The organism is Bradyrhizobium sp. JHI2711 (assembly GCF_056156565.1).
On sequence record NZ_JBPZPT010000004.1, the window covers coordinates 563359 to 664599 of the forward strand.

Here is a 101241-nt window from a genome sequence, read left to right on the forward strand (position 1 = left end):
CCAGGACCTGAATCCGGACACGGCCGTCGGCGATGTCTTGTGGTGGCACGATGGCGCGGCTCAGATGAAAGCCGGCTTCGCGGTAGAGGTCGCTGATGGCGCCTGCGATCGCGGCCAGATCCGCCTGCGAGACCTTCCGGCCGAGATAAGGCTGGTAGACAGCGGCGATGCGATCAGGGGAAACCGCATGGGCGCCGCCGACGCTGACGCCGCGCAGCACGAATTGCGGCTTGGTATCGCCGCCCGTCGTGGGCTGTCCGACGCTCGGCAACCGGACCGGCGGCCGGCCGAGCGATTCCTGCTCGGTCTGGTTATCAAAATATTTCTCGGGCTGGCGCGGATCGAAGCCCGGCTGGTTCGCCTGTTGAGCGAGTGCCGCTGGAGTTGCCACCAAAATTACTGCCGCCGATACCAATGCGGTAAGGAGATGCCGCTTCTCACCGCGCGCGGCGACTTTGTCTCCGTAGTTCGACGGAGGATCTGCCACGGGGCGGTAAGGGTTCGTTAGCCGCATGATTTTTCATAGGTTTTTATGGTCAACGATTGGTTAATCCGGCCGCTCCGCTGGCCGCTTTCCGATAATCCTATCTTGAGTGATTTCGGATACCCCTCAGGCTTGGCTGTAAACGCGGGCTGAGGATCATCATGTTCGGCAGAGTTGGAATGCGGCGCGCCCTGGCGGCGGCGCTGATCCTGGGAACGGCTTCCAGCGCATTCGCGGCGGACGACGGTGTGTGGTCGGTCAGCAAATCCTCGGGCGAGGTCTGGCTTGCGACGAGCGGCGCCCAGCAGGTGTCGTTGACGTCAGAAGGAACGCTGAAACCTGGCGATACCATTCGCACCGGTCGCAACGGGCGCGTTCTCCTGGTCCGCGGCGAGGAAACGATCCTGATCTCCCCCAATTCGGTGGTGGGCCTGCCGGCCGAGAAGAAGGACGGCCTGTCGACCACCATCATCCAGCAGGCGGGTTCGATCCTGCTCGAGGTCGAGAAGCGCAACGTCAAACATTTCGAGGTCGAGACGCCCTATCTCGCCGCCGTGGTCAAGGGGACGCAGTTCAGCGTCACGGTCGGTGCCGGTAGCACCAAGGTCGGCGTGCTGCGCGGCCAGGTCGAAGTCTCCGATTTCAAGACGGGACAGATTGCGCAAGTGATGCCCGGACAAGCGGCCACCGTGTTCGAACACGGCAAGCCCGGTCTCAGCCTCAGCGGTGCGGGGACGCTCAATCCGATCGAGCAGGGCAAGCCCCGTGCACCCACGATCGAGCGTGTCCCAGTGCCGAAGTCGGGCCTGTCGGCGCCGCGCCATGCGGCCAATAGCCATGCCATCCATGCGCTCGGCCCAGTCGACAAGGGAAGCAAGGCGGCCGGCGCACCCAAGGCCTCGGGGCAGGCGGCCGGGGGGCATGCCTCCAAGGCAGGAGCCGTGCGCATTTCGGCCGCGCTGGGAGAGGTCAAGCTGAACGTCCACAAGGCGACGCGCGGCCTTGCGCACGGCGGCGTTCCGCCGGGGCAGGCACGTAACGCGAATGCCAGGGGCGACAGTCAGACGGTCTGGAACGATGGCCAGACGAGCCCGGCTGCATCCAACGGTGCGGCAAGCAGCGGTGCCGCCAGCGCGAACGCCACGATCGCCGCAACGACGGCCGGCGCATCCAGCGATGCCCCGCGAGCAAACAACGGAAATGCCGGCGGCAACGGTAATTCGGGTAACAACAACGGCAACGGCGGCAACAGCGGCAACGGCGGCAATCAAAACAATAAACGTAACGGCGGCAACAACGGTCACGGTAACAGCAGCCATGCCGACAACGGCGCCACCGGCAATGGCAGAGGCAACAACGGCCACGGCCACGGAAATGGCAGCAATGGGCACGGCAGACGCTGAACTCTAGGTGGACGCGTCCGTCGGGGCGGGTGTGGGGGGAGGCTCGGGTGAAACGCTATCGGCCGCATATTCTTGTCGTGATCGCGCTCGCGGTGGTGTTGTCCACGGGCTGGCATGCTGCGCTTCGCAATGCGCTCACCGATCTTCGATTCAAGTGGCAAACGCGTGCGGCCACCGGCGACATCGTCGTGGTCGGTATCGATGCGCCGTCGATCGACCAGATCGGGGTGTGGCCCTGGCCGCGGCGTCTCCATGCCGAAATGCTGCAAAGGCTGGAAGCGGCAGGCGCGCAGGAGGTTGCCTTCGATGTCGATTTCAGCACGCCGTCGGATTCCGCCTCCGACGCGGCCTTCGCCAAGGCATTGCGAGACGCCGGCGGTTCGACGATCCTGCCATCCTTCAAGCAGCCGACACCGAGGGGCGGCCCGGCCCATGTCAACCGGCCGCTGAAGTCGTTCAGCAACCAGTCGTGGCCGGCCGTCGTCAATGTCGCAATCGAATCCGACGGGCTGGTTCGCCGCTATCCGTTCGGCGAGAAGCTCGGCGACGCCTTCATGCCTTCGATGGCCGTCGTGCTGGCGGGCCAGGACGCCAATCGGCGACCGCCCTTTCTGATCGATTTCAGCATTCGCGCGCCCTCCATTCCCGCCGTCTCCTATGTCGACGTGCTGCGCGGCGATAGCGCCACGCTCGACAAGCTGAAAGGCAAGAAGGTCATCATTGGCGCCACGGCGCTCGAGCTCGGCGACCGTTTCAGCGTTCCCAACGGCAGTATCATCTCGGGGCCAGTCCTCCAGGCGCTCGCCGCTGAATCGATCCTTCAGAACCGGACCCTGCGCTGGACCTCCGATGTCGGCATGGTGGTCGGACTGGGCGCGATCTGCCTGCTGATGCTGTATTCGTGGCGCCGTATCGCGCCAGGACTTCGCGTCGCAATCCTGATCGCAGCCGGGGCGGTGGTCGAGCTGGCCGCAATCCTTGTGCAGGCAAGATGGCCCCTGGTCATCGATACGTCGCTGTTCCACATCGCCATCGTCGCTTACCTGACCGCGATTGCGCTCGACGAAATCGACTTCCGCAGCCTGCTCGGACGCATCGCCGAGAGCCGCTTTCATCGCATCGCGATGTCGCTCGGCGACGGGCTGGTCTGCACCGACGAGGATCACCGCATCACGGTCTGGAATCCCGGCGCCAGCGCGATCTTCGGCTACATGCCGGCCGAGATCATCGGCCGCCCGTTCGAAACGCTGTGCGCTTTGCCGGCACACGCCGGCGCAAGGCCATCCATGCACGACGCCGCGCGCCAGGCGCTTCTGGTTCCGGGCGGCGCCGTCGTCGTCGAGTTCGAAGGCCGGCGCAAGAACGGGGAAACCTTCCCGGTCGAGGCGAGCTTCTCGGGCTGGCAGGGAACGGACGGCTTTCAATATGGTGCGATCCTGCGCGATATTTCTGTGCGCAAACGTGAAGCCGAACGCATTCGATATCTCGCCGAACATGACGCGCTGACGGGGCTGGCCAACCGGAACATGCTGCATGTGGGCCTGACCGATCTGATCGCCGCGGCGGAGCGACGGTCTTCGAGCGTCGCGTTGCTCGTGCTCGGGCTCGACGGCTTCCAAGAGATCAACAACATGCTAGGGCACTCCGCCGGCGATCTGGTGCTGCGCGCGGTCGCCGAGCGGCTCCGGAGCGAAGTCGGTGGGAAGGCGATCGTCGCCCGGCTCAGCGGGGACGAATTTGCCATCGCGATCGATTGCGCAGAGATCACCGAGCCGGTCGCGGCGGTGACCGAGCGAATCGCGCGCGCGTTCGAAGCCCCTCTCGCAACCGGCACGCGCCAGCACCGGGTCAAGATCAGCGTTGGCGTCGCCGTCTATCCTGAAGGCGGGAGCAACGCCGATGACCTCCTGAGCAACGGCCATCTCGCGCTGACGAAAGCCAAGGCGACCAGGCGCGGCGGCCACGTCGTATTCGAAGCCGCGATCCGGCAGGAGCTCGAGAACCGCTTGAGGCTGGAGGGCGAGCTGGCGCTTGCCGCCGACCGCAGCGAATTCGAGCTGTTCTACCAGCCGCAAGTTCGTCTGATCGACGGCAGCCTGGTCGGAGCCGAAGCGCTCATCCGCTGGCGGCATCCGGTGCGCGGCTACGTCTCACCGGCCGAATTCATGCCTGTCGTCAACACCTCGGCGCTGTCGGAGCGTATCGCGAACTGGGTGATGGAGACCGCCTGCCGTCAGGCACGCGCCTGGGAATTGTCCGGCAACGATGTGCGTGTTGCGATCAACCTCTCACCTTCGCAGCTCCAGTCCGGCGATCTCGCGCATTCCGTTGCAGCACTGCTCGAAGAGACCGGGCTGACGCCGTCGCTGCTCGAGATCGAAGTCACCGAAGACATCCTGCTGCATGACGAGCGCCGCGTGCTTGAAATGTTCAAGCGAATTCAGGAGCTCGGCGTCCGGATCCTGTTCGATGATTTCGGCACCGGTTATGCGAGCCTGAGCTATCTCAAGAAATTTCCGCTCGACGGCCTCAAGATCGACCGGTCGTTCGTCTTTGGTCTTTTGTCGAATTCCGACGACGCCGCCATCGTCGGCTCGACCATCGGCCTCAGCAAGCAGCTCGGTCTCACGGTCGTGGCTGAAGGCATCGAGAACCGCGCAACGGCCGACTTCCTGGTCAGCTTGGGATGCGAGGAAGGGCAGGGCTATTTCTTCGGCCGTCCGATGCCCGCCGAGGCGTTTGAGAGACAGTTCCTGGCGGCTGAGCTCGAGACTGTCAGCGCCGCCTGAGCGAGCGGCTTTGGCCTGCGCGTTGACACCAGCACTCCGAATGGAGGCTGGTTGTCTTGGCGAGCACCGTCGCGCGGGTCAACATCCGGTATTCAGCGTCCAGTGACGGTGCCCACATTCCTTGCTTCCCGCGAGTTCGCATCGCGATCTGAGCGCGGAAATGCGCCATGGGGATTGGCCTCGCATGGTCTGCTTTCGAAAGCTGAGCGGAGAGGCCTCTTGAAGTGCGCAGGGCAGCTTTTGACCCAACTCGGACATCGGACCGCGGCGAAGCCGGTTTCATCCCTACCAAAACGCTGGCCTCAGCCATATGATGCCGTCGTCTGCGGTTGAGGTAGGTATGAGGCGCCGGGATTTGCTTGGTGCTCTTGCTGGTCTGGTGGCCGTGCGGCCGGTAACGGGCCGCGCGCAGCAATCCCCTCGATTGCCAACCATCGGGTTCTTGGGTCAGAGCACCCCTTCGGTCGAGCGCCAACGGCTTGCTGCATTCTTGAAGCGACTGAGTGAACTCGGATGGATCGAGGGGCGAACAGTCGCGATTGAGTATGCGTGGGGCGAAGGAAACAGTGAACGCTTCGCTAAATTTGCGACGGATTCGTTCGGCTTAGGGTCGATGTCATTGTAACCTCGGGGACCGCAAACGTTATCGCGGCGATGCAGGCAACATCGGTTATTCCGATCGTGTTCGCGGTGGCGGGAGACCCAGTTGCAAACAAGCTGGTTGCGAGTTTGGCGAAACCTGGCGGCAACGTCACGGGCCTCTCGACGGTAGCAACCGATCTTGCCGGCAAGCGCCTAGAACTTTTGCGCGAGGCCATTCCAAGTCTTCGGCGTTTGGCAGCTATTGGGAACATTGGCAATTCCTTGTCCGCACTGGAGCTTAGTGAAGTGCAAGCGGCGGCGGCGAGGCTTGGTCTTGAGACCGACATCCTCACAATTCGTCAAGCAGAGGACATCCCGTCTGCCTTCGAGGCGCTAAAAGGTGGTGCAGGGGCATTGTATATAGTTGCCGATCCGCTTGTGAATACCCACCGCGATCGGATCCAGACTTTAGCAATGGGAGCGCGACTGCCAACAATCTACAACGCCAGAGAGCACGTCGAAGCGGGTGGCCTCATGTCTTATGGGCCGAATTTTACGGATTTGTATCGCCGCGCTGCCCAATACGTCGACAGGATTTTGCGTGGAGCAAAACCCGCTAATCTTCCGGTGGAGCAGCCGGCCAAGTTCGACTTCGTCGTAAACTTGAGGACCGCCAAGGCCCTCGGCCTAGCTTTGCTGCCGTCGATGCTTGCCCGCGCAGATGAAGTGATCGAATAGAGCTGTTGTTTGCTGCGGTGCATGAGTCCGTTCATGGCCCATCGTGTCACATTGGTGAGCAAGATCGGCCGGACCGGTCGCGTTTACCCGAAACGCACATCGCGGCCGCACCTGGTTCCCCAGTCGCGCCGGTACTTACGGGTGGGCGGCAGCCAAATTCTCCACCGAATTTCGCTAGCCTGACGCGGAATGAGGTGCGACACTCGCGCCCGCGGTTTGTCACGCAGTAGGCCACCATGGCTGACATCCCGGCCACTCACTATGTCAAAAGTGACGACGTCCATATTGCCTATCAGGTGATGGGCGACGGTCCGCGCGACCTGCTGTTCGTCCCAGGTTTTGTCTCCAATGTCGAAGCGCTCTGGCAATCGCCGGCACGCGCTTCCTTTTTCCGCAAGCTTGCAACGTTTGCGCGGGTCATCACGTTCGACAAGCGCGGCACCGGAATGTCCGATCGCGGTTCCCAGATCTTCACGCTTGAACAGCGGATGCACGACGTGCAGGCGGTGCTGGACCAGGTTGGTTCTCAGCGGGCCACCTTGTTTGGCGTGTCCGAGGGCGGTCCGATGTCGCTGCTCTATGCAGCTACGTATCCCGAACGCACGTCAGCTCTGGTGCTTTGTGGCACTTATGCGCGACGCTCGTGGGCCCCTGACTACGCATTCGCGTGGACCGATGCGCAGTGGAGCGCTTTCCTCGATGACATTGAGCACCATTGGGGTTCGGCAGATGCGATGAGTTTGCTGATGTGGGCGCCTAGCCTCGCTGGCAATAAGCAGGCACTTGAGCAAACCGCCGCCTACTTCAGGGCCTCGGCAAGCCCCGGCGCGGCATCGGCGATCATGCGCATGAACCGGGAGATCGATGTCAGGGACATCCTACCCGTGACGCGTGTGCCGACCTTGATTTTGCATCGCACCGATGAGCGCGTCATTGACGTGAAGCATGCGCGCTACATGGCGCAGCAGATTCCTTGCGCCAAACTGATTGAGCTCAGTGGTCAGGACCATATGGTCTGGGCTGGCGATCAGGATGCAATTATCAATGAGGTCGAAGAGTTCGTCACCGGGCATCGGCAAGCAGCGGAGCCGGACAGGGTGCTTGCAACTGTGCTGTTTGTCGACATTGCGGGATCGACGGAGCGCGCGGCCGCTCTCGGCGACGGCGCCTGGCGCGTGCTGCTGGATGCGTTCTATGCCAAAGCTCGGGGCGTGCTCGGCCAGTATCGCGGCCGCGAAGTCAATACCGCCGGCGACGGTTTCCTTGCCACGTTCGATGGCCCTGCGCGCGCTGTGCGTTGCGCAAGCGCAATCGGCGACGCGGTGCGCCCACTCGATCTGAAGGTCCGTTGCGGTTTGCATACCGGCGAGTGCGAATTCGTCGCTCACGATATTGTTGGCATTGCCGTGCATATTGGTGCACGTGTGGCGGCGCTAGCTGCCCCGGGTGAAGTTCTGGTCTCACAGACGGTTCGCGATCTCGTGGCAGGCTCTGGATTGACGTTTGAGGAGCGCGGCCGCCACCTTCTCAAAGGCGTGCCCGACAAATGGCGTCTGTTCCGTGCGGTAACGACCTAGCACGTCTTCACCCGCCATGCGGTCAACGCACCGATGACCGCTTTTGGCCCACCGCTGACTTCGCCTCTTAGGCTCGCAGCATCCGCTTCCGAGGGCTGAGGGGAAACCGTCGCCGGAGCCGCCGATGGCAGCCTTTGACCCAAAGCCGACCTGCCGCAATGGAATGAATGCAGACGACAAGGAGCTGCCCGAGCCAACACGGCCTTACTCGAACGTACCCGGCTAGGCTTTCCTGCCTGACGACGGATCACCGGTCGGACGTCAGCGACTGGGGTCCGGACGGAGTACATCAGTCCTGATTCAAGCCGGTCCAAGTGTCAGCGGTGGCGTCGACTCGCCGGACAGCCGACCCTCACGTACCAAAGCCTCGCTTCGTACCCCGCTGTGCCTTGAAACCTTGCATCTCAAGCTGCAGAATTGCCAAGCACCCCAAAGGCTGACGATGGATGCCGCTGCGGCAGGAACAACGGGTTGAGCGGCACCTTGCCGCGATTTTTGCGGCGGACGTCGCGGGCTACTCGCGATTGGTAGGCCTGGACGAACTTGGCACCTTGAAAAGCCTCGCCAGCGCGCGTGAGGTCATGGACACTCTCATTGAGGAGCATGGGGGCCGGATTGCCAACACCGCGGGTGACAGCGTCCTGGCGGAGTTCCCGAGCGCGGTCGATGCCGTTCAATGCGGCGTTGCGGTCCAGGGTCGACTGCTAGAAATGGGACGAGAGATCGCTCGAGACCGGCGTGTCCAGTTCCGGATCGGTATTCACGTGGGGGATGTCGTAGCGCGCGGGCGAGATCTGCTTGGAGATGGGGTCAATGTCGGCGCGCGGCTCCAAGAAGTCGCCGAGCCAGGGGGCGTGTGCATCTCGGGCGCCGTCTACGAGCAGGTCCACAAGGCGCTCCCATTCTCTTTCAAGAATCTGGGTCTTAAAAAACTCAAGAACATCGACCGAGCGGTCCAGGCCTACGCTGTTTCGAGCGAGAGCCTGGGTTCGGCGCGGACGGGCTTCGCCGACCCGACCGCGCACGATGGCGCGTCGCAGCGGGCGCGAAGCATTGCCCTTGCTGCGATCGCCGTCGCTTCCCTGGTGGTTGCGAGCGCGGGCGGAGCCGTGTGGTGGATGGGGGCCCAGCAGCGAGGCGGGGTGCAGAACGCGGGCGACAGCACCCCGGTGCGGTCCGACAAACCCTCAGTTGCCGTGCTGCCGTTCTCCAATCTCAGCGACGACAAAGCCCAAGAATACTTCTCGGATGGGATTACCGATGATGTGATCAACGAGCTTTCCAAAGTGGCCGGACTCTTCGTCGTCGCCCGCAACTCCACCTTTACCTTCAAGAACACTGCCGTGGACGTGCGAAAGGCCGCTGCGGATCTCGGGGTCCGCTACGTGGTGGAAGGCAGCGTGCGCCGAGCCGCGGACCGGATTCGCATCAACGTTCGACTGGTCGATGCGGCGAGCGGCGGGCAGCTCTGGGCAGATCGCTACGAGGGCGCGATGGGAGATGTTTTCGGGCTGCAAGATGAAATCGCCGGCAAGATCACGCGAACATTGGCGGTTCAGTTGACATCCAAGGAGCAGGGGCAAATCGCCACCAAGCGCACCGAAAACCCGGTGGCCTACGACGAATTCCTGAAGGGTTGGAACAGGTACCTTCAGCAGAATCCGAAGGCCGCGCGCGAGGCGATCGGCCACTTCGAGCGAGCGATCGAAATCGAGCCGAATTACTCTCGTGCTTTTGCTGCGCTCGCGGCCACATACTGGCAGATTGCAAGGAGACAATGGCAGGAAGAGAGGTTCGGGCTAAGATCGGTGCACGATGCGCGCTTGAAGGCTGAAGAGTACATCACAAAAGCACAACAGTCTCCGATTTCCCTCAATCATCAGGTCGCTTCGGCCATTCTGTCTCAGCAAGGAATGCACGAGAAGGCGATCAAAGAGGGAGAGCGAGCAATCAGCATGGATCCCAACGACGCGAACGCCTACGTCGCGCTCGCTGGAGCGTTGAGCTTAGCCGGTCAGCCGGCCAAGGCTCTTGAGCTCGTCCTCCATGGCATGCGGCTCAATCCATTCTCCCCACCTTCTTACTTTTATGAACTCGGATTGGCCCAATTCGGGTTGGAGCAATTTCAAAGTGCAGCGGCAAGCTTGGAGCGGGCTATCGCTCTCAATTCAGACGACCGATGGGCTTATCGTGTGCTTCTCGCCGCCTACGGCCATTTGGGCCGGAAAGCGGACGCTGAACGGATCTTTTCGTTGGCCGAGAAGAATCGACAGGGACTAGACCCACTCTCCATTCGAGGAACTGCTTTCTGGTATCCCTTCAAGGATTCAGCGGATTGGGAACGTATGGCGACGGGCCTTAGACTCGCCAACGTGCCCGATTAGCGGCCTAAAAATCTCATTACCTGACCTGGGGCGACGTCCAAGACCTGGACACTAGTAGATCCTAAAGCTTTCTTGAATTCGGCCGGGGTTCGGTTCAGCACCGGAAAGGTGCCGTAGTGTATTGGTATCACCGCTTTCGGCTTGATCAGCTCCCGAACCGCGTAAGCGGCTTCGTCAGGCCCCATGGTGAAAAAGCCCCCGATGCACACCAGCGCGAGGTCCGGGTTGTGGAGCTCCCGAATGAGCGCCATGTCGCCAAAGGCGCTGGTGTCGCCCGTGTGGTAGACCTTGAAGCCGTTCTCCATCTCAATCACGTAGCCAACGGAAACTCCGGCCCCTCCGCCTTGCCGGATGGATGCTGACTGGTCAGGGTTCCTTATGCCGAGAATATTGTAGTCGAGCGACGAGCTGTGATCGGCCGGCACCATATGGATCTTGACGCCCCGGCCGAGCGGCTCGGCCATGCCGCCCCTATTCATGGCAATGACGTTGTTCTCTTCAAGGAGACCCAGCGCGACAAGATTTCGTCCGAACTCGTAATTGGCAAGAACCTTGGCGCCCGTCAGACGTGCCAGATCGAGGAGATCGGAAATATGATCCTGGTGGCCGTGCGTCACTAGGATCAGGTCCACTTTTCCAATCGCCTTCAAGTCCCGGTACTCAGGCGGCGTCTTCGGGTTTCTGGTGAGGAAGGGATCAATCACTATCACTTTGCCGGCGACACTAGTGATGCGGGTCGTTGCGTGCCCAAGCCAAAGCACTTCCACCGGTTGGGCTGCGGGATAGCCCGGGACGATCACGAGAAAGAAGCTCACAAAGAGAGCCCACTTGGCTTTCATTGGAAACTCCGAACAACCGCTTCTGCTTTCGTGATTACTCTATCACGGTATTCGACGGAGTCGCACGCGATCCGACTGAGAGCCCCGCGGAACTTGGAACCATGTTCAGGCGATCTAATTGGAACGTTGTCCATCCCAGCTGAGGACCAGCGGTTTCTTGGCAAGCATCTTGATGAGGGAGGAGCCAAAATGGACGACGAACGAAAATCATCAAAAACAGGGGAACGGGCCGCTGAAGGCTTGCGCGAAGCAGCTTCCAAGGAGGAAGAAAAAACCGAGAGCAAGATGGGGCAGGATCTAGCTAAGGGCGCTGATCGTTTCGAAGAGCGCTCGAAAAGCTCCGATGGAAGAAGCGCAGGCGAGAAACAAGAAGACTAATCCACCAGCAGACCCGTCCCGGCTTTCCGGCTTTCTGACAGAACGCACCCTCAAACGACTGCGCGGCGTTTACGCATAAGGCGATGATCTGCCTGCGCTGGCTATTCGTGCCAAGGAAAGGGGCGGCTCGCGCGTGAAGCGCGCTTATGACCCCACGGCAGACGTTAGGCTGTTCGCGTTGGCAAGTTGCTCAAGCGGCCGTGCTGCTGCCTAAAGCACGGCGACATCGCGAACGCAATCGGCGGACGCTTGCGCGAGCCGCGCTCAGCATTCGACCCTTCAAGGTGAAGTCTACCGTTGGCAGGTGCCACCGCGGCAATGCGACGAATAGTGCCTTCGGTACTCGGCTCCGGGACCGAACCGCAGCGCGAGCCAGTCCTGACGGAGGATGGTCTCACTAGGGGGCGGTCGCAGACAACAGCGTTGAGGGACATTAGTTCGCGTCAGCTTTGGCTCCGCAGCGATTTTCACGATGCACCAAAGCGCGATGCGATTAGGATGAATCGTCATCGCGCTTTAGGTTATTGTTTGAGTATGATCTTATCGGAAAACCGCTACGCACTTTTCCGGATCATGCTCTAACGCACAGAGGCGTCGAATGCCGTCACCCGTTCCAGGCTGTAACAGCGAAAGGAGGCGTTGTCGGTCCTGATCAAGAACACGCTGGGCTCTGCGCAATGTGTCCAACTCTATTTCAGCGGTAGCGGTATCCTTTCCTTCCCGCTTCAACTGAAGGATCGCTCTCTCTTGCTCTGCAAGGCGTCGTTCTCCTCGCTCGATCTGCCTCAACGCATCATAGACGAAGGTCTTGTCCATCAGTGTGCTCAGCTGGCGCCGCCAATCTCTTCTTTTTCGATCAACCTCAGCTCCGTCTCAACGTTCCCGCTCGCCACCGCTTTTCGCCGAAGCCAATCTCATGCGCCGGGCAGATTAAAGCTGCTTGTGCCCGCAGAGCACTGCGCTGGCGCCGGGCTGGTTCCTTGTGGCGATTCTTCAGAGCCGCCTCATCGATCCAGGTACCGCTTGGTCCCTCGGTGCCATTGCGAGAGAGAGCAGCCGCACGCGCTCGTTGTCACGCATGCCAGCATTCGGTCATCGTCTTGGATCCAGTCAGGCCCCGAGGAGGCTTGCTTGCCGGCTGTCGCCAGCCACAGCTTGTGTCCCTCGCATGCTCGGGCAGATAGATAGCTCGCCGTAAAGAAACTAATTCCCCAGCGGACTGCATCGTTCAAGTCCTGGCGCAATTAAATATTAATATAATACGCAATTTTAAATGAATTAAATGCTGGACGAGATTTAAATTTGGATTAGAATGAGAGCCGCTTGGCGCCGGATGAACGCGTCAAGGACCTCCTGGAAGCGGCCCCATCATCCCGCCCTGTCGCCCCGTTCCAAGGATGTAAGGGCCGCTTCTAGGGCAAATTGTGAGGCAAATCATGCACCTGTCATTAGGTGATTTGTTCCTCATCTCCGCGGCAACGGCTACGCTCCTCATGATTGAGATCGGAGTCTTGATGATCGTGGGTCTGATCTGAGCCAGTGAAGAAGAGCGTAGGGACTGTTCTGAGGACCACCTACATATCACGTCTCGTTGTAAGCGTGTTCGGCCTCGATCGCGCGGAGCAGGGCGGCAAGGCTGGGATATTCCGCGCCATTGCGGACGTAGCAATTGACGTGCTCGGCATAGCGGGCCGATCCGTCGGGCTTGCCCTGCAAGTGAACAGCAGCACGGCACTGTTGGCGGAGCTCCGGCTCGTTGCTTTCCGGAAAGCATCCGGAACGGAGACGTTCCTATTATAAAGCGAGGAGATTTTCGCCGGGGGCGAGCAGCTTCACGTAAGTGCCGCTTTCGTGAAGCATCAGCTAGATTAGCCGTTCTCGACCGTATAAGGCGATGCTGGCGCCACACTCTGTGGCGCTGACCTTTCGTTGGTAAAAGTAGCACTCCGCTTGGCTCTGACGTAGATCGGCTCCGAGGCCGGACCGCAGCGCCGAGCCAGGCCTGACGCAGGACGGTTTCACCCAGAGGGCGATCGCAGAACAGCTACCGCCGGCGCGCCACCGCGACGCCAAACAGGAAGGCGACGAACAGGCTGGCAAGCGGTGCTTCGCGCGTGATCGCGGAAACCGTCGCGAGTGCCCCGCCGGGCTTGCGCGATTCCTCGACTGCGGAGGTGAGGCGATCGACCGCTGCGTGCAGGCCTCCGGCGACTTCACCAATAGTGCGGGAGACGTCCGCGGCCGTATCGATGGCACGCTCGGCCATGCCGGGCTGGGACGAGGATTGCGGTATCTCCGTGCTCAAGGACGCGACCTCCTGGCGTGATGATCGAAGCCGGCACCTTTGGCTATCCGCGCGAGCGCTCGTTTTGAACAGCGGGTCTGGTGACCTTTGGCTATCCGCGACAGGCGCCGTGATTGACGGCGGGTGCCGGCCTTGGATGAGCAATTCAGCGCAGGGGATTTTGTTCCGGATGATATGCCGGCGGCTTGCGCGCTCCCCGGGAAACGACGGGTGCGAATCTCTGTTAGGCTGGGTGAACCTTGCTGACGTCAGGAGACAGCCGTGACCGACCGGACCATGACGGATCGAGCCCGGCGCATCGCCTTGCTCGGCGCTCCCATCGACATGGGCGCTTCGCAGCGCGGCACCTTGATGGGGCCTGCGGCGCTGCGCACCGCCGGCCTTGCGACATTGCTGGAAAGCCTTGATTTCGAGGTCGTCGATTATGGCGATCTGTCCATCGCCGAAGTCCGGGACCTCAGCGACAGGCCGCCTGAGAAGGCCAATCATTACCGCGAAATCCAGCGCTGGACGCGCACTCTCAGCCGCAGAGGCTATGAGATCGCGACAACCGGTGCGCTGCCGATCTTTCTCGGCGGCGATCACACGCTGTCGATGGGGTCGGTCAACGCTATGGCGCGGCATTGCCAGGAGCGCGGCCGCGAACTCTTCGTGCTCTGGCTCGACGCCCATGCCGACTACAACACGCCGGAGACGACGATCACCGCGAACATGCACGGCATGTCAGCCGCGTTCCTCTGTGGCGAGCCGGGCCTTGACGGGCTGCTGGGCGACGATCCACGCGCCCCGATCGGCCCGGACAAACTCGATCTGTTCGGCGCGCGTTCGATCGACAAGCTCGAAAAGGAGCTGATGCGCACGCGCCGGATCAGGATCGTCGACATGCGCCAGATCGACGAGTTCGGTGTCGCCGTCCTGATCCGCCGCGTCATCGAACGGGTCAAGGCGAGCAATGGCGTGCTGCATGTCAGCTTCGACGTCGATTTCCTCGACCCTTCCGTGGCGCCGGGGGTCGGCACCACCGTACCGGGTGGCGCCACTTATCGCGAGGCGCACCTGATCATGGAGCTGCTGCACGATTCCGGCGTCGTCGGATCGGTCGACATCGTCGAGCTCAATCCGTTCCTGGACGAACGCGGTCGGACCGCGCGCACGGCGGTCGAATTGATCGGCAGCCTGTTCGGCCAGCAGATCACCGACCGGCCGACGCCGAGCAATGCCATCGCACCAGGCGAGTGATGGCCGCTGGCCTGCAAGCGAAAGGCCGCGCCCATCTCGAGCGCGGCTCTCGTGGCGCCTGATCGGCTGCTCTCACCAATGGCGGTGGTGCCGATGCCAGTGGTGCCGAACGACCGGATAGGGCCCACCGTAATAGGCGTAGGCGGGGCGCACGACGCGGCGATAGCGATAGCCGTAGGAAACGGGCGCGGTGTAGTAAGTGGTGGTGTAGCCACCGCCCCATCGATAGGGCTCGTCGTATCCATAGTCGTAGGCGTAGGGGCCGCCGTAGTAACCGGCACTGTAATAGCGGGGACCGCCATAGTAGCCATAGCCAGGTCCCCAGCCGTAGGCGGAGGAGGCAAGGCCACCAATGACGGCGCCTGCGACCAGGCCGCCGGCGATGCCAGGTCCCCAACCTCGCCAATGGGCTTCGGCGGGAGACGTTGCTGCGATCGAGCTCAGGCCTAGAGCGCCGGCCATCAAGGCTGACATTGCAATCTTCTTCATCAACATACCTCTCACATCACATTGCCCCAAGGAGTAACGGGAAGAATAAGCAATGGTTGCTGCTGGCCGGTGGCGAGAGCCAATGGGTGCTCGGCGTCGGGACGGCGTCACCGAGAATTCGGGGCTGGACGGCGACGCCCGCCGATCCCATCAGTTTGGCCAATGCCTCTAAGAGGTTCGGGACTGCCCCGAGCGGCGCGCGGCGTGCCGAGAAAGAATCCGATCAAATCGCCCCTGAATCATTAAATGGTCGAATACCGGGAAAAACCGGAAACTTTGGAGCGTGTCCTTAAGTTGGCACGCCACGAGGTTCGGATTTCCGGAGAGCAGGCATGGACGACGACATGGTCTTGAAGAACGCCGCGGACACCGCCTGGACGGTGTACCGGGCGCGGCACCCCGAGGTCGCCGCGCACGACACAAGGCGCTGTCTGCTGGAACGCCATCTGCAGAGGAGGTGGGAAGAGCACCCAAGCGATACCGAAGAGCTCGCCTCTTTCGGGATAGCCTATCTGCACCGCCTTCCCAGGGATGAATGTTGACGTGCATGAAGATGCTCGTTGTCCGCGTGGCCCGCACGAGCACGAGGCCGAGTTGGACCCTGCTTGCGATTTCATGTCTCATCTCGGCGACCATCGTGACGGTTTTGCGCGTCGTGTGCGAGGGATAGAGCTTGCGCCCGGAGTGCCCGAGCCGGGAACTCCACGCAGCAACCCCGTCGCCTCGCGCGAGGCCACGACCGGCGCGGCATCGCCAACGCTACGAGCCCCAACAGTAGGGGAACCGGAGGGGGCTCGACCGAATTAACCTGCGATAGGAAGATTGCGGACCCTTCGATGACATATGGTCGCTTCGCGTACTCCATGTCCAGAGCCCTGCGTCACCCCGGCGTGATGGCGTTGATCGTGGCGGGCGTGACGATTGCGGCCATGCTGATCGTCGACCACGGCCCGTGGAGCCGGGCCAAGACACAGCCGGCCCACGTCGCCATGTACGCGACCACGGGCGAAGCGGCACGGGCCGCTGGCGCCCTGGTGCTCCCGACCGATCCGAAATCGCCGATCGAGCCGCAGCGGCCGAAGACGTCTCCAACCGTCAATCCCGTGACGCCGTAAGGCGTGATGAATCGTCATCGCGCTTTAGGTTATCGTTTGAGCATGATCTTTTCGGAAAACCGCTAGACACTTTTCCGGATCATGCTTCAGCCTCTCAGCTCTTGCGGCCGTAGTTGAGGAGCCCGCCACTCGTCTTCGGCGGATGAGCCCGCAAGGCTTCCTCGTTCGGCTCGGTGCCCCAGCCGGGCCGGTTCGGGATGATGAGATGGCCGTTCTCGATCTCCGGCTCGTGCGTGAACAGCTCGCGATCCCAGGACAGACGATCGATGTCGATCTCCATGATGCGCAGGTTCGGCACCGCGGCGCAGAAATGCGCGTTCATCATCGAGCAGAGATGGCCGTAGAAATTGTGCGGGGCGACGTTGACCTCGAAGGCTTCGGCCGCCGCGGCGATCTTCATCGACTGCCAGACGCCGTTCCAGGGCGTGTCGATGATAGCGACGTCCATGGCCTGCGCGTGGAAGTAGGGCAGGAATTCACGCAAGGAGAGCAGCGTCTCGCATGACGAGATCGGGTGCGGGCTTTGCTTGCGTATGTAGGCGAGCGCTTCCGGATTGAAGCTGTCGATCTCGACCCAGAACATGTCGAGGTCGGCGATGGTGCGCAGGATCTTCAAGTAGCCTTCGGTCTTGGCGTTGAAGTTGCAGTCGAGCAGGATGTCGACGTCGGGGCCGGCGCCGTCGCGGATCGCTTCCAGATGCATGTGCAGGTCGCGCAGGATCTTGCGGTCGACGTTGATCTCGGGCGCGAAGGGCGAGCCGAATCCGGGACGCCAGCCGGTCGGCTTGCCCTCGTCATAGGAAAAGATGTTGGTCTTGAGCGCGGTGAACTTCTTCTCGCGCACCTCGCGCCCCATCGCCTTGACGCCGTCGAGAGTTTCGATCGCCGGCTTGTACCAGGACGGGTGATTGATGCGCCACGTGGCGCAATGCGACCAGTACACCCTGACGCGGTCGCGGACCTTGCCGCCGAGCAGCTCATAGCAGGGGACGCCGAGCGATTTCGCCTTGGCATCGAGCAGCGCATTCTCGATCGCCCCTAACGCCTGCGCCACCACGCCGCCGGCCGCAGGACGCGTTGCTGCGAACAATTCGGCAAAGATGCGCTCGTGCTGGAAGACGTTCTGCCCGATGACCCGCGCCGAGAGGCGCTGGATCGCGGCGCCGACGCCGGGCGAGCCAAAGCCTTCGTCGAATTCGCTCCAGCCGACGATGCCGTCCTCGGTCGTCAGCTTGACGAAATGATAGTTCCTCCAGCCGGCATCGCAGGCGAGGATCTCGAGGCTCGTTGCTTTTGAAGATTTGGTCATGTCGCTCCCTGTCGCCCGGCCGGGCTTTTCTTGTCGCCCGATCTTAAGCCGGGCCCGGACCGCATTGTTAAGCCAAGCGCGGGACGGCGGGAAGATGCAGAGATGCGGCGCGGCAGCGCGTCCGAAGCAGGCCTTGCGTCAGCCGATCACCGACGAGCCGAGCAAAGCGAGAACGGCGAGCGCCATGACTGCGGTGCCGAGCCAGCCCAGCGCGATCAGCCAGGAGCGGGCCCTGAAGCGGCCCATGATGGTGCGGTTCGAGACGATCAGCATCATCATCGCCATGATGGGGACGGCGACGATGCCGTTGAGCACCGCGCTCCACACCAGCATGTTGATCGAGTCGATGCCGGTGAAGCCGAGGCCGAAGCCGATCAGGGTTGCCGCGGCGATGATGGTGTAGAAGCCGGCCGCCTCGTCCGGCTTGGCCTCCAGCGTGGCGCGCCAGCCGAAGATCTCGGCAACGCCATAGGCCGCCGAGCCCGCCAGCACGGGAATGGCGAGCAGGCCCGTGCCGATGATGCCGGTCGCGAACAGGGCGAAGGTGAAATCGCCGGCCAGCGGCCGCAGCGCTTCGGCCGCTTCCGTCGCCGAGCCGATATTCGTGATGCCGTTGGCGTGCAGGACCGATGCGGTGGTCAGGATGATGAAGAAGGCGATGCCGTTCGAGAGCAGCATGCCGGAGATGGTGTCCGTCTTGATGCGGTCGAGCTCGTGATCGCCGCCGCGCTTGAGCTGGCGAAGCGGCTTGTCGCGCTCGCCCTGGTTCATCTCCTCGACCTCCTGCGAGGCCTGCCAGAAGAACAGATAGGGGCTGATGGTGGTGCCGAGCACGGCCACGACCATCAGGAGATAGTCGGCGCTGACGTTCGGCTTCGGCCAGACCGCGGCGAGCAGCGCCGTGCTCCAGGGAATCTGCACCGTGAAGGCGGTCGCGACATAGGCGAACAGCGCCAGCGTGAGGAATTTCAGCACCGGCGAATAGCGGCGATAGGGCACGAACACCTGCAGCAGGGTCGAGCCGGCCGCGAAGATCAGCGCGTGCTCGTGGTTGAGGCCGCCGATGACGAGCGAGAGCGCCTCGGCCATCGCGGCGATGTCGGCGGCGATGTTGAACGTGTTCGCGGCGACCAGCATGGAGACCAGCGCCAGCACCGCCCAGCGCGGCGCGACGCGCATGACGTTGGCGGCGAGCCCCTTGCCGGTGACACGGCCGATCTGCGCGCTGACGAGCTGGATCGCGATCATGAACGGCGTGGTCAGGAACACGGTCCACAACAGACCGAAGCCGAATTGCGCGCCGGCCTGCGAATAGGTGGCGATGCCCGACGGGTCGTCGTCGGCAGCTCCGGTGATCAGGCCGGGCCCCAGCCGTTGCAACAGCGTCGGCGCGGATTTCGTCGGGGTGAGGGCGCTGTCGCTCATGAACGGGCTCGAACGGGTGCGGGACGTCGTCTTTAGCAAATGCGAATCGAATACCATAAGTTCCCGCTGCCGAAGCGGGCGGCTGATTTCCGAAAATGCTAAGTCGAGTTTGCTCCGTCGGGCAAAACAGGGCTATATTGCCATCATCGGCCTACCTGATGCTGACGAACATGCCCCAGGCCGCGGCCAGCGCCGCGCCGGTGAAGAGAACCACCGGGTTGTCGCAGAACGTGCCGCCATACCTGCACACGTCCGCGCCGAATTGGCCGAGCTCATGACGGCTCGCGGAATAGAACAGTCCCGACAGCACCAGCAATGCAGCGGCGACGTAATACATCGAAGGTCTCTCCGGCTTGCCCCGTCCAGGCGACATGTCCCAGCATGAGGCGAAGAGATTTCACTTCGGCCAATCCGCTTTGCGGCATTTGAGAAAAGTTTGACCCGTCGGGCAAAACACTGGCAAGATGGCATCATCAACGAGCGCCGGCGTCGCGATGACAAAAAGGCCCCGCACCGCGGGGCCTTTGTCGTGTCAGAGCTTACCGCCCTATCGCCGCGAGCCTACGCCGTAGAGTTCGCGCTCGCGGACAACATCCTCCGGCGACAATGGCGGGCTTGCGGCGTCGAAGTCGGTCCAGCCGGACTTCTGCCATGCGGCGCTGCGCTCCTGAAGGTTGACCGATCGCTCGTGCAGAAGCGCATCGAGGCGCGCGCGGTCCTGATCTGGCACCCTCGCGGACACCAGCGTGCCGCCGCGGCGGACGCCCTCGGCATAACGCGATGCGTCTTCCCTGGAGACGCCGGCCTCGGTCAGGGCGCCGATGATTCCGCCGGTGGCCGCGCCGGCAGCAGCGCCGGCCGCGGTCGAGGCGAGCCATCCGGCCGCGACCACCGGGCCGAGGCCGGGGATGGCGAGCAAGCCGAGACCTGCGAGCAGGCCGGCGGCGCCGCCGAGCCCAGCGCCGATGCCGGCACCCGTGCCGGCGCCTTCGGCGCGATCATCGGTGCCGTCGCGGTCACGATCGACCTTGCCGGAGCGTGAGCCGTACCAATTGTCCGAATTGTTGGCGACGAGGCTGATGTCGGAATGCGGCACGCCGGCGCTTTCGAGCCGGGTCACGGCCCGCTCGGCATCGGCGTAATTGTCGTACAGGCGAGAGATGGTCGTCGTCATGTCTGGATCTCCTGATGTCGCGAATGACTTGCGCGAATTACTTGGCGGAAATTACTTGGCGGGGTTGACGTTGCCCTGGAAGTCGACGCTGACGTCGGTCTTGGTGCCGGCCTTGTCGGCCTTGCCGCGCCAGACGCCCTCGTTGTCCTTCTGCAGGCCGGAGACGTTGGAATAGCCCGCGCCCTCGATCCGCGATTTCGCCTGTCCCTCGGTGAAGCTGTTGCGGCCCGCGACCGGTGCGTTGGAGTTGTTCTGGTCGGAGCTGTTGATCGCGTTGTTGCCCGGCCCGCTTTGCGCCGGCTGCGACTGAGCGCCCGCGGGCACCGAACCAAGCAGCAACAAGGTTGCGGCCAGAACTGTCAGATGTTTCATGTTGTTGTCTCCTGCAAGTGATTGTGCGGGCGACAACAAGTGAGAGTCGGATTGGTTGCTATTGGTTTGGATGAGTTTGCTGCGGCTCTTCGGTCGCGGCTCTTTGGTCACGACGACGAGCGAGTTGCCGCCGCGGCCGGACATGCGTCCGCCACCTGCTACTTTGAAGATTGCACGGACTCGGCTTGGCCCTTGGTGGGCTCCCACGGCGCCGGAAGGATCACGCGGATGGGGCGGGCTTCGGTGGCGCCCTGAACCACAGGTGCGGCCTGTTCCTTGACCGGCTCAGCCAGCGCTACGCTCATCAATGCAACCAGCAGCGCCAGGGAAGTTGTCATCAGCCGCACGTCCAGCATCGAAGCCTCCTGTTTGCGCACCAACGCAATCCGCCGGAATTGGTTCGGGCGGTGGCCGGGAACAAGTGGCAATTTGTCGGGTTTGTAGAACACACGCCCGGATAACCGGGCTGCTGGAGGAGGACACGATGAACTTCAAAGCAATCATTGCCGCCGCCGTGCTGACGTCGGTTGCGGCTCCCGCGTTTGCGCAATCGTTCTACGTTGTGCAGGACGTCAAGACGAAGAAGTGCACCATCACCGAGTCGAAGCCGACGACCACGGAAACGACGGTCGTCAGCGGCGACACCGTGTACAAGACCAGGGCGGAAGCCGAGGCCGGCATGAAGACCGTCAAGGTCTGCACCTCGAACTGATGCACTGAGCGAAGGTCACACCCGAGCCTGCGCTCGAAACAATGCCCGCGCGGAGCGATCCGTCGCGGGCTTAATTTTTTGCAAAGTTCAGCTTACCAAGCCGCTGTTAGTGTCGGTCCGTCACGCGCGGCCAGGATAGGAACTCCGTCCGTCTCGGCCGATTGTCGCCAGCGCTTTGAACGACGGTGAGCCAGCTCCAGCCATGCAATCACGCTATCCCTTGTTGAAGAGGTGGACGGCGGACGAGCATGAGCGGCTGAAAGCGCTGGCTGAAGCCGGACGCCGCCCCGACGAAATTGCCGCAGAGCTCAACCGGAGCGAAGCGGCGGTGCGGGTGCGGGCCTGGCAGCACGGCATCGCGTTGCGCGGCGTGACGCAGAGGCGCGGCAAATAGCGCGTGCTGGGGGCGTGGACTCGTCAACACTCGGTCAGCGGGTCGGTGTCTGCTTCACGCTCAAGGCGGATTAGGACACCAAGCGAAAAACCCGGAGTGTGAGCGTCCGGGCCGATCGCAAGTAAGAATTGCAAGTCCAATGCAGGAGCTAAACCAAACCTCAACGGCCCTGTCTGTCCACTTTTGCACACCCGCGCCGAGCAACAAGTACAAGCTGCGTAAACAGCTCATGGACATCGCAATCGACCGTTCTTCGTGTGGTGCGCGTCTCGCAGGAACGACAGCGCAGCGTTTTCGTTGTGCTCGTCTTCTAGACAAGGAGGATAACGATCATGGACCGTGAACATGTGAAGGGCGCCGCTGACAAGGCAAAAGGCGCGATCAAAGAGGGGGCTGGCAAGCTTACCGGGGACAAGGACCTCGAAGCCGAAGGCGAGATGGATAAGGCCAAGGGATCCGCCCACAACGTCGCTGGGAATGTAAAGGACGCAGCGCGGGACGCCTCTGACGCCCTCAAGAAATAATCAAAAAAGGAAAGTCTGAAACTGGCCGCCTCAGGGCGGCTTTTCCTTTTCTGCCAAGCCCACGGCGACGACGAAACACGCCTGAAACAGTGCTGAAACCAGATCGTCCTGAACTCGGCGCCCGCCGGGGCCGACCAACCAAGCGAAACGGAGAGACAATCATGATCCAGATCGGTTCGAAGGAAGAAGTCGCGCTGCTGCTGGCGCTGTTTGGCACCCACACCCAGAAGGCGCAGCGGCCGAAGCCGAAGTCGCGGCAGGGGTGAGTGACGCCATGCCCGGTTTGGCCGAATGCCAGAGCCTGCTCCGGCTCCTGATCGCCAGGGGCGATCCCAAGGCCATCCCGCTTGCCAAGGGCGCCATCGACCAGTTCCTGAACACGGCACCTCTCAGCATGCGCGGGCGCGGCCTGCGCGTGCTCCAACGCGACGCGCTCGACCAGCACGATGCCGCCGTCGGGGTGCAGCGCTCGTTCGCCGAAACGGTGGACGCCTACATCGAGCACAAGCTTGCAGAGGAATAGGCGGGCCGGTCGCGGATCGGCCCCTGTTCCCGGAACCCATTGGATCCCAAGAGATTTTTTAGTCCCGCCGGAAACCTTTGTCCGTGCTTCGGCCTATAGGGCAAAGGAATACGGTCATGGCCCGATATTACTTCGACCTTCGCGACGACAAGGGAATTGCGCTGGACGAGGAGGGGCTGGAATTGTCGAGCCCGCGTGCCGTTCAGGCCGAGGCCGCCAAGTCGGTCGCTGACCTCGCGCGCGATGCGCTGCTCTCCGCGCCGCTCACCGGCGACCGGCGGGAGCTGGCGATCGACGTGCGCGATGCCAGCGGTCTCGTCATGCAGGTGAAGTTCTGCTTCCAGATCGAAGACCTGAAGTCGCGGCCGCGCTCACGCGGTCATTGACGCGTCAGCGTCGGGCGGGACGGCTCGGGCAGGGGCGGGCAGAGCTGCTCGGAGTCCAGCACGGCGATCTTTCGGCCGAGCTGCCAGACCTCGACCTTGCCGAGCCGCGTGAACCGCTTCGCAAAATCGAGCGCGGAGGAATCGGACGAGGCTTCGAAGGCTTCGGCGGAGCGGAAGACGCCGTTCTCGCCGACGAGATAAGCGCGATATTGCATCATGTCGGCGCCCTCAGGCCGGGCGAGCGCAGCCAGGAATCGATCTGCATGGCGGTTTCGTCGCGGCGCGCCTGGCGCAGCAGCATGTCGCGGCGGGGGCCAGGGGCGAGCTTGCGCGCTTCCTCGCGGCAACGCTCCGCTTCGTCCGCGAGTCTCTCGCGCAAGGTGGTGGTCTGTTTGAAACGACGCCGCTTCTGCATGGGCGTCCTCCCTTGTTGGAGAAGGGCGGGAGCGCAACTGGCGTTCACCGATCTCTGCCGCGGGCCTTGCGGTGATGAATTTACCTTACGCCTCCGGCACAGCGGAGTCACATCATTTGATATGGCGCGCTGATTTATTTTCGCGGGCGAAGCTTGAGCATCTTGAGTGGCTTACTCAATTTGCACCGCGCGAGTCCTAAAGTTCAATAGTGAACAGAGGCAACCTCTGTTAGTTGATGTGGCATCACCGGCCAAGGCTTTGTCCGTAGGCGTCGGTGGCTGAGAGACCGAGCGTGCTCCCGCCTGCAAAGCAAGGGGAGCACCGCGATGACCGTCTATCGGCCGTTGCCAGCCGACCGTGAGCTGGCCGAATACATGCGCCAGATCGTGCGCGAATGCCGCGAGCTGCTGAAGCAGCCGCCACCCGATACGTTTCTGGGGCGCAGGACGCACGAGCCTCTCCAGGCCGACGACGACGCTACGCCAAACGAGGAGCGTTGACCGTCAGCGCAATCGCGATGGTCGGCGAGAGGCCGGCTTGCAGCGTGCGGCTTTGGGTGGCATTGGCGCAGATCGCGCGGGCGATCGCGCGCTGACGTGTCAGGGCCAGGCGAAGCCGTTCTGCTTCGAGGAGGGCGGCATCGGCGCGCGCCAACAGGGGATCGGCCGTTGATCCGTGCATGGGCGGTGCAACGCGGTGTGTTGCCGGTTGTTCCTGATCGATGGTCCCCACGAAGTCGTGACTCCCGCGTTACGACGACGGGCGTAACGGGTGGGGGTCGCGCCCCGTATCAAGGGCAACCCGCGCGCTGACGCGGGGAGCACAGGGAAGACCACGTTCAATGAAAACAGAGTTCAACATCGCCGAAGTTGGCGGCGGATCCTATCGCCTTCTCGCCATACTGCGCTGGGTCATGGTGATCATCTTCGTCTCGTTCGGCATGCAGAAATTCACGCCGCAATCGGCGCAAGGCATCGCGCAGTTCATTGCGAATAGCCCGTTCATCTCCTGGCTCCAGGTGTTCGGCCTGCGCGGCGAGGCCTATGTGCTGGGGGTCACCGAATTCGCCATTGCAGCGCTTTTGATCGCCGGCGCCTTCAGTCCGCTGCTCTCCGCGATCGGCGCCTTCATGGGGGTCGTCACCTTCGCCATCACTTTCTCGTTCTTCTTCACTACGCCCGGCGTGGTGCGATGGAGCCTCTCGACCGATCCGATGGCATGGAATCTCACAGGGGAGTTTCTGTTCAAAGATGTCGTGCTGCTCGCGGTGTGCGTGGTGCTGCTGCTGGCATCTCTCCGCAGGACGTGGGAATGAGGCACGGGGTGAGGGCAGATGGATGCTAAAACCTTGAGATGTCTCTGTCCAATTGGTGGGCAATCAGGCGAGCTTGTCCTCTTTGTCGATGCCACGCGCTGCGATGATCAGATCAGAGTCCGCCAACGGCCGTTGCAACGCCTTGGCTTCGTCCCAAGGCGCTCGCAGCCACACGTCCCATTCCTCCGAGGTCGTCAGGATCACCGGCATGGCCTTGGGATGGATCGGTTCAACGAGGGCATTCGGGGCGGTCGTGAGAAACCCGTAGACCTGATGCGGTCCCGGAACGGGTTTGGACTTCGTTCCGCGATCGCCGTTGAATGTGGTCCAGATGCCGGCGAAAGCGTACAGCGGTCGCGCCTCGGCGAGCGCAAACCAGACGACATCTTTCTTCTTCGTCTCCGGGTTCGGCTCCGGGGCGTATTCGGCAAAGCTGTTGGCCGGCACGAGACAGCGGTGCTCGGGCTTGAGCCAGGCTCGCCAATGCGGCGAGGAGGTGTTGCGGATGTTAGTGACGGGCGGTCCACCGGTGCGGGGCGGCGGCGGCATGCCCCAGCGCATCATCACCAGTTCGCGCTCGCCGCCGGCGTCGCGAATGACGGGGGCGGGGTAATCCGGAAAGACGCCCGGCATGGGCGGCAAGTTACCCTCGAAGCGACGGACGATGCGGAAGAGGTCAGCGATGGCCGCCTGATTGGTGGTGATCGAATACAGATTGCACATGAGTGAGATTGTCTATTATCGCTCGCCCGGCCACCAGGTCGTGGGCGGTTGGCTGGCTGAAATCTTTGTTGGCCGCAGCGCCACAAGCTCGCTGCGCTTGTAGGGGTGCCCTCGCATCTGCGAACAATCCTTGCAGCGCATGTAGCGTTCAAGTTCGTGGATCGGAGTCGTCTTTGGTCGCCGAATGATCTCGAGTGCTATGGTCTGATTGGTATCGCAGCCATGACAGCGGACCTCGAGGTAGGGGTATCCTCCATTGATCGCATCGCCGATGGTAGGCGAGGGCTGCGCCGGTCCCTTGTAACCGAGCATCCGGCTGTTCCACGCCACACAGGCCAGCTTGTCAGCTTCCTTGCGCGCCTCTCTGGCGCGCTCGGCTGCCATCTTGATCTGAGTGCCGAAGAGATATTGGCGCGACTTTGTGGACATCCGGGTATCAAAGGCATGAGCCAACAGGGTTTGGCAAATTATCGATTCCTAGTAGGCGACGGAGCCGGCGAGCTACTGCCTCTCGTGGCTGTGGAAAACCATGCCTGGCCGTTCGCTGTCACAGGTCCTCCCGCAATCCCTTGAAGAATGGATGCCGCACCTTTCCCTCGGCCGACTTGGCGCGGTACTCGATCTCGGCAAGCAGCTTTGGCTCGACCCAGATGCCCTTGTGTGCGATGCGCTTGGCGTAAGGCTGCGTCCTGCGTCGCAGCGGCTCCAGGCGCTTGCGTAGTTCGGCGGCTGATGTCTTGTCGAAACCGTGGTCGACCTTGCCGGCGTAGATGAGATCATCGCCCTTGCGGCGGCCGAGATACACGCCGTCCCACTTGCCTTCATCGAGCGCAAAGCCGGCGATGGTCAAGGTCTCGCGCTGCGCGCAGGTCGTCTTCGTCCAGTTGTTATTCCGGCCAGAGTTGTAGACGCTGTCGCGAACTTTGGAGACCACGCCCTCCAGCCCGATCTTGCAGGCATGGGCGAACATCTGGCGGCCGTCGATCTCAAAACTCTCGCTGAACTGCACGTCAGTGCCGGCAATGATCTTCTTCAGCTCGGCCTTGCGGTGAACCAGCGGCAGGCTGCGGAGGTCTCGTCCATTGAGGTACAGCAGGTCGAAAGCCACGAGTACGATCTTGGAGGACGTGCCCTTGAGCTCGTTCTGCAGCACCGAAAAGTCGGTCGTGCCGTCAGCAGCCGGGACGACAATCTCTCCATCGATGATCGCCGAACCTGCCTTGATGTGCCAGGCGTCCTCGGCGACCTTCTTGAAGCGCCTGGTCCAATCGTGGCCACGGCGGGTGTAGATGGTCACGGCCTCGTTGACCAAATGCACTTGGACGCGATAGCCGTCGAACTTGATCTCGTGAATCCACCGTTCTCCGGAGGGCACCCGCGGGACGGAGTGTGCCAAGGCCGGTTCGATAAAGTCAGGGAAGGGCGCCTTGACGCCGATCGCCGATGCTTTCCGCTGACGGGAGGACGCCACTCAACAACTCCACGCAACTAACTATTTTGATTCGAATCTTTGTGCGGGGATTCGTTCCGGCCTGGCGTCGCGACTAAACGAGACACAAGGAACCAGAAGAATCTCCATGCGTTTTCGATAGGCATGGAGGTGCAATATGGCTAAGGCGAAGAAGCAGACCGCTCGCGGTCGCAAGCAGGACCGAGCACGCGTGGCGGGCGGACAGAACTACGAGGTTAGTTACGAGGCGAAGAAGACCCGCCGCTCGGCTTCGGCCGTGAAGAAGGCAGTCAAGAAGGTGGGCAGCAGCCGGAAGAAGGTGGAGCGGAAGCTGAAGAGGGGCTGACCAGCGATAAGGACGGCAGAGATAGTTTTTTGTTGATCTCATCCCCCGGTTGCGGTTGACTAAAATCCTGCCGGGGGAGATTTATGCGTATACTACGACTAGTGATCCTTTGTTGTTTGTTGGGCGGCTGTTACGCGACGGGGGCCGATGTCCGCGCCAAGCTAGGCCAAGACTACATCGGCAAGAACGTCGACGCCTTGGTCGTTCAGTGGGGGGCGCCCACGAGCAGTTTCAAGATGAACAGTGGCGAGACAGCCTATGTCTGGCAGTTGGCGGCCCAGACGTCTATTTCTGTTTCTGGAGATCGCGATAGTGCGTCGGGAGTATCTAGAGCGTGGGCTTGTAAGGTAAATGTAATCGCATCCCCGAACGGAACGGTAACGAGGCTCGATACCGAAGATTACACCAGGGTGGTCTCCGGCAGCCTTTGTGCGGAGCGGCTCGGGATCAAGCGGGGGTAAAAGCTTTGGCTTGACCCGTCGGGCAAAACACTGGCAGAATAGCATCATCGAGACGAGTTTGTTTCGCGCCCGCGCCGGTTTTCCGACGCGGGTTTTTTGCGTCTCGATCCAAAATTGACCGGAGTAATTTTCAGATGGATTTCCCCCATGACCGAAGCGGTGAACTACAATCTTCTTTCCCAGAATGCTCTCGCCAGGGCGGCGGCTCGCCGCGCTTTAAAGCAGCGGACGCTCACTGAAATCAAATCGTTGGCGCGGACGCACACGAATCTTGCCATCAAGACCCTCGTGCAGATCATGCGCGACAAGGACGCTCCCGCCCATGCCCGCGTGATGGCGGCCAATGTCATTCTCGATCGGGGGTGGGGCAAGCCATTGCAGCCGATCGTGAGCGAAGACGACAATCCCATCCGGTTCGTTCACCGCATCGAGCGGGTCATCGTGCATCCCGGCGACGACGTGACGATGGAGGCGCATATCGAGGAGACCGTGCAGCGAGCGCCTGTCAGTGTCCTTGGCAGCCTCGGCGCGGTTCGCGATAGCGATGCTTCTTACGACGAGCTTTGGTTGCAATCGCAGGAGCAGGCATGAGCGATATACTTCGGAAGTTGCTTCAACGGCGGGTTGAGCCGGAGCCGAAACCGGAATGGCCGCGATGGATCGCCGAGGCACTTGCGTATAAGCCCGAGAGCGCAGTGCCAGTGAAAGCACCGCCGAAAACGGTCTCAGCGGGTCCGAACAGGCGAGACGATTATCGAGTATTGACCCGAATAAGGAACACTTGAAGCTTAAGCCCGCAGAAGAATGCGGGCTTTTGACAGCCGATGTCGGCTGCTGGGGCGCGTGGACAGCTTCTAAGGGCCAGAGCATATCAGCTTAGGACCTAGCGGACTCTAGCGTATCCAGCTCAGAGGGTGTCGATCTGTTTAATGGCGTCCCATCGAATGAACCTGAGCTTCTTCGTATCGATCGACAAGAAGAGCACGCCTCGTTCGCCTGATCTTATTATCCGCGCGGGTGTCGGCTTGTCATCTATCACAATGTTTTCTGAGGCGGTGTTGGTCCTAAGAATAATGCCCGCTCGTTCGTAGCCCGTCAGAAATGCGAGGAAGAGAATGAGGAGAACCGCGCCGAAAGCCACAGCCTTACGATCAAGCCGACGAAAGTCGTCCCAATCCTTCCGCAGCATAGAAAGAACTACGCTCATGCCGAATGCGAAAGCAGCTACATAAAGACCGACTGCAAGCAATATGCCGGCCCCCGCAATCATACATATTAGGAATGCCGGTCCCCATTTGCGGAAAGCGCTGACCTTAGCCAAGTATGGTGCTGCTAAAGCCTTCCGCTTCTCCAAGTCTGGCTCCGCCTCAAGTTTCGCCAGCAACTTGTCTTCAGTCCTAGCGCGTAGCCATGATCCGAGAAAAAAGCCGCTTGCGGTATATGCGGTGAACGCCGCGAGGGGGATCGCTTGCAGCGCGAACAATAGATGCTCGCTCAAAGTGAAAAAAGTGAAGAAATCGACGTTGATTCCTGTGAAAAATCCCACGTCGTACAGCACTGCCAAGGCTGACGCTAAAACAGGACCGATTAAAGTCAACGTTTTCACATCGGTCGTCCATACCGATGCTGCTGTGTCATCTGGTTTATCGGACATTCGTGTAACGACGTTTTTATCGAAAAAATCGCTATGGCACCGCCGGTAAGAGAACGCAAGCAGCACGTCTTCTTGACCCTGGCGGCATGTGTAATCAGAGCAGAATCAGGCCCATCTTTAGAATACCTAATGGTCACTGATACTAGCTAGGTAAAAGTCTCCTTTTTGTCCATCAACCTCATAGGATGTGGGCTTGGGTTTCGGTTGAGGGGGCAGCGGACATCTGGAGCAGCCCAACAAAGCGCGTGGGTCGGGAGTCCCGACCTATGACCCCCCTGGCCCGAACCACCGCGTCAGCGCCTCCATAAGTCCGCGGCTGCTCTCGTCGCCCACCCAGGCCACATGCCCATCGGGCCGCACCAGCACCGCGCTCGGCGCGGCGACCGCGCCGATGGCCGGAAGCAGCCACGGGCCGTCGTAATCGGCATCGACGATCCCGATGCGATCCGCCCAGGGCGTGATGTCGAGGCCGCCGCGCTTGCCGAAATTGAGCAGCACGCCGCGCGCGCCGTGCAGCAGCGTGAACAATCGTAGCTTCCGCCCGCCCGCCACGAGATCGAGATCGGGCATGCGGCGGCCGAGCAGCGCGTGGCCTTCGCCGAGATCGTAAGCAATGTCGAGCCCGCTCATCATCGCGCCAAGGCGCCGGCGCGGCTCGTCCATGGCGAGCAGCTCGGCGATCACCTCGCGCGCGGCCTTGCGGCCTTCGTCGCCGCGGCGGAGCAGGGCGATCTGCGCCATGGTGTTCTTCAGCACGCGCGCGGCCACGGGATGGCGCTCGCTGTGATAGGTGTCGAGCAGGCTCTCGGGCGAGATGCGCCCCACCACCTGCGCCAGCTTCCAGCCGAGATTGACCGCGTCCTGCACACCGAGGTTGAGGCCCTGGCCGCCGACGGAATGATGAATGTGCGCGGCATCGCCGGCGAGCAGCACGCGGCCCCTGCGATAGGACGCCGCCTGCCGCGCCGCGTCGGTGAAGCGGGAGATCCAGGCGGGATTGTGCACGCCGAAATCGGTGCCGTACACGGTTTTGAGCGCCGCGCTGAGTTCGCTTAAAGACGGCTCGCCATCGTGCGCGAGATTTGCCTCCGTCAGCACGACCAGCACGCGCCCGCTTCCCGTCTTGCTGAGGCCGTGAAAGCCGAGCGCGTCGTGACGCAGGCCGAATGGGGGCTCCTCGCGCATCTCGACCTCGGCCATGAGGTTGCTGAGCGTGGGTTCCGAGCCGGGGAAGTCGATGCCGGCGCTCTTGCGCACCAGGCTGCGACCGCCGTCGCAGCCGACGAGATAAAGCGCGCGCAGGCGCATCCCGCCGGACAGCGTGACGTCGAGGCCGGTCTCGTCTTCCGCAAAGCCCGTCACCTCGCGGCTGCGATAGATCGGCACCGCGAGCTCGGAGGCCCATTCGGCCAGCAGGCGCTCGATGTGGTTCTGCCGCAGCGCGAGCCCGTAAGGATGGCGGGTGGGGAGATCGCCGACGTCGAGCCTGGTCCAGGCGAAGCCGGCGAGCTGGGTGATCTGCCCTTCGCGCAGGAAGCGCTCGGCGATGCCGCGCTGATCGAGGATCTCGATGCTGCGCGCGTGCAGTCCGCCGGCGCGCGTCTCGGCGATGTCCTGGCTCGCGCGCCGCTCGACGATGGCGACGTCGACATGCGCGAGCGCGAGCTCGGCGGCCAGCATCAGGCCGGTCGGGCCGGCACCGGCGATGACGACCTCATGGCTGGTGGCGCTTGCGCGTTCTGCACGCGTTCGGCCGCGCGGCCGGGACGTCGGAAGCGATACAGGCATGCGTGACCCCTCGACTGGTTGTTCAGGCCGAGGGGTCTTACGCGATCACTGGGGGCTTGAAGCAAGTCCCTTCCGCACCACATATCGAGGTGGGAGATGAGGCTCTCGCCTGTTCGGCGCGACACGTCGGGCAAAACACCGGCACCAAAACACCGGCACAATGGCATCATCGAGATGCGCGCCGCTTGTGCCGCGGGCTAATCGTCCTTCGCCAAATCGCCGGGTTGTGTGGGCAGATCGATGCTGCCGCCCTCGCCATGCGCGAGATCGCGGCCATCATCCTCCGTCGCGGCGGCGCCTTCGACGATCTGCGTGGAGTGTTCCTTGTCGATGCTCGGCTTTGAGCCCGGACGATTTCGTGACGTCTCGTCTTGCGATGTGCCGGGTGGGGTCGTCTTGATGGTCATGGCCGGTCGCTCCTGATTGTCCAACGCGGCTTGCGCGAATTCGTTCGTTTGACACGTCGGGCAAAACACCGGCAGAATGGCATCATCGAAACGAGTTTGAGTTGGCCCGCGCGGACGCAATCCGCGGCGGGCCTTTTTCAATTCGGCCTTTTTCAATTCAGCCTTTTTCAATTCAGCGGAAGGTTTTGACACGTCGGGCAAAACACCGGCAGAATGGCATCATCGAAACGAGCTTGGTTCACCCGCGCGGAACGCGATCCGCCGCGGGTTTTTTCGTTCTCGATTTTGGAATCGGACGGCGGCGGCGCATTGCGGCCACGCACTCGCTTGATAACGCATCGAGAGAGCGCCGATCGGCGCGCCGTCGTCCGAACCTATTGCTGGCCGTGCACGCGCGAACGTGCCGGCCCGCGGCGCAGGGCATTTGCCTGCGCCGCTGCGGTCTCCGGGTTCAACGGAGATAGGGTTCGCGCCCGAAACGATCGCGCTCTTCGCGCGATCTGCCGCGCATTTGTTTTTACTGGGAGAGAAGATGACCGCTTACCTGATCTCGCTCGCCATCGCGGGCCTCGTTGCCATCCTGTTGTGGGAGACGCTCGCGTGAGCGAGGACATCATCGCATGTGAGCCCGAGCCGCCCCGCTTGCCCGCGCGCGCGAAGACGGCGCGCCCGCGCAACCTGACCGAGATCCGCTCGCTTGCGCGCAGCCACAGCAGGACGGCCATCCGGGTGCTCGTCGGCATCATGCGCAGCGAGGATGCGACGCCCGCGGCGCGCGTCTCGGCGGCCAACGCCATCCTCGATCGCGGCTGGGGCAAGGCCGCACAGCCGGTCGAGAACGGCCAGGACGGCGTGCTGGAATTGATTCACCGGATCGAGCGCATCATCGTGCATCCGGGAAGCTCGAACAGCGGCGACGCCGTCACGACGCTCGAGACAGTGGATATCCCGATCTGCAACCGCGTCTCGATTGAGCGTTGACCCGTCGGGCAAAACACTGGCAGAATGGCATCATCGACAGAAGTTGGTGTTGCCCGCGCGGATGCAATCCGGCGCGGGTTTTTTGTTGGGGCCTTCGGCTAATTCCTGGTCTGCTTGCCAGCCCTGTGCTGCACGGCATAGGCGCGCTGCACCTGGTCGCTGCAATAGGACAGCTTTCGGCCGTCACCGGTGAAGCGCCCGTCCTTGATGACCCAGAGGACGACGGTCTTGTCGTCGATCTTCTTGAACATCAGGTTCTCGCGGTCCGGGGTGGTGCTCGGGTCCTGCACACTGACGGCGTCAGGGCCGGAAGCCGCCTGTAAGGTGCAGGTAGCGTTGATCCTGACGGTGTCTGGGAGTTGAACACGCATCCGGCGGATATCGCACTTGTTCGAGGCCGTAACGATCGACTTCTTGGCGAACGCAACGACGGTATCGCTGAGTTTCGCGCAACGGTCCTCGAAATCGGCACCCAGTGCGGCGTAGACGCCATCTTGCGGATGAGCGCTCTTGAGAGCGAGCTCCTCTTCGGCCTTCCGCTTGGCTTCCTCGGCCTTTTGCTTGGCCTCTGCCTCGGCTCTTAGCCTCGCTTCAGCAAGCGCGCGCTGTGTACTGAGAGGGCAGTAAGCCGCGCGCCAGGGAGGATCCTTGAGCTTTCCGTTCAGGCTTTTCTGGACCGAGATCGCCGCCGCATCCAGTTGTTTGATGAACATGATCTCGTTGAATTGTCTGCTATCCCAGTTGGGATCGCGCGGGTTGAGGTTCTGCGCCAGATTGTAATCGTCACAGACCATTTCAACCTTCAGCGAGCCCGGGCCGAGATCGTTGATCTTCTTGACCTTGCAGCTCCATTCGTAACCGCTGACCGATTTCCTGCCGAGATCGATTGTCAGGCCGCCACTTTCATCACAGTCTAACTGGAAGTTCTTGCCAGGTTCGGCATAGACGCCGGCCTTGGGACGCCACTTGTCGGATGTCGGAGCAGGTGGTTCCTGTGCGAAGGCAGGAAGTGCGAGAGCGACCGTCGCGGCCGCAGTGAGAACGCGGCGGATAGCTCTTTTCATGTCAGCCCCTCATTCCTCGGCCACGCAAGATCGGCTCGATCAAGACACCGCACGCGAACTAGTTAGTCAACTACCGCAAAGGATATTCAAATGTGGGACGACATGATGCGGCGCATTCTTCAGCCCGTCGAGGGCATCTCGCCCCATGTCACGAGTCCATACGGCGCGGAGACAGGCAGGCCACGCGGATCAAGCAACCCACACCGGGGCATCGATTTCAATTATGTTGGTGGTCAAAGTGCTCGGCTGAACACGAGCCACCCAGAATTGCGATCTCCCGTGAATGGCGTCGTCGAGCGCGCCGGTGATGATCAATGGGAGACAATCTCGATCAGAGACAATAACGGCTTGCGTCACCAGATACTGCATACCAACTCTCGGAAGGTGAAGGTCGGCGATGTGGTTGCGGCGGGTCAGGTGATTGGCACGATGGGTAATACCGGTCTTTCTGACAAGAAGGGCAATCCAGGGCACCACCACGTCCATTATCAAATCAAGGATCTTGCAGGTAATGTTCTTGACCCAGGTGAGTTTGCGGATGCACTGGGACCGTTCGATCCAGTTCCCGCGCCGGCCTACATTCCGGAGTACAAGCGATATCTGCAAAACGCGGATATGATGCCGCGGTCCGTTCCAAAGATGTCCGGGTTTTGAGGAGGATGCCTGCCGGAAAGTCCGATCGATCTGCTTTCGACTCGAATGATCCCGCACCGATACCCGCTATTCCGCCTGATGCTTTGTTTCCGTCTTCGCCACAATCCGACTTCGAAGGACGGTACGGAAAATGGCCTTCGCCTTCCGGAGGCGGTGTCTTTGCGGGCTTCAATCAAGTGCCGCAACGACAATCCGACGCCCCGGGCAACGAAGACTGGCCCGCGATGTGGCGCAGGCGCACCAGCCTGCCCTAGGATGAGTGAGCGCAGCCATTGTCCATCCTGAAGATTCCGACGGCCAAGATCTTCGAGCCGCTGCTCAAGCCTGCGCGCTACAAGGGCGTTTACGGCGGGCGCGGCTCGGGCAAGCTCCTGGTCTGGGACAAGGTTCTCGGATTGGGCTCGACGGACGCCCTGGCGGGATTTGCGGCGGTCACCGCCAATCTTGTGGTCTCATTCTATTTCGCCAAGCGCGGCTTCGAGAATGTCGCAAGGATCATCAAGCGATGAGGATGCAAGACGACGAGATCAGGGCCATTGTGGCCGAGACGCTGGCCGAGCAGCACAGGCTCCAGCAGGAGAGCATCGATGCGATCGTGTTGAAGGCGGTCGCCTCGGTGCTGGCTTCTTTTGGCATCGAGGATGACGACCGAAAAGAACTGCGAGCCGATTTCCAGCACCTGCGGAGGTGGCGAAAGAGCGTGGAGCAGGCCCAGAGCTACACCTTTAAGGCGGTGATCACCGTCATTGCCACCGGGTTGATGGGAGCGGTCTGGCTCGGCGTCAAGGTCGTACTGGGCAAGTGAGCCTTCGCGGCGGCGGCGAAGTCACCGGCGCCCGGTCAAGCTCTTCCGACGCAATGAGCCACTTCATGTACAGAATCCGTATCGTCGATGCGTCCGATGACGACGTTGCCGAGACCCTCGCCGATCTGCATCGACTCACGTTTTTCGATGCCGCGGCGATGCCCACGTTCGACCTCGGCGCGTGGTGGATGGCTTATCACAACGCGGACGCAGTCGCCTTCGCCGGAATTGTGCCCTCGACCCACGTTCGAAATGGCGGCTATTTCTCCAGAGTTGGCGTATTGCAACGGCATTGGGGACGCGGCCTTCAGCGCAGATTGATGCGTGCGGTGGAGGCGAGGGCGCGGCGTATCGGATGGGACAGCATTGTCTCCGATACGACGGACAACCCGGTATCAGCGAACAACTTCATTCAGGCGGGCTATCGGCTGTTCGAGCCCGAGACCCCTTGGGCCTGGGTGCATACGCTCTATTGGCGGAAGTGGCTGCACTGAGCAGGTTTGCCGCCGCACGGAACGCGCCGTTTATCTAACGGCCAGTACGCGTCTGGAACGTCCGAGGACCCGGCAGCCTGGGGGCTGCCGGGTCCTTTTTGCGTATTGAAGCGATGCCGGCGTGGGACTTGCGAAGTCGGCGGCGCCGGGCTTTAAGTTTGCTCTTGCAGGAAATTCGGCGGCCATAAGCCGATGTAAGGGAGAGCGCGATCGATGCCCACCAAGCCTCAATTGCCGGTACGTGCCTCGCATGGGACGGGAGGCCCGACCGCGCTGGATGGCCTATTGGTCGTTGATTTCACGCGTGTGGTCGCTGGCCCCGCCTGCACCCAGACGCTCGCCGACTACGGTGCGCACGTCATCAAGATCGAGAATCCCGATGGCGGCGACGACACGCGCGCCTATGAGCACGCGGAGATTGGAGGCGAGAGCGCCGCCTTTCTCAGCCTGAACCGCAACAAGCGCGGCATCGCGCTCGATCTTGCCGTGCCGGAGGCGCGCGAGATCGCGCTGGATCTGATCCGCAAGGCGGATGTGGTCGTGGAGAATTTTTCGAGCGGGGTCATGAAGAAGTTCGGGCTCGACTATGAATCGGTCGCGCCGCTCAACCCGCGGCTGGTCTATTGCTCGATCTCCGCCTACGGACGCAGCGGACCGTTTGCCTCCCGGCCAGGCTTCGATCCGATCACCCAGGCGGAAAGCGGCTTCATGTCGCTCAATGGATTTGCCGACGGCCCGGCGGTTCGCACCGGCCCGCCAATTGTCGACATGGCGACGGGGATGTCCGCCTGCAATGCCATCCTGCTGGCGCTGCTCGCGCGGGAGCGGCTCGGCCGGGGGCAGCATGTCGAAGTTGCCCTGTTCGACGTCGCAATGGGAATGACTGGTTTCTACGGCATGGCCTATCTCATCAACGGCGAAAACCCCGGCCGGTTCGGCAATTCGCCGAGCGGGTCTCCCACCGTCGGCGTCTACGAGGCCTCAGATGGGCCGCTCTACATGGCCTGCGCCAACGACCGGCTCTACCGCAGGCTTGTGGTCGAGGTGCTGAATCGGCCCGATCTCATCGCCGATCCGCAGTTTGCGACGCGCAAAGCCCGTTCGGAGAACAAGGAGCTCCTGCGGGCAGCCATTGCCGAAGTCTTCGCCAGCGATACGCTCGAGAACTGGATGGCGAAGATGAAGCTGGCCAATATCCCGGTCGGCTATCTCCGGACCGTCGAGGAGGGCTTCAATGCCCCCGAGGCTCGCGAGCGCCATCGTTTGAACCGGATTCCGCATCCGACAGCCGAGTGGGTGCCCAATATCGAGCCGCCGATTACGATGAGCCTGACAGCCGCGGTCGACCCGGTCGCGGCACCTCTGTTGGGCGAGCATACCAAGCAGATCCTGCACGATACGCTCGGCTACAACGAACGTCGGATCGCTGATTTTGTCGAGAAGGGCGCCTTTGGCCCGGTCAGGCCTCCAAGGTCGACTTGAGGCACTGGCTCGGCTTGATTTGGCGAAGGTCCCGCCGCATAAATGTATGAAAGCGAGGGACACGAATGGCGCCTGGCCAGGAGCCGAGCATGACCCAGCCCGCAGGCTTGCAAGCCGGCGGTGAGATCTATGCGTCAATGATCGCGAGGGCCCGGGCGCTTCTGCCGCGACTCCGTGAGCGGGCGGCACGGACGGAGGAGCTGCGGCATCTTCCGGCGGAAACCGAAAAGGACCTTCATGAGGCCGGCCTGTTCCGGATGCTGCAACCGGCCCGGATTGGTGGCGCTGAGCTCGACTATGTCGCCCTCGTCGATTGCGCTGAGCTGCTCGGGCAGGCGGATGCGTCGGTTGCCTGGAATCTCGCCAATCTGGCGAGCCATCACTGGATGCTCGGCATGTTCGAGCGACGCGCGCAGGATCTGGTCTGGGGCCGCAATCCGGATACTTTGATCGCGTCCTCGTTCATTTTCCCCGCCGGACGCGCCACGCGGGTCAAGGGCGGATACCAGTTGCATGGCAGTTGGCCATTCTCCTCGGGCGTTGCCTCCTGCGAATGGAATATGCTTGCGAGCGTGGTCTATTCCGACGACGATGCCGACGGCATCGAGTATCGAATCTTTATGCTACCGAGCGGCGATTACAAGGTGCTGGACACCTGGAACGTCGCCGGACTGCGCGGGACGGGGTCGTGCGACGTCGAGGTCAGGGATGCCTTTGTGGCTGACCATATGACGGTCGCCGTAGGGAACCTCTCAGGTGGCCCCACGCCGGGAAGCGCGGTCAATCCGAATCCTCTGTACACGCTGCCTGTCTTCTCGCTATTTCCTTATGTCCTCTCCGGTGTCGCGCTGGGGAATGCACAGGCGTGCCTCGACGACTATACGGAGGTCGCGCGTCATCGTATTTCGACGTACAACCGCGCCAAGCTGAGCGATTTTCAAAGCACGCAGATCAAGATCGCGGAGGCCTCGGCCAAGATCGACGCTGCGCGCCTGATCATGCGGTCGGCCTGTCTCGATGCCATGGAGGCCGCACGGCGCGGCCATATTCCTGACATGGCAACCAAGACCAGATATCGCCGCGACGGATCCTTTTCCGTGAACTTGTGCACGGACGCGGTCTCGATGCTGTTTGCCGCGAGCGGCGCGCGCGGGCTGTTCACGAGCGGCGTGTTACAGCGGCAGTTCCGCGATGCGCACGCGATCAACTCACATCTCGCGTTCAACTTCGATGCGGCCGGGACCAACTACGGACGGGTGGCCCTCGGCCTGCCCTCCGAGAATCTCACGCTGTGAGGTCGGCCGATGAATGACCTGCCGAAGCAGCCTCGCGCTCCGGATCCCGCCAATGAGTTCGCGAGCGACAGCTCCCAGATCGATCCTCGCGACTTTCGCAACGCGCTCGGAACTTATGCAACGGGCGTCACGATCATCACAGCGGCAGCGCCCGACGGCAAGCCGTACGGACTGACGTGCAATTCCTTCGCCTCGGTCTCGCTGAATCCGCCGCTGGTTCTGTGGAGCCTCGTCGTCTATTCCTCGAGCCTGACCATCTTCCAGAACGCCAGCCATTTCAGCGTCAACGTTCTCGGCGCTTCACAACAAGCGCTTGCGAACAAATTCGCAAAATCGTCGGATGACAAGTTCACCGGCGTCGACTGGACCCCCGGCCTTGGCAACGCTCCAGTGCTCGCCGAGAGCGTCGCCAACTTTCAATGCCGCTCCGTGAATCGCTATTATGGCGGTGACCATGTGATCTTTCTCGGCGCGGTCGAGGCATATACCTACAATGCGAAAGAGCCGCTGCTCTTTGCGCGAGGAGCGTTCGGTCGCTTCATGGCCGACGATGAGCGCAAGAACGGGCGGTAATGCGCCCCTAGAGCGCTTTGCGCTCTGCCGCCGAAAGCTTGTAGATCTCCAGCGCGTCCGCGTCCGCACCTCGCGCGGCCTTCGCCAGCCTGAAAAGCTGTCCGGCAAGCGCGGCCATCGGCACTGGCGTCGAGGTTGCCTGTGCAACATCGGCGACCGTATCGAGATCCTTGAGCATCGTGGCGATGTGGCCGAGCGGCGGGCTGTGAATGCCGTTGACCATTCGCGGCACGAACAGCTGGAGCGGGATGGAATCCGCAAAGCCGCCTGCGAGCGCTTCGGGCAATCGGTTGGCGTCAATTCCGGCGTTCACGGCAAGGCGGGTTGCTTCCGCGAGCACGGCCATCGCGCATCCGACGATCACCTGGTTGCACAGCTTTGTGGTCTGGCCGGCGCCGACCGGGCCCATGTGCGTGAGCCTGCGTGCCATGGCCAGCACATAGGGCCGCACCCTCTCGATGTCGCCAGCTTCTCCGCCTGCCATGATGGCGAGCGTGCCTTCCTCGGCGCCCTTCGTGCCCCCGGACACCGGCGCATCGATCCAGCCCGCACCGTTCGCGTTCTTCAATCGCGTTGCGAGGTCGCGCGCTGCGTCTGGATGGATCGACGAGAAGTCGACCACAAGCTTGCCCGCGCCAGGAGCGGCCGCCAGACCTTCGGGCCCGAAGATCACCTCCTCCACCGCGGCCGCATCCGTCACGCACATGAAGACGATATCCGAGCTCGCCAGGAGATCTCGGGGCGTGACCACGCGCTCGGCGCCAGCCTCGACCAGCGGCGCTACCTTGCCCTCCGAGCGATTCCAGACGGCGACCTGATAGCCGGCCTTCAGCAGGCGTCGGGTCATCGGCGTTCCCATGAGTCCCAGGCCGAGATAGCCGAGCTTCTCAGTGCCTTGCGGGTTTGTCTCCTTGCTGCCATCAGCCATAGGTTGCCTCCTTCTGTCGCAGCGCCGCTTTAGCATACATCTGGCGGCAAAACCGCCCGCCTCGCATGGCTTGCCTGATTGTTTGAACCATGAAACATTTGAGACGGTCGGGTTGGGGCGCCGGTCGGCGCCGGAGCAGCGGAGTGGCACGATGCGAACCGTTTCGAAGTGGATCCTGGCTTTGGGGGCGGCAGCCGCCGTGAGCGCGGGCGCAAGCCCGTCGTGGGGGCAGCAGACGATCCGCGTCGGCTGGACCATCCCTGCGGAGGAGTCCAAGTACTGGATGATGCGCAGGCCGACCGAATTTCCTAATCTCGGCAAGTCCTACAACATCGAATGGACCCAATTCCAGGGCACCGCGCCGATGACGCAGGCCCTGGCGGCCGGTGCACTGGACTGTGCGACGCAGGCGCCGCTCTCGCTCTCCAACGGTGTCGTCGGCGGCAATCTCAAGGCTTATATCGTCGCGCAACACGTTTTCGAGATGCCAGGCGGTTTCTCGGTCTACTGGGCCGTCAAGGATGACTCGCCCATCAAGACAATCGCGGATCTCAAGGGCAAGACGGTCGGCATTTCCGTGATCGGTGGCGGCACGCAAGGGCCGTTCAATCTGCTCTTGAAGCAGAATGGCGTCGATCCGGCCAAGGACATCAAGCTGGTCGAGGTCGGCTTTGCCGTCTCCGAGGACGCGCTGCGCCAAGGCCGCGTCGACGCGGTGAACATGAACCAGCCGTTTGCTGCGCGCGCGGAGGCAAAGGGCGGCACAAGGAAGCTGTTCTCGCTCTCCCAGGCCATGCCGAACATTGTGCACATTCTGGAAGCCTGCCGTGCCGATTTCGTCGACAAGAACCCCGAGTTGGTCAAGGCCTATGTCCGCGATATTACCTCGGGCATGAAGAAGGCACTCGCGAACCGCGAGGAGACTCTCAAGGTCGTCAATGAAGTGCTGAAAGCCCCCATCCCGGTGCTTGAGACCTACCTGCTCAAGGACAATGATTTCGGCCGCGATCCGGGTGCTGCGCCGAACTTCCCGGCGATCCAGAAGATGCTGGATATCTATGCAGAGACAGGAATGCTGCCGAAGCTGGATGTCGCACAGTTCAAGCATCCGTCGATCGTCGCGCCGCTTCAATAGAAGCGGGGCGAAATTACCGAACGTAGTATCGTGGCGTTCCGGATCATCCGGGACGCTGCACGAAGAAGATGCATCTATGAAGAAGTTGCGATCCCGAGTCACCACAGACGGCCTCGACCGAGCGCCGCATCGTGCATTCATGCGCGCCATGGGGCTCGACGACGCTGCGATTGCGAAGCCGATGGTGGGCATCGTCAGCATGAAGGGTGAGCAGACGCCCTGCAACATGACCCACGACTTCCAGGTAGCTGCAGCCAAGACCGGGATCGAGGAGGCCGGCGGTACACCGCGTGAGTTCTCGACTGTTTCGGTGTCCGACGGCATCAGCATGAATCATGAGGGGATGAAGTTCTCCCTGTTCTCGCGTGAGCTGATCGCCGACTCGATCGAAGCCGTGGTCCATGGGTTGGCCTACGATGCGCTGATCGGATACGGCGGATGCGACAAGACGCTTCCTGGCGTGATGATGGGCATGGTCCGCTGCAACGTACCCTCCATCTTCATCTATGGCGGCAGCTCGCTGCCGGGCCGCGTGGATGGACGTACGCTGACGGTGCTCGATTCCTATGAGGCTGTCGGCAGCTTCATGACTGGCGAGATCGACGGCGCCACGCTCGAACGGATCGAGCGCGCCTGCCTGCCGACGATCGGTGCGTGCGCCGGCCAGTTCACCGCGAACACCATGGGCATGGTATCGGAGGCGATGGGGCTGACTATTCCCAACGTCTCGATGGTGCCCGGTGTCTATTCCGAGCGTGCGCAGATTTCGCGACGCGCCGGCCGACTGATCATGGAGATGCTGGACCGCGGCGGGCCGCTGCCGCGCGACATCGTGACGCGGAAATCCCTGGAGAACGGAGCGGCGATCGTGGCAGCGACGGGCGGCTCGACCAACGCCGCGCTGCACCTGCCGGCGATCGCGAATGAGGCTGGAATTGCATTCAGCATCGATGACGTGGGGGAGGTCTTTGCCAGGACGCCATTGATCGGCAATCTCCGCCCCGGAGGCAAGTATACGGCGAAGGATGTCTACGATATCGGCGGCGCTGCGGTCATCATTCGCGAGCTGATCCAGAGCGGTCATATCGATGGCGGCTGCTTGTCGATCACCGGCCGCACACTTGCCGAAGAGTACGGTGTGGCCAACGCGCCCGACGGAGAGGTTGTGTACACGGCTCGCGCGCCGATCATGCCTGACGGTGGTGTCGCGGTGCTGAAGGGTAACCTCTGTCCCGATGGGGCGGTGATCAAGGTGGCGGGCTTGAAGAGCCAATTCTTCGAAGGCGTCGCGCGTGTTTTCGAGGATGAAGAAGCCTGCGTCGCAGCCGTTCGTGACCGCAGTTACAAGGCGGGCGAGGTTCTCGTGATCCGCAATGAAGGGCCAGTCGGCGGACCTGGCATGCGTGAGATGCTTGGCGTCACCGCACTGATCTACGGGCAGGGCATGGGTGAAAAAGTGGCGCTGATCACCGATGGCCGGTTCTCCGGCGCGACCCGCGGGATGTGCATCGGCTACGTGTCCCCCGAGGCATTTGTTGGCGGTCCGCTGGCGCTCGTCCGGAATGGTGACCGAATCCGGATTGATGCCGCAAATCGACGGATGGATGTCCTGCTCGAGGAACAGGAGCTCGCCGCACGGCGACGCGATTGGAAGCCGCGCCCGCCTCGCCACCGCGCAGGTGCGCTGGCAAAATATGCGCGGCTGGTTGGGCAGGCGCCGGGCGGAGCCGTGACGCATGAAGGCCCGGCAGAATGGCCGTGGTTCGAATGACGCACCGCACGGGCGCGAAAGTGACAGCCTGTCTGGCAGGCTTCTTGCTAAGCTGATGCCGCTGAATCCTCGTGCGAGTGGGACGGAAGGCGGGATGACGGTAGTATCTGCGAGATCGAGCGAATGGGTGAGACCGGTGACGCAACAAGATCCGGCTTCCGCAATCATCGAGATCGACCGCGTGTCGCAGGTCTTTAAAACCTCGGCACGCAAGAATCATGTTGCGCTTTCGGACATTTCGCTGACGATCGAGGAAGGAGCTTTCGTCTCCATCCTTGGTCCGTCCGGCTGCGGCAAGTCGACACTGCTCTACATTGTCGGCGGCTTCGTCAGTCCAACCAGCGGCGCGGCGAAGATGAAGGGACAGGCGATCACGGGGCCCGGTCCGGATCGCGGACCGGTATTCCAGGAATTTGCGCTCTTTCCCTGGAAGACTGTGCTCGGCAACGTGATGTATGGGCCGCGTCAGCAAGGAATTCGCGGCACCGAGGCCGAAGCGCAGAGCCGGGCCCTGATCGAGATGGTCGGCCTCAAGGGCTACGAGAACTTCTATCCCAAGGAGCTGTCGGGCGGCATGAAGCAGCGCGTGGCGCTGGCGCGGACGCTTGCCTACCATCCCGAAGTGCTGCTGATGGACGAGCCGTTCGGGGCACTCGACGCGCACACGAGGACGCGCCTGCAGAACGATCTTCTGAACATCTGGGAGCGTGACCGCAAGACGGTGCTTTTCGTCACCCATTCGGTCGACGAAGCCGTCTTCCTCTCGGACAAGGTCGTCATGATGTCGAAATCGCCCGGGCGAATCCGGCAGGTCATCGACATCGACCTGCCGCGGCCGCGCCGCCGCAACGAGCTGTTGCTCGATCCGCGTTACCAGAAGTACGTCGTCGACATCGAGCGCATGTTCGACGAGAGCGACGAAGCCGGAGCGCCCGCGTGATGTCGGCGGCCGGCATGACCAAGCGCGCTGCCCCGGTGCTCGCCTGCATCGGATTGCTGGTGGTGTGGCAGGTCGCGTCACTGGCGCTGAAGAATGACAGTTTTCCGACCGCGATCGGAGCGATGAGAGCGATTCCGGACATCCTTGGCGACAGGGAATCCCTGATCAATATTCTGGCCTCGCTCCGGCGCATGGCGATGGGATTTGGCGCGGCCGTGCTCGTGTCAATTCCGCTTGGCCTCTTGATGGGACGTAGCGCTGCAGTTGCGGCCTTCTTCAATCCGCTGCTGATGGTGATCTATCCGGTGCCGAAGGCGGCCTTGATGCCGATCATCATGCTGTGGCTCGGCGTCGGCGACATCACGAAAACGCTCGTGATCTTCCTCGGCGTCAGCCTGCCCGTGATTTATCACAGCTTCGAAGGCGCCAAGGCGGTCGAAGAGAAGATGCTGTGGTCGGGCGCTGCGATGGGGCTCTCGCCGGTGCAACGCCTGGTGCGTATCGTGCTGCCGGCGGCGCTGCCGGAAATTCTGACGGGGTGTCGTACAGGATTGGTGTTGGCGCTGATCACGATGATCACCAGTGAGATGATTGCCCGTCAGTCCGGTGCCGGAAACATCCTGTTCAACGCGCTCGACATGGGCCAATACGAAACCGTCTTTGCGATGATCATCATCGTTGGAGCGATGGGAATCTGCCTCGACGCGATTTTCGAGAAGGTTCGTGCCAGGCTCGTGCGCTGGTCCGAGCCGCAGTTCGACATGCCGCTGAGCTTCTCATGATGTCGCGGCTTCTCGCCCCTAATTTCGTTCTTGGAATTGCTCCGATCGCACTGGTGATCGCTCTGTGGCAAGGCTTGGTATCTTTCGGCTTCGCGCCGGCAGTTCTGCTGCCGCCGCCTGGCTACGTCTTCGGCCGGCTGCTCCAGCAACTCGTAACCTCGACGTTCCAGCACGAGATCGCGGCGACCCTGATCAGGCTGTTTGCCGGCTTCGCGATTGCTGTCGTGCTCGGTGTCAGCATCGGCATTGCCGCCGCCGCCAATCCGGCGATCAACGCCGTGGTTCGGCCCATCGTGCGCGTATTGGCGCCTTTGCCCAAGGTCGCGCTCTATCCGGCCTTGCTGCTGCTGCTCGGATTTGGCCACGGATCGAAGATCACATTAGTGGCTGCCGACGCTCTTTTCCCGATCCTGCTGTCGACCTATTACGGTGCCTCGACCGTCGAGCAGAAGCTGATCTGGTCGGCTATGGCTGCGGGATCGTCACGCTACGAAATCCTCTTCAAGGTAGTGCTGCCGGCAGCGATGCCGTCGATCCTGACCGGGTGCCGGATTGGCCTTGTCATTTCCTGCATCGTGGTGTTTCTGGCCGAAATGATCACGTCGACGGACGGATTGGGGCACGCCCTCGTGACTGCGGCCAGAACCTTCCAGGCCGTGGACATGTTCGTGCCGCTGATCACGATCTCGCTGCTGGGCTTGATCTTGAACGGCCTGCTGGGAGCCGTGCGCTCGTACTTGCTCCGGGGCTTCCCCGAAGCGTAACTAACAAGAATCCTGAAGACCGGGAGAGAACCATGCTGGCTGATCGTATCGAGGCAAAATGGATCGATGCGTTTTGCGAGATCTTTGAGCGATGCGCCGTCAAGGCCGGCGATACCGCGGCGATCCTGTCGGAGACCCAGTCACGCGCGTTGAACGTCCATCTCGCGGAGCTGGCCCTGCTGCGGATGGGCGCGCGGCCGTTTCATGTGGTGATTCCGACGCCGCGTAACCGGCATATCGTTCCGGTCCGCTCCACCGGGGCGAGCGAGGCGATCCAAAAGCTTGGTCCAGTGATCACGGCGCTTCAGCAGGCCGGCTTCGTCGTGGATTGCACCATCGAAGGACTGATGCATGCGGTGGAGACGCCGGAGATTCTCAAAGCCGGCGCGCGGATCCTGGTGATCTCTAACGAGCATCCCGAAGCGCTGGAGCGCATGGTGCCGGATTCCGCGCTCGAAAAGCGTGTTCGTGCGGCGGCCAAAATGCTGCGCGGAACGAAGCGCATGCGTGTCTCCTCGAAGGCCGGCACGGCGCTCGATGTCGATATGGTCGGCGCGTCGACGGTCGGTGTGTGGGGCTGGACCGACAAGCCCGGCACGCTCGCGCATTGGCCCGGCGGCATCGTCGTCAGCTTTCCCAAGAGCGGGACCATCAACGGCACCCTGGTGATGGCGCCCGGCGACATCAACCTGACCTTCAAGCGCTACCTGACCTCGCCGGTGAAGATGACTCTGAAGGACGACTATGTCGTGGAACTCGAAGGCGAGGGCACGGATGCCGCGATGATGCGCGCTTATCTGGCCGCCTGGGGCGATCGCGAAGCCTATGCCGTGTCGCATGTCGGCTTCGGCATGAATCCCGGTGCGCGCTATGAGGCACTATCCATGTATGACCAGCGCGACACCAACGGCACAGAGATTCGGGCCGTTTCCGGCAATTTCCTGTTCTCGACCGGTGCGAATGAATTTGCAGGGCGCTACACGGCCGGACATTTCGACCTGCCGATGATGGGAACGACGATCGAGCTCGACGGCGTTGCGGTCGTCCGCGAAGGCGTGCTTCAGGACGTCTTCGGGTAGCCGCGATCGAGCACGGGCGGCCGGGCGAGGTCGAAGTGCCGGAGCAGGTCGACCATGGCCTGCAACCGCTTCACGCGATAAGCATCGACGTCCATCCCGGAGTAATCCAGGAAGCCGGCGCCCGTGCGCAGGCCGATCCGGCCTTCATGCATGTTGCGGGAAATGACCTCCGGCGCGCGATAGCGGTCGCTACCAAGCGCGCCTTCGAGGTAACGGCTGGCGTAGTATAGGATATCGCCGCCGCCCCAATCGATGAATTCGAGCAGCCCGAGCACGGCATAGCGGAAGCCGAAGCCGTAACGGATCGCCTTGTCGATCTCTTCGGCGCTGGCGACGCCTTCCTCGACCATGCGCGCGGCCTCGTTCATTGCCAGCGCCTGGATGCGCGGGACGATGAAACCCGGTGTGGCGGCGCAGACCACCGGCACCTTCCCGATGCCTTCGAGCAGCGTCTTGACCTCGTCGATGACGGCCGGGTCTGTCGCCTTGCCGGGCGAAACCTCGACCAGCGGGATGAGATAGGCCGGGTTGAGCCAGTGCACGTTTAGAAAGCGGCGCGGGTTCACGATCGCGCCCGAGAGATCGTCGACGAGGATGGTCGAGGTCGTCGACGCGATGATCGTTTCAGGGCCGACCTGCTTTGCCGCCGCCCCCAGCACCTCGCGCTTGAGCTCGACCACCTCAGGAACGCCTTCGAAGATCATTCCGGCTTCGGCCAACGCTGCGCCGCTCCGGCTCGCCGGCACCACCGAGACCCGCGCGATCAGCGGATCGACATCCGCGTCGGTCAGCAGCCCCAGTTTTGACAGGCTGGCGAAGGTCTTCCTGACTTCGCCAAGCGCGTCCGTTTCCAGCTTGGTGAAGTCCTCCGCGGAACGCGCCTTGATATCGATCATCGTGACCCTGTGCCCTGCATACGCGAAGGCAACGGCAATGCCCCGGCCCATGCGGCCAGCGCCGAGACAGGCGATATTGATGCGACTGGTCATTGATCAGAATCCATTGCGGAGCAGCGTCTGCAATTCAGCCTTGCTGAGCTCGCCGAGTCCCAGCGTCTGGAGCGTTCGGCCACCTCGCGCAAAATCTTCGCCGCAGACCGCGCCGCCGATTGACAGAAACGCTTTGGCCAGCGGTGTGTCCACGCCAGCGAGACCCGCGACGGACACCAGCAGCGACAGCCCAAGCCGCAGATCCTCGCGCATGTAACGGTGCTCTGTCAGCACGATCCGCTCGCGCCAATCACCGGAATCGGTCAGTCGGTCGTGCGAGCCGCGGCCATACATCCAGATCTCGCCTTCCCTCGCGTAGTGATGAGCCAGCGGGAAATGTGGCGCGCCGTAGCCGAGTGCCTCGCGCACTGCGATGCGTTCTGCGTCGAGCGCGTCAGTGACCCGGCGGATCGCGGCTTGCGTACCTTCCTTGTGAATGTCCCAGCGCTCGAAATGTTCGATCGGCCCTGCGTTCATCACGATCAACGGCGGGTGAATGATCGGACCTGCGTTCATCAGGGCGCCCGACAGCGCGTCTCCGCATGTCTCGATCGCGTCTGGGAAAGCGCGCCCGATCACTGCGAGGGCGTGGGGCGCCTGCTCGAGCGGGAACACGCCGACCGGGAGCCGCTTGGCGCGGATGGTGATCGCGACCTCGAACGGTCCGTGCTTGCGGGTCAGCCACGGAAGCGTGCCCGTTTCGGCAAAGCTGGCCTTGGCATTGTTGCCGGCATCTCGGGCCGCCTGGGCGAAGATCATCGAGCCGAACGTCGCTGGCGGCAGAAACACGACCTGACCGTCCCGCAAATGCGGCGCGAGCAGGCGAGCGATATCTGCTTGAGCGAAGGCCGGAGCCGGGCACAGGATCAACTCCGTGCCTTCGACGGCGTCCGCGATGTCGGTCGTGACCAGCGCCAGCTTCACGTCATGACGGCCGTTGTGATCCTTGACCAGGATGCGCGAGCCGGCGGCGCGATGCGCTGCGACCTGATCGGCATCGCGGCGCCAGAGCCGCACCTCGTGCCCCGACAGCGCAAAATCGCCCGCGGCCGCGAAAGAGCCGTTTCCCCCACCCAGAACTGCGATCTTCAAGATGCTTCTCCTTGCGCCCGTGACTGCGCATCAAGCTGCTTCAGCAGGAAATGCTGGACCTTGCCCAGCGCCGTCCGCGGCAGGTCGTTGACGAAGACGATCTCGCGCGGAATTTTGTAGCGCGCGAGTTGCGCCTGAAGATGCGCCCTCAATTCGTCCGCCTCGAGCCGGCAGCCGGATCTCGCAATGACATAGGCGACCGGCACCTCGTCCCAGCGCGGGTCCGGCCGGCCGATCACGGCGCATTCGCTGACGTCGGGGTGTTCGAGCAGGACGCGCTCGACCTCGGCCGGGTAGACGTTTTCTCCGCCTGAAATGATCATGTTCTTCTTTCGGTCGCGGACCCAGAAATAGCCGTCGGCATCGCACAGGCCGATATCACCGGTGCGATACCAGCCATCCTGCAGCGCCTCGCGCGTTGCGGCGTCGTTTCCCCAATATTCGAAGAACACGTTGGGACCGCGCACCGCGATTTCGCCCGGCGAGCCCGCGGGCAGTTCTTCGCCGGCCTGGTCGATCACCTTTGCCTCGCAGCACAGGCCGGCAAGGCCGGTCGATGCCGCGCGCGAAAGGTCGCCGCCAAGCCGCGTGTAGACGGCGATCGGGCAGGTTTCGGTCGAGCCATAGACCTGAAGCACCGGGACGTCGCGCGCGACGAAGCGCTCGATCAGGTGCGGCGGTACGATGGTCGAGCCGGTGGCGACGGCCTTGAGTGAGGAAAGATCAGCGGTCGCCCAGGCGGGATGCTCACTCACCGCCTGAAGGATCGCAGGAACCATCACCGTGAGTGTCGGCCGTTCCCCTTCAATGGCCGCAAGCGCGGCATCCGGCGTGAAGCGCGCATGGACCGTGACGGTCGCGCCCAGCTGCAACGCCGGCGTAGTCTGGATGTTGAGGCCACCGACGTGAAAGAACGGCAGCACGGTCAGCACGTGGTCGTCGGATGTCATGTTGTGCATGTGCTGGCTCATGACGCCGTTCCAGAACAGCGCCTCCTGGCGCAGCACCGCGCCCTTTGGCCGTCCCGTCGTGCCTGACGTGTAGACGATGAGCAGCGGGCTGGAGAGGTCGGTGTGTGGATTTCGGCTCGTGCCGTCACCGCGGACCAGCAAATCTTCGAATACCGTGCCGCGAGGTGGCGTGAAGTCGAGGCCGACGACGGATGTTCCTGCCGCGGTCTGTCCCAGCTCGGCAAGCACTCCGGAAAACGCCTGCTCGAGCACCAGGACCTTGGTGCCGGCATCGCCGAGAATGAACAGCTGCTCGGCGACGGCCAGTCGCCAGTTCAGCGGCACCAGCATCGCGCCGAGCCGCGCACAGGCGTAAAGCAGAACCAGATAATCCGGCCTGTTCAGGCTTAGAATCGCGACGCGATCGCCGCGGCCGACGCCGAGCTCCCCCTTCAAGGCAGTCGCGGTCCGTTCGATCCGTGCGGCGAATGCCGCATAACTCAGCCGCGTCCCTTCGAAGGCAATGGCCGTCTTGTCTGGCGCGAACGCCGCGTTGCGGTCGATCAGGCTACAGAGGTCCACGGTCAGTCGTCCGTTTCACCGGCCTCGTACAGCGCTTCGCGCCCGATCCGGTCGAGGCAGAGCTCGGCGGTCCAGGGCAGCATCAGCGAGCCGCAGCGGCTGTCACGATAGATCCGCTCCAGCGGCAGCGAGCGAAGCATGGCCTGACCGCCGCAGGTGCGGATCGCGAGCGCGGCGAGCTCATTGGCGCCCTCCATCACGGAATATTGCGCGGCATAGGCGCGCAGCACTTGCTCCTTGCTCGGATTGGCGCGCGCCTCGGTCACGGCCTGGAACCAGATTGCCTTAATCTGCTCCAGCTTGATCTGCATCTGCGCCACCGCGATCTGCTTGGTCGGGTACATCCGCCGCTTGACCGACGGCATGCCCGGGACCTCGCCGCGCAAGTAACGCACGGTGAAGTCGTAGGCGGCTTGCGCCAGGCCCATATAGGTCGGCGACAGCGTCAGGAACATGTGCGGCCAGCGCTGAGCTGCCTGGAAATACACGCCGCGCGGCATCAGCGCCGAATCTTCCGGAACGAACACATCCTTGAACAGCAGCGTCCGCGAAACCGTGCCGCGCATGCCCAGCGGGTCCCAGTCGCCGACGACCGAGACGCCTTCTGATTTGGCTGATATCGCCAGGTAAAGCGTGTTGCGGCGCGACGCCTTCTCGCCTTGCTCCATCTCGGTGCAAAGCACGCCGTAATAGTCGGCGTGGCCCGAAAGCGAGGCAAAGATCTTCTTGCCATTGACGATCCAGCCACCCGCGACTGGCCTTGCTTCGGTACCGAAAGCAACGCCGCCCGCAGCGGCAGCTCCACCCTCGGAGAAGGGTTGCGAATAGATCGCACCGTCCTCGACGATGCGCTTGTAGTGCACCGCGCGCCGCCGCTCATGCTCGGCACGAGTCTCAGCATCCATGTCGAGATCGTCGGCGAGGGGACCCGACCACAGGGTCGAGCAGACATGCATGTTCCAGGTCAGTGCAGTAGCGCCGCAATAGCGGCCGATCTCGGCTGCCGCCAGGGCATAGGTCTGGTAATTCGCGCCGAGGCCGCCGTGCTTCTTTGGCACGGCGATGCCGAGCAGGCCGATGCGATGCAAATCGCGGTAATTTTCAGTCGGGAAAGTCGCCTCGCGATCGTAAGTGGCGGCGCGACCGGCAAACACGGTCTGGCCAATCTCTCTCGCGCGGGTGATGATGCCGGCCTGCTCGTCGTTCAAGCGGAATGCGACCGGATCGAAGATCGGCGCATCCAGCGCGACCTTGTCGGTCGTGCCAATCGTCTTGCTGACTTGCATGGTCATCGCGCAGTTACCTTAAGCTTTGGTCGCGAGCGAGTTCAGGAACCGGCCGAGAGCTTCGTCGAAGGCGTCGGGGCGTTCGAGATTGGCGAGATGGCCGACGCCAGGCAGCTCGACATATTCGGCCCCCGGGATATAGGTCGCCGTCTTTGCCATCATCGGCGCGGGCGCGTTGTTGTCCTTTGAGCCGGACAGCAACAGCGTGGGAACGGAGATATTTCCGAGCGTGCTGCGTTGATCGAAGCCGATGAGAGCCAGCATCATGGCGCGATAGCTCGCTTCGGGCACGCTCCCCATGCATTCGCGGGCAACCTCCATCCCGTTCGGATCGGGATCGTCGCCGACGAGCTCCTTCACCAGGGAGGGGGCCAGCGACTTCATCGTCTCGCCGCGATCGAGCGGTCCCAGTCGCGCTGCGATGAATGATTTCTGCCAGTCGCCGTCCGCCTTTCCGAACGCAGGGCTGGTCTGCGCCAGCACGACTGCGCGTGCCAGCTTGGGGGACTGAACCAGCCACTTCTGAACGATCATGCCGCCGATGGAATGGCCGACCAGAACAGGCCTGCTGACGCCGAGTTGCGCGATGAATTGCTGCAGCGCCTCCGCCAGGGCAGCGATACTGACGCTCGCAAGCGGCGCCGATCCTCCATAACCGGGCATGTCCCATGCGATCGCGCGGAAGCGGCCGCCAAATGTCGCAAGCTGCCCCCGCCAAGCCCGCGCCGCGCCGCCGATGCCGTGCAGGAAGATCAGCGGTATCGCGCCCGGATCGCCCGCGGCTTCGTAGGCGAAGCGTCCGTCCTTTGTTGTCATTGGCACAGGCTGCGACACGCGACATCCTTCTGCTGGGCCCCTCGATGCTAACAGGCCTTTCGGAGATGGAAAGCGATAATTTTATACTTAAAGCAATTTTCGGGCCGTTGCTCGTGCCGCATCATTCGCCGCCCACGCGCCGCTTTCGTTGCAAAAACTTGAAGGTTAAAATATATCGAACACTGGTCACGAGATCCGAGGGAGCCAGCGCATGTCCGGATTGCCGCATTCGCCGCACACGCTGGTCACCGGTGGCGGGCGCGGCATCGGCCGAGCGATCGCGTCCGCTCTCGTCGGCGCCGGTGCGACCGTGACCGTGCTTGGCCGGAACGCGGCGGTTCTCGACGAGGCGGTCAATGCAGGCGCCGCGCACTTTGCGGCTGTCGCTGATGTCTCGAACGAAGCGTCTCTGAAAGCCGCGATCGCCGGGGCAAGTGCGCGCAAGCCGATCGACATCCTGATTGCCAACGCGGGCAGCGCTGAATCGGCGCCGTTCGCGAAATCGGACAGCGCGCTCTTCAGCCGGATGATGGATGTCAATTTCATGGGCGTCGTGCATGCCGTCCAGGCCGTGCTGCCGGGCATGAAGGATCGTCCCTACGGCCGCATCGTCGCGGTAGCGTCCACCGCAGGCCTCAAGGGCTACGCCTATGTCAGCGCATATGCAGCGGCCAAGCACGCCGTCATCGGCCTCGTGCGTTCCCTTGCTCTCGAGATGGCCGGAAGCAACGTCACCGTGAACGCGGTGTGTCCCGGCTTCACCGACACCGACCTCGTCGCCGGGAGCATCGACAACATCGTGAAGAAGACGGGCCGGACCCGCGAGCAGGCAATTGCCGAGCTCGCGAAGCACAATCCGCAAGGGCGCCTGGTTACGCCTCAGGAGGTCGCAGACGCGGTTCTCTGGCTGTGCGGGGAGGGCGCGAGCTCGATCACCGGACAGGCGATCGCAGTGGCCGGTGGCGAAGTCTAGCCTGCCTGGCAGGCGCGGAAAAAGAAAGCCAAGGAGATCCCATGAGCAGACCAGCCAATCCCGTTACCGTGCCGCTTGCGGATTACTCACCGCAGCATTTCCTGCTCGCCGCGGTCGACGGCGTTGCGACGGTCACACTCAACCGTCCCGAACGAAAGAATCCGCTGACGTTCGAGAGCTATCGGGAACTGACCGACTTCTTCCGCGCCTGCGCCTTCGACGACGCGGTCAAGTCCATCGTCGTGACGGGTGCCGGCGGCAATTTCTCGTCCGGCGGCGACGTGTTCGAGATCATCGGCCCGCTGGTGAAGATGGACACCAAGGGTCTGACCGCCTTCACGCGCATGACCGGCGACCTCGTCAAGGCGATGCGGGCCTGTCCTCAGCCGATCGTGGCCGCGGTCGAAGGTATCTGTGCCGGGGCCGGAGCGATCATCGCGATGGCGTCTGATATGCGCCTTGCGGCGAGCGGGGCCAAGGTGGCGTTCCTGTTCAACAAGGTGGGGTTGGCCGGCTGCGACATGGGCGCTTGCGCCATCCTGCCGCGGATCATCGGGCAGTCCCGCGCCTCCGAGCTGCTCTACACCGGCCGGTTCATGACGGCGGAAGAGGGCGAGCGCTGGGGCTTCTTCAGCCGCATCGTCGCGCCAGAGCAGGTGCTGCCCCAGGCGCAGGTTCTGGCCAGGCAGGTCGCGGAAGGCCCGACCTTCGCCAACACCATGACCAAGCGGATGCTGGCCATGGAATGGGCGATGTCGGTGGAGGAGGCGATCGAAGCGGAGGCCGTGGCTCAAGCCCTGTGCATGACAACGGCGGATTTCGAGCGCGCCTTCGACGCTTTCGCCAACAAGGTCAAACCGGTCTTCAGGGGCGACTGAGCCGGTCGCAATTATCTGCAGCCAATCCAGCGAGGGGGGACTTGCGGGGGATTATTTTAGGTTTAAAATAATTTCATTGCCGCCTGCGTGAGATGAAGCTCGCCAATCGCGCGATGATGTCGCCGATGCGCATGTATTCGGGTTCCGCGACAGCGTGCGCGACCGGCAGGATCTCCAGGAGCTGAGAATTAAGGCTAAGCCTAAGACCAGGGCGGAGCTCAAGGCGGAGGCGACAAAGCCGCTTGCGGCGGAGTGACCGCCCGTGCGACGTTAACCCATTGCCTGCGGTTCGAGTGGAGTTAGGGCGATGAAGGCGATTATCGTCGGTGGCGGTATCGGTGGTCTCACGACGGCTTTGATGTTCCGCTCGCGCGGCCTGGATTGCGAGATCTTCGAGCAGGCCGACACCATTCGCGAGCTCGGCGTCGGCATCAACACGCTGCCGCATGCCATGCGCGAGCTGGCCGGCCTCGGCCTGTTGCAGAAGCTCGACGAGGTCGCGATCCGCACCGATCAGCTCTACTATCTCAACCGCCATGGCCAGGAGGTCTGGCGCGAAGCTCGCGGCATCGACGCCGGCCACGACGTGCCGCAATTCTCGATCCATCGCGGCCGCCTTCAGGGCGTTATCCATCGCGCCGTTGAGGAGCGGTTGGGCCGCGAGGCGATCCACACCGGCTGCCGGCTCGGCGCCTTCACGCAGGACGAGGGCGGCGTCACTGCTTACTTCTTCGATCGCGCCGGCACCCATGTCCACACCGCGCGCGGCGATATCCTGATCGGCGCCGACGGCATTCACTCTCGCGTCCGCGAGACGCTGTTTCCGAACGAAGGGCCGCCGTGCTGGAACGGCCTCATGCTGTGGCGCGGTGCGCGCGACTGGCCGCTGTTTCTCACCGGAAAATCGATGATCGTGGCCGGCGGTCTCAATGCCAAGGTGGTGATCTATCCGATCGCGGAAGGATCGAGCCCGGCGAGCCGCCTGACCAATTGGGCGGTGCTGGTGAAGGTGGGCGAGGGCAACGCGCCGCCGCCGCGGAAGGAAGACTGGTCGCGGCCGGGCCGCCGCGAGGAGCTGATGCCGCACGTGGCACGCTTCTCGGTGCCCTATATCGACGTGAAGAGCCTGATCTCGGCAACGCCCGAATTCTACGAATATCCGACCTGCGACCGCGATCCCTTGCCCTATTGGTCATCGGGTCGGGTCACGCTGCTCGGCGACGCTGCGCATCCCATGTATCCGGTGGGGTCGAACGGCGCCTCGCAGGCTATTCTCGACGCGCGCTGTCTTGCGGATGTGCTGGTGCGCGCCGAACACCCGCGTCAGGCCTTGCTCGAATACGAGAAGAAGCGTCTGCCGATGACGGCCGAGATCGTCCGCTCCAACCGGCGCGGCGGGCCGGAGGGCGTCATCGACGCCGTCGAGCAGCTCGCGCCCGACGGTTTCGACAATGTCGACAACGTTCTGAGCTATTCCCAGCGCGAGGCCATCGTGCGTGGCTATGCCACCAAGGCAGGCTTCGCCGCGGTGCCGGGACTCGCGGCGGTGCGCGCTTAAGACAGGCTGCTAGCCGCCGGGCGGCGGCGGCAGGAAGTGGATGTTGAACTCGGCAGCCATCGCCACGACGTCCTCCGGCTTCTGCTCCTTCATGTTGTGAAGGCCCCAGAACAGGTCGAACAGCTTGCGGCTCGGCGAGACCCAGAACAGCACCTTGGCGGTCTGCTCCGACTTGTTGAAGATGCCGTGCGGCACGCCCATGCCGAGGCGGATCAGGTCGCCTGCACTGGCCTGCGCCTCCGAATTGCCCAGCATGAAATCGAGCTTGCCCTCCAGCATATAGAGATACTCATCCTGGTCGGGGTGAATGTGCGGCGGCACGAAGGTGCCCGGCGGTAGCGTCGCGTGCCAGGAGAAGCTGTTCTCCGCGTAGCTCTTCGGCACGTAGGTCTGGCCGAGGATGTTCCAGGAAATGCCCTGGATTCCTTCATTGGCCCGCGTGATGCCGGTGATTTCGCTCTTCATTGCAGTCCTCCCGTAGCGCGCTGCGCGGCTATTGTCAGAGCATGATCTTCATCGGAAAACCGCTGCGCACTTTGCGCTAGTGCGGCCCTTCGGGTCCGGATCATGCTCAGTTCGACGCCTTGCAGTCCTTGGCATAGCGGTCGCCGTAATTTTCGAAGACCTTCTGCACGATCTCGGTCTGGAACTTGCCGTCCGGACGCTTGGCGACCTTGGTCAGGTAGAAATCCTGGATCGGATAATTGTTGTTGTTGAACTTGAAGGCCCCGCGCAGCGAGGTGAAGTCGGCCTTCTTCAACGCGGCGCCAACGGCCTCCTTGTTGGAGAGATTGCCCTTCACGGCCTTGACTGCGCTGTCGATCAGCATCGCGGCATCATAGGCCTGGAAGGCGTAGGTGCCGGGAACGCTGTTGTAGGCGGCCTCATAGGCGGCAACGAACTTCTTGTTCTGGGGATTGTCGAGATTGGGCGCCCAGTTCGCGCCACCGAACATGCCCACCGCCGCATCCTGCTGTGCCGGCAGGGTCGATTCATCGACCGTGAAGGCCGAGAGCACCGGAATAGTATCGGCGAGCCCGGCCTGCCGGTACTGCTTGACGAGATTGACGCCGAGGCCGCCCGGCATGAATGTGAACAGTGCATCGGGCTTCTGCGAGGAAATCTTGGAGAGCTCCGGCTGGAAATCCAACGTGTTCAACGGCATGTAGGACTCTTCGACGATCTCGCCCTTGTAGTCCAGCTTGAAGCCAGCCACCGAATCCTTGCCCGCCTGATAGTTCGGCACCATCAGGTACATCCGCTTGTAGCCGCGATCCTGCGCGACCTTGCCGAGGATCTCGTGCACCTGATCGTTCTGATACGAGGTCACATAGAAGAACGGGTTGCAATCCTTGCCGGCGAAGGTCGAGGGACCGGCATTGGGGCTGATCAGGAAGGTTTTCGACTCCGTGATGGGCCGGTGGATGGCCTGCAGGATGTTGGAGAAGATCGGCCCGACCACGAAGTCGACCTTCTCACGTTCCAGAAGGCCCTTCACCTTGGTCACCGCAGCATCCGGCTTCAGCTCATCGTCGACGACGACGACCTCGACATCGCGGCCACCCATCTTGCTGCCGAGATCCTTCACGGCGAGCGCGAAGCCGTCGCGAACCTGCTGGCCCAGCGCTGCGGCGGGCCCCGATAGGGTCACGATCACACCCAGCTTGATTTTTTCCTGGGCGAGGGCAGGGGTCACCACGGTGCCGAGTAGCATCGCAGCTGCGGCCAAGGTTATTTTCGTCTTCATGATCTGTCCCTCGTGACGATTGGCTTGCGCTGCAAGCCACGTACTCCAATCCAAAGCTTATGCCGATGACGGCGGTCCCGGCAAGCCGAGCGCGGGGCGTCGCATCGTGCGAGCAGCGATGCATGCAAGCTGCGCGCCAATTATTTGAAGCCTAAAGAAACTGGCGTGCGGTCGATTGTTGCAGCTTTGGACTTGCGGCCGACGCGGATTTATTTGAAGCTCAAAACGTTGGGGATTCCGTGCCCGCGCCATGGCCGGCCGTGAGTGACTGCATCGACATGCTCGATTCCGAGACCAAGGTTGTCGAAACACCGGAGGACCACGCCGAAGAGCTTCGGCTGTGGCTGCGGCTCTTGACGTGCACGACGCTGATCGAGGGCGAGGTGCGCGGCCGGCTGCGGCAGCGGTTCGACGTCACGTTGCCGCGTTTCGACCTGATGGCACAGCTCGACAAGGCGCCTGACGGCATGACCCTGTCAGATGTCTCCAAGCGCATGATGGTCTCGAACGGCAATGTGACCGGGCTCGTGGAGCGCCTGGTGGAATCAGGCCATCTCGACCGGCGGACCTCAGACACCGATCGCCGCGTCCAGGTGATCCGGCTGACCAAGCTCGGGCGTGCCGAGTTCCGCAGGATGGCCGCCGAGCACGAGACCTGGATCGCCGATCTGTTCGCCGATCTCTCCCCGAAGGATGTGCGCGAATTGATGCGCCTCCTCGCCAAGACCAAGGCGTCCGCGCAGAAATCGGCCGCCCGCCGCCGGCCGTAGCCTGCGGGCGCGACAGCCCGACACCCTTTGCCGCATGAAAAAGCACGGGATGCCCAAAATCCCCTATTGCGCCGAATTGTTTTAAGCCTAAAATGTTTTCCAGATCGTGCTGCCGGGTGCAATCCATGCTGAAAGGAGCGTGCGATGGCCAACGCCGCCAAGATTCAAGGGACGGGCTCGTCTGACGGCAGCGCCGCGACGGCCCATGTCGATACGTTCGCGCGGCAACATCTGCCGCCGCGCGAGCTCTGGCCCGAATTCATCTTCACGCGGCCGGAGCTGAACTATCCGCCGCGACTGAACTGCGTCAGCTATTTCCTCGATCGCTGGGTCGAGCAGGGCCATGGCGATGCCCCTTGCGTCATCAGCCCGGCCGTCAGCTACACCTATCGCGAGCTGCAGGCGCTGGTGAACCGCATCGCCAATGTGCTGGTTGGCAAGCTCGGTCTCGTCAGCGGCGGGCGTGTGCTGCTGCGCTCGGCCAACAATCCGATGATGGTTGCGACCTATCTCGCGGTGATCAAGGCCGGTGGAATCTGCGTGGCGACGATGCCGCTGCTGCGCGCCAAGGAGCTGTCCTATCCGATCCAGAAGGCGGAGATCACGCTGGCGCTGTGCGACGGAAAGCTCGCCGAGGAGATGGAGAAGGCGAAAGCTGCTGCGCCCGGTCTCGAGCGGGTCGTCTATTGGGGCAATGGCGCGGCGGATTCGCTGGAAGCGTTGATCGCCGATGTCAGCCCGGAGTTCGAGGCGGTCGATACCGCCGCCGACGACATCTGCCTGATCGCCTTCACCTCGGGCACGACCGGCGATCCCAAGGGCACCATGCATTTCCATCGCGACATGCTCGCGGTCTGTGACGGCTATGCGCGCAACATTCTGCGCGCCGTGCAAAACGATCGCTTCATCGGCTCGGCGCCGCTCGCCTTCACCTTCGGCTTCGGCGGCGTGCTGTTTCCGATGCATATCGGCGCCTCCTTCGTTGTGCTGGAGAAGACGACGCCGGACGACATTCTGAATGCGATCGAGCAGCACAAGACCACGGTCTGCTTCACGGCGCCGACCGCATACCGCGCCATGCTTGGCAAGCTCGCAGGCCGCGACATTTCTTCGCTCCGCAAATGCGTCTCGGCGGGCGAGACCCTTCCCAAGCCGACATTCGATGCCTGGCTTAAGGCGACTGGGATCAAGCTGATGGACGGCATCGGCTCGACCGAGATGCTGCACATCTTCATCAGCGCGACCGAGGACGAGATCCGCCCCGGCGCCACCGGCAAGCCCGTGCCGGGCTATGAAGCCAAGATCGTCGATGATGAGGGCCGCGACGTGCCGCCCGGAACGATGGGCTTTCTCGCCGTGCGCGGGCCGACCGGCTGCCGCTATCTGGCCGACGAGCGGCAGCGGAAATACGTCCAGAACGGCTGGAACATCACCGGCGACACCTATTTGATGGATAGCGACGGCTATTTCTGGTACCAGTCGCGCTCCGACGACATGATCGTGTCGGCCGGCTACAACATCGCAGGAACTGACGTCGAAGCGGCGCTGCTTACGCATCCGGCGGTCGCCGAATGCGGTGTGGTCGGCGCGCCGGACGAGGCGCGGGGCATGATCGTCAAAGCCTATGTCATTGCCGCGCCCGGCGTGACCCCTGACGCTCAGCTCGTGGCCGAGTTGCAGGAGCACGTCAAACGCGAGATCGCGCCGTATAAATATCCGCGCGCCATCGAGTTCGTCGCGCAATTGCCGAAGACCGAGACCGGCAAGCTGAAGCGCTTTGCCCTGCGGCAGTTGGCGCAGGCTGCAGTGACGTCCTCAGGCGTCGCCGCGGAATGAGAGAAGGATAGAGAATTGTCTGTGACGACGCCGAAAAGCCCGCAACTCGCGGTCCTGCCGACCGCAGCCGAGGATGGAACGCGCACCAAGGCGCAGATCCTGCAGCCGTCAGGCTGGCCGCTGCCGAAGGGCTATGCCAACGGCATGGCTGCCGAAGGACGCATCGTCGTCACCGGCGGGGTGATCGGCTGGGACGCCGAGGAGCGTCTCGCCGACGGCTTCGTCGCGCAGGTGCGCCAGACCCTGGACAACATCGCAGCGATCCTGGCCGAGGCCGGTGCCCGGCCCGAGCACCTCGTGCGCCTGACCTGGTACGTCGTCGACATGGACGAGTACCTGGCCAATCTGAAGGAGCTCGGCAGGATCTACCGCGACGTCTTCGGAACGCACTATCCAGCGATGGCCCTGGTACAGGTCGTCCGCCTCGTCGAGAAGGCGGCGCGCGTCGAGATCGAAGCCACCGCCGTCATTCCGAGCTGAACTCCGCGGCGATCAGCTCGCTTTGGCGAGCTCGTCGTCTTCGGGCGAGTTGAGATAGACGCCGGATATGGTGTCGACCCAGCAGAGATGATCGTGCACCTTCTTCACGCCCTCGACGTTTTCCGCGGCGACGATCGCGGCTTGCCGAGCGCGCTCTTCGGTGATGACGCCGCTGAGATGAACGATACCGTCGCGGACGATGACGTTCAGCCCGAACGGGCACCAGTCGTTCTTCTCCATGGTGTCGATGATGCGGCTGCGAATGTGGTCGTCGTCCGCGGTCGGATCCGGCACTTCGCGGGCGAGCCCGGCCACGGCCTGTAACAGGTTGGCGCGGGACACGATTCCGACGACCTTGTCGCCGCGCACCACCGGCAGCCGCTTGACGTTGTTTCGCTCCATGAGATCGACGATCTCCGCAAGCGCCGTATCCTCGGTGATGGTTACGGGCAGGTCGGTCATCACTTCCGAGACCTTGCGGCCGTGTTCGTGAACGAAGTCGCTGGCGGATTTGCCCGGACCGAGGATGAACCGCAGCCAGCGCCCGCGCTTGCGCCCGGTGCCGATCTCGCTGCGCCGGATGAAATCTCCTTCCGACACCACGCCCACCAGCTTGCCGGTAGCGTCGACCACCGTGAGGCCGCTCACATGTCGCTTCAGCATGATATTGGCGGCCTCGACGATGCTGGTGTCGGGGGTAACCGAGATGACCGACCGGGTCATGATCTGGTGGGCGCGCATGAACAACTCCGCTGGCATGTCAATTTCAATGGACAAAGCCTAGTGAATCCATCGGGGTGCGGTTTGACTCAGGTCAAGCGGAGAAAGCTTGCCTTGATTGACCGATTTTGATCCGTGCCGCGATTTGATGCAGCTCAACGCGCACTGGAAGCGTCGCCATATCCTGCCGCAGGCGTAGAACAGAAGCCCGCAGGAACAATGAGCCATGAGCGTCGTGAAGATCTTCCCGCGGGCCGAAGCGCCGCTGCAAGCTCCCGCTATCAGGCCGGCTGCCGGGATTTCCGAAAGGGTCGCAGGCACGCCGGCTGACTGCACTTGCCCGCAAACAACGGATTCGTATCCACTCGATCGCGCGTTTCATGCCATGCTGGCGCGGTTCACGGGCGGAATCTCGCCTGTTGCCTTGTCGCTCGCCTGGCTCGACTGGGGCGCGCATCTTGCGGCGGCGCCTCAGCACCAGATGGAGCTCTTCCGCAATATCTTCCGCGACTCAGGCCGCTTCCTGGAAGCTGCCGCTCACGCGACATCGCAGGAACCATGGTCCGTCATTCGGCCGCAGGCGCGGGATCGCCGCTTCAAGGACCGGCAATGGGAAGCCGCGCCGTTCAATCTGCTTGCGCAGGCGTTTCTGCTCACCGAGCGCTGGTGGCACGATGCCACGACCGGCATACGCGGCGTGTCGCACGCAAATGAGGGCATCGTCGAGTTCTCGATGCGCCAGATGCTCGACATGCTGGCGCCCTCGAACTTCGCCGCCACCAATCCGCAGGTGCTGGAAAAAGCGTTCCAAAGCGGCGGGGAGAACTTCGTGTTCGGCTGGCAGAACTGGTGCAGCGACCTGATGCGCCTGCTCTCCGGCTCGAAGCTGGCCGGCGAGGATCAGTTCGTCGTTGGCAAGACGGTGGCGGCTTCGCCCGGCAAGGTCGTCTACCGCAACAGCCTGATCGAGCTGATCCAGTACCATCCGACGACTGCGCAGGTGCGGCCGGAGCCGATTCTGATCGTGCCGGCCTGGATCATGAAGTACTACATCCTCGATCTGTCGCCGCAGAATTCCCTGGTCAAATACCTGACCGCTCAGGGCTTCACCGTCTTCGCGATCTCCTGGCGCAATCCGGATGCGAACGATCGGGATGTTGCCTTCGACGACTACCGCAAGCTGGGCGTGATGGCCGCGCTGGACATGATCGGGCAGATCGTGCCGGGCCGGAAGATCCATGCGCTCGGCTATTGCCTTGGCGGGACGTTGCTGTCGATTGCCGCGGCGGCCATGGCGCGGGACGGCGATAGCCGTCTCGGCACCGTCACGCTTCTCGCCGCACAAACCGATTTCACGGAGGCCGGCGAACTGACGCTCTTCATCAACGAGAGCCAGGTTGCCTTCCTCGAAGACATGATGTGGCAGCGCGGTTATCTCGACACGACACAGATGGCAGGCGCGTTCCAGCTCCTGCGCTCCAACGAGCTGATCTGGTCGCGGCTCTCGCGTGATTATCTGATGGGCGACGGCTCGCCACCGAGCGACCTGATGGCCTGGAATGCCGACGCCACGCGGCTACCCTATCGCATGCACTCGGAGTATCTGCGTAAGCTGTTCCTGAACGACGATCTGGCGGAAGGTCGCTATCGGGTCGAATGCCGGAGCGTCTCGCTGTCCGACATTCACACACCGATGTTCGTGGTCGGCACGCTCGCCGATCACGTGGCGCCCTGGCGATCCGTCTACAAGATCCATTATCAGGTCGATGCCGACGTAACGTTCCTGTTGACCAGCGGCGGTCACAATGCCGGTGTCGTGGCGCCTCCGCAGGAGGAGGGCCACTTTTATCAGGTGCTGACCAAGGCTGCCGATGCGCCCTATATCGGTGCGGATGAATGGCTGAAGCTGGCCCCGCGCGTCGAGGGCTCATGGTGGCCGGAATGGACCACTTGGCTGGCGGCACGTTCCGGCGCGCCCTGCGATCCGCCGCAGATCGGACTTGGCGACGCCCTCGGCCTGCCGGATGCGCCGGGGGACTACGTCCACACCTAAGCCTCCGGCTCCGATCTCGGCGTGAGATCCGAGGAGCGGAACGGTTTGGCCTTGTCCAATTTGCGATAGGCCGTTGACGCCTTCCGCAACAACTTCTTCTCGCGTTTGCGGTTGAGGAAGCGACGGCTGGCATCGATTCCGGCGCCATTCAACGAGGCCGCCAGTGCCTGTCCGCGCGCATCGTCGTTCAATTGACCGAGCGAGCGTTGTGCCTTGCGCAATTGCTTGAGGATGGACTTCTGTTTCGTCGCCACCCCATCGGCGAACAGATCCGCAAGCGACTCGACCGAGTAGGTCATCCGCTTGTTGAGGAGCCGCAGCTTGTGACGTTTCTCGACATCGAGCTTCTTCAGCTTACGGGCCTTCTTGAGCAGCGTCGTCTCCCACTCGGTCAGCCGCTCCGTCGCATGGTCGGCGAGGGTGCAGCGGCGCAACCGCATCGCTTCCTTGCTGCGGCGGGTCGACCAGGGGCCGCTTTCGATCCACGTCGAGGTTTGCTCGACCAGGCGGCGATACCGCGCCGATTGCAGCGCACGCGCCAGCAGCCGATGACTCTCCGCGCGTTTTTCGTCCCAGCGCTGAAGCTCGGCGACCACCGCGAGCTCGTCGCTACTCTCTGCGACGATCCGCTCGATGGCCACGTCGAGGTCCCGCACCATGCCGAGCTGACTGTTCAGCCATTTCAGTTCGGCCCAGACTTCCGGTCGCACGTTATCGTCGACCATTGGCGAGAAGAAGCGGATGGCAGTCCGCAGATGCGTTAGTGCGATCCGGATCTGGTGCAGCGCATCCGGATCGCCGCGGCAGGTGCCGTCGTGCTGAGCGATCACCGCGCCGAGGTGTCGGCGGGCGATGATGCGGAAGGCCGTGTCGCAGGCCATGCCGGGGCTGAGGCGGGCGGGCAGGACATTGCGCCGCGTTGCCGGCTTGGCATGCGTATTTGCCGTCGAGCGCGTGGTGGGTCGCGACTTCCTTGCCCGCATCAGTCTGATTGCCTTGTTTGCCCCTCAGCGATGACGTTCCGGCAGTTCTGAAGCGTCTGCTCTTGTGTCCCGGATGCATCGATGGTCGCCCAGCCGACATGGCCGATATTATAGTGCTCTTGCAGCGCGGCAACCTCCGGCGTGGCGTCCGATGCGTCTCCCCGGCGGTTGCCGATGCGCGCTTGCCGGGTTGCAAGGTCTGCGACCAGGAACAGCCCGTTCAACGTCACGTTGCATTCGCGCGCCAGCGCCGCGATCGCATCGCGTTCGTCCTCGCGCGCGAATACGCCGTCGACGATCGCCGAATGGCCCTGCGCCAGCACCCGCCGGGCCTGCTGCACCAGCGTGTCATAGGCGCAGGCCGTGACCTCCGGCGTATAGGCTGAAGGCGGCAAGCGGTGGGTGTCTTCGACCCCGAACATCTGCTTGCGGACGAGATCGCTGCGCAGCACGACGGCGCCCGGCGCCGGTGCCACGACCGGCGCGAGCGCGTGCGCCAAGGCGGTCTTTCCGGTGCCGGACAGTCCGCCGACCGCAATCAGACGCGGAGCAGGAGGACGGATCAGCGTCCCGGCGAGGTCGAAATAACGCCGTGCCTGGTCGACGATGCCGGGATCGTCGGAGTACGGCGGTTTCAGTCGCGCCAGCGCCACCTGGGCGCGGATCGCCGCCCGGATGGACATGAACAGCGGCAGGGTCGAGAGCGCATCGAGATTGTCGGCCGGCGTCGCGGCGAGATAGCGGTTCAGCACTATGTTTGCCGCGCTCGGCTGGTGGTGCTGCAACAGGTCCATCAGCGTGAATGCGAGATCGTAGAGCACGTCGACCGTCGCCATCTGCGCATCAAACTCGATCGCGTCGAACAGCACGGGTCGATCATCGATCATAACGATGTTTGCCAGATGCAGATCGCCATGGCAGCGGCGCACGAAGCCCCGGCGGCTGCGCTCTGCGAGCAGGGGACGAATACGCAGATAGGCCGCATGCGAAGCCTTGCCGAGTTGCTCGATTTCGTCTGCGCCGACATGGCCGCCGGCCCGCAGACCATTCGTGTTGCCGTCGATCAGGGCCGGAATGGAGGAGACCCATGCCTTTCCGTCGGCGCGCGTCGCCGCCGCATGCGAAGCGGCGATTGCGTCAGCGGCGGCCGAGGCAAGCTTCGCGTCCAGCGGTCCCGCCTCGGCCAGATGATCCAACGTCCTGCTTTCGTCGAAGCGCGACATGTCGACCGCATACTCGATCGGCCGGCCGGCGCCCTCGACCTTCACCGATCCATCCGGCTCTTCCGTGATCGCCACAACGCCATGGTAGATCTGCGGCGCCAGGGGCCGGTTGATCCGGATCTCCTCCTCGCAGGCCGCCTTGCGCTTTTCGAGCGTCGAATAGTCGAGGAAGGGAAACCGGACGGCGCGCTTGATCTTCAGCGCACGCTTTGCGTCCAGGAACACCGAGGCGGCATGCGTGTCGATGCGCATCACGCCGGGATGGTCGGTCAGCATCCGAAAGATGCGCTCCTGAGCCGCCGTGTCATCCTTCATCGAAGCGGACATGGCAAGCACCATCAGGGCGTCAGCACGGCCGCGCCGAGGATCTGGCCATTCCGCAGCATGGTCAGGACCTCATTGGCCTGATCGAGCGGAAACGCCGTCGTCTCGGTGCGCACGCCGGCTTGCGGCGCGACCTTGAGAAAATCGAGGCCATCCTGCCGGGTCAGATTGGCGACCGAGACCAGCTGCCGTTCCTGCCACAGCAAATCATACGGAAAGCTTGGAATGTCGGTCATGTGGATGCCGGCGCAGACGACGCGACCGCCTTTGCGCACGGCGCGCAACGCCGCCGGGACCAGCTCGCCGGCTGGCGCGTAGATGATCGCGGCGTCGAGCGGCTCGTCGGGCACCTGGTCCGATGACCCCGCCCAGACAGCGCCGAGACGGCGGGCAAGATCTTGTGCAGCGGCATCGCCGGCCCGCGTGAATGCATGGACGGAGCGTCCCTGCCAAGCCGCGACTTGCGCAATGATGTGGCCGGCCGCGCCGAAGCCATAGAGACCGAGCCTCTCGGCGGGGCCGGCCAGGACCAGCGAGCGCCAGCCGATCAGCCCCGCGCAGAGCAGAGGCGCAATCTCGACGTCGCTGCCGGCCTCGCCGAGCGGAAAAGCGTAACGTGCGTCGGCGATGGTGTGGGTCGCGTAGCCGCCGTCGCACGTGTAGCCGGTGAACAGCGGTGCATCACAGAGGTTTTCCATACCCTCGCGGCAGAAGCGGCATTTTCCGCAGGTGAAGCCGAGCCAGGGAATGCCGACCCGGTCACCAGGCGCATGTGTCGTCACATTCGCGCCGATGAGGTCGACCCGGCCGACGATCTCGTGGCCAGGCACGATCGGATAGCGGATGCCGGGCAGCTCGGCATCGACGAGATGAAGATCGGTCCGGCATACACCGCAGGCGCTGATCTTCACCCGGATCTGACCCTCGCCCGGCATCGGGTCGGGCCGCTCCTCCATCCGGAGCCGCGCTCGTGGGGTCGGCAACACCATCGCACGCATGTCTGTCTCCGGGGCGAACCGCTCCGACTGAAGTATCCATAGAACGGCCGAGTGGCCAGTCCTTGACGTCAGTCAACGCCTGTTTCCCGGGCTGATCGGACGGAGTTTCCCCCGGTCTTGACGCGGATCAAGGGTCTCGACGACAGCCCGCCTATCATGGTGGCTCAGGAGAATTCCGATGCCCATCAAGGATGTGTTTCTGCCCCTTGTCGGCCAGCCGCGCGGGCCAGCCCTGGTTGCGATCGAGAAATGCGTTTCTGTCGCCGCCGATCTCGGCGCCAGGATCACCGCGCTCGCGGTCGAGGAAGATGTTTTCGAGCGACCGAAGGTGATGCTGCCTGACGATCGCGAATTCGCGCAGGCCAGCCTCGAGGCGAGCGACATGCAGCAGCTGCTGAATGCATTCACCGATGCGGCTTGCTGCGCCAACGTCCGCGCCCAGGGCCGGTCGGGCAAGGTGCCTGCGGATCAGATCGGAGCGATCCTGGCCGAGCACGCCCGCTTCAGCGACCTCGCGCTGGTTCCCGTGAAACCGCATGACAGTCGAACGGAGACCATCGTGGAGGCGTTGTTGTTCGAATCCGGCCGGCCGCTTCTGCTCTGTCCCGAACATCGCGCCGACGAGCTCAGGCCCGAGTTCGAGAACGTCGTGATTGCCTGGGATCATTCTGCACGGGCCGCGCGTGCGGTCGGCGATGCGTTGCCTGTTCTTCAGGCTGCCAGTTCGGTTCGTGTGCTGACCGTGGCGGAGGACGAGACGGACGCGGTCGTCCGATCCGGAACGGCACTCGTCGACCATTTGCGGGAACACGGCGTCTTTGCCTCGTTCGAAACCACGAAGGGGGGCGGCCGCTCGACCGGCAAAGTATTGGGAAGCTGGGCGAATTCCCATGGCATCGATGCCATCGTGATGGGCGCCTATCATCATTCTCGCCTGAACGAGATCGTGTGGGGCGGTGTGACAAAGACCGTCATTGGCCAGCCACCATGCTGGGTTATGATCTCGCACTAGGCGTCTTCTTCCAGCCGGATCGTCCAATCATCGGAACCGCCGCTGGCGCGGCGCATTTGTTTTCATGTCGACTTATCGTCTGAACAACCTGCTGTCGCCGCGCTCGGTTGCGCTCGTCGGCGCGAGCGCGCGTCCGGCGTCCGTTGGACGCGCGGTCCTGGAAAACATTCGGAAAGCGGGATTCAAGGGGCGGTTTGGCCTCGTCAATCCGCGCCACGCCGAGATCGGCGGCCTCGCCGCGGTGAAGAGCCTGGACAGGCTGGACTTCGTGCCCGAGCTCGTCGTCGTCACCGCGCCCGCGGGCGAGATTCCAGGCATCGTCGAGCAGGCCGGCCGTCGCGGATCTGCGGGTGCGCTGATCGTCTCGGCCGGTCTCGGCCAGGGACCGGGATCGCTGCACGAGGCGACCAGCGCTGCCGCCCGCAAACACGGCATGCGGCTGATTGGGCCGAACTGCCTCGGCATCATGATGCCCGGCGTCAGCCTGAATGCCAGTTTCGCCGCGCACATGCCGGGGGCCGGCAACCTCGCGCTGATCTCGCAATCGGGTGCCATTGCCGCCGGCATGGTGGATTGGGCCGCGCAGCGCGGCGTCGGCTTCTCCGGCATCGTCTCGATCGGCGATCAGATCGACGTCGACATTGCCGATTTGCTCGACCATTTCGCGATGGATCACAAGACCCGCGCGATCCTGCTCTACATCGAGGCGATCAAGGACGCGCGCAAGTTCATGTCGGCGGCGCGCGCCGCCGCGCGGGTGAAGCCCGTCGTCGTGGTGAAGTCCGGCCGCATGGCGCAGGGTGCGAAGGCCGCTGCCACGCATACCGGGGCGCTCGCCGGTGCCGACGCCGTCTATGACGCGGCGTTCCGCCGCGCGGGCGTGCTGCGGGTGTCCGACCTGCGCGAGCTGTTCGACTGTGCCGAGACACTCGGCCGCGTCGAATCGCCGACCGGAAAGCGTCTCGCCATCCTGACCAACGGTGGTGGCATCGGCGTCCTCGCCGTCGATCGATTGGTCGAGCTCGGCGGTATTCCGGCGACGATCTCGACTGATGCGCACAGGAAGCTCGATGCGGCGCTGCCGCCGACTTGGTCCGGTGCAAACCCCGTCGACATCGTGGGCGACGCCGATGCTGCGCGCTACGCAGCGGCGCTGGAGGAACTGCTGGCCGATCGCGACAACGACGCAGTCCTCGTCCTCAATGTGCAGACCGCGATCGCATCGGCCGCCGAGATCGCCAAGACCGTGACGGAGCTCGTGGCTAAGTATCGCGAGCAGCACCGGCGATGGGCAAAGCCCGTGCTGGCGGCCTGGGTCGGCGCCGATCAGCACATCATCCAGGCACTCTCCAGCGCCGGCGTGCCGAACTATCCGACCGAGGACGACGCCGTGCGCGGCTTCATGCATCTGGTCCGGCACCGCGAAGTGGTGGAGGAGCTGACCCAGGTGCCTCCCGCGATGCCCGATACGTTCGTTCCGGATGCCAGCGGGGCGAGAGAGATCGTCACAGCCGCGATCGCGGACGGCCGCCAGTGGCTCGAACCCGTCGAGATCAAGCACCTGCTCGAAGCCTACGATATCGCGATGGTGCCGACCTATGCGGCAGCAGATGTCGAGCAGGCGGTGACCTATGCAAAGGAAATCTTCGCCCAAGGCGGCACCGTCGTGCTGAAGATCATGTCGCGCGACATCACCCACAAATCCGACGTCGGCGGCGTCGTGCTCAATCTGACGTCGCCGGAGGCGGTCCGTGCGGCGGCGACGGACATTCTTGCGCGAGCGCGGAAGCTGCGGCCCGAGGCGCGCATCGGCGGCGTCATCGTCCAGGCCATGGTCGTCAAGGCAAAGGCGCGCGAGCTGATCCTCGGCCTTGCCGACGATCCGACCTTCGGCACGGTGGTGGTTTTCGGCCGCGGAGGCACGGCGGTGGAGATCATCAACGACAAGGCGCTGGCGCTGCCGCCGCTCGACCTGCAACTGGCCCGCGATCTGATCGACCGCACGCGCGTGTCGCGGCTGCTGAAGGCCTATCGGGACGTGCCGGCGGTGAAGCACGACGCCGTCGCCATGGTGCTGGTCAAGCTGGCGCAGATGGCGGCCGACATTCCCGAGATCCGCGAATTCGACATCAATCCGCTCCTGGCCGACGAAACCGGCGTGACCGCGGTGGACGCCCGCGTCGCGGTCGGACCGCCACAGCGGAAGTTCGCCGGCTCCGGCCCGGCCAATTTCGCCGTTCGCGCTTATCCGTCGCAATGGGAGCGACGCCTCAAGCTCAAGGAGGACTGGCGCATCTTCGTGCGGCCCATGCGCCCCGAGGACGAGCCGACCATCCACGAATTCCTGCGTCACGTCACGGCGCACGACCTTCGCCTGCGCTTCTTCGCCCCGATGAAGGAGTTCACCCACGAATTCATCGCACGCCTGACCCAGCTCGACTATGCGCGCGCGATGGCCTTCATCGCATTCGAGGAGGCCAGCGGCGAAATGGTCGGCGTGGTCCGGCTCCATTCCGACTCGATCTACGAGACCGGCGAATACGCGATCCTGCTGCGGTCCGACCTCAAGGGCAGGGGGCTCGGCTGGGCCCTCATGCAGCTGATCATCGACTACGCGCGGTCGGAAGGATTGAAGACCATATCGGGCGACGTGCTGCAGGAGAATACCGTGATGCTCGACATGTGCCGGCAGCTCGGCTTCGAGGTCAAGCCGGACCCGGCCGAGCCTGAGATCTGCGACGTCAGGCTCAAGCTCTGAGCGTGTCGGCTACGATTGCGCCTCGGCCGAACTGGCATCATTGGACGACCTGGCCGTCGTCCGCAGAGTCTTGATGATGATCGCGATCAGCGGCAGCAGCACCGGCACGATCGTGCTCAGCGGGTGGTGCACCGCGCCCGACACCTGGGCCTGGAGCGCACGGGCCTCGAGCTGGAGGGCTTCGATGGAGGTGTCGTGAATTTCGTTGGCGAGTTCGATGTCACGCCCCGACGGAGCGCGGCCGGCGATCAGGAAGAGAGCGGCCGCGATGACGAAATTGACGGCGCCGAGGATGGCAGCCGCGGTAATTGCGCTCCAGATCTGCACCAGTGCGAAATAGGCCGACAGCTCCAGCATCAGCAGCCCGAACGCGGCGATCAGCGCCGCGAAGGCACGCAGGCCGAGGCCGATCAGCAAATGGCGCAGCCTGATGTCGGCGATGATCCTGTCGGTGCGCCACAGCACGCGCAGATGTTTGACGACATTCTCGGTATTCACCTAGTGTCTCCTCAGCATGAAGCCAACAACCACACCCAGCGCGAAGGCAGAGGCGAGCGATGTGACCGGACGCTCCGCAACGAGGCCCTGGAGCGTCTCCCCCTCCTGTTCGACGGTCTCGCCGAGCTCGGCGGGTGCGGCCCTGATCTGATCGGCGAGCGCATCAGTGCGAGCTTTCGAGCTCTCGAACATCTCCTCGCCGGCGGTGCTCAACAAGTGCGTGACGTCGACCTTCAGCGTGCGCAATTCCTCGCTCATCCTGTCACTGTCGAACATGGATTTGGTGTCCTCATTAAATTCAAAGGAGCCTAAGACCAGCCTGTGCGATCGCGCTTGATTTGCGTCAAGAGGCGGAGCCCGTTCGGGGTCTTGAGACAGGTCAATCCGGCCGCCACATGCTGGCCTAGAAATGCCGGCTGAATGGGGACCGATTGTCCCGATGAGGTGGAAAGCGTGAACCACGAACCGCTGCTGCACGCGACGCCGTCCGGCGACGTGCTGAAATTGCGCCCCGAGGGGCCCTGGACCGCCGCGAACGTGGTGACGCTCGAGACCTTGTCCCGCTCGGTCGGGGCCGACGTCGATCGTTCGCGCGCCGTATCCTTGGACATGTCGGGGATCAGCGCGCTCGATACGCTCGGCGCCTGGGTCCTGGAGAAGCTGTCGCGCAGGGCCGCCTCGTCAGGCAGGCCAGCCGAATTCGTCGGCGTCGCCGATCATTTCAGCGGGCTGATGGACGAGGTGCGCCAGGTCAACCGCCGCACACCGGCTCCGGCGGCCGCGCCCAATCCGGTTCTGGCGCGGCTGGGTGATCTCGGCAAGTCCACGGTCGGGGCGCGGGAGGACATCACGATCTTCCTCCAGATGCTCGGCGCCTTGTTCATGGCCGTCATCGGCGCGCTGCGCCGGCCGCGTTCGCTGCGGCTGACCTCTCTGGTGTATCAGCTCTACCGCATCGGGTGGCAGGCGATCCCCATCGTCACGCTGATCACCTTCCTGATTGGCGCCATCATCGCGCAGCAGGGCTTCTTCCACTTCCGTAGATTCGGCGCGGAATCATACACGGTCGACATGGTCGGCATCCTGGTGCTGCGCGAGCTCGGCGTGCTGATCGTCGCCATCATGGTCGCGGGACGCTCGGGGAGCGCCTACACGGCCGAGCTCGGCTCGATGAAGATGCGCGAGGAGATCGACGCGCTCTCGACCATGGGGCTCGATCCGGTCGACGTCCTGATCCTGCCGCGCGTTGCGGCCCTGGTCGTTGCGCTGCCCATCCTCACTTTCATCGGATCGATCGCCGCGCTCTATGGCGGCGGGCTGGTCGCGCAGTTCTATGGCGACATGGGGCCGGCGATCTACATCGCGCGCCTGCACGAGGCCATTTCCGTCGCCCATTTCGAAGTCGGCATTCTGAAGGCGCCGTTCATGGCGCTGGTGATCGGGATCGTGGCCTGCAGCGAGGGATTGCGCGTCAAGGGCAGCGCGGAGTCGCTTGGGCGGCAGACCACGACGTCGGTGGTGAAATCGATCTTCCTGGTGATCGTGCTCGACGGCCTGTTCGCGATCTTCTTTGCCTCGATCGGAATGTGACAATGGAAGAATCGCAAGACCAGTTCGCGATCCGCGTCCGTGACCTCGTGGTCGGCTTCGGCCGTCAAACCGTGCTCGACCATTTGTCGCTCGACGTCCGCCGCGGCGAGATCCTCGGGCTGGTGGGCGCATCCGGCGGCGGAAAGTCGGTCTTGATGCGGACCATCATCGGCCTTATCCCGCGCCGGAGCGGGACCATCGAGGTCATGGGACAAGCCGGCGGAAGCCACGGCCGCGGCGCTGCGATGGCATGGGGCATCCTGTTTCAGCAGGGCGCGCTGTTCTCCTCCTTGACGGTGCGCCAGAACGTCCAATTTCCCTTGCGCGAAAATCTGGTCCTGTCGCAGGAGCTGATGGACGAGATCGCGATCGCCAAGCTCGAGATGGTCGGCCTGCGTGCGGAGGACGCCGACAAATATCCGGCGGAGCTGTCCGGCGGCATGACCAAGCGCGTGGCGCTGGCGCGCGCGCTCGCGCTCGATCCGCCGATCCTGTTCCTGGACGAGCCGACCTCGGGCCTCGACCCCATCGCCGCCGGCGAGTTCGACGCGCTGATCAAGACGCTGCAAAAGACCCTGGAGCTCACCGTGTTCATGGTGACCCATGACCTTGCGAGCCTGACCACGGTCTGCGACCGCGTCGCCGCGCTCGCCGACGGCAAGATCGTGGCGATCGGCCCGATGCGCGAATTGCTGCAATCCGAGCATCCCTGGGTGCGCGCATACTTCCACGGCAAGCGCTCGCAGATGCTGCAACACGAGATGAGATGAGAGATGGAAACCCGCGCTCCCTATGTGCTGATTGGCAGTTTCGTGCTGGCCGCGATCGTCGCAGTGTTCGGCTTCGTCTATTGGCTGAACAACACCGGCGGCATCGGGCCGCGCACCAGCTACCACGTGCAATTCCAGGGGCCGGTGCCCGGCCTGCTGGTCGGCGCCGGCGTGCTGTTCAACGGCATTCGCGTCGGAGAGGTGACCCAGCTCGGACTCGCGCCTGATAACCCGCGCTTCGTCAATGCCACGATCTCGGTTGCCACCGCGACGCCGGTGCGTGCCGACACTAAGGTCGGCCTCGAATTCCAGGGCCTGACTGGCGTTCCCGTGGTGACATTGGAGGGGGGCGTGATCGTCGCCAAGTCCGGCGAGCTGCCGACCTTGATCGCGGAGGCCGGCGCAGGCCAGAGCATGACGCAGGCGGCGCGCGATGCGCTGCGGCGGGTCGACACGGTGCTTCAGGACAATTCCGGCCCGCTGAAGGACACCATTGCCAATTTCAAGACCTTCTCCGACGGGCTCGCGCGCAACACCGGCAAGATCGACGGCATCCTGGCAGGCCTCGACAAGATGACCGGCGGTGGTACGCCCGCGCAGAAGGTCACCTACGACCTGCGCACGCCGCAGAATCTCGGGCCGGCCGGCAAGACGCTATCGGCCTCACTGGCCATTCCCGAGCCGACGGCGGTGGCGATGCTGCAGACCCAGCGCATGCTGTTCGCGCCTAGCGGCGACAGGCCGGGCTTTGCGGACTTCCTCTGGGCTGACAGCATTCCGAAACTGGTGCAGGCGCGCCTGATCGACAGTTTCGAGAACTACGACATCGCCCACGCCCCGCTGCGCACGACGGATCTCGGGCCGGCGGACTACCAGCTCCTGCTCGACATCCGGCGCTTTCGGATCGCGACGGATGGGGAGGCTCGGGCCGAGATCGGACTGTCGGCTCGGATCGTCGACAAGAATGGCAAGGTGATCGCATCGCGGCTCATCGAGGCCAGCGAAAAGCTCGACAAGGTCGAACCGGCCGCTTCAGTCGCCGCCTTCGATGCCGCCTTCGCGCGCATCGCCAAGGAGCTGATCGGATGGACCGTGCAGGCGGTGTGAGGGGTGACTATTCCAGCGTCTTCAGGTAGGACAGCAGGTCGTGGATCTGGTCCGGGCTGAGTTCGAAGGCCGGCATGTCGGCATGTCCGGTGGAGATCCCCTCGGCCAGCGCCTCACCAAGGCTGTTGATCGGATAGCGCCGATGCAGGTTGCGTAGCGGAGGCGCGATCTCCAACGGGCTCTTGGAGGCGCGGTCGATCGCGTGACAGCGTGCGCAATTGGCTCGGGCGAAAGCCTTACCGCGTTGTTCGGCGGCCGGGGCCGCGAGCGCAGGCGTGATCAGAAGCAGCCCAATCAGGCCGTGACGCAGTGCGCTTTGCAGCATGGAATCATCCCGTCGAACCGTGGACGCAGAATAAGAGCGGGATGCCAGCCAAATTTGATCTGGGTCAATCGGCTGCGGCACGGTGCAGTAAAATGCAGCCGCGGTGGACTCGGCCTGACGTCGGGAGCGGCCGGCGTGGGGAGCGATGGATGAAGCCTTCCGTGGTCACGAGTGAGCCGAACGGACATCATTGCGACGATTGTGCCGTGCGTGGAGCGGCGGTCTGCTCGTCGCTCGATGCAGCCGAACTCCGGGAGTTCGAGCATCTCGGCCGCCGCGTCCATTTCGTTTCGGGCGAGACCGTGTTTTCCGAGGAGGACATCACGACCTCGTTCTACAACGTTCTCGAAGGCGTCATGCGGCTGTACAAGCTGCTGCCTGACGGCCGGCGGCAGATCGTCGGCTTTGCCTTGCCCGGTGACTTCCTCGGGATGAATCTGTCCGGCCGGCACAATTTTTCGGCCGATGCGATCGGCGTGGTGAAAGTGTGCCAATTCCCAAAAGGGCCTTTCGGCCGTTTCATCGAAGACCGGCCGCAATTGCTCAGGCGCATCAACGAGCTGGCCATTCGCGAGTTGAGCCAGGCGCGCGACCATATGGTCCTGCTCGGACGCCGCTCGGCCGACGAGAAGGTCGCGACCTTTCTGCTCGGCTGGCGTGAGCGGCTGGTCGCGCTCAACGGTCTGTCCGACATGGTCGCGCTTCCGATGAGCCGTCAGGACATCGCCGATTATCTCGGCCTGACCATCGAAACCGTCAGCCGCACCTTTACCAAGCTTGAGCGTCTCGGCGTGATCGAGATCATTCACGGCGGCATCAGCCTGCTCGATCCGGCCCGTGTCGAGGCCATGGCCGCAGCCTGACCTCATCTCCGGGACTCTCTCGGCAATTTGATCCCGATCAATGACGGCGGCCATGCCCCGCAAAATAATGCCGGAGACAAATCCGGGAGGGGATGATGCCTGCTGACGCGTTGCTGGTGACCGTTGTCGTCGTCGCGATCTTTGTCGTGTTCGCCGCAGTTCTGGCCTGGGCTGACCGGCAAACCAGGGCGGGTCGGCTTGATCCGGATTCCAGGCACTGAAGCCTTCTGCAGGTCCAGGTCCAGGTCCAGGTCCAAGTCCAAATCCAAGTCCAAGTCCAGGTTTAGGTCCGAGTCCGGCGCGCCAGGGCCGATGCTCGCCTGGGCGGGCGCTGGCCCTCGGCAGCGTCTCGACGCAATCGCGGTTTGCGTAATCCGCAACTCTGCGTCGAAGAGGACGCATCGCCGCAGCTTTTGGCTGCCGACTTCCTCGTTACAGGCCTTTTCGTGGCATTTGCCTCAAATCGCGCGCGTGCTTTCCGGTTGAAATGCCTGGTAACGTTGACTACGCAGGAACTCAGTGCCTCGTAGTCTTAGGAGCCCCGCGGCGTGCCTCAGGACAAGACCGGCGATCCCCGACAACCGGCGGGCAACAAACTATCGGTCCTGCGCAAGCACCCGATCTTCGCGGATCTGGAGCCGGAAGCGCTCGATCAACTCTGCCGCTACGCCAAGCACACCACCGTCAAGCGTGGCGCGACGATCGCCGCCAAGGGCGATCCCGGCAACAGCCTGTTCGCGGTGATCGCGGGGACAGTCAAGATTTCCTCCTCATCGCCTGATGGGCGGAACGCTATTCTCAATCTGATCGGCCCCGGAGAAATCTTCGGCGAGATCGCCGTGCTCGACGGCGCGCCCAGGTCGGCGGATGCGACCGCAAATACCAATTGCGAGCTCTACGTCATCGATCGCCGGGACTTCCTGCCGTTCGTGAAGAGCCAGCCGGCGCTGGCGATGAAGTTCATCGAGCTGCTGTGCGCGCGTCTGCGCTGGACCAGTCAGCAGGTCGAGCAGGTGATCCTGCAGAATCTGCCGGGCCGGCTTGCCAGTGCACTGCTCGGTCTCACCGAAGAGCGCAAGCTGGATTCCGGCAGCGGCACGCTCGCCATCACGCAACAGGAGATCAGCGAGATGGTCGGGATGACGCGCGAGAGCATCAACAAGCAATTGCGCGCCTGGGCCGGCCGCAATTGGGTCCGCCTCGAGCACGGCGCCATCGTCGTGCTCGATACGGACGCGCTGCGCGAGCTCGCCGAGAGCGGCCTCGGCGGCGAGTGACGCCGTCGACCTAACGGTCGATGCTGGCGACCGCGCGGGGCCTCGATTGGAGGCGTCAAGTCACGGGCTAGCGACGTCGAGCCAGCCCGCCATACCCACCATAGTGCGAATTGCGCCAGGAATCGATTGATGCAAGTCTTGCATCGATCGATGCCGGATTTGGCTTGGACAGAGAATGCCGCCCGCCCTAGGGACGACATTGGCGCTTGACTTCACACCTGAAGCGGAGCGACCCAAGGCGGCCTGCAGCCGGGCCGACAACGATATAATCGATCTCAATCAACCCAGGAGGAAGCCCACATGAAGACGCTCACCGGTATCATCACAGCCGTTGCACTGGCGGTCTCAGCACCCCTGGCCACTGCACGCGATTTCCGCTCGGCTGACGTTCACCCCGCCGATTATCCGACCGTCGAGGCGGTCAAGTTCATGGGCCAGCAACTCGCGGCGGCGAGCGGCGGCAAGCTTGGCGTGAAGGTGTTTCCGAACGGCGCCCTAGGCTCGGAGAAGGACACGATCGAGCAACTCAAGATCGGCGCGCTCGACATGATGCGGATTAATGCATCGCCGCTGAACAATTTCGTGCCCGAGACTATCGCGTTGTGTCTGCCCTTCATCTTCAGGGACACGCAGCACATGCGCACCGTCCTCGACGGTCCGATCGGCGATGAGATCCTGGCAGCCATGGAGCCCGCGGGCCTGGTCGGCCTTGCCTATTACGACAGCGGCGCGCGCTCGGTCTATACCGTCAAGGGACCGGTCAAATCGCTGGCCGATCTGAAGGGCCTGAAGATCCGCGTCCAGCAATCCGACCTGTGGGTCGGCATGATCCAGAGCTTGGGGGCCAACCCGACGCCGATGCCCTATGGCGAGGTCTACACCGCGCTCAAGACCGGCCTCGTCGACGCTGCCGAGAACAACTGGCCGTCCTACGAATCCTCCCGGCACTTCGAAGCCGCCAAGTTCTACAACATCACCGAGCACTCCCTCGCGCCCGAAGTTCTCGTGATCTCGAAAAAGGTCTGGGACGCGCTGAGCAAGGAGGACCAGGCGATGGTCCGCAAGGCAGCCAAGGAATCGGTGCCCGTCATGCGCAAGCTCTGGGACGCGCGCGAGCAGGCCGCCCGCAAGACCGTCGAGGCCGCTGGCGTTCAGGTGGTCACGATCGGCAACAAGGCGGAGTTCGTCGATGCAATGAAGCCGGTCTACCAGAAGTTCGCCGGTAACGAGAAGCTGCAGAGCCTCGTCAAGCGCATCCAGGACACGAAGTAGGACAATTCGAAGCCGGGTCCGGCGTCGCCGCCAGGCGGCACCGGATCCCGTGAGGAGGCGCGGGATGACAGACCCACACGTCGCAAGTCACGAACAGGGGGCCGTAGCAGCACGCCCGTCCACCGGCTTGCTGTCGCGGGTCAATGCCCCCATTGCGCGCCTCGGCATGTACCTGTCGGTGACGGGCCTGCTCGTCATCGTCGCCATCGTCTTCTACCAGGTATTCGGACGCTACGTGCTCAACTCCAGCCCGACCTGGACGGAGAACTTGGCGCTGGTCCTGATCCTCTACGTCACGCTGATCGGCGCCGCCGTCGGCGTACGTGATGCCGGGCATATCGGCATGGACAGCCTGCTGGTCATGCTCCCCGATCACGCGCGGGAGAAGATCGAGATCGTGATCCACGTTCTGGTCGCCGTGTTCGGCCTCGCCATGGCCTATAATGGCTGGGTCCTCGGCGCGTCGGTGGGCACCGTGAAGATCCCCAATCTCGGCCTGCCCGAGGTGATCCGCTACGTGCCGCTGTTCGCCTCCGGCGTCCTGATCGTTTCGTTTTCCATCGAGCACATCATTGCTCTCCTGCGCGGCGAAGAGGTCGTCCCCTCATGGAACTGATCATCCTCGGCGCCACCTTCTTCGGCTTTCTGATCCTCGGCGTACCGGTCGCCTTCGCGATCGGCCTGTCGGCCATCTGCACCATCCTCTACGAAGGCCTGCCGGTCGCCGTCATCTTCCAGCAGATGATGTCGGGGATGAACATCTTCTCCTTCCTCGCCATTCCGTTCTTCGTCTTCAGCGGTGAGCTGATGCTGCATGGCGGCGTGGCCGACAAGATCGTGCAACTCGCCAAGAATCTCGTCGGGCACATCCGCGGCGGGCTCGGCATGTCGAACGTGGTCGCGTGCACGCTGTTCGGCGGCGTCTCCGGCTCACCCGTGGCCGACGTGTCGGCGATGGGCGCGGTGATGATCCCGATGATGAAGAAGGAGGGATACGACACCGACTACGCCGTCAACGTCACCACCCATGCCTCGCTGGTCGGAGCCCTGATGCCGACCAGCCACAACATGATCATCTATGCGCTGGCGGCCGGCGGCAAGGTCTCGATCGGCGCGCTGATTGCCGCCGGTCTCCTGCCGGCGCTGGTGCTGATGGTCTGCATGCTGGTTGCCGCCTACGCGGTCGCGGTGAGGCGCGGTTATCCCGCCGGCAAGTTCCCAGGCTGGGCTGAGGTGGTCCGCTCGCTGGCGGCGGCGCTGCCGGGGCTTCTGATCGTCGGCATCATCCTGGCCGGCATCCTGTCCGGCGTCTTCACGGCAACCGAATCGGCGGCCATCGCCGTCACCTACTCGATCCTGCTGACTTTCTTCATCTATCGCACCATGACCTGGGGCAACTTCCTGCGCGCCGCCGCCAAGGCGGTGAAGACGACCGGGGTGGTGCTGCTGCTGATCGGCGTCTCCACCATGTTCCAGTACCTGATGGGACTTTACGAGGTGGCGGATCTCGCCGGCGCGATGATGAACAAGTTGTCGACGCAGCCCTGGGTGATCTTCCTGCTCATCAACATCATCCTGTTCGTGCTCGGCACGTTCATGGACATGGCGGCAACGATCCTGATCTGCACCCCGATCTTCCTGCCGATCGCGATGAAGGCGGGCATGGACCCGGTGCAGTTCGGCATGCTGATGCTGATCAATTGCGCCCTCGGGCTCAACACGCCGCCGGTCGGAACGACGCAATTCGTCGGCTGCGCCATCGGCGGCATCTCGGTCGGCGCGGTGATGCGTACCATCCTGCCGTTCTATGCTGCGCTCATCGCAGCACTGATGTTCGTGACCTATGTCCCTGCATTCTCGTTGTGGCTGCCGCGCCTCTTGATGGGCTACAAGGGCTAGCAGCACCAGGGAGACATCGCCAGTGACGGACTATCGCAAGCTCTTCGATCTCACCGGCAAGACCGCGCTCGTGCTCGGCGCCGCATCCGGCATCGGCAAATCGTCGGCCGAAGCGCTTGCGGGTCTCGGTGCCCGGGTTGTCTGCGCCGATCGTGCGCTCGACGCAGCGGAGGCGACGGCCGTCGGCATTCGCGACAAGGGCGGCTGGGCGCAAGCAGCTGGCTGCGACGCCGCAAGCGCCGCGGATGTCAATGCGCTGGCCCAAACCGTGATGCAGAAGTTTCCGCGGCTCGACATCGCCGTGACGACGCCTGGTCTCAACATCCGCAAGACCATCCTCGACTACACCGAGGAGGATCTCGACCGCGTCCTCACCCTCAACGTCAAGGGCACGGTCTTTTTCTTCCAGGCCTTCGGCCGCATCATGGTTGCGCAGAAGGGCGGCAGCATCATCGCCTGCTCCTCGGTTCGCGCGGTGACCATCGAGCCCGGCCTCGGCATCTACGGCTCGACCAAGGCGGCGATCGGCCTGCTGGTGAAGGGCTTTGCCTCCGAGGTCGGGCACGCCGGCGTGCGCGTCAATGCGATCGCCCCGAGCATCGCCGAGACCGCGCTGACCGGCCCTTTCAAGCAGCGCCCCGACATCTACAATCTCTACGCCGGCCACACCGTGTTCAACCGCTGGAGCAGCGCCGACGAGGTCGCGACCGCCGTCGCCTATCTCGCCTCGGATGCCGCAAGCTATGTCAGCGGCAGCACGCTGTTCGTCGACGGCGGCTGGACCGCCGTCGACGGCCCGCCGACCGGTCTTACCCAGTTGCACAAATAGCAAAGGATGTAGCTCGGGTTGCGCTTGCACGTCGCGCGGCTCACTGGCAGGCCTCCTTCGCAACCGCAGCAGGAAGCTCCGGCGCGCGCGGCTTGAGCAAATCGCATGGGGCTTGCCGGATAAATGCGCTCGGCTGGCCGGTATTTTGGTGTTACGAAGTGGGACATGAACCAGCACGCCAAGATCAACGCGAACATCGAGATCCGCCATTCGACCTGTCCGCATGATTGCCCCTCGGCCTGCGCCCTCGATGTCGAGGTGGTCGAAGGCCGCAGCATCGGCCGCGTCCGCGGTTCGAAGAAGCAGACCTACACCGCCGGCGTCGTCTGCGCCAAGGTCGCCCGCTATGCCGAGCGCATCCATCATCCCGAGCGGCTGATCTATCCGCTGCGCCGCACCGGCCCCAAGGGTTCAGGTCAGTTCGCGCGGATCTCCTGGGACGAGGCGCTGGACGAGATCGGGCACCGATTCAATGCGGCCGAGCGCGACTTCGGTGCGGAATCGATCTGGCCCTATTACTACGCGGGGACGATGGGGCTCGTGATGCGCGACGGGCTCAACCGTCTCACGCATGTGAAGAAATATTCGCGCTTCTACCAGACCATCTGTGCCAATGTTGCGCGCATCGGCTTTGCAATCGGCACCGGCAAGATCGCCGGCGTCGACCCGCGCGAGATGGCGCTGTCCGATCTCGTCGTGATCTGGGGCACCAATCCCGTCAACACTCAGGTCAACGTGATGACGCACGCCTCGCGCGCCCGCAAGGAGCGCGGCGCGAAGATCGCGGCGGTCGACATCTACGACAACGAGACCATGAAGCAGGCCGACATCAGGATCATCCTGCGGCCCGGCACCGACGGCGCCTTCGCCTGCGGCGTCATGCACGTCCTGTTCCGCGACGGCTACGCCGACCGAGCCTACATGGACAAGTATACCGATTGCCCCGCCGAGCTCGAGGCGCATCTGAAGTCGCGCACGCCGGAATGGGCCTCGGCGATTTGCGGCGTTCCGGTGTCGGAGATCGAGGCTTTCGCCAAGGCCGTCGGCGAGATCAAGCGGACCTTCTTCCGTCTCGGCTATGGCTTCACCCGCTCGCGCAACGGCGCGACGCAGATGCATGCGGCGCTGTGCATTCCCGCGGTGACCGGCGCTTGGCAGTATGAAGGCGGCGGCGCCTTCTTCAACAATTACGCGCTGTGGCACTTCAACGAATCCATCATCGAAGGCCACGACGCGATCGACAAGACCACCCGCGCGCTCGACCAGTCGCAGATCGGACGTATCCTCACCGGCGATGCCGAAGCTCTGCAGGGCAAGGGCCCGGTCAAGGCGTTGCTGATCCAGAACACCAATCCGATGACGGTGGCGCCGGAGCAGGCGCTGGTCCGGCAGGGCTTTGCGCGCGAGGATCTGTTCGTGGCGGTGCACGAGCAGTTCATGACCGAGACGGCGCAGATGGCCGACATCGTGCTGCCGGCGACCATGTTCATGGAGCATGACGACCTCTATTATGGCGGCGGCCATCAGCACATCTCGGTCGGGCCGAAGCTGATCGACCCGCCGGGCGAATGCCGCTCCAACCACGAGGTGTTGCAGGCGCTGGCGCCGCGGCTGGGCGCCAGGCATCCGGGCTTCGAGATGAGCCCGCGCGAATTGATCGACGCGACCTTGAGGCTGAGCAATCACGGCGACATCGCCGGCCTTGAAGCCGACATCTGGCGCGACCTGCAGCCGGATTTCCGCACCTCGCATTATCTCGACGGCTTCGCCCACGCCGACGGCAAGTTCCATTTCAAAGCCGACTGGGCGCATCCGCCGTTCGGCGTCACCATGGGCGACTACGACAAGATGCCTGGTCTGCCGGATCATTGGGCAGTGATCGAGCACGCCGACCGGGCCCATCCGTTCCGGCTTGCGACCAGCCCCTCGCGCAGCTTCCTCAACACCACTTTCAACGAGACGCCGTCCTCGCAGGCGCGTGAGGGCCGGGCCAGCGTGATGATCCACGCGCTCGACGCCGCCGCGCTCGGCATCGCCGATGGCGATGCGGTGACGCTCGGCAACGGCCGCGGCGAGACCACGCTGACCGCGACGCTGTTCGAGGGCGTGCGGCGCGGTGTCCTGATCGCCGAATCCGTTCATCCCAACAGCAATCATATCGGCGGCCGCGGCATCAACACGTTGACGGGCGCAGATACGATCGCGCCGATCGGCGGCGCGGCGTTCCACGATAATAAAGTCTGGATCAGGAAGGCGGCCTCAGCTCAAGGCGTGCACTCCGTGACGCCGTAGCCCGCGAATTCCTTTGCAATGTTCGGGTTCATCGACCTCGCCTGCGCGATATCGGTGGCGCCGTCGCCGCCGCTTCTGCGCGCAGCGATGCCGCGGCCGAACAGCGAGGACGAGGAGCGCGGGTTGCGCTGGATCGCGTCGGTATAATCCTTGATCGCCTCGGCATTGCGCCCGAGCTTGAGGTTGACGAGCCCGCGGCTGTCGAGTGCATCGCTCAAGCCCGGGTTGATCTGGAGCGCCAGATTGCAGTCGGCGAGCGCGCCTTGCGGGTCGCCCGTCGCAGCCCGGCTCCAGCAGCGGTTGTTTAGGGCTTCCGCGTCCTTGGGCGCGCGGCGGAGCACCGCGTCGAAATCCTGTATCGCGAGCGCATAGGCGCGCTTGATCGCGTAGACCTGGCCGCGTTTGTAGCGCGAGGTGACATCGTTGGCGTTGGCGGTGATCTTGCGGCTGAGATCGGCGATGACGGGATCTCGTGCCAGTTCGTCCGCATTCGGGGCGGGCTCCGCCTGCGGTACCTCGCAGACCGGCTTTTGCGGCTCGGGTGTCTGCACCTGTGGCTTGGCCGCGTCGTCCCGCGGCCGCGTCGCCGGGCTTGCGAACGAGAACTCCGTCGTCAGCGAGGAGGACAGCCAGGGCACTTGCTCGCGGTTGGTGGCGGCAACGACGCCATTCTTGGTGTTGGTCAGGGCCTGCTCGGCGCTGATGTTCGGCGCGCGCATTTCGCGCAGCAGCTCGGCGACAAAGAGGCTGCGATCGGTCTTGCCGGTCGCCGTGACCGCGCCGAGCGCAGCGGAGTAGAGCACCAGCGTATTGCTCGGTGCGATCGCCGGTGCCAGACCGGCCGAATGGCGGCGGAAGCGCCGCTCGAACGGGTTGCGGCGGGAAGCGTCGATCAGCGCGATCTTGATGGCGGCACCGCGCGTGTTCATCTCGGCGAGGATGGCGTCGAGGCCGAAGCCGTCGCGCGAGACGTCCGGCTCGGTCCAGATCTGGGCGTCGACCGGCAGCAGATAGGTCTGACGGTTGGACTGGATGGCAAAGCCGTCGAAGAAGATCAGCGCCACCGCGCCGCGCTCGATGCGGTCGTAGAAGCGGCCCAGCACCTGCCGCATGGCATCGCCGGTGAGATTGCTCTGCCTGTCGACGACGAAGCCGCCGCGCTTCAATTCCTCGGCGACGTCCTGGGCATCGTTGGCGACCTCGCTCAGGACGAACTCATTGTCGGGATATTTCGCGTTGCCGATCACCAGCGCGATCTTCGCGGCGTCGGCCGCATGGCATGCGGCGCCGCCGCTCAGCACGACCAATCCTGCCAGCAACAACATCAATGCGGCGCGCATGAAATGGCTCATCGGTGATCAAATCTCCGGTCAGGATAGCGCGCGCAAGCCCCAGTTCAATCGCGAAGCGAAGTTGCGCCCACACGCTATGGTGAGGCGACCCTGCAGATTGCCCTTGCGCGCGCCGCCGGTCCTGCCGCAAATGGCTGCAAAACGGGACCAAGCGAGCGAGCATGTCATGACCGACACCACAGCCGTCATCACCGAGAAGCGCGGGCAGGCGTTCTGGATCACCATCAACCGGCCGGAGAAACGCAACGCGCTGAACGGCGAGGTCATCGCCGGGATCACAAGAGCCTATCGCGACGCGCATGAGGACAAGGACGTCCGCGTCATCGTGCTGACGGGCGCGGGCGACAAGGCGTTCTGCGCGGGCGCCGACTTGCAGAATTCCGGCGCGGCTTTCGCGATGGATCATTCCAAACCAAATGTCGACTATGCCGATCTGTTACGTTTGTCACAGAACGCCACGAAGCCGGCGATTGCGCGCCTCAGTGGCGTCTGCATGGCCGGCGGCATGGGCCTTCTGTGCATGACCGACATGGCGGTTGCGGCCGATCACGTCGTCTTCGGCCTGCCGGAGGTGAAGGTCGGCGTGTTCCCGATGCAGGTGCTGAGCCTGCTGCAGCGCATCGCTCCGCCCCGTCTCGTCAACGAATGGGCGCTCACGGGCGAGCCGTTCGACGCCAGGGCCGCGCAGGCCGCTGGCCTGCTCAACTACATCGTGCCGGCCGCCGAGTTAGATGCCAAGGTTGACTGGCTGATCGCCCGCATCGTCGACAAATCCCCGACCGCGATCCGCCGCGGCAAATACGCCATGCGCGCGATCGCCTCGATGTCGTTCGACGAGAGCATCGCCTATACCGAAAGCCAGATCGCACTGCTCGCGATGACCGAGGACGCCAAGGAAGGGTTGAAAGCGTTCAGCGAGAAGCGGAAGCCGGTCTGGACGGGGAGGTGAGGGGATCCGCTCTCGCATCTCGGACGCGCCGCAACGCGTCGGCGTCGCTGCGCAGAGCCGGGACCCAGGGCGGCACGAACGAGAATGTAGCCGCATCCTCCGCCGTCATTCCGGGGCGCGCGTAGCGCGAGCCCGGAATCCATCGTGCAGCAAGTGATGCGGAGAAATGGATTCCGGGCTCGCGCCAAGGGGCGCGCCCCGGAATGACAATCTCACCCCGCGTTCGCCTTCAGTCCCGCCGCCTGAATCCCCGCCACCGCGCAGGCTTCGTCATTGTCGGACGTATCGCCGGAGACGCCGACCGCGCCGAGCAGGGTGGTGCCATCCATGATCAGCACGCCGCCGGGGACCGGTACCAGCGCGCCCTTCGCGATCGTGTTCACGGCATCGACGAAATAGGCCTGCTCCTGCGCGCGCTGGAACAGAGCACGCGAGCCCATGCCCATGGCGAGCGCGCCATAGGCCTTGCCATGCGCGATCTCGGCGCGCATCAGGCTGGTTCCGTCCTGCGCCGCCGCGAGCTTGAGCACGCCGCGCGCGTCCAGGATGGTGACGACCAGCGGCTTCAGCTTGAGCTCGCCGGCTTTCGCGAAGGCGGCTTCGAGGATTTTTCGGGCGGTGTCGAGGGTGAGATCAGCCATGGCTGGTTTCCTTTGCAGCTGGAGAGGTGGCGTTGGATTTGGCGCGATCGAGGCTCATGGCCAGCACGCGGGCGACGTGAAGTGCTTCGCGCTGGGCGCCGTCGTGGATCTGGTGCCGGCATGAGGTGCCGTCGGCGACGACGAGCGTATTCCGGTCAGCCTTCCGCACGGCCGGCAGCAGTGACAGCTCGGCCATCTCGATCGAGGCATCATACGTGTCCGCGCCATAGCCGAAGGCGCCGGCCATGCCGCAGCAGCTCGACTCGATGGTCTTAACCTCAAGGCCTGGGATGAGGCGCAGCACCTGCTCGACAGGCTTGAAGGCGCCGAAGGATTTTTGATGGCAATGGCCGTGCACCACGGCCTTGTCCGCGACGATGCCGAGCGGCAGTTGCAGCCTTCCGGCCTCTGCCTCGCGCGCCAGAAACTCCTCGAACGTCAGCGCGTGGGCGCCCACCGCCTTGGCTTCGTCGTCCTTGCGCAGTGAAGCGAGCTCGTCGCGCAGCGTCAGGAGGCAGCTCGGCTCGAGGCCGACGATCGGCACGCCGCGCGCCGCGTATGGCGCGAAAGCCGAGACCAGCCGGTCGAGCTCGACCTTGGCTTCGTCGACGAGCCCGGCTGACAGGAATGTGCGGCCGCAGCACAGCGGACGGTTGCCGCTCGCAAGTTTTGGCAGATGCACGCGATAGCCGCCGGCCGTGAGCACGCGCAGCGCGGCGTCGAGATTCTCGCGCTCATAGATGCGGTTGAAGGTATCAGTGAACAGCACGACCTCGCGACCGTCCGTAGGCCCGACGCTTTCGGACGGCGGCACGAACACATCGCGGCGAAAGGCGGGGAGGGCCCGGCGCGCGCTGATGCCGGCGAAGCGCTCGAACAGCTTTCGCAGCAGCGGGCTGCCGTTGCGCAAATTAGCCAGCGGTGCCAAGCGCGAAGCAAGGCCGGCATAGCGCGGCAGATATGCAACCAGCCGGTCGCGCAGCGTCAGGCCGCGGCTGGCGGCGCGCGCCGCGAGCACCTCGATCTTCATCTTGGCCATGTCGACGCCGGTCGGGCATTCATGGCGGCAGGCCTTGCAGGAGACGCAGAGTTTGAGCGTCTCCATCATCTCGTCGGAAGAGAGCGCATCCGGGCCGAGCTGGCCGGAGATCGCAAGCCGCAGCGTATTGGCGCGGCCGCGGGTAACGTCCTTCTCGTCGCGCGTGGCGCGATAGGACGGGCACATCACACCGCCCTCGAGCTTGCGGCAGGCGCCGTTGTTGTTGCACATCTCGACCGCGCCCTGGAAACCGCCGCCGGCGCCGGGATAAGCCGACCAGTCGAGCTTCGTCTTCAGCTCGCCGACCCGATAGTCGGGCTTGAAGCGGAACAGCGAGCGGTCGTCCATCCTGGGCGCATCGACGATCTTGCCGGGATTGAGCAGGCCGGCAGGATCGAAGCGCTGCTTCACCTCCCTGAAGTCGGCGACGAGGCGCTCGCCGAACATGGCCTCGTGGAATTCGGAGCGCACCAGCCCGTCGCCGTGCTCGCCGGAATGCGAGCCCTTGTACTCGCGCACCAGGGCGAAGGCCTCTTCGGCGATGGCGCGCATCGCCTTGACGTCCTTCTCCAGCTTCAGGTTCAGAACGGGGCGCACATGCAGGCAGCCTTCGGAGGCGTGCGCGTACATCGTGCCGCTGGTGCCGTGCTTGGCGAAGACTTCGTTCAGCCGCGCGGTGTAGTCGGCGAGGTGCGGCAGCGGCACCGCGCAGTCTTCGACGAAGGAGACCGGCTTGCCCTCCTGCTTCATCGACATCATCACGTTGAGGCCGGCCGCGCGGAAATCGGCGATGCCGCTCTGCAGCGCGGGTTCGGTGATCTCGACCACGCCGCCCCATTTGCGCGTGTCGTTGTTCCAGCCGAAGCCGAGATCCGCCATCAGCTCACCGAGCTGCTTGAGGCGCACGAGGTTGTCGGCTTGGTCCTCTTCGGCGAATTCGACCACCAGCACGGCGTCCGGATCGCCCTTGATCGCCGCGGAGATGACGGGTGCGAACATCGCAATGTCGCGGCCGAGCGCGATCATGGTGCGGTCGACCAACTCGACCGCAATCGGCTTGAGCTTGACGAGGTGCTGGGCCGCATCCATCGCCTCGTAGAAGCTGCCGAAATGGCAGACGCCGAGCGCCTTGTTGCGGATCACGGGCCAAAGCTTCAGCTCGACCTTGGTGGTGAAGGCGAGGGTGCCTTCGGAGCCGACCAACAGATGCGCCATGTTGTTCGGTGCATTGCGCGGCACCAGCGCATCAAGATTATAGCCGCCGACGCGCCGCTGCACCTTTGGGAAGCGCGCGGCGATCTCGTCGGCCTCGCGGGTGCCAAGGTCGAGCATGTCGCGGAACAGGGCGCGGGTGCTGTCGCCGGCCTCGAGGTCGGAGAGATCGCGCGCGACCTCGCCAAAACGGCTCAGCGTGCCGTCGGCGAGCGAGGCCTCCATCGACAGCGTGTTGTCGCGCATGGTGCCGTAGCGCAGCGAGCGGCCGCCGCAGGAATTGTTGCCGGCCATGCCGCCGATGGTGGCGCGGGAGGCCGTGGAGACGTCGACAGGAAACCACAAGCCGTGCTTCCTAAGCTGACGGTTGAGGTCGTCGAGCACGATGCCGGGCTCGACTACGCAGGTGCGGCCTTCGACATCGAGCGACAGGATCCGGTTGAGGTGCTTGGAGAGATCGACCACGAGGCCGTCATTGACGGTCTGGCCGCATTGCGAGGTGCCGCCGCCGCGCGGGGTGACCTTCAGCCCCTCGTCGCGCGCAATCGCCAGCGCCCGCAAGGCCTCGTCCATGGTCTTGGGGACCACCACGCCAGCCGGCATGATCTGGTAGAACGAGGCGTCGGTGGCGTAGCGGCCGCGGCTGAAGCCGTCGAACAGCACGTCGCCGGTCAATTCCGACCGCAGGCGCCGTTCGAGCGAGGAGGCGTTCGTCATCCCTGATCCCGGACTGACCCGGCGAGGCTCAGCCTTGCTGGGATATTCATTGTGGTTCCTGACCGACTATATTGTGAATGCAAAATGAGCAAGCTTGGCGCCTTTAAGGCGATGCCGGCGCGCCCTCTTGGGGCTCGGTCAGGTGCTCGATCGCTGCCGTCCGTTTGTTGCGCAGATGCTGGAACAGGATGTCGCTGAGCTCGCTCCCGGCGCGGCGGCGCAGCGCATCGAGGATGGCCTCGTGCTCGCGCATGGCTTCCGCCCAGCGCTGCCGCTTGCGGGCGAAATTGGCGGAGTAGCGGACGCGTCGGATCCGGCCGGCGAAATTGGCGTAGGCAATCTTCAGCGTATCGTTGCGCGCGGCATCGACGATGCTCTCGTGGATGCGCTGGTTGGCCTGGAAATAGCCGTGCATGTCGCGATGCAGGTAATGGCCGTACATCTCGTAGTGCAGCTGCTCGATCGCCGTGATTTCCGCATCCGTTATGGCTTCGCAGGCGAGGCGCCCCGCCAGGCTTTCCAGGCCTGCCATGACGTCGAACAGTTCTTCGAGGTCGCGCTGGCTGAGCTGGCGCACGCGCGCGCCGCGGTTGGGCAGTAGCTCGATCAGGCCCTCGGCGGCGAGCACCTTGAGCGCCTCGCGCAACGGCGTGCGGGAGATGCCAAGCATCTCGCAGAGCTGCCGCTCGGGAACGCGCGCGCCTTCAGGAATATTGCCTTCGACCACGTAGTCGCGCAGCCGCAGCAGGATCTCGCCGTGCAGCGAGGCCTCCTGCCGGTCGCCATTGCCGGCGGACGGGGTGATCGGAACCCCGGTGTCGGGAATCGTGGATTTCATTTGCAGCACAGTAGTTTGCCCGGTTGATCGCGTCGACGCTCGCAATCGAATACCAGATTTCGATTGAAGGGACAAAAAATGAATGCAAAATAGCCGGCAGAGCCGGTCATAACCTGCCGAAAGGGAGCTTTGCATGCCTCAGGGACGCCATTTCCTGCAGATTCCGGGCCCGAGCCCGGTCCCCGAGCGCGTCCTGCGCGCGATGGACATGCCTGTCATCGACCACCGCAGCGCCGAATTCGGCGAGCTCGGCCGCACCGTGCTCGAAGGCAGCCAGAAGATCTTCCAGACCAGGGGGCCGGTCGTGATCTTCCCCTCGTCGGGGACCGGCGCCTGGGAAGCCGCGATCGTCAACACGCTGTCGCCGGGCGACAAGGTGCTGATGGTCGAAACCGGCCACTTCGCCACGATGTGGCGGCAGATGGCGGGGCGCTTCGGCATCGAGGTCGATTTCATCCCGGGCGACTGGCGCCGCGGCGCCGATCCCACGGTGATCGAGGCCAAGCTCTCCGAAGACGCCGCGCGCACCATCAAGGCGGTGATGGTCGTGCACAACGAGACCTCGACCGGCGCGACCAGCCGCATCGCCGAGATCCGCGCCGCGATCGATCGCGTGTCGCATCCGGCACTGCTGATGGTCGACACCATCTCCTCGCTCGGCTCGGTCGACTATCGTCACGACGCGTGGAAGGTCGATGTCAGCGTCAGCTGCTCGCAGAAGGGTTTCATGCTGCCGCCCGGTCTCGGCTTCAACGCGATCTCGGAGAAGGCGCTGGCTGCGTCCAGGACCAACAAGATGCCGCGCTCCTATTTCGACTGGGAGGAGATGCTCAAGCCCAACGCCAAGGGTTTCTTCCCCTATACGCCCGCGACCAATCTGCTCTACGGCCTGCGCGAGGCGATCGCGATGCTGCTCGAGGAGGGGCTCGACAATGTTTTTGCGCGGCATCAGCGCTTGGCGGCAGCGACGCGGGCCGCGGTCAACCATTGGGGTCTCGAAGTGCTGTGCCAGGAGCCTTCGGAGTTCTCGCCGGTGCTCACGGCCGTGCTGATGCCTCCGGGGCATGATGCCGATCAGTTCCGGAAAGTCGTGCTCGACAATTACAACATGTCGCTCGGCTCGGGCCTGTCGAAGGTCGCCGGCAAGGTCTTCCGCATCGGCCATCTCGGCGAATGCAACGCGCTGACGCTGCTCGGCGCGCTCACCGGCATCGAGATGGGCCTGTCGGTGGCCGGCGTGCCGCACCGCGCCGGCGGCGTGGACGTCGCGATGAAGCTGCTGGAGCAGCGCCCTCAGGGCAATGCCGCGCCGCATCTGAAGATCGTCGGCACGTAAAGGTCGGCCCGCGAAGATGGTCGCGACGGAGCGGCCGAGGGCAGGCCGGCCCGCTATGCCCGAGGGGCCCTTTGGAGGAGAGGACAAGCCGGTCAAATGGTGCTATTCGGCGCCCACCAAACCAAGGCAAGACCGGGAAGGACGCCGATGACCGTGCATACTGGAAGGCATTTCTTACAGATTCCAGGACCGACCAACGTGCCCGATCGGGTGCTGCGGGCGATGGATATGCCGACTTTGGACCATCGCGGTCCGGAGTTCGCCGAGCTCGGTTTTGCCGTGCTTGCCGCAATGCAGCGCGTATTCCGCACCAAGCAGCCCGTGATCATCTTCCCCTCGTCCGGTACCGGCGCCTGGGAAGCGGCGATGGTCAACGTGTTCGCGCCCGGCGACAAGGTCTTGATGTGCGAGACCGGCCAGTTCGCCGTGCTGTGGCGCGGCATCGCCGACAAGTTCAAGCTCGATGTCGACTTCATCCCGAGCGACTGGCGCCATGGTGCCGATCTTGCGGAGATCGAGAAGCGCCTTGCCGCCGACAAGCAGCACGCCATCAAGGCGGTCTGCGTCGTGCACAACGAGACCTCGACCGGCTGCGTGACGCCGCCGCTGGAGGTGCGCAAGATCCTCGACCGCACCAAACATCCGGCGCTGCTGATGGTCGACACCATCTCCGGCCTCGGCTCGATGGAATATGAGCACGACGCCTGGGGCATTGACGTCTCGGTCGCGGGCTCGCAGAAGGGCCTGATGCTGCCGCCGGGCCTCGGCTTCAACGCGGTCTCGGAGAAGGCGCTCGCGGTCGCCAAGGCCAACCCCGGCATGCGCTCATACTGGGACTGGCAGGAGGTCATCAGCTTCAACAAGCTCGGCACCTTCCCCTACACGCCCGCAACGAACCTGCTCTACGGCCTGCGCGAAGCGGTGAAGATGCTGGAGGAGGAGGGGCTGGAGAACGTCTGGACCCGCCACAAGCGCCACAGCGCCGCGACGCGTGCTGCGGTCAAGGTCTGGGGCCTCGAGACGCAGTGTGCCGATCCCGCCGCGCATTCGCCGGCGCTGACCGGCGTGCGCGTGCCCGAGGGCTTTGATGCCGACGCCTTCCGCAAGGTGGTGCTGGAAAACTTCGACATGTCGCTCGGCACCGGCCTGAACAAGGTCAAGGGCAAGGTGTTCCGCATCGGCCATATCGGCCATTTCAACGATCTGATGCTGATGGGCACGCTCGCCGGCGTCGAGATGGGCCTCGACCTCGCAAAGATCCCGCATCGGAGCGGCGGCGTATTGGCGGCCATGGACGTCCTGAAGGGACGCGACGTGGTGCCGATGACCAAGGCTCAAGTCGCCTAAGGCTCAGGTTGCCTGAGGGCGGCCTGACTGAACTGTAGTGAAGAAAGTGAGCGCGCGATGAACGCACCGACGACTGCCAACGAAGACCTGCTCTACTCCGTCACGGACGGCATCGCGCGGATCACCTTCAACCGCCCGCAGGCGCGCAACGCCATGACCTTCGCCATGTATGACCGCATGGCGGAGATATGCCAGGAGATCAACGTCGACCGTTCGATCAAGGCGCTGATCCTGACCGGCGCGGGCGACAAGGCGTTCGCCTCCGGCACGGACATCTCGCAATTCCGCGCCTTCAAGACCGCGCAGGATGCGCTCGACTACGAGGCGCGCATCGATCGCGTGCTCGGCACGCTCGAGCAGTGCCGCGTGCCGGTGATCGCGGCGATCGCCGGCGCCTGCACCGGCGGCGGCGCAGGGATCGCGGCCTGCTGCGATCTTCGCATCGGCACCGAGACGACGCGGATGGGCTTTCCGATTGCGCGCACGCTCGGCAACTGCCTGTCGATGTCGAACATCAGCCGCGTCGTCGCGCTGGTCGGTCCCGCCCGCACCAAGGATATGATCTTCAAGGCGCGCCTGGTCGAGGCGCAGGAGGCGCTGGCGCTCGGCCTGCTCAATGAAATCGTGCCTGACGTGGAGACGCTGCAGCGCCGCGCCGACGAGACCGCAAGGCTCGTCGCCAGCCACGCGCCGCTGACGCTGGAAGCGACCAAGGAAGCGGTGCGCCGCATCCGCCGCACGCTCTCGCGCGAGGAAGGCGAGGACCTGATCCTGAAAGCCTATATGAGCGAGGATTTCCGCGAGGGCATGGACGCCTTCCTCAACAAGCGGGCGCCGGTCTGGAAGGGCAAATAAGTCTCACGGGCTTTCGGCTCCGTCAGTCGAAAGTCATATGCGCGCAATTGCCCGTCTGCTTGAACTCTACAGGATTAATCCGCACTATGCAGTGATAGAATTTTCCGCAACTACAACTCAAAAAACATCAGGGGACGAAACTCGTGCGAATTCCAGTGAAAGCCCTCGGCGCTGCGACGGCGCTGTTGTTGAGCACGCCGGCCGTTGCGGCCTGGGAGCCGACGAAACCGGTGGAGATCGTGGTGGCGGCGGGCGCGGGTGGTGCCTCCGACCAGATGGCCCGGATGATGCAGGCCGCGATCCAGAAGAACAATCTGATGAAGCAGCCGATGGTGGTCTCGCTCAAGGGCGGCGCCTCCGGCGCGGAAGCGCTGATGTACATGAAGTCCAGCGAGGGCGACCCCAACAAGGTGCTGATCGCCTATTCGCTGATCTACATGCTGCCGCTGTCGGCGAAGATCCCGTTCAACTGGCGCGAGCTGACGCCGGTCTCCGTGGTGGCGCTCGACCAGTTCGTGCTGTGGGACAACAGCGCGGGCCCCAAGACGTTGAAGGACTTCGTCGCGGCCGCCAAGGCTGCGAGCGCGCCGTTCAAGATGGGCGGCACCGGCTCCAAGCGCGAGGACCACGTGCTCACCGTGTTCCTGGAGCAGAAGACCGGCGCGAAATTCTCCTATCTGCCCTACAAATCCGGCGGCGAGGCCGCGACCCAGCTGGTCGGCAACCACACCGAAGCCAACGTCAACAACCCATCCGAAAATCTCGAGGTCTGGCGCGCCGGCCAGGTGCGTCCGCTCTGCGTGTTCGACAGGGAGCGCATTGCCTATACGACCAAGGTGACCGACACCCAGTCCTGGGCCGACATCCCGACCTGCAAGGAGGAGGGCGTCGACGTGCAATATCTGATGCTGCGCGCGATGTTCCTGCCCGGCAAGGTCACGCCGGAGCAGCAGGCGTTCTACGTCGATCTGTTCCACAAGGTGACGCAGACCGCGGAGTACAAGGACTACATGGAGAAGCAGGCCTTGAAGCCGATCTTCCTCTCCGGCAAGGACATGGTGCAGTTCCTCGAGGAGGACGATGCGCTGAACAAGTCGCTGATGACGGAAGCCGGCTTCGTCGCGAAGTAGCTCTCTCTTCTTCTCCCTCGCCCCGTTCTTGCGGGGAGAGGGCAGGGTGAGGGGCTCTCTCCACGAGTTGAGCTCGTAGAGAGAGCCTCTCACCCGGCGATTTGCCATAGCCGAAGCTTCGCTTCGGCATCTTAGAAAACGGCCGCGGATCCGGCCTCTGCCTCTCCCCGTCAGCACGGGGAGAGATGCACAATCCCCAGCCTCGCATCTGAGCCCATGTCCCAAACCGATATCGAAATCGTCGTCGAGGATCCCACCGCGCCCGAAGACGATTCCCCTTCCGTCGTCTCTTCCGGCACGATCGAGATCGTCGTCTGCCTGCTGCTGCTCGCGCTCGCGGTCACGCTCGGCTACGACAATTGGCGCACCGGCGCGTCCTGGGATGCGACCGGGCCGGAGCCCGGCTATTTCCCGTTCTATCTGTCCGTCATTCTCGCCGGCGGCAGCCTCTACGGCCTGATCGCCGCGCTGCTGGCGCGGCGCGTCTCGCCCGGAACCTTCGTCACGCGCGCGCAAGGCCGCCGCGTGCTGGCTGTGTTCGTGCCGACGTCGCTGTTCTGCCTGGCGACGCAGTTCCTCGGCCTCTATGTCGCGAGCTTTCTCCTGATCGCGGGCTTCATGCGGCTGGTCGGCCGGATCGCGTTGTGGAAGTCGCTGCTCACCGCGTTCGCGTTCACGGCGATCATGTTCGTCACCTTCGATGTCGCCTTCGACGTCATCATGCCGAAGGGGCCGCTCGAAGCGGCCCTCGGCCGCTAGGCGGAGCCCCCGCGCGATGGAAGCTCTCGGTCTCCTACTCCACGGCTTTGCCGTCCTGCTGACGTGGAAGACGCTCGTGCTGATGATGGTCGGGCTGGTGCTCGGCATCTTCGTCGGCGTGCTGCCCGGGCTCGGCGGTCCCAACGGCGTTGCGATCCTGTTGCCGCTGACCTTCACGATGGACCCGACCTCGGCCATCGTGATGCTGTCCTGCATCTATTGGGGCGCGTTGTTCGGCGGTGCCATCACCTCGATCCTGTTCAACATCCCGGGCGAAGCCTGGTCGGTCGCGACCACTTTCGACGGCTATCCGATGGCGCAGCAGGGCAGGGCGGCGGAGGCGCTGACTGCGGCGTTCACCTCTTCCTTCGTCGGCTCGCTGGTCGCGGTGCTCCTGATCACCTTCCTCGCGCCGATGATCTCGTCCTTTGCGCTGAAGTTCGGCCCGCCCGAGTTCTTTGCGGTGTATCTCCTCACCTTCTGCTCCTTCGTCGGCCTCGGGCGCGAAGCCAAGCACAAGACCGTCATCTCGATGTCGCTGGGCCTGCTGCTAGCCGGCATCGGCATGGATACGGTGTCCGGCAGTCTGCGCATGACCTTCGGCTCGCCGGAGCTCTTGCGCGGCATCAACTTCCTGGTCGCCGTCATCGGCCTGTTCGGCATCAGCGAGATCCTGCTGACGATGGAGGAGCGCCTTGCGCTGCGCGGGCATGCGGCTAGCATCTCGCTGCGCGTCGTGCTCGGCGTCTGGAAGGATCTGCCGAAATACTGGGTGACGCTGCTGCGCTCCTCTTTCATCGGTTGCTGGCTCGGCATCACCCCCGGCGGTGCGATCGCGGCCTCCTTCATGGGCTACAATCTGGCAAAACGTTTCGCCAAGGAGCCCGAGAGTTTTGGCAAGGGCCGCATCGAGGGCGTGTTCGCGCCGGAGACGGCGGCGCATGCCTCCGGCACCTCGGCGCTGCTGCCGATGCTGGCGCTCGGCATTCCCGGCTCGGGCACGGCCGCGATCCTGCTCGGCGGGCTGATGGTGTGGGGTCTCAATCCGGGGCCGCTGCTGTTCGTCGAGCACAAGGATTTCGTCTGGGGCCTGATCGCCTCGATGTATCTCGGCAACGTCGTCGGCCTCGTGCTGGTGCTGACGACGGTGCCGATCTTCGCCTCGATCCTGCGCGTGCCGTTCGCGGCGGTGGCGCCGATGATCGTGGTATCCTGCGCGATCGGCGCCTATGCCATCCAGAACGCGATGTTCGACATCTGGCTGATGCTGGGTTTCGGCGTGGTGGGCTACGTCTTCAAGAAGATCGGCATTCCGCTGGCCCCGTTCACCCTGGCGCTCGTGCTCGGCAACCGCGCTGAGGATGCCTTCCGCCTGTCGATGATCGGCTCGGGCGGCACCCTGAAGGTGTTCTGGTCGAACGGCCTGGTCGGCTCGATCACAACCCTGGCGATTGTGCTGCTATTCTGGCCGGTGATCGACCACCTCCTCGCCCGTGTCGGGTTGACGCATGGGACCAGGGCGACATCGGTCTAGGGCGCTGGGCTAATCTTTTTTGAAATCAATGGTTTATATGTAAGGTAGTTTTTCGGTCGGGATACCACCGCGTGTCCGATTGTTTCCGAATGTTGCCGCGGCGGCACAGCTCTTGGGCGAGGAGGCGGGTATATTTCGATCACAAGATCGTGCAAGGGGGAATTCTCTATGAAGCGGGTAGTGATTGGAATGGCGGCCGCGATGTCGCTGTTTGCGACCGGCGCGCTGGCCGCCGATCTCGCGGCAAAGCCGTATGTCAAGGCGCCTATCGTCGATCCGGTCTGGAGCTGGACCGGCTTCTATGTCGGCGCCAACGGCGGCTACAGCTGGGGCCGTTCGCGCACTGACGTCACCTACACCAACACAGCGACCGGTGCGGTGATCGTGCCGCCGGCCGGATCCGTCACCAGCGCCTCGTTCGACATGAACGGCGCCGTCGCCGGTGGCCAGGCCGGCTACAACTGGCAGAGCACGAATTGGGTGTTCGGCATCGAGGGCGACCTGAATTGGTCGGACGAGAAGGGACGGGCCGGCTTCAGCTGCGCCCCCACCAGCCTTGCAGGCGGCGCCTGTCTTCCCGGCTTGACCTTTCTGCCCCCCGGCGCTGCTGCCGGCACCACTCTGACGCTCGACCAGCATCTGCAATGGTTTGGCACGGTGCGCGGCCGCGTCGGCATTCTGGCGACGCCGAAAGTGCTGTTCTATGGCACCGGCGGCGTGGCCTTCGGCGAGATCAAGACCACGGGCACCATCGTCGGCTTCACCCCGGCTGGTGTCGCGGTCGCCTCGACCAGCTCTTCGTCGGACACGCGGGTCGGCTGGACCGTGGGTGCGGGTGTGGAAGGCAAGATCACTCAGAACTGGAGCGCCAAGCTCGAATATCTCTATGTGGATCTGGGCCGGTTCTCGTCAGGTCCGTTCTCGCTGGCGCCGTTGCCCACGATTGCGGCCAGTGCTTCCTCTCGCTTCACCGACCACATCCTGCGCGCCGGCATCAACTATCAATTTGGTGGCCCGGTCGTCGCGAAGTACTGAGCGAGCTGGATCACAAAAGAGGCGTCTAACAATAAACAAAGCCCGGCTCGCGCCGGGCTTTGTCGTTGCATACGGGACGCGTGAGATTCACACCACCTTGGCGTCTCTGAGCCCTGCAATCTCGTCCGCGCCGAAGCCGAACTCCTTCAGCACTTCGTCGGTCTGCTCGCCGAATTCCGGCGGCCGCACCACCATCCTGCTTGGCGTGCGCGACAGCGTCACGGGCTGGCCGACCAGGCGAATATGCCGGCCTTCATCGTTCGGCACGTCCTGCGCAATGCCGAGATGCCTGACCTGCGCGTCCTCGAACATCTGGTCGATGGCGTATATCGGCCCGCAGGGCACGCCGGCCTCGTTGAGCTCGCGGACCCAGGTCTCGGTTGACTTCGTCACGGTGCGCTTCTCGATCTCGGCGTTGAGCGCATCGCGATTCCTGGAGCGGGCGGGAGCCGTCGCATAGTCGGGATGAGTGTAGAGCTCGGGCGCGCCGATCGCCTGCGCACAGCGCTCCCAGATCCGCCCGCCCGTGGTGGCAATGTTGATGTAGCCGTCGGAGGTCTTGAACACGCCGGTCGGAATGCTGGTCGGATGGTTGTTGCCGGCCTGTTTGGCGACCTCCTTCTCCATCAGCCAGCGCGCGGCCTGGAAGTCGAGCATGAAGATCTGGGCCTGCAGCAGCGAGGTCTGCACCCACTGGCCCTTGCCCGAGACCTCGCGCTCGAGCAGGGCGGTGAGGATGCCCATCGCGCAAAACAGACCGGCACTGAGGTCGGCGACGGGGATGCCGACCCGCATCGGGCCTTCGCCCGGCGCGCCGGTGATCGACATCAGCCCGCCCATGCCTTGCGCGATCTGATCGAAGCCCGGCCGCTTGTGGTAGGGGCCGTCCTGGCCGAAGCCGGAGATGCTGCCATAGACGATGCGCGGGTTGATCGTGGCGAGGCTGTCGTAGTCGATGCCGAGCTTCTTCTTCACGTCGGGCCGGAAATTCTCGACCACGACGTCGGCCTTGACGGCGAGGCGCTTGAACACCGCGAGCCCGCGCTCGTCCTTCAGGTTCAGCGTCATTGCCCGCTTGTTGCGGTGCAAATTCTGAAAGTCGGAACCGCGCCGCGGCCCGCCCGGCTGCTCGCCGCCGGCATCCTCGGTCAGAGCGTCGATCTTGACGACGTTGGCGCCCCAGTCGGCGAGCTGCCGCACGCAGGTCGGCCCGGAGCGGACACGGGTCAGATCGAGCACGGTGAAGCGCGACAGGGCTTCCGAGGCATGCGGGAAGGGCATCGTGAAAGGCTCCGGGACAGATTGGGCGCCTACCATAGTGCCCAGAGATCACGCGACAAGCCGGGCCGGCGCCGATGCCGCCTGCTGAAATGCCTTGCCTGAGGCGCTGTCTGCGAGATCAGCGCGACAGGCGCTTCAATTCGGCCCGCGCCTGCGCGGCAAGGGGATCATCGCCATGGCGCGCAATGAAGAGTTCAAGGGCCTCCCGCGTTCCCTTCCGGCGGGCAGCTTCATATTCCTCTGCCACCGCAGCGGCAGGATCTCGCGCCATCGGCATGGAGGGCGCGCGCCCTCGCTTGCTGCTGTCGTCTGCCTTGGCCTTCTCCACCATCACGGGCAGTCCTCCGAGAGGTTGATGGGACAGTCCAGCAAGCGCAATCAAGGCGCCAAACAGGCTGGCCGGGAGTGTGCGTCGTTTCATGAAACCCTGCAAATCACGGTGTTCCGGGAACGAAACTCTATGCTGCCGTTCCGTATGACTACGGGATTTAATGGCTAACACGGCCTTATGGGAGCAGCGCAAACGCCGCTGCCCCATTTAAACCAAACGTTTAACTCTCTAGCTAGAATCATGTGCCCCCGCGGCGAATCACACGACGCGTTGTTTGGAGAGTCCATTGGCCACCGCCGTTTATGTCAGTGCCACCAACAATGCCGAGATTGACGGCCTGCTGTCCGGCGTCAAATGGTCAGGCACGATCACCTACAGCTTTCCTGACGCGCCGAGTGACTATTCGAATCCTTATTCCGGCGGCAGCGGCGAGCCAACCACCTCGGGCTTTGCCTCGGTGCCCACGCAGATCCAGGCGGCGATCAACTACGCCGTCGGATTGATCCTGAGCTACACCAACGCCAACATCCAATATGCGGGCACGAACGGCGCCGACCTCATGATTGCGCAGTCGCCGGCCGCCAATCCGACTGCCTACGCCTACTATCCCGGCAATTATGCGCCCGGCGGCGACATCTGGTTCGGGACTCAATACAATTTCTCGCTGGCCAAGCTCGGCAATTACTACTTCACCACTGCGCTGCACGAGCTCGGACACGCGATCGGCCTCAAGCACAGCCAGGAGGCCGGCGGCCCCGGCAACGTTGCGGTGCCGAGCGCGCATGACAGCAGCGAATACACCGTCATGAGCTATCGCAGCTATGTCGGCGCTTCGACCACGGGCGGCTACACCAACGAAGCCTACGGATATTCGCAGACTTACATGGCGAACGATATCCTCGCGCTCCAGACGATGTACGGCGCCGATTACACGACGCAGAGCAGCAACACCGTCTACACCTGGAATCCGACCACGGGGCAGCAGTTCATCAACGGCGTCGGGCAGCTCGCGCCGGGCGGCGGCGTCGGCGGCTCGGCCAATCGCATCTACGAGACCGTCTGGGACGGCGGCGGCGTCGATACCTACGACCTGTCCAACTACACGACCAACCTGAGCATCAACCTCAATCCCGGCGCCTCGTCGGTGTTCTCCTCCGTGCAGCTGGCCTATCTCGGCAATGGCCATTATGCATCGGGCAACGTCTACAACGCCTATCTCTACAACGGCGACGCGCGCTCCTACATCGACAACTCCATCGGCGGGTCCGGCAACGACGCGATCATCGGCAACGCCATCGCCAACACGCTGAACGGCGCCGGCGGCAACGACACGATCACCGGCGGTGCGGGCAGCGACACCATCAACGGCGGCTCAGGCACGGACACCGCAGTGTATTCGGGCAGCCGGGCCAACTACACCATTTCCTACAACGCTGCGACACAGACCTTCACCCTCGTTGACCTGCGCAGCGGATCGCCTGACGGCACCGATACCGTCACCGGCACCGAATATTTTCGGTTTGGGGATGGCACGGTAGCCAGCTCCAGCCTCGTTTCGACAACGATCGAGGCGTTCGGGTCGACCAGCGTGTTCCGGTCCGGCGGCAACTATTATCTGAACAACATCTCGACCGGCACCGGCCCAACGCTGAAATACCAAGGCAATGTGGTGGACACGGCCAATTAC

104 protein-coding genes (1 of these 104 only partly in view) are annotated in these 101241 nt (G+C 63.5%); 61 read left to right on the top strand and 43 right to left on the bottom strand.

Going from position 1 to position 101241, the window contains the following annotated elements:
* Positions 1–514, bottom strand: partial view of a ShlB/FhaC/HecB family hemolysin secretion/activation protein gene (locus ACTEK7_RS30135; RefSeq protein ID WP_225148120.1) — the start only. 1283 nt of this gene lie to the left of the window's left edge; 514 of the gene's 1797 nt are visible here — the first part of the coding sequence; its start codon is at positions 512–514; the stop codon falls past the left edge of the window.
* A 131-nt stretch (positions 515–645) separates the two neighbouring features.
* On the opposite strand from ACTEK7_RS30135, the gene ACTEK7_RS30140 reads away from it, so the two are divergent.
* The 5 genes from ACTEK7_RS30140 (at position 646) to ACTEK7_RS30160 (ending at position 9957) form a co-directional block, all read left to right on the top strand.
* On the top strand, positions 646–1887 hold the full coding sequence (locus ACTEK7_RS30140) for a FecR domain-containing protein (protein ID WP_225148121.1): 1242 nt from the start codon (positions 646–648) through the stop codon (positions 1885–1887).
* 47 nt (positions 1888–1934) lie between these two features.
* Positions 1935–4676 carry an EAL domain-containing protein gene (locus ACTEK7_RS30145; RefSeq protein ID WP_225148122.1) on the top strand — a complete coding sequence of 914 codons (2742 nt, stop codon included), beginning with the start codon at positions 1935–1937 and terminating at the stop codon, positions 4674–4676.
* 582 nt (positions 4677–5258) lie between these two features.
* The gene (locus ACTEK7_RS30150; protein ID WP_225148183.1) at positions 5259–5996 is read left to right on the top strand and encodes an ABC transporter substrate-binding protein; all 738 of its coding nucleotides are present in this window, start codon (positions 5259–5261) and stop codon (positions 5994–5996) included.
* Between the two features lie 236 nt (positions 5997–6232).
* Complete coding sequence (locus tag ACTEK7_RS30155) at positions 6233–7573, top strand: adenylate/guanylate cyclase domain-containing protein (protein WP_225148123.1); 1341 nt, start codon at positions 6233–6235, stop codon at positions 7571–7573.
* A gap of 446 nt (positions 7574–8019) precedes the next feature.
* Positions 8020–9957, top strand: a complete 1938-nt coding sequence (locus ACTEK7_RS30160) for an adenylate/guanylate cyclase domain-containing protein (RefSeq protein WP_225148124.1) — start codon at positions 8020–8022, stop codon at positions 9955–9957.
* On the opposite strand, the gene ACTEK7_RS30165 is transcribed toward ACTEK7_RS30160, so the two are convergent.
* A complete protein-coding gene (locus tag ACTEK7_RS30165; protein WP_225148125.1) occupies positions 9954–10796 on the bottom strand; it encodes a metal-dependent hydrolase in 843 nt (280 codons plus the stop codon). The genes ACTEK7_RS30160 and ACTEK7_RS30165 overlap by 4 nt on opposite strands.
* A 189-nt stretch (positions 10797–10985) precedes the next feature.
* Here ACTEK7_RS30165 and ACTEK7_RS30170 point away from each other — a divergent pair, with 189 nt between their 5' ends.
* Complete coding sequence (locus tag ACTEK7_RS30170; RefSeq protein ID WP_225145328.1) at positions 10986–11174, top strand: hypothetical protein; 189 nt, start codon at positions 10986–10988, stop codon at positions 11172–11174.
* Positions 11175–11714: 540 nt separating this feature from the next.
* Here ACTEK7_RS30170 and ACTEK7_RS30175 read toward each other — a convergent pair.
* From ACTEK7_RS30175 to ACTEK7_RS30185, 3 genes are all read right to left on the bottom strand, one after another.
* A complete protein-coding gene (locus ACTEK7_RS30175; RefSeq protein ID WP_225148126.1) occupies positions 11715–11990 on the bottom strand; it encodes a hypothetical protein in 276 nt (91 codons plus the stop codon).
* A 765-nt stretch (positions 11991–12755) separates the two neighbouring features.
* On the bottom strand, positions 12756–12890 hold the full coding sequence (locus tag ACTEK7_RS30180; RefSeq protein ID WP_260343353.1) for a hypothetical protein: 135 nt from the start codon (positions 12888–12890) through the stop codon (positions 12756–12758).
* A gap of 328 nt (positions 12891–13218) precedes the next feature.
* A complete protein-coding gene (locus ACTEK7_RS30185; protein WP_036007657.1) occupies positions 13219–13479 on the bottom strand; it encodes a hypothetical protein in 261 nt (86 codons plus the stop codon).
* Positions 13480–13740: 261 nt separating this feature from the next.
* Here ACTEK7_RS30185 and rocF point away from each other — a divergent pair, with 261 nt between their 5' ends.
* Positions 13741–14718, top strand: coding sequence for an arginase (gene rocF, locus ACTEK7_RS30190; RefSeq protein ID WP_225148127.1), 978 nt, complete (start codon positions 13741–13743; stop codon positions 14716–14718).
* A gap of 72 nt (positions 14719–14790) precedes the next feature.
* On the opposite strand, the gene ACTEK7_RS30195 is transcribed toward rocF, so the two are convergent.
* Positions 14791–15207 (bottom strand): hypothetical protein, encoded by a 417-nt coding sequence (locus ACTEK7_RS30195; RefSeq protein WP_225148128.1) that lies wholly within the window; start codon positions 15205–15207, stop codon positions 14791–14793.
* A gap of 332 nt (positions 15208–15539) precedes the next feature.
* Between ACTEK7_RS30195 and ACTEK7_RS30200 the strand changes: the two genes are divergently transcribed.
* The gene (locus ACTEK7_RS30200) at positions 15540–15749 is read left to right on the top strand and encodes a hypothetical protein (RefSeq protein ID WP_036007651.1); all 210 of its coding nucleotides are present in this window, start codon (positions 15540–15542) and stop codon (positions 15747–15749) included.
* 294 nt (positions 15750–16043) lie between these two features.
* Entirely contained in the window at positions 16044–16322 is a 279-nt protein-coding gene (locus ACTEK7_RS30205) for a hypothetical protein (RefSeq protein WP_036028856.1), read from the top strand.
* A gap of 94 nt (positions 16323–16416) precedes the next feature.
* Here the strand turns inward: ACTEK7_RS30205 and ACTEK7_RS30210 are convergent, their stop codons facing one another.
* From ACTEK7_RS30210 to ACTEK7_RS30235, 6 genes are all read right to left on the bottom strand, one after another.
* Positions 16417–17631: a mandelate racemase/muconate lactonizing enzyme family protein gene (locus ACTEK7_RS30210; RefSeq protein ID WP_074448219.1), complete on the bottom strand. Its 1215-nt coding sequence runs from the start codon at positions 17629–17631 to the stop codon at positions 16417–16419.
* A gap of 138 nt (positions 17632–17769) precedes the next feature.
* Entirely contained in the window at positions 17770–19056 is a 1287-nt protein-coding gene (locus ACTEK7_RS30215) for an NRAMP family divalent metal transporter (protein ID WP_036007761.1), read from the bottom strand.
* Between the two features lie 151 nt (positions 19057–19207).
* The gene (locus ACTEK7_RS30220; protein WP_036007759.1) at positions 19208–19393 is read right to left on the bottom strand and encodes a hypothetical protein; all 186 of its coding nucleotides are present in this window, start codon (positions 19391–19393) and stop codon (positions 19208–19210) included.
* 210 nt (positions 19394–19603) lie between these two features.
* Positions 19604–20230: a hypothetical protein gene (locus ACTEK7_RS30225; protein WP_036028865.1), complete on the bottom strand. Its 627-nt coding sequence runs from the start codon at positions 20228–20230 to the stop codon at positions 19604–19606.
* Positions 20231–20281: 51 nt separating this feature from the next.
* Positions 20282–20602, bottom strand: a complete 321-nt coding sequence (locus ACTEK7_RS30230; protein WP_225148129.1) for a hypothetical protein — start codon at positions 20600–20602, stop codon at positions 20282–20284.
* Between the two features lie 158 nt (positions 20603–20760).
* Positions 20761–21051 carry a hypothetical protein gene (locus tag ACTEK7_RS30235; RefSeq protein WP_225148130.1) on the bottom strand — a complete coding sequence of 97 codons (291 nt, stop codon included), beginning with the start codon at positions 21049–21051 and terminating at the stop codon, positions 20761–20763.
* A 35-nt stretch (positions 21052–21086) separates the two neighbouring features.
* Here ACTEK7_RS30235 and ACTEK7_RS30240 point away from each other — a divergent pair, with 35 nt between their 5' ends.
* The 5 genes from ACTEK7_RS30240 to ACTEK7_RS30260 all read left to right on the top strand — a co-directional run bounded on the left by ACTEK7_RS30240 (position 21087) and on the right by ACTEK7_RS30260 (position 23141).
* Positions 21087–21314 (top strand): hypothetical protein, encoded by a 228-nt coding sequence (locus ACTEK7_RS30240; protein WP_036043993.1) that lies wholly within the window; start codon positions 21087–21089, stop codon positions 21312–21314.
* 202 nt (positions 21315–21516) lie between these two features.
* Positions 21517–21708, top strand: coding sequence for a Myb-like DNA-binding domain-containing protein (locus tag ACTEK7_RS30245; protein WP_036007637.1), 192 nt, complete (start codon positions 21517–21519; stop codon positions 21706–21708).
* 332 nt (positions 21709–22040) lie between these two features.
* Complete coding sequence (locus ACTEK7_RS30250) at positions 22041–22232, top strand: CsbD family protein (protein WP_057028646.1); 192 nt, start codon at positions 22041–22043, stop codon at positions 22230–22232.
* Between the two features lie 274 nt (positions 22233–22506).
* Positions 22507–22755, top strand: a complete 249-nt coding sequence (locus tag ACTEK7_RS30255; protein WP_036043975.1) for a hypothetical protein — start codon at positions 22507–22509, stop codon at positions 22753–22755.
* A gap of 116 nt (positions 22756–22871) precedes the next feature.
* Positions 22872–23141: a DUF6894 family protein gene (locus ACTEK7_RS30260; protein ID WP_225148131.1), complete on the top strand. Its 270-nt coding sequence runs from the start codon at positions 22872–22874 to the stop codon at positions 23139–23141.
* Here ACTEK7_RS30260 and ACTEK7_RS30265 read toward each other — a convergent pair.
* Both ACTEK7_RS30265 and ACTEK7_RS30270 read right to left on the bottom strand, forming a co-directional pair.
* A complete protein-coding gene (locus ACTEK7_RS30265) occupies positions 23135–23359 on the bottom strand; it encodes a hypothetical protein (protein ID WP_225148132.1) in 225 nt (74 codons plus the stop codon). The two genes, ACTEK7_RS30260 and ACTEK7_RS30265, sit on opposite strands and share 7 nt — an antisense overlap.
* Positions 23356–23556: a hypothetical protein gene (locus ACTEK7_RS30270; protein ID WP_036007627.1), complete on the bottom strand. Its 201-nt coding sequence runs from the start codon at positions 23554–23556 to the stop codon at positions 23356–23358. The genes ACTEK7_RS30265 and ACTEK7_RS30270 overlap by 4 nt, the downstream gene beginning before the upstream one ends.
* A 327-nt stretch (positions 23557–23883) precedes the next feature.
* On the opposite strand from ACTEK7_RS30270, the gene ACTEK7_RS30275 reads away from it, so the two are divergent.
* Entirely contained in the window at positions 23884–24057 is a 174-nt protein-coding gene (locus ACTEK7_RS30275; protein WP_225148133.1) for a hypothetical protein, read from the top strand.
* On the opposite strand, the gene ACTEK7_RS30280 is transcribed toward ACTEK7_RS30275, so the two are convergent.
* The gene (locus ACTEK7_RS30280) at positions 24035–24289 is read right to left on the bottom strand and encodes a hypothetical protein (RefSeq protein WP_225148134.1); all 255 of its coding nucleotides are present in this window, start codon (positions 24287–24289) and stop codon (positions 24035–24037) included. The two genes, ACTEK7_RS30275 and ACTEK7_RS30280, sit on opposite strands and share 23 nt — an antisense overlap.
* Positions 24290–24398: 109 nt before the next feature.
* Here ACTEK7_RS30280 and ACTEK7_RS30285 point away from each other — a divergent pair, with 109 nt between their 5' ends.
* Positions 24399–24872, top strand: a complete 474-nt coding sequence (locus ACTEK7_RS30285) for a DUF417 family protein (protein ID WP_225148135.1) — start codon at positions 24399–24401, stop codon at positions 24870–24872.
* Positions 24873–24935: 63 nt separating this feature from the next.
* Here ACTEK7_RS30285 and ACTEK7_RS30290 read toward each other — a convergent pair whose 3' ends face one another.
* The 3 genes from ACTEK7_RS30290 to ligD all read right to left on the bottom strand — a co-directional run bounded on the left by ACTEK7_RS30290 (position 24936) and on the right by ligD (position 27066).
* Positions 24936–25595, bottom strand: a complete 660-nt coding sequence (locus ACTEK7_RS30290) for an SOS response-associated peptidase (RefSeq protein WP_225148136.1) — start codon at positions 25593–25595, stop codon at positions 24936–24938.
* Positions 25596–25610: 15 nt separating this feature from the next.
* A complete protein-coding gene (locus ACTEK7_RS30295) occupies positions 25611–26024 on the bottom strand; it encodes a hypothetical protein (protein WP_225130323.1) in 414 nt (137 codons plus the stop codon).
* A 118-nt stretch (positions 26025–26142) separates the two neighbouring features.
* On the bottom strand, positions 26143–27066 hold the full coding sequence (gene ligD / locus ACTEK7_RS30300) for a non-homologous end-joining DNA ligase (RefSeq protein ID WP_225148137.1): 924 nt from the start codon (positions 27064–27066) through the stop codon (positions 26143–26145).
* 136 nt (positions 27067–27202) lie between these two features.
* Here ligD and ACTEK7_RS30305 point away from each other — a divergent pair, with 136 nt between their 5' ends.
* Together ACTEK7_RS30305 and ACTEK7_RS30310 are read left to right on the top strand one after the other, a co-directional pair.
* The gene (locus ACTEK7_RS30305) at positions 27203–27391 is read left to right on the top strand and encodes a DUF3606 domain-containing protein (RefSeq protein WP_225148138.1); all 189 of its coding nucleotides are present in this window, start codon (positions 27203–27205) and stop codon (positions 27389–27391) included.
* A gap of 608 nt (positions 27392–27999) precedes the next feature.
* Positions 28000–28443 carry a hypothetical protein gene (locus tag ACTEK7_RS30310; RefSeq protein WP_346347583.1) on the top strand — a complete coding sequence of 148 codons (444 nt, stop codon included), beginning with the start codon at positions 28000–28002 and terminating at the stop codon, positions 28441–28443.
* Between the two features lie 316 nt (positions 28444–28759).
* Here the strand turns inward: ACTEK7_RS30310 and ACTEK7_RS30315 are convergent, their stop codons facing one another.
* The 3 genes from ACTEK7_RS30315 to ACTEK7_RS30325 form a co-directional block, all read right to left on the bottom strand.
* Entirely contained in the window at positions 28760–29506 is a 747-nt protein-coding gene (locus ACTEK7_RS30315) for a hypothetical protein (RefSeq protein WP_474810316.1), read from the bottom strand.
* A gap of 264 nt (positions 29507–29770) precedes the next feature.
* Positions 29771–31294, bottom strand: a complete 1524-nt coding sequence (locus ACTEK7_RS30320) for an FAD-dependent monooxygenase (protein ID WP_225148140.1) — start codon at positions 31292–31294, stop codon at positions 29771–29773.
* Between the two features lie 197 nt (positions 31295–31491).
* A complete protein-coding gene (locus ACTEK7_RS30325; RefSeq protein WP_225148141.1) occupies positions 31492–31893 on the bottom strand; it encodes a hypothetical protein in 402 nt (133 codons plus the stop codon).
* 208 nt (positions 31894–32101) lie between these two features.
* On the opposite strand from ACTEK7_RS30325, the gene ACTEK7_RS30330 reads away from it, so the two are divergent.
* Entirely contained in the window at positions 32102–32305 is a 204-nt protein-coding gene (locus tag ACTEK7_RS30330; protein WP_225148142.1) for a hypothetical protein, read from the top strand.
* 8 nt (positions 32306–32313) lie between these two features.
* Positions 32314–32682, top strand: a complete 369-nt coding sequence (locus ACTEK7_RS30335; RefSeq protein WP_225148184.1) for a hypothetical protein — start codon at positions 32314–32316, stop codon at positions 32680–32682.
* Positions 32683–32780: 98 nt separating this feature from the next.
* On the opposite strand, the gene ACTEK7_RS30340 is transcribed toward ACTEK7_RS30335, so the two are convergent.
* Positions 32781–33746: a hypothetical protein gene (locus ACTEK7_RS30340; RefSeq protein ID WP_225148143.1), complete on the bottom strand. Its 966-nt coding sequence runs from the start codon at positions 33744–33746 to the stop codon at positions 32781–32783.
* 90 nt (positions 33747–33836) lie between these two features.
* On the opposite strand from ACTEK7_RS30340, the gene ACTEK7_RS30345 reads away from it, so the two are divergent.
* The 7 genes from ACTEK7_RS30345 to ACTEK7_RS30375 all read left to right on the top strand — a co-directional run bounded on the left by ACTEK7_RS30345 (position 33837) and on the right by ACTEK7_RS30375 (position 39049).
* Positions 33837–34400 carry a M23 family metallopeptidase gene (locus tag ACTEK7_RS30345; protein WP_225148144.1) on the top strand — a complete coding sequence of 188 codons (564 nt, stop codon included), beginning with the start codon at positions 33837–33839 and terminating at the stop codon, positions 34398–34400.
* Positions 34401–34672: 272 nt separating this feature from the next.
* Positions 34673–34909: a hypothetical protein gene (locus ACTEK7_RS30350; protein WP_057028654.1), complete on the top strand. Its 237-nt coding sequence runs from the start codon at positions 34673–34675 to the stop codon at positions 34907–34909.
* Positions 34906–35205, top strand: a complete 300-nt coding sequence (locus tag ACTEK7_RS30355; RefSeq protein ID WP_225125589.1) for a hypothetical protein — start codon at positions 34906–34908, stop codon at positions 35203–35205. The genes ACTEK7_RS30350 and ACTEK7_RS30355 overlap by 4 nt, the downstream gene beginning before the upstream one ends.
* A gap of 65 nt (positions 35206–35270) precedes the next feature.
* Positions 35271–35699 (top strand): GNAT family N-acetyltransferase, encoded by a 429-nt coding sequence (locus ACTEK7_RS30360; protein WP_225148186.1) that lies wholly within the window; start codon positions 35271–35273, stop codon positions 35697–35699.
* A gap of 213 nt (positions 35700–35912) precedes the next feature.
* Positions 35913–37181, top strand: coding sequence for a CaiB/BaiF CoA transferase family protein (locus ACTEK7_RS30365; RefSeq protein WP_225148145.1), 1269 nt, complete (start codon positions 35913–35915; stop codon positions 37179–37181).
* Positions 37182–37270: 89 nt separating this feature from the next.
* Positions 37271–38476, top strand: a complete 1206-nt coding sequence (locus ACTEK7_RS30370; protein WP_225148146.1) for an acyl-CoA dehydrogenase family protein — start codon at positions 37271–37273, stop codon at positions 38474–38476.
* 9 nt (positions 38477–38485) lie between these two features.
* Positions 38486–39049, top strand: coding sequence for a flavin reductase family protein (locus tag ACTEK7_RS30375; RefSeq protein ID WP_036007598.1), 564 nt, complete (start codon positions 38486–38488; stop codon positions 39047–39049).
* A gap of 7 nt (positions 39050–39056) precedes the next feature.
* On the opposite strand, the gene ACTEK7_RS30380 is transcribed toward ACTEK7_RS30375, so the two are convergent.
* Positions 39057–39977, bottom strand: coding sequence for an NAD(P)-dependent oxidoreductase (locus ACTEK7_RS30380; RefSeq protein WP_225148147.1), 921 nt, complete (start codon positions 39975–39977; stop codon positions 39057–39059).
* A gap of 151 nt (positions 39978–40128) precedes the next feature.
* Between ACTEK7_RS30380 and ACTEK7_RS30385 the strand changes: the two genes are divergently transcribed.
* The 6 genes from ACTEK7_RS30385 (at position 40129) to ACTEK7_RS30410 (ending at position 46448) form a co-directional block, all read left to right on the top strand.
* Entirely contained in the window at positions 40129–41112 is a 984-nt protein-coding gene (locus ACTEK7_RS30385) for an ABC transporter substrate-binding protein (RefSeq protein ID WP_225148148.1), read from the top strand.
* A 76-nt stretch (positions 41113–41188) separates the two neighbouring features.
* The gene (gene ilvD, locus ACTEK7_RS30390) at positions 41189–42883 is read left to right on the top strand and encodes a dihydroxy-acid dehydratase (protein ID WP_036007591.1); all 1695 of its coding nucleotides are present in this window, start codon (positions 41189–41191) and stop codon (positions 42881–42883) included.
* Positions 42884–42977: 94 nt separating this feature from the next.
* Entirely contained in the window at positions 42978–43823 is an 846-nt protein-coding gene (locus tag ACTEK7_RS30395) for an ABC transporter ATP-binding protein (protein ID WP_050996053.1), read from the top strand.
* On the top strand, positions 43823–44605 hold the full coding sequence (locus tag ACTEK7_RS30400; protein WP_249786562.1) for an ABC transporter permease: 783 nt from the start codon (positions 43823–43825) through the stop codon (positions 44603–44605). Before ACTEK7_RS30395 ends, ACTEK7_RS30400 begins: the two co-directional genes overlap by 1 nt.
* Positions 44602–45369, top strand: a complete 768-nt coding sequence (locus tag ACTEK7_RS30405; protein WP_225111951.1) for an ABC transporter permease — start codon at positions 44602–44604, stop codon at positions 45367–45369. The genes ACTEK7_RS30400 and ACTEK7_RS30405 overlap by 4 nt, the downstream gene beginning before the upstream one ends.
* Positions 45370–45401: 32 nt before the next feature.
* Positions 45402–46448 (top strand): 2,5-dihydroxypyridine 5,6-dioxygenase NicX family protein, encoded by a 1047-nt coding sequence (locus ACTEK7_RS30410; protein WP_225142904.1) that lies wholly within the window; start codon positions 45402–45404, stop codon positions 46446–46448.
* Here the strand turns inward: ACTEK7_RS30410 and ACTEK7_RS30415 are convergent.
* The 5 genes from ACTEK7_RS30415 to ACTEK7_RS30435 are packed head-to-tail and all read right to left on the bottom strand — an operon-like array spanning position 46430 to position 52163.
* Positions 46430–47437, bottom strand: a complete 1008-nt coding sequence (locus ACTEK7_RS30415; protein WP_036007580.1) for a 3-hydroxybutyryl-CoA dehydrogenase — start codon at positions 47435–47437, stop codon at positions 46430–46432. The two genes, ACTEK7_RS30410 and ACTEK7_RS30415, sit on opposite strands and share 19 nt — an antisense overlap.
* Positions 47438–47440: 3 nt before the next feature.
* Positions 47441–48529, bottom strand: a complete 1089-nt coding sequence (locus tag ACTEK7_RS30420; RefSeq protein ID WP_225148150.1) for an NAD/NADP-dependent octopine/nopaline dehydrogenase family protein — start codon at positions 48527–48529, stop codon at positions 47441–47443.
* Positions 48526–50061 carry a class I adenylate-forming enzyme family protein gene (locus tag ACTEK7_RS30425; protein WP_225148151.1) on the bottom strand — a complete coding sequence of 512 codons (1536 nt, stop codon included), beginning with the start codon at positions 50059–50061 and terminating at the stop codon, positions 48526–48528. The genes ACTEK7_RS30420 and ACTEK7_RS30425 overlap by 4 nt, the downstream gene beginning before the upstream one ends.
* Before the next feature lie 2 nt (positions 50062–50063).
* Positions 50064–51353 (bottom strand): acyl-CoA dehydrogenase family protein, encoded by a 1290-nt coding sequence (locus ACTEK7_RS30430; RefSeq protein WP_225148152.1) that lies wholly within the window; start codon positions 51351–51353, stop codon positions 50064–50066.
* Between the two features lie 12 nt (positions 51354–51365).
* Positions 51366–52163: an alpha/beta fold hydrolase gene (locus ACTEK7_RS30435; protein WP_225148153.1), complete on the bottom strand. Its 798-nt coding sequence runs from the start codon at positions 52161–52163 to the stop codon at positions 51366–51368.
* A gap of 211 nt (positions 52164–52374) precedes the next feature.
* On the opposite strand from ACTEK7_RS30435, the gene ACTEK7_RS30440 reads away from it, so the two are divergent.
* From ACTEK7_RS30440 to ACTEK7_RS30450, 3 genes are all read left to right on the top strand, one after another.
* Positions 52375–53136, top strand: coding sequence for an SDR family NAD(P)-dependent oxidoreductase (locus tag ACTEK7_RS30440; RefSeq protein WP_225148154.1), 762 nt, complete (start codon positions 52375–52377; stop codon positions 53134–53136).
* A 41-nt stretch (positions 53137–53177) separates the two neighbouring features.
* Entirely contained in the window at positions 53178–54014 is an 837-nt protein-coding gene (locus tag ACTEK7_RS30445; RefSeq protein ID WP_225148155.1) for an enoyl-CoA hydratase family protein, read from the top strand.
* 307 nt (positions 54015–54321) lie between these two features.
* A complete protein-coding gene (locus ACTEK7_RS30450) occupies positions 54322–55572 on the top strand; it encodes a flavin-dependent oxidoreductase (RefSeq protein WP_036007562.1) in 1251 nt (416 codons plus the stop codon).
* Between the two features lie 9 nt (positions 55573–55581).
* Here ACTEK7_RS30450 and ACTEK7_RS30455 read toward each other — a convergent pair whose 3' ends face one another.
* Together ACTEK7_RS30455 and ACTEK7_RS30460 are read right to left on the bottom strand one after the other, a co-directional pair.
* Complete coding sequence (locus ACTEK7_RS30455) at positions 55582–56037, bottom strand: cupin domain-containing protein (protein ID WP_036007559.1); 456 nt, start codon at positions 56035–56037, stop codon at positions 55582–55584.
* 106 nt (positions 56038–56143) lie between these two features.
* Positions 56144–57319 carry an ABC transporter substrate-binding protein gene (locus ACTEK7_RS30460; RefSeq protein ID WP_036028956.1) on the bottom strand — a complete coding sequence of 392 codons (1176 nt, stop codon included), beginning with the start codon at positions 57317–57319 and terminating at the stop codon, positions 56144–56146.
* Positions 57320–57597: 278 nt separating this feature from the next.
* Here ACTEK7_RS30460 and ACTEK7_RS30465 point away from each other — a divergent pair, with 278 nt between their 5' ends.
* The 3 genes from ACTEK7_RS30465 (at position 57598) to ACTEK7_RS30475 (ending at position 60405) form a co-directional block, all read left to right on the top strand.
* Positions 57598–58089 (top strand): MarR family winged helix-turn-helix transcriptional regulator, encoded by a 492-nt coding sequence (locus ACTEK7_RS30465; RefSeq protein WP_036007554.1) that lies wholly within the window; start codon positions 57598–57600, stop codon positions 58087–58089.
* Positions 58090–58233: 144 nt separating this feature from the next.
* On the top strand, positions 58234–59925 hold the full coding sequence (locus tag ACTEK7_RS30470; RefSeq protein ID WP_225148156.1) for a benzoate-CoA ligase family protein: 1692 nt from the start codon (positions 58234–58236) through the stop codon (positions 59923–59925).
* Positions 59926–59946: 21 nt separating this feature from the next.
* Positions 59947–60405 carry a RidA family protein gene (locus ACTEK7_RS30475; RefSeq protein WP_109143015.1) on the top strand — a complete coding sequence of 153 codons (459 nt, stop codon included), beginning with the start codon at positions 59947–59949 and terminating at the stop codon, positions 60403–60405.
* Between the two features lie 12 nt (positions 60406–60417).
* On the opposite strand, the gene ACTEK7_RS30480 is transcribed toward ACTEK7_RS30475, so the two are convergent.
* Complete coding sequence (locus tag ACTEK7_RS30480; RefSeq protein ID WP_225125662.1) at positions 60418–61146, bottom strand: CBS domain-containing protein; 729 nt, start codon at positions 61144–61146, stop codon at positions 60418–60420.
* Between the two features lie 205 nt (positions 61147–61351).
* Between ACTEK7_RS30480 and ACTEK7_RS30485 the strand changes: the two genes are divergently transcribed.
* Complete coding sequence (locus ACTEK7_RS30485; protein WP_225148157.1) at positions 61352–63178, top strand: PHA/PHB synthase family protein; 1827 nt, start codon at positions 61352–61354, stop codon at positions 63176–63178.
* Here the strand turns inward: ACTEK7_RS30485 and ACTEK7_RS30490 are convergent.
* From ACTEK7_RS30490 to ACTEK7_RS30500, 3 genes are read right to left on the bottom strand one after another with little or no spacing between them, the layout of a single operon-like run.
* Positions 63175–64161 (bottom strand): CHAD domain-containing protein, encoded by a 987-nt coding sequence (locus ACTEK7_RS30490; RefSeq protein WP_225148158.1) that lies wholly within the window; start codon positions 64159–64161, stop codon positions 63175–63177. The genes ACTEK7_RS30485 and ACTEK7_RS30490 overlap by 4 nt on opposite strands.
* A complete protein-coding gene (locus ACTEK7_RS30495; RefSeq protein ID WP_225148187.1) occupies positions 64161–65699 on the bottom strand; it encodes a bifunctional aminoglycoside phosphotransferase/ATP-binding protein in 1539 nt (512 codons plus the stop codon). The genes ACTEK7_RS30490 and ACTEK7_RS30495 overlap by 1 nt, the downstream gene beginning before the upstream one ends.
* A 23-nt stretch (positions 65700–65722) precedes the next feature.
* Complete coding sequence (locus tag ACTEK7_RS30500; RefSeq protein ID WP_225148159.1) at positions 65723–66706, bottom strand: zinc-dependent alcohol dehydrogenase family protein; 984 nt, start codon at positions 66704–66706, stop codon at positions 65723–65725.
* A 178-nt stretch (positions 66707–66884) separates the two neighbouring features.
* Here ACTEK7_RS30500 and ACTEK7_RS30505 point away from each other — a divergent pair, with 178 nt between their 5' ends.
* Positions 66885–67718 carry a universal stress protein gene (locus ACTEK7_RS30505; RefSeq protein ID WP_225148160.1) on the top strand — a complete coding sequence of 278 codons (834 nt, stop codon included), beginning with the start codon at positions 66885–66887 and terminating at the stop codon, positions 67716–67718.
* Positions 67719–67782: 64 nt separating this feature from the next.
* The gene (locus ACTEK7_RS30510) at positions 67783–70476 is read left to right on the top strand and encodes a bifunctional acetate--CoA ligase family protein/GNAT family N-acetyltransferase (RefSeq protein ID WP_225148161.1); all 2694 of its coding nucleotides are present in this window, start codon (positions 67783–67785) and stop codon (positions 70474–70476) included.
* 9 nt (positions 70477–70485) lie between these two features.
* Here ACTEK7_RS30510 and ACTEK7_RS30515 read toward each other — a convergent pair whose 3' ends face one another.
* Both ACTEK7_RS30515 and ACTEK7_RS30520 read right to left on the bottom strand, forming a co-directional pair.
* Positions 70486–70974 (bottom strand): phage holin family protein, encoded by a 489-nt coding sequence (locus tag ACTEK7_RS30515; protein WP_036007507.1) that lies wholly within the window; start codon positions 70972–70974, stop codon positions 70486–70488.
* Positions 70975–71250, bottom strand: a complete 276-nt coding sequence (locus ACTEK7_RS30520) for a hypothetical protein (protein WP_225148162.1) — start codon at positions 71248–71250, stop codon at positions 70975–70977.
* Between the two features lie 177 nt (positions 71251–71427).
* Between ACTEK7_RS30520 and ACTEK7_RS30525 the strand changes: the two genes are divergently transcribed.
* The 3 genes from ACTEK7_RS30525 to ACTEK7_RS30535 are packed head-to-tail and all read left to right on the top strand — an operon-like array spanning position 71428 to position 74441.
* Entirely contained in the window at positions 71428–72564 is a 1137-nt protein-coding gene (locus ACTEK7_RS30525; RefSeq protein ID WP_225148163.1) for an MlaE family lipid ABC transporter permease subunit, read from the top strand.
* A gap of 2 nt (positions 72565–72566) precedes the next feature.
* On the top strand, positions 72567–73334 hold the full coding sequence (locus tag ACTEK7_RS30530; protein ID WP_225148164.1) for an ABC transporter ATP-binding protein: 768 nt from the start codon (positions 72567–72569) through the stop codon (positions 73332–73334).
* Between the two features lie 3 nt (positions 73335–73337).
* On the top strand, positions 73338–74441 hold the full coding sequence (locus tag ACTEK7_RS30535) for an ABC-type transport auxiliary lipoprotein family protein (protein WP_109143025.1): 1104 nt from the start codon (positions 73338–73340) through the stop codon (positions 74439–74441).
* Positions 74442–74448: 7 nt separating this feature from the next.
* Here ACTEK7_RS30535 and ACTEK7_RS30540 read toward each other — a convergent pair whose 3' ends face one another.
* On the bottom strand, positions 74449–74766 hold the full coding sequence (locus ACTEK7_RS30540) for a c-type cytochrome (protein ID WP_225145364.1): 318 nt from the start codon (positions 74764–74766) through the stop codon (positions 74449–74451).
* A gap of 149 nt (positions 74767–74915) precedes the next feature.
* Between ACTEK7_RS30540 and ACTEK7_RS30545 the strand changes: the two genes are divergently transcribed.
* The 7 genes from ACTEK7_RS30545 (at position 74916) to ACTEK7_RS30575 (ending at position 83198) form a co-directional block, all read left to right on the top strand.
* The gene (locus tag ACTEK7_RS30545) at positions 74916–75629 is read left to right on the top strand and encodes a helix-turn-helix domain-containing protein (protein ID WP_225148165.1); all 714 of its coding nucleotides are present in this window, start codon (positions 74916–74918) and stop codon (positions 75627–75629) included.
* A 548-nt stretch (positions 75630–76177) separates the two neighbouring features.
* Positions 76178–76906 carry a Crp/Fnr family transcriptional regulator gene (locus tag ACTEK7_RS30550; protein ID WP_036007486.1) on the top strand — a complete coding sequence of 243 codons (729 nt, stop codon included), beginning with the start codon at positions 76178–76180 and terminating at the stop codon, positions 76904–76906.
* Between the two features lie 300 nt (positions 76907–77206).
* On the top strand, positions 77207–78178 hold the full coding sequence (locus ACTEK7_RS30555) for a TRAP transporter substrate-binding protein (RefSeq protein ID WP_225148166.1): 972 nt from the start codon (positions 77207–77209) through the stop codon (positions 78176–78178).
* Positions 78179–78242: 64 nt separating this feature from the next.
* Positions 78243–78794, top strand: a complete 552-nt coding sequence (locus tag ACTEK7_RS30560) for a TRAP transporter small permease (RefSeq protein ID WP_225148167.1) — start codon at positions 78243–78245, stop codon at positions 78792–78794.
* Entirely contained in the window at positions 78785–80077 is a 1293-nt protein-coding gene (locus ACTEK7_RS30565) for a TRAP transporter large permease (RefSeq protein WP_036043893.1), read from the top strand. The genes ACTEK7_RS30560 and ACTEK7_RS30565 overlap by 10 nt, the downstream gene beginning before the upstream one ends.
* Positions 80078–80099: 22 nt before the next feature.
* The gene (locus ACTEK7_RS30570; protein ID WP_225148168.1) at positions 80100–80906 is read left to right on the top strand and encodes an SDR family NAD(P)-dependent oxidoreductase; all 807 of its coding nucleotides are present in this window, start codon (positions 80100–80102) and stop codon (positions 80904–80906) included.
* Positions 80907–81071: 165 nt separating this feature from the next.
* Complete coding sequence (locus ACTEK7_RS30575; RefSeq protein ID WP_225148169.1) at positions 81072–83198, top strand: molybdopterin oxidoreductase family protein; 2127 nt, start codon at positions 81072–81074, stop codon at positions 83196–83198.
* On the opposite strand, the gene ACTEK7_RS30580 is transcribed toward ACTEK7_RS30575, so the two are convergent.
* Positions 83171–84550 carry a caspase family protein gene (locus ACTEK7_RS30580; protein ID WP_225148170.1) on the bottom strand — a complete coding sequence of 460 codons (1380 nt, stop codon included), beginning with the start codon at positions 84548–84550 and terminating at the stop codon, positions 83171–83173. The two genes, ACTEK7_RS30575 and ACTEK7_RS30580, sit on opposite strands and share 28 nt — an antisense overlap.
* 166 nt (positions 84551–84716) lie before the next feature.
* On the opposite strand from ACTEK7_RS30580, the gene ACTEK7_RS30585 reads away from it, so the two are divergent.
* Positions 84717–85499, top strand: coding sequence for an enoyl-CoA hydratase/isomerase family protein (locus tag ACTEK7_RS30585; RefSeq protein ID WP_036007523.1), 783 nt, complete (start codon positions 84717–84719; stop codon positions 85497–85499).
* 212 nt (positions 85500–85711) lie between these two features.
* Here ACTEK7_RS30585 and ACTEK7_RS30590 read toward each other — a convergent pair whose 3' ends face one another.
* The 3 genes from ACTEK7_RS30590 to ACTEK7_RS30600 all read right to left on the bottom strand — a co-directional run bounded on the left by ACTEK7_RS30590 (position 85712) and on the right by ACTEK7_RS30600 (position 89946).
* The gene (locus ACTEK7_RS30590) at positions 85712–86140 is read right to left on the bottom strand and encodes a GlcG/HbpS family heme-binding protein (protein WP_109143030.1); all 429 of its coding nucleotides are present in this window, start codon (positions 86138–86140) and stop codon (positions 85712–85714) included.
* Complete coding sequence (locus ACTEK7_RS30595; protein WP_225148171.1) at positions 86133–89108, bottom strand: FAD-binding and (Fe-S)-binding domain-containing protein; 2976 nt, start codon at positions 89106–89108, stop codon at positions 86133–86135. The genes ACTEK7_RS30590 and ACTEK7_RS30595 overlap by 8 nt, the downstream gene beginning before the upstream one ends.
* Before the next feature lie 103 nt (positions 89109–89211).
* Complete coding sequence (locus tag ACTEK7_RS30600) at positions 89212–89946, bottom strand: GntR family transcriptional regulator (RefSeq protein WP_225148172.1); 735 nt, start codon at positions 89944–89946, stop codon at positions 89212–89214.
* Between the two features lie 133 nt (positions 89947–90079).
* On the opposite strand from ACTEK7_RS30600, the gene ACTEK7_RS30605 reads away from it, so the two are divergent.
* The 7 genes from ACTEK7_RS30605 to ACTEK7_RS30635 all read left to right on the top strand — a co-directional run bounded on the left by ACTEK7_RS30605 (position 90080) and on the right by ACTEK7_RS30635 (position 97942).
* Positions 90080–91282: a pyridoxal-phosphate-dependent aminotransferase family protein gene (locus ACTEK7_RS30605; RefSeq protein ID WP_225148173.1), complete on the top strand. Its 1203-nt coding sequence runs from the start codon at positions 90080–90082 to the stop codon at positions 91280–91282.
* Positions 91283–91429: 147 nt separating this feature from the next.
* Positions 91430–92629 carry a pyridoxal-phosphate-dependent aminotransferase family protein gene (locus ACTEK7_RS30610; protein ID WP_036029042.1) on the top strand — a complete coding sequence of 400 codons (1200 nt, stop codon included), beginning with the start codon at positions 91430–91432 and terminating at the stop codon, positions 92627–92629.
* 57 nt (positions 92630–92686) lie between these two features.
* The gene (locus ACTEK7_RS30615) at positions 92687–93484 is read left to right on the top strand and encodes an enoyl-CoA hydratase/isomerase family protein (protein ID WP_225148174.1); all 798 of its coding nucleotides are present in this window, start codon (positions 92687–92689) and stop codon (positions 93482–93484) included.
* Between the two features lie 155 nt (positions 93485–93639).
* A complete protein-coding gene (locus ACTEK7_RS30620; RefSeq protein WP_225152439.1) occupies positions 93640–94614 on the top strand; it encodes a Bug family tripartite tricarboxylate transporter substrate binding protein in 975 nt (324 codons plus the stop codon).
* A gap of 216 nt (positions 94615–94830) precedes the next feature.
* On the top strand, positions 94831–95373 hold the full coding sequence (locus ACTEK7_RS30625; protein ID WP_225148175.1) for a tripartite tricarboxylate transporter TctB family protein: 543 nt from the start codon (positions 94831–94833) through the stop codon (positions 95371–95373).
* A gap of 16 nt (positions 95374–95389) precedes the next feature.
* Positions 95390–96907 carry a tripartite tricarboxylate transporter permease gene (locus ACTEK7_RS30630; protein ID WP_225148176.1) on the top strand — a complete coding sequence of 506 codons (1518 nt, stop codon included), beginning with the start codon at positions 95390–95392 and terminating at the stop codon, positions 96905–96907.
* A 168-nt stretch (positions 96908–97075) separates the two neighbouring features.
* The gene (locus ACTEK7_RS30635; protein ID WP_057028690.1) at positions 97076–97942 is read left to right on the top strand and encodes an outer membrane protein; all 867 of its coding nucleotides are present in this window, start codon (positions 97076–97078) and stop codon (positions 97940–97942) included.
* A gap of 87 nt (positions 97943–98029) precedes the next feature.
* On the opposite strand, the gene ACTEK7_RS30640 is transcribed toward ACTEK7_RS30635, so the two are convergent.
* Positions 98030–99223, bottom strand: a complete 1194-nt coding sequence (locus ACTEK7_RS30640) for a CaiB/BaiF CoA transferase family protein (RefSeq protein ID WP_225148177.1) — start codon at positions 99221–99223, stop codon at positions 98030–98032.
* A 118-nt stretch (positions 99224–99341) separates the two neighbouring features.
* Positions 99342–99644, bottom strand: coding sequence for a hypothetical protein (locus tag ACTEK7_RS30645; RefSeq protein ID WP_036007447.1), 303 nt, complete (start codon positions 99642–99644; stop codon positions 99342–99344).
* 196 nt (positions 99645–99840) lie between these two features.
* On the opposite strand from ACTEK7_RS30645, the gene ACTEK7_RS30650 reads away from it, so the two are divergent.
* Positions 99841–101241: M10 family metallopeptidase (locus ACTEK7_RS30650; RefSeq protein WP_474810353.1), on the top strand; the 1401-nt coding region annotated here is incomplete at its 3' end.

Excerpts from the sequence above, each read along its gene's own strand:
- ACTEK7_RS30140 (WP_225148121.1), top strand. The coding sequence starts at position 646 with ATGTTCGGCAGAGTTGGAATGCGGCGCGCCCTGGCGGCGGCGCTGATC.
- ACTEK7_RS30155 (WP_225148123.1), top strand. The coding sequence starts at position 6,233 with ATGGCTGACATCCCGGCCACTCACTATGTCAAAAGTGACGACGTCCAT.
- ACTEK7_RS30160 (WP_225148124.1), top strand. The coding sequence starts at position 8,020 with ATGCCGCTGCGGCAGGAACAACGGGTTGAGCGGCACCTTGCCGCGATT.
- ACTEK7_RS30165 (WP_225148125.1), bottom strand. The coding sequence starts at position 10,796 with ATGAAAGCCAAGTGGGCTCTCTTTGTGAGCTTCTTTCTCGTGATCGTC.
- ACTEK7_RS30170 (WP_225145328.1), top strand. The coding sequence starts at position 10,986 with ATGGACGACGAACGAAAATCATCAAAAACAGGGGAACGGGCCGCTGAA.
- ACTEK7_RS30175 (WP_225148126.1), bottom strand. The coding sequence starts at position 11,990 with ATGGACAAGACCTTCGTCTATGATGCGTTGAGGCAGATCGAGCGAGGA.
- ACTEK7_RS30195 (WP_225148128.1), bottom strand. The coding sequence starts at position 15,207 with ATGAAGAAGATTGCAATGTCAGCCTTGATGGCCGGCGCTCTAGGCCTG.
- ACTEK7_RS30200 (WP_036007651.1), top strand. The coding sequence starts at position 15,540 with ATGGACGACGACATGGTCTTGAAGAACGCCGCGGACACCGCCTGGACG.
- ACTEK7_RS30205 (WP_036028856.1), top strand. The coding sequence starts at position 16,044 with ATGACATATGGTCGCTTCGCGTACTCCATGTCCAGAGCCCTGCGTCAC.
- ACTEK7_RS30210 (WP_074448219.1), bottom strand. The coding sequence starts at position 17,631 with ATGACCAAATCTTCAAAAGCAACGAGCCTCGAGATCCTCGCCTGCGAT.
- ACTEK7_RS30215 (WP_036007761.1), bottom strand. The coding sequence starts at position 19,056 with ATGAGCGACAGCGCCCTCACCCCGACGAAATCCGCGCCGACGCTGTTG.
- ACTEK7_RS30220 (WP_036007759.1), bottom strand. The coding sequence starts at position 19,393 with ATGTATTACGTCGCCGCTGCATTGCTGGTGCTGTCGGGACTGTTCTAT.
- ACTEK7_RS30225 (WP_036028865.1), bottom strand. The coding sequence starts at position 20,230 with ATGACGACGACCATCTCTCGCCTGTACGACAATTACGCCGATGCCGAG.
- ACTEK7_RS30230 (WP_225148129.1), bottom strand. The coding sequence starts at position 20,602 with ATGAAACATCTGACAGTTCTGGCCGCAACCTTGTTGCTGCTTGGTTCG.
- ACTEK7_RS30240 (WP_036043993.1), top strand. The coding sequence starts at position 21,087 with ATGAACTTCAAAGCAATCATTGCCGCCGCCGTGCTGACGTCGGTTGCG.
- ACTEK7_RS30245 (WP_036007637.1), top strand. The coding sequence starts at position 21,517 with ATGCAATCACGCTATCCCTTGTTGAAGAGGTGGACGGCGGACGAGCAT.
- ACTEK7_RS30250 (WP_057028646.1), top strand. The coding sequence starts at position 22,041 with ATGGACCGTGAACATGTGAAGGGCGCCGCTGACAAGGCAAAAGGCGCG.
- ACTEK7_RS30255 (WP_036043975.1), top strand. The coding sequence starts at position 22,507 with ATGCCCGGTTTGGCCGAATGCCAGAGCCTGCTCCGGCTCCTGATCGCC.
- ACTEK7_RS30260 (WP_225148131.1), top strand. The coding sequence starts at position 22,872 with ATGGCCCGATATTACTTCGACCTTCGCGACGACAAGGGAATTGCGCTG.
- ACTEK7_RS30265 (WP_225148132.1), bottom strand. The coding sequence starts at position 23,359 with ATGATGCAATATCGCGCTTATCTCGTCGGCGAGAACGGCGTCTTCCGC.
- ACTEK7_RS30270 (WP_036007627.1), bottom strand. The coding sequence starts at position 23,556 with ATGCAGAAGCGGCGTCGTTTCAAACAGACCACCACCTTGCGCGAGAGA.
- ACTEK7_RS30275 (WP_225148133.1), top strand. The coding sequence starts at position 23,884 with ATGACCGTCTATCGGCCGTTGCCAGCCGACCGTGAGCTGGCCGAATAC.
- ACTEK7_RS30285 (WP_225148135.1), top strand. The coding sequence starts at position 24,399 with ATGAAAACAGAGTTCAACATCGCCGAAGTTGGCGGCGGATCCTATCGC.
- ACTEK7_RS30290 (WP_225148136.1), bottom strand. The coding sequence starts at position 25,595 with ATGTGCAATCTGTATTCGATCACCACCAATCAGGCGGCCATCGCTGAC.
- ACTEK7_RS30295 (WP_225130323.1), bottom strand. The coding sequence starts at position 26,024 with ATGTCCACAAAGTCGCGCCAATATCTCTTCGGCACTCAGATCAAGATG.
- ACTEK7_RS30305 (WP_225148138.1), top strand. The coding sequence starts at position 27,203 with ATGGCTAAGGCGAAGAAGCAGACCGCTCGCGGTCGCAAGCAGGACCGA.
- ACTEK7_RS30310 (WP_346347583.1), top strand. The coding sequence starts at position 28,000 with ATGACCGAAGCGGTGAACTACAATCTTCTTTCCCAGAATGCTCTCGCC.
- ACTEK7_RS30315 (WP_474810316.1), bottom strand. The coding sequence starts at position 29,506 with ATGTCCGATAAACCAGATGACACAGCAGCATCGGTATGGACGACCGAT.
- ACTEK7_RS30320 (WP_225148140.1), bottom strand. The coding sequence starts at position 31,294 with ATGCCTGTATCGCTTCCGACGTCCCGGCCGCGCGGCCGAACGCGTGCA.
- ACTEK7_RS30340 (WP_225148143.1), bottom strand. The coding sequence starts at position 33,746 with ATGAAAAGAGCTATCCGCCGCGTTCTCACTGCGGCCGCGACGGTCGCT.
- ACTEK7_RS30345 (WP_225148144.1), top strand. The coding sequence starts at position 33,837 with ATGTGGGACGACATGATGCGGCGCATTCTTCAGCCCGTCGAGGGCATC.
- ACTEK7_RS30355 (WP_225125589.1), top strand. The coding sequence starts at position 34,906 with ATGAGGATGCAAGACGACGAGATCAGGGCCATTGTGGCCGAGACGCTG.
- ACTEK7_RS30360 (WP_225148186.1), top strand. The coding sequence starts at position 35,271 with ATGTACAGAATCCGTATCGTCGATGCGTCCGATGACGACGTTGCCGAG.
- ACTEK7_RS30365 (WP_225148145.1), top strand. The coding sequence starts at position 35,913 with ATGCCCACCAAGCCTCAATTGCCGGTACGTGCCTCGCATGGGACGGGA.
- ACTEK7_RS30370 (WP_225148146.1), top strand. The coding sequence starts at position 37,271 with ATGACCCAGCCCGCAGGCTTGCAAGCCGGCGGTGAGATCTATGCGTCA.
- ACTEK7_RS30375 (WP_036007598.1), top strand. The coding sequence starts at position 38,486 with ATGAATGACCTGCCGAAGCAGCCTCGCGCTCCGGATCCCGCCAATGAG.
- ACTEK7_RS30380 (WP_225148147.1), bottom strand. The coding sequence starts at position 39,977 with ATGGCTGATGGCAGCAAGGAGACAAACCCGCAAGGCACTGAGAAGCTC.
- ACTEK7_RS30385 (WP_225148148.1), top strand. The coding sequence starts at position 40,129 with ATGCGAACCGTTTCGAAGTGGATCCTGGCTTTGGGGGCGGCAGCCGCC.
- ilvD (WP_036007591.1), top strand. The coding sequence starts at position 41,189 with ATGAAGAAGTTGCGATCCCGAGTCACCACAGACGGCCTCGACCGAGCG.
- ACTEK7_RS30395 (WP_050996053.1), top strand. The coding sequence starts at position 42,978 with ATGACGGTAGTATCTGCGAGATCGAGCGAATGGGTGAGACCGGTGACG.
- ACTEK7_RS30400 (WP_249786562.1), top strand. The coding sequence starts at position 43,823 with ATGTCGGCGGCCGGCATGACCAAGCGCGCTGCCCCGGTGCTCGCCTGC.
- ACTEK7_RS30405 (WP_225111951.1), top strand. The coding sequence starts at position 44,602 with ATGATGTCGCGGCTTCTCGCCCCTAATTTCGTTCTTGGAATTGCTCCG.
- ACTEK7_RS30410 (WP_225142904.1), top strand. The coding sequence starts at position 45,402 with ATGCTGGCTGATCGTATCGAGGCAAAATGGATCGATGCGTTTTGCGAG.
- ACTEK7_RS30415 (WP_036007580.1), bottom strand. The coding sequence starts at position 47,437 with ATGACCAGTCGCATCAATATCGCCTGTCTCGGCGCTGGCCGCATGGGC.
- ACTEK7_RS30430 (WP_225148152.1), bottom strand. The coding sequence starts at position 51,353 with ATGACCATGCAAGTCAGCAAGACGATTGGCACGACCGACAAGGTCGCG.
- ACTEK7_RS30435 (WP_225148153.1), bottom strand. The coding sequence starts at position 52,163 with ATGACAACAAAGGACGGACGCTTCGCCTACGAAGCCGCGGGCGATCCG.
- ACTEK7_RS30440 (WP_225148154.1), top strand. The coding sequence starts at position 52,375 with ATGTCCGGATTGCCGCATTCGCCGCACACGCTGGTCACCGGTGGCGGG.
- ACTEK7_RS30445 (WP_225148155.1), top strand. The coding sequence starts at position 53,178 with ATGAGCAGACCAGCCAATCCCGTTACCGTGCCGCTTGCGGATTACTCA.
- ACTEK7_RS30450 (WP_036007562.1), top strand. The coding sequence starts at position 54,322 with ATGAAGGCGATTATCGTCGGTGGCGGTATCGGTGGTCTCACGACGGCT.
- ACTEK7_RS30455 (WP_036007559.1), bottom strand. The coding sequence starts at position 56,037 with ATGAAGAGCGAAATCACCGGCATCACGCGGGCCAATGAAGGAATCCAG.
- ACTEK7_RS30460 (WP_036028956.1), bottom strand. The coding sequence starts at position 57,319 with ATGAAGACGAAAATAACCTTGGCCGCAGCTGCGATGCTACTCGGCACC.
- ACTEK7_RS30465 (WP_036007554.1), top strand. The coding sequence starts at position 57,598 with ATGCTCGATTCCGAGACCAAGGTTGTCGAAACACCGGAGGACCACGCC.
- ACTEK7_RS30470 (WP_225148156.1), top strand. The coding sequence starts at position 58,234 with ATGGCCAACGCCGCCAAGATTCAAGGGACGGGCTCGTCTGACGGCAGC.
- ACTEK7_RS30480 (WP_225125662.1), bottom strand. The coding sequence starts at position 61,146 with ATGCGCGCCCACCAGATCATGACCCGGTCGGTCATCTCGGTTACCCCC.
- ACTEK7_RS30485 (WP_225148157.1), top strand. The coding sequence starts at position 61,352 with ATGAGCGTCGTGAAGATCTTCCCGCGGGCCGAAGCGCCGCTGCAAGCT.
- ACTEK7_RS30490 (WP_225148158.1), bottom strand. The coding sequence starts at position 64,161 with ATGCGGGCAAGGAAGTCGCGACCCACCACGCGCTCGACGGCAAATACG.
- ACTEK7_RS30495 (WP_225148187.1), bottom strand. The coding sequence starts at position 65,699 with ATGAAGGATGACACGGCGGCTCAGGAGCGCATCTTTCGGATGCTGACC.
- ACTEK7_RS30500 (WP_225148159.1), bottom strand. The coding sequence starts at position 66,706 with ATGCGTGCGATGGTGTTGCCGACCCCACGAGCGCGGCTCCGGATGGAG.
- ACTEK7_RS30505 (WP_225148160.1), top strand. The coding sequence starts at position 66,885 with ATGCCCATCAAGGATGTGTTTCTGCCCCTTGTCGGCCAGCCGCGCGGG.
- ACTEK7_RS30510 (WP_225148161.1), top strand. The coding sequence starts at position 67,783 with ATGTCGACTTATCGTCTGAACAACCTGCTGTCGCCGCGCTCGGTTGCG.
- ACTEK7_RS30520 (WP_225148162.1), bottom strand. The coding sequence starts at position 71,250 with ATGTTCGACAGTGACAGGATGAGCGAGGAATTGCGCACGCTGAAGGTC.
- ACTEK7_RS30530 (WP_225148164.1), top strand. The coding sequence starts at position 72,567 with ATGGAAGAATCGCAAGACCAGTTCGCGATCCGCGTCCGTGACCTCGTG.
- ACTEK7_RS30535 (WP_109143025.1), top strand. The coding sequence starts at position 73,338 with ATGGAAACCCGCGCTCCCTATGTGCTGATTGGCAGTTTCGTGCTGGCC.
- ACTEK7_RS30540 (WP_225145364.1), bottom strand. The coding sequence starts at position 74,766 with ATGCTGCAAAGCGCACTGCGTCACGGCCTGATTGGGCTGCTTCTGATC.
- ACTEK7_RS30545 (WP_225148165.1), top strand. The coding sequence starts at position 74,916 with ATGAAGCCTTCCGTGGTCACGAGTGAGCCGAACGGACATCATTGCGAC.
- ACTEK7_RS30555 (WP_225148166.1), top strand. The coding sequence starts at position 77,207 with ATGAAGACGCTCACCGGTATCATCACAGCCGTTGCACTGGCGGTCTCA.
- ACTEK7_RS30560 (WP_225148167.1), top strand. The coding sequence starts at position 78,243 with ATGACAGACCCACACGTCGCAAGTCACGAACAGGGGGCCGTAGCAGCA.
- ACTEK7_RS30565 (WP_036043893.1), top strand. The coding sequence starts at position 78,785 with ATGGAACTGATCATCCTCGGCGCCACCTTCTTCGGCTTTCTGATCCTC.
- ACTEK7_RS30575 (WP_225148169.1), top strand. The coding sequence starts at position 81,072 with ATGAACCAGCACGCCAAGATCAACGCGAACATCGAGATCCGCCATTCG.
- ACTEK7_RS30580 (WP_225148170.1), bottom strand. The coding sequence starts at position 84,550 with ATGAGCCATTTCATGCGCGCCGCATTGATGTTGTTGCTGGCAGGATTG.
- ACTEK7_RS30585 (WP_036007523.1), top strand. The coding sequence starts at position 84,717 with ATGACCGACACCACAGCCGTCATCACCGAGAAGCGCGGGCAGGCGTTC.
- ACTEK7_RS30590 (WP_109143030.1), bottom strand. The coding sequence starts at position 86,140 with ATGGCTGATCTCACCCTCGACACCGCCCGAAAAATCCTCGAAGCCGCC.
- ACTEK7_RS30595 (WP_225148171.1), bottom strand. The coding sequence starts at position 89,108 with ATGACGAACGCCTCCTCGCTCGAACGGCGCCTGCGGTCGGAATTGACC.
- ACTEK7_RS30600 (WP_225148172.1), bottom strand. The coding sequence starts at position 89,946 with ATGAAATCCACGATTCCCGACACCGGGGTTCCGATCACCCCGTCCGCC.
- ACTEK7_RS30605 (WP_225148173.1), top strand. The coding sequence starts at position 90,080 with ATGCCTCAGGGACGCCATTTCCTGCAGATTCCGGGCCCGAGCCCGGTC.
- ACTEK7_RS30610 (WP_036029042.1), top strand. The coding sequence starts at position 91,430 with ATGACCGTGCATACTGGAAGGCATTTCTTACAGATTCCAGGACCGACC.
- ACTEK7_RS30615 (WP_225148174.1), top strand. The coding sequence starts at position 92,687 with ATGAACGCACCGACGACTGCCAACGAAGACCTGCTCTACTCCGTCACG.
- ACTEK7_RS30625 (WP_225148175.1), top strand. The coding sequence starts at position 94,831 with ATGTCCCAAACCGATATCGAAATCGTCGTCGAGGATCCCACCGCGCCC.
- ACTEK7_RS30630 (WP_225148176.1), top strand. The coding sequence starts at position 95,390 with ATGGAAGCTCTCGGTCTCCTACTCCACGGCTTTGCCGTCCTGCTGACG.
- ACTEK7_RS30635 (WP_057028690.1), top strand. The coding sequence starts at position 97,076 with ATGAAGCGGGTAGTGATTGGAATGGCGGCCGCGATGTCGCTGTTTGCG.
- ACTEK7_RS30640 (WP_225148177.1), bottom strand. The coding sequence starts at position 99,223 with ATGCCCTTCCCGCATGCCTCGGAAGCCCTGTCGCGCTTCACCGTGCTC.
- ACTEK7_RS30645 (WP_036007447.1), bottom strand. The coding sequence starts at position 99,644 with ATGAAACGACGCACACTCCCGGCCAGCCTGTTTGGCGCCTTGATTGCG.